The organism is Sphingobacterium zeae (assembly GCF_030818895.1).
Taxonomy (GTDB): domain Bacteria; phylum Bacteroidota; class Bacteroidia; order Sphingobacteriales; family Sphingobacteriaceae; genus Sphingobacterium; species Sphingobacterium zeae.
Genome location: NZ_JAUTBA010000001.1, coordinates 4,902,075 through 5,017,417 on the forward strand (window position 1 = coordinate 4,902,075; position 115,343 = coordinate 5,017,417).

Annotated in this window: 109 protein-coding genes and 1 other RNA gene (1 of these 110 only partly in view); 61 read left to right on the plus strand and 49 right to left on the minus strand. The window is 39.0% G+C overall.

All coding sequences use genetic code 11. From position 1 onward, the window contains the following. The 6 genes from accC to QE382_RS20545 all read left to right on the plus strand — a co-directional run. On the plus strand, positions 1 to 112 hold the end of the coding sequence (gene accC, locus QE382_RS20520) for an acetyl-CoA carboxylase biotin carboxylase subunit (protein ID WP_209581726.1). The gene continues 1,244 nt to the left of window position 1, outside the view; only the last 112 of its 1,356 coding nucleotides appear in the window; the start codon falls outside the window, past its left edge; it ends in the stop codon at positions 110 to 112. A 76-nt stretch (positions 113 to 188) separates the two neighbouring features. Continuing rightward, positions 189 to 1,049 carry a twin-arginine translocase subunit TatC gene (gene tatC / locus QE382_RS20525; protein ID WP_293956473.1) on the plus strand — a complete coding sequence of 287 codons (861 nt, stop codon included), beginning with the start codon at positions 189 to 191 and terminating at the stop codon, positions 1,047 to 1,049. Between the two features lie 13 nt (positions 1,050 to 1,062). Continuing rightward, positions 1,063 to 1,509 carry a ribose 5-phosphate isomerase B gene (gene rpiB, locus QE382_RS20530; protein WP_294184119.1) on the plus strand — a complete coding sequence of 149 codons (447 nt, stop codon included), beginning with the start codon at positions 1,063 to 1,065 and terminating at the stop codon, positions 1,507 to 1,509. A 178-nt stretch (positions 1,510 to 1,687) separates the two neighbouring features. Continuing rightward, the gene (locus QE382_RS20535; RefSeq protein WP_307187553.1) at positions 1,688 to 3,262 is read left to right on the plus strand and encodes a M28 family peptidase; all 1,575 of its coding nucleotides are present in this window, start codon (positions 1,688 to 1,690) and stop codon (positions 3,260 to 3,262) included. A 156-nt stretch (positions 3,263 to 3,418) separates the two neighbouring features. After that, positions 3,419 to 4,354, plus strand: coding sequence for a DnaJ C-terminal domain-containing protein (locus QE382_RS20540; RefSeq protein WP_307187554.1), 936 nt, complete (start codon positions 3,419 to 3,421; stop codon positions 4,352 to 4,354). Positions 4,355 to 4,358: 4 nt separating this feature from the next. Beyond that, the gene (locus tag QE382_RS20545) at positions 4,359 to 4,649 is read left to right on the plus strand and encodes a chaperone modulator CbpM (protein WP_307187555.1); all 291 of its coding nucleotides are present in this window, start codon (positions 4,359 to 4,361) and stop codon (positions 4,647 to 4,649) included. 22 nt (positions 4,650 to 4,671) lie between these two features. Here the strand turns inward: QE382_RS20545 and QE382_RS20550 are convergent, their stop codons facing one another. The 5 genes from QE382_RS20550 to QE382_RS20570 all read right to left on the minus strand — a co-directional run bounded on the left by QE382_RS20550 (position 4,672) and on the right by QE382_RS20570 (position 8,487). Next, positions 4,672 to 5,565 (minus strand): hypothetical protein, encoded by an 894-nt coding sequence (locus tag QE382_RS20550; protein WP_307187556.1) that lies wholly within the window; start codon positions 5,563 to 5,565, stop codon positions 4,672 to 4,674. Between the two features lie 15 nt (positions 5,566 to 5,580). Further along, a complete protein-coding gene (locus QE382_RS20555) occupies positions 5,581 to 6,825 on the minus strand; it encodes an energy transducer TonB (protein WP_307187557.1) in 1,245 nt (414 codons plus the stop codon). Between the two features lie 29 nt (positions 6,826 to 6,854). Next, positions 6,855 to 7,223, minus strand: coding sequence for a BlaI/MecI/CopY family transcriptional regulator (locus QE382_RS20560; protein WP_307187558.1), 369 nt, complete (start codon positions 7,221 to 7,223; stop codon positions 6,855 to 6,857). Positions 7,224 to 7,366: 143 nt separating this feature from the next. Beyond that, entirely contained in the window at positions 7,367 to 7,771 is a 405-nt protein-coding gene (gene arfB, locus QE382_RS20565; RefSeq protein ID WP_307187559.1) for an alternative ribosome rescue aminoacyl-tRNA hydrolase ArfB, read from the minus strand. Next, the gene (locus QE382_RS20570; protein ID WP_307187560.1) at positions 7,768 to 8,487 is read right to left on the minus strand and encodes a DUF1003 domain-containing protein; all 720 of its coding nucleotides are present in this window, start codon (positions 8,485 to 8,487) and stop codon (positions 7,768 to 7,770) included. The genes arfB and QE382_RS20570 overlap by 4 nt, the downstream gene beginning before the upstream one ends. Positions 8,488 to 8,846: 359 nt before the next feature. Here QE382_RS20570 and bshA point away from each other — a divergent pair, with 359 nt between their 5' ends. From bshA to QE382_RS20590, 4 genes are all read left to right on the plus strand, one after another. Next, on the plus strand, positions 8,847 to 9,989 hold the full coding sequence (gene bshA, locus QE382_RS20575; RefSeq protein WP_293956464.1) for an N-acetyl-alpha-D-glucosaminyl L-malate synthase BshA: 1,143 nt from the start codon (positions 8,847 to 8,849) through the stop codon (positions 9,987 to 9,989). A 74-nt stretch (positions 9,990 to 10,063) separates the two neighbouring features. After that, on the plus strand, positions 10,064 to 10,768 hold the full coding sequence (pyrH, locus tag QE382_RS20580) for a UMP kinase (RefSeq protein ID WP_075991132.1): 705 nt from the start codon (positions 10,064 to 10,066) through the stop codon (positions 10,766 to 10,768). Positions 10,769 to 10,795: 27 nt separating this feature from the next. Further along, entirely contained in the window at positions 10,796 to 11,359 is a 564-nt protein-coding gene (gene frr, locus QE382_RS20585) for a ribosome recycling factor (protein WP_209581773.1), read from the plus strand. Between the two features lie 234 nt (positions 11,360 to 11,593). Then, a complete protein-coding gene (locus QE382_RS20590) occupies positions 11,594 to 12,577 on the plus strand; it encodes a sugar phosphate isomerase/epimerase family protein (protein ID WP_307187561.1) in 984 nt (327 codons plus the stop codon). A gap of 45 nt (positions 12,578 to 12,622) precedes the next feature. On the opposite strand, the gene purE is transcribed toward QE382_RS20590, so the two are convergent. From purE to glyA, 8 genes are all read right to left on the minus strand, one after another. Then, on the minus strand, positions 12,623 to 13,132 hold the full coding sequence (purE, locus tag QE382_RS20595) for a 5-(carboxyamino)imidazole ribonucleotide mutase (protein WP_209578563.1): 510 nt from the start codon (positions 13,130 to 13,132) through the stop codon (positions 12,623 to 12,625). An 8-nt stretch (positions 13,133 to 13,140) separates the two neighbouring features. Continuing rightward, positions 13,141 to 14,283, minus strand: coding sequence for a 5-(carboxyamino)imidazole ribonucleotide synthase (locus QE382_RS20600; protein ID WP_307187562.1), 1,143 nt, complete (start codon positions 14,281 to 14,283; stop codon positions 13,141 to 13,143). Positions 14,284 to 14,314: 31 nt separating this feature from the next. After that, the gene (locus tag QE382_RS20605; protein WP_370877883.1) at positions 14,315 to 14,818 is read right to left on the minus strand and encodes an NADH-quinone oxidoreductase subunit B; all 504 of its coding nucleotides are present in this window, start codon (positions 14,816 to 14,818) and stop codon (positions 14,315 to 14,317) included. A 2-nt stretch (positions 14,819 to 14,820) separates the two neighbouring features. Continuing rightward, positions 14,821 to 15,414, minus strand: a complete 594-nt coding sequence (locus tag QE382_RS20610) for an NADH-quinone oxidoreductase subunit A (RefSeq protein WP_307187563.1) — start codon at positions 15,412 to 15,414, stop codon at positions 14,821 to 14,823. 250 nt (positions 15,415 to 15,664) lie between these two features. Next, positions 15,665 to 17,005 (minus strand): signal recognition particle protein, encoded by a 1,341-nt coding sequence (ffh, locus tag QE382_RS20615; protein WP_307187564.1) that lies wholly within the window; start codon positions 17,003 to 17,005, stop codon positions 15,665 to 15,667. A gap of 135 nt (positions 17,006 to 17,140) precedes the next feature. Further along, positions 17,141 to 17,836, minus strand: a complete 696-nt coding sequence (locus QE382_RS20620) for a zinc metallopeptidase (RefSeq protein WP_209578567.1) — start codon at positions 17,834 to 17,836, stop codon at positions 17,141 to 17,143. A gap of 392 nt (positions 17,837 to 18,228) precedes the next feature. Continuing rightward, complete coding sequence (locus tag QE382_RS20625) at positions 18,229 to 18,825, minus strand: RNA polymerase sigma factor (RefSeq protein WP_293939586.1); 597 nt, start codon at positions 18,823 to 18,825, stop codon at positions 18,229 to 18,231. A 521-nt stretch (positions 18,826 to 19,346) separates the two neighbouring features. After that, positions 19,347 to 20,618, minus strand: coding sequence for a serine hydroxymethyltransferase (gene glyA, locus QE382_RS20630; RefSeq protein WP_307187565.1), 1,272 nt, complete (start codon positions 20,616 to 20,618; stop codon positions 19,347 to 19,349). Positions 20,619 to 20,903: 285 nt separating this feature from the next. Here glyA and QE382_RS20635 point away from each other — a divergent pair, with 285 nt between their 5' ends. From QE382_RS20635 to QE382_RS20665, 7 genes are all read left to right on the plus strand, one after another. After that, positions 20,904 to 21,254 (plus strand): HesB/IscA family protein, encoded by a 351-nt coding sequence (locus tag QE382_RS20635; RefSeq protein ID WP_293956456.1) that lies wholly within the window; start codon positions 20,904 to 20,906, stop codon positions 21,252 to 21,254. Positions 21,255 to 21,465: 211 nt separating this feature from the next. After that, positions 21,466 to 24,879, plus strand: coding sequence for an isoleucine--tRNA ligase (gene ileS, locus QE382_RS20640; protein ID WP_307187566.1), 3,414 nt, complete (start codon positions 21,466 to 21,468; stop codon positions 24,877 to 24,879). A 3-nt stretch (positions 24,880 to 24,882) separates the two neighbouring features. Beyond that, positions 24,883 to 25,269 carry a TraR/DksA family transcriptional regulator gene (locus tag QE382_RS20645; protein ID WP_307187567.1) on the plus strand — a complete coding sequence of 129 codons (387 nt, stop codon included), beginning with the start codon at positions 24,883 to 24,885 and terminating at the stop codon, positions 25,267 to 25,269. Between the two features lie 55 nt (positions 25,270 to 25,324). Further along, positions 25,325 to 25,975: a lipoprotein signal peptidase gene (locus QE382_RS20650; RefSeq protein ID WP_307187568.1), complete on the plus strand. Its 651-nt coding sequence runs from the start codon at positions 25,325 to 25,327 to the stop codon at positions 25,973 to 25,975. Between the two features lie 88 nt (positions 25,976 to 26,063). Continuing rightward, complete coding sequence (locus QE382_RS20655; protein WP_201639729.1) at positions 26,064 to 27,008, plus strand: M20/M25/M40 family metallo-hydrolase; 945 nt, start codon at positions 26,064 to 26,066, stop codon at positions 27,006 to 27,008. A 182-nt stretch (positions 27,009 to 27,190) separates the two neighbouring features. Continuing rightward, entirely contained in the window at positions 27,191 to 28,105 is a 915-nt protein-coding gene (locus QE382_RS20660; protein ID WP_307187569.1) for an SDR family oxidoreductase, read from the plus strand. 14 nt (positions 28,106 to 28,119) lie between these two features. Further along, complete coding sequence (locus tag QE382_RS20665; protein WP_307187570.1) at positions 28,120 to 28,647, plus strand: acyl-CoA thioesterase; 528 nt, start codon at positions 28,120 to 28,122, stop codon at positions 28,645 to 28,647. Between the two features lie 109 nt (positions 28,648 to 28,756). On the opposite strand, the gene QE382_RS20670 is transcribed toward QE382_RS20665, so the two are convergent. From QE382_RS20670 to QE382_RS20685, 4 genes are all read right to left on the minus strand, one after another. After that, complete coding sequence (locus QE382_RS20670) at positions 28,757 to 29,164, minus strand: EVE domain-containing protein (protein ID WP_286770815.1); 408 nt, start codon at positions 29,162 to 29,164, stop codon at positions 28,757 to 28,759. A gap of 26 nt (positions 29,165 to 29,190) precedes the next feature. Continuing rightward, entirely contained in the window at positions 29,191 to 29,541 is a 351-nt protein-coding gene (gldC, locus tag QE382_RS20675; protein WP_046674054.1) for a gliding motility protein GldC, read from the minus strand. A gap of 104 nt (positions 29,542 to 29,645) precedes the next feature. Next, positions 29,646 to 29,891, minus strand: a complete 246-nt coding sequence (locus tag QE382_RS20680; RefSeq protein ID WP_307187571.1) for a hypothetical protein — start codon at positions 29,889 to 29,891, stop codon at positions 29,646 to 29,648. A 6-nt stretch (positions 29,892 to 29,897) separates the two neighbouring features. Next, positions 29,898 to 31,268, minus strand: a complete 1,371-nt coding sequence (locus QE382_RS20685) for a DEAD/DEAH box helicase (protein WP_307187572.1) — start codon at positions 31,266 to 31,268, stop codon at positions 29,898 to 29,900. A 176-nt stretch (positions 31,269 to 31,444) separates the two neighbouring features. Here QE382_RS20685 and QE382_RS20690 point away from each other — a divergent pair, with 176 nt between their 5' ends. Both QE382_RS20690 and QE382_RS20695 read left to right on the plus strand, forming a co-directional pair. Then, entirely contained in the window at positions 31,445 to 33,583 is a 2,139-nt protein-coding gene (locus tag QE382_RS20690) for a S46 family peptidase (protein WP_307187573.1), read from the plus strand. A gap of 116 nt (positions 33,584 to 33,699) precedes the next feature. After that, complete coding sequence (locus QE382_RS20695) at positions 33,700 to 33,879, plus strand: BF3379 family histone-like protein (protein WP_046674057.1); 180 nt, start codon at positions 33,700 to 33,702, stop codon at positions 33,877 to 33,879. Positions 33,880 to 34,251: 372 nt separating this feature from the next. On the opposite strand, the gene QE382_RS20700 is transcribed toward QE382_RS20695, so the two are convergent. The 5 genes from QE382_RS20700 to QE382_RS20720 form a co-directional block, all read right to left on the minus strand. Then, positions 34,252 to 35,040 (minus strand): GLPGLI family protein, encoded by a 789-nt coding sequence (locus QE382_RS20700; protein ID WP_307187574.1) that lies wholly within the window; start codon positions 35,038 to 35,040, stop codon positions 34,252 to 34,254. Between the two features lie 18 nt (positions 35,041 to 35,058). After that, the gene (locus QE382_RS20705) at positions 35,059 to 37,782 is read right to left on the minus strand and encodes an outer membrane beta-barrel protein (RefSeq protein WP_307187575.1); all 2,724 of its coding nucleotides are present in this window, start codon (positions 37,780 to 37,782) and stop codon (positions 35,059 to 35,061) included. A 187-nt stretch (positions 37,783 to 37,969) separates the two neighbouring features. Continuing rightward, complete coding sequence (locus tag QE382_RS20710) at positions 37,970 to 38,323, minus strand: hypothetical protein (protein ID WP_307187577.1); 354 nt, start codon at positions 38,321 to 38,323, stop codon at positions 37,970 to 37,972. Then, positions 38,316 to 38,867, minus strand: a complete 552-nt coding sequence (locus QE382_RS20715; protein ID WP_307187578.1) for an RNA polymerase sigma factor — start codon at positions 38,865 to 38,867, stop codon at positions 38,316 to 38,318. Before QE382_RS20715 ends, QE382_RS20710 begins: the two co-directional genes overlap by 8 nt. A 7-nt stretch (positions 38,868 to 38,874) precedes the next feature. Beyond that, the gene (locus QE382_RS20720; RefSeq protein WP_307187579.1) at positions 38,875 to 39,189 is read right to left on the minus strand and encodes a hypothetical protein; all 315 of its coding nucleotides are present in this window, start codon (positions 39,187 to 39,189) and stop codon (positions 38,875 to 38,877) included. Positions 39,190 to 39,296: 107 nt separating this feature from the next. Here QE382_RS20720 and QE382_RS20725 point away from each other — a divergent pair, with 107 nt between their 5' ends. From QE382_RS20725 to QE382_RS20800, 16 genes are all read left to right on the plus strand, one after another. Then, positions 39,297 to 40,667: a dipeptidase gene (locus tag QE382_RS20725; RefSeq protein WP_307187580.1), complete on the plus strand. Its 1,371-nt coding sequence runs from the start codon at positions 39,297 to 39,299 to the stop codon at positions 40,665 to 40,667. Between the two features lie 61 nt (positions 40,668 to 40,728). Further along, positions 40,729 to 41,631, plus strand: a complete 903-nt coding sequence (locus QE382_RS20730; protein WP_307187581.1) for a LysR substrate-binding domain-containing protein — start codon at positions 40,729 to 40,731, stop codon at positions 41,629 to 41,631. Positions 41,632 to 41,711: 80 nt separating this feature from the next. Continuing rightward, a complete protein-coding gene (locus tag QE382_RS20735) occupies positions 41,712 to 42,692 on the plus strand; it encodes a c-type cytochrome (protein WP_307187582.1) in 981 nt (326 codons plus the stop codon). A 30-nt stretch (positions 42,693 to 42,722) separates the two neighbouring features. Beyond that, positions 42,723 to 43,193, plus strand: a complete 471-nt coding sequence (locus QE382_RS20740; RefSeq protein ID WP_307187583.1) for a DsrE family protein — start codon at positions 42,723 to 42,725, stop codon at positions 43,191 to 43,193. A 4-nt stretch (positions 43,194 to 43,197) separates the two neighbouring features. Further along, positions 43,198 to 44,112, plus strand: a complete 915-nt coding sequence (locus QE382_RS20745) for a molybdate ABC transporter substrate-binding protein (RefSeq protein WP_307187584.1) — start codon at positions 43,198 to 43,200, stop codon at positions 44,110 to 44,112. A 66-nt stretch (positions 44,113 to 44,178) separates the two neighbouring features. After that, entirely contained in the window at positions 44,179 to 44,970 is a 792-nt protein-coding gene (locus QE382_RS20750) for a lysophospholipid acyltransferase family protein (protein WP_307187585.1), read from the plus strand. Beyond that, on the plus strand, positions 44,952 to 45,710 hold the full coding sequence (locus QE382_RS20755) for an ABC transporter ATP-binding protein (protein ID WP_293956432.1): 759 nt from the start codon (positions 44,952 to 44,954) through the stop codon (positions 45,708 to 45,710). Before QE382_RS20750 ends, QE382_RS20755 begins: the two co-directional genes overlap by 19 nt. A gap of 122 nt (positions 45,711 to 45,832) precedes the next feature. Then, on the plus strand, positions 45,833 to 46,054 hold the full coding sequence (locus QE382_RS20760; RefSeq protein WP_028072584.1) for a DUF2795 domain-containing protein: 222 nt from the start codon (positions 45,833 to 45,835) through the stop codon (positions 46,052 to 46,054). 148 nt (positions 46,055 to 46,202) lie between these two features. Then, the gene (locus QE382_RS20765) at positions 46,203 to 46,670 is read left to right on the plus strand and encodes a hypothetical protein (protein WP_307187586.1); all 468 of its coding nucleotides are present in this window, start codon (positions 46,203 to 46,205) and stop codon (positions 46,668 to 46,670) included. A gap of 350 nt (positions 46,671 to 47,020) precedes the next feature. Beyond that, positions 47,021 to 48,010: an anthranilate phosphoribosyltransferase gene (gene trpD, locus QE382_RS20770; protein ID WP_307187587.1), complete on the plus strand. Its 990-nt coding sequence runs from the start codon at positions 47,021 to 47,023 to the stop codon at positions 48,008 to 48,010. Position 48,011: 1 nt separating this feature from the next. After that, entirely contained in the window at positions 48,012 to 48,638 is a 627-nt protein-coding gene (locus tag QE382_RS20775; RefSeq protein WP_307187588.1) for a phosphoribosylanthranilate isomerase, read from the plus strand. Further along, positions 48,635 to 49,819 carry a tryptophan synthase subunit beta gene (trpB, locus tag QE382_RS20780; protein ID WP_307187589.1) on the plus strand — a complete coding sequence of 395 codons (1,185 nt, stop codon included), beginning with the start codon at positions 48,635 to 48,637 and terminating at the stop codon, positions 49,817 to 49,819. The genes QE382_RS20775 and trpB overlap by 4 nt, the downstream gene beginning before the upstream one ends. 3 nt (positions 49,820 to 49,822) lie before the next feature. Next, positions 49,823 to 50,584 carry a tryptophan synthase subunit alpha gene (trpA, locus tag QE382_RS20785; protein WP_307187590.1) on the plus strand — a complete coding sequence of 254 codons (762 nt, stop codon included), beginning with the start codon at positions 49,823 to 49,825 and terminating at the stop codon, positions 50,582 to 50,584. Between the two features lie 139 nt (positions 50,585 to 50,723). Continuing rightward, positions 50,724 to 53,234: a phosphocholine-specific phospholipase C gene (locus tag QE382_RS20790; protein WP_307187591.1), complete on the plus strand. Its 2,511-nt coding sequence runs from the start codon at positions 50,724 to 50,726 to the stop codon at positions 53,232 to 53,234. A 299-nt stretch (positions 53,235 to 53,533) separates the two neighbouring features. Continuing rightward, positions 53,534 to 54,073 carry an HYC_CC_PP family protein gene (locus QE382_RS20795; protein ID WP_307187592.1) on the plus strand — a complete coding sequence of 180 codons (540 nt, stop codon included), beginning with the start codon at positions 53,534 to 53,536 and terminating at the stop codon, positions 54,071 to 54,073. A gap of 265 nt (positions 54,074 to 54,338) precedes the next feature. Beyond that, entirely contained in the window at positions 54,339 to 56,924 is a 2,586-nt protein-coding gene (locus tag QE382_RS20800) for a TonB-dependent receptor domain-containing protein (RefSeq protein ID WP_307187593.1), read from the plus strand. Between the two features lie 53 nt (positions 56,925 to 56,977). On the opposite strand, the gene QE382_RS20805 is transcribed toward QE382_RS20800, so the two are convergent. Continuing rightward, the gene (locus QE382_RS20805) at positions 56,978 to 57,556 is read right to left on the minus strand and encodes a Maf family protein (protein ID WP_307187594.1); all 579 of its coding nucleotides are present in this window, start codon (positions 57,554 to 57,556) and stop codon (positions 56,978 to 56,980) included. Positions 57,557 to 57,558: 2 nt separating this feature from the next. Then, entirely contained in the window at positions 57,559 to 58,077 is a 519-nt protein-coding gene (locus QE382_RS20810) for a KdsC family phosphatase (RefSeq protein ID WP_307187595.1), read from the minus strand. Positions 58,078 to 59,038: 961 nt separating this feature from the next. On the opposite strand from QE382_RS20810, the gene QE382_RS20815 reads away from it, so the two are divergent. From QE382_RS20815 to QE382_RS20845, 7 genes are all read left to right on the plus strand, one after another. Next, entirely contained in the window at positions 59,039 to 62,470 is a 3,432-nt protein-coding gene (locus QE382_RS20815; protein WP_307187596.1) for a GAF domain-containing hybrid sensor histidine kinase/response regulator, read from the plus strand. Beyond that, positions 62,458 to 63,297, plus strand: coding sequence for a CheR family methyltransferase (locus QE382_RS20820; RefSeq protein ID WP_307187597.1), 840 nt, complete (start codon positions 62,458 to 62,460; stop codon positions 63,295 to 63,297). Before QE382_RS20815 ends, QE382_RS20820 begins: the two co-directional genes overlap by 13 nt. Positions 63,298 to 63,303: 6 nt before the next feature. Beyond that, positions 63,304 to 63,864 carry a chemotaxis protein CheB gene (locus QE382_RS20825; protein WP_307187598.1) on the plus strand — a complete coding sequence of 187 codons (561 nt, stop codon included), beginning with the start codon at positions 63,304 to 63,306 and terminating at the stop codon, positions 63,862 to 63,864. Between the two features lie 21 nt (positions 63,865 to 63,885). Continuing rightward, complete coding sequence (locus tag QE382_RS20830) at positions 63,886 to 65,487, plus strand: hybrid sensor histidine kinase/response regulator (protein WP_307187599.1); 1,602 nt, start codon at positions 63,886 to 63,888, stop codon at positions 65,485 to 65,487. A gap of 177 nt (positions 65,488 to 65,664) precedes the next feature. Next, on the plus strand, positions 65,665 to 66,198 hold the full coding sequence (locus tag QE382_RS20835; RefSeq protein ID WP_307187600.1) for a plastocyanin/azurin family copper-binding protein: 534 nt from the start codon (positions 65,665 to 65,667) through the stop codon (positions 66,196 to 66,198). Positions 66,199 to 66,409: 211 nt separating this feature from the next. Then, complete coding sequence (lpdA, locus tag QE382_RS20840; RefSeq protein WP_307187601.1) at positions 66,410 to 67,816, plus strand: dihydrolipoyl dehydrogenase; 1,407 nt, start codon at positions 66,410 to 66,412, stop codon at positions 67,814 to 67,816. Positions 67,817 to 67,882: 66 nt separating this feature from the next. Continuing rightward, positions 67,883 to 68,287, plus strand: coding sequence for an acyl-CoA thioesterase (locus QE382_RS20845; RefSeq protein ID WP_307187602.1), 405 nt, complete (start codon positions 67,883 to 67,885; stop codon positions 68,285 to 68,287). 147 nt (positions 68,288 to 68,434) lie between these two features. On the opposite strand, the gene QE382_RS20850 is transcribed toward QE382_RS20845, so the two are convergent. Continuing rightward, positions 68,435 to 68,734: a DUF3817 domain-containing protein gene (locus tag QE382_RS20850; RefSeq protein WP_209578608.1), complete on the minus strand. Its 300-nt coding sequence runs from the start codon at positions 68,732 to 68,734 to the stop codon at positions 68,435 to 68,437. Positions 68,735 to 68,979: 245 nt separating this feature from the next. Here QE382_RS20850 and lpdA (QE382_RS20855) point away from each other — a divergent pair, with 245 nt between their 5' ends. After that, entirely contained in the window at positions 68,980 to 70,368 is a 1,389-nt protein-coding gene (gene lpdA, locus QE382_RS20855) for a dihydrolipoyl dehydrogenase (protein WP_307187603.1), read from the plus strand. Positions 70,369 to 70,454: 86 nt separating this feature from the next. Here lpdA (QE382_RS20855) and QE382_RS20860 read toward each other — a convergent pair whose 3' ends face one another. The 4 genes from QE382_RS20860 to QE382_RS20875 form a co-directional block, all read right to left on the minus strand. Next, on the minus strand, positions 70,455 to 71,459 hold the full coding sequence (locus tag QE382_RS20860; protein WP_307187604.1) for a LacI family DNA-binding transcriptional regulator: 1,005 nt from the start codon (positions 71,457 to 71,459) through the stop codon (positions 70,455 to 70,457). Between the two features lie 127 nt (positions 71,460 to 71,586). Beyond that, positions 71,587 to 72,117 carry an HAD family hydrolase gene (locus tag QE382_RS20865; RefSeq protein WP_307187605.1) on the minus strand — a complete coding sequence of 177 codons (531 nt, stop codon included), beginning with the start codon at positions 72,115 to 72,117 and terminating at the stop codon, positions 71,587 to 71,589. 77 nt (positions 72,118 to 72,194) lie between these two features. Continuing rightward, complete coding sequence (locus QE382_RS20870) at positions 72,195 to 72,674, minus strand: hypothetical protein (protein WP_307187606.1); 480 nt, start codon at positions 72,672 to 72,674, stop codon at positions 72,195 to 72,197. Between the two features lie 63 nt (positions 72,675 to 72,737). Continuing rightward, on the minus strand, positions 72,738 to 73,388 hold the full coding sequence (locus QE382_RS20875) for an ABC transporter ATP-binding protein (protein ID WP_307188045.1): 651 nt from the start codon (positions 73,386 to 73,388) through the stop codon (positions 72,738 to 72,740). Between the two features lie 172 nt (positions 73,389 to 73,560). Between QE382_RS20875 and sucC the strand changes: the two genes are divergently transcribed. The 3 genes from sucC to QE382_RS20890 all read left to right on the plus strand — a co-directional run bounded on the left by sucC (position 73,561) and on the right by QE382_RS20890 (position 77,276). Beyond that, positions 73,561 to 74,754 (plus strand): ADP-forming succinate--CoA ligase subunit beta, encoded by a 1,194-nt coding sequence (sucC, locus tag QE382_RS20880; RefSeq protein ID WP_209578613.1) that lies wholly within the window; start codon positions 73,561 to 73,563, stop codon positions 74,752 to 74,754. A gap of 306 nt (positions 74,755 to 75,060) precedes the next feature. Next, complete coding sequence (gene asnS, locus QE382_RS20885; protein ID WP_307187607.1) at positions 75,061 to 76,506, plus strand: asparagine--tRNA ligase; 1,446 nt, start codon at positions 75,061 to 75,063, stop codon at positions 76,504 to 76,506. 149 nt (positions 76,507 to 76,655) lie between these two features. Continuing rightward, positions 76,656 to 77,276 carry an L-threonylcarbamoyladenylate synthase gene (locus QE382_RS20890; protein WP_307187608.1) on the plus strand — a complete coding sequence of 207 codons (621 nt, stop codon included), beginning with the start codon at positions 76,656 to 76,658 and terminating at the stop codon, positions 77,274 to 77,276. Positions 77,277 to 77,825: 549 nt separating this feature from the next. On the opposite strand, the gene QE382_RS20895 is transcribed toward QE382_RS20890, so the two are convergent. The 7 genes from QE382_RS20895 to tilS form a co-directional block, all read right to left on the minus strand. Next, positions 77,826 to 78,107, minus strand: coding sequence for an SRPBCC family protein (locus tag QE382_RS20895; RefSeq protein WP_307187609.1), 282 nt, complete (start codon positions 78,105 to 78,107; stop codon positions 77,826 to 77,828). Positions 78,108 to 78,362: 255 nt separating this feature from the next. After that, entirely contained in the window at positions 78,363 to 78,926 is a 564-nt protein-coding gene (locus tag QE382_RS20900) for a Crp/Fnr family transcriptional regulator (protein ID WP_307187610.1), read from the minus strand. 11 nt (positions 78,927 to 78,937) lie between these two features. Continuing rightward, entirely contained in the window at positions 78,938 to 79,264 is a 327-nt protein-coding gene (locus QE382_RS20905; RefSeq protein ID WP_307187611.1) for a DciA family protein, read from the minus strand. Beyond that, a complete protein-coding gene (gene recF, locus QE382_RS20910; protein WP_307187612.1) occupies positions 79,257 to 80,360 on the minus strand; it encodes a DNA replication/repair protein RecF in 1,104 nt (367 codons plus the stop codon). Before recF ends, QE382_RS20905 begins: the two co-directional genes overlap by 8 nt. 33 nt (positions 80,361 to 80,393) lie before the next feature. Continuing rightward, complete coding sequence (locus QE382_RS20915) at positions 80,394 to 80,714, minus strand: DUF4834 family protein (protein ID WP_307187613.1); 321 nt, start codon at positions 80,712 to 80,714, stop codon at positions 80,394 to 80,396. An 85-nt stretch (positions 80,715 to 80,799) separates the two neighbouring features. After that, on the minus strand, positions 80,800 to 81,294 hold the full coding sequence (locus QE382_RS20920) for a hypothetical protein (protein WP_293956393.1): 495 nt from the start codon (positions 81,292 to 81,294) through the stop codon (positions 80,800 to 80,802). Between the two features lie 188 nt (positions 81,295 to 81,482). Beyond that, positions 81,483 to 82,814 (minus strand): tRNA lysidine(34) synthetase TilS, encoded by a 1,332-nt coding sequence (gene tilS, locus QE382_RS20925; protein WP_307187614.1) that lies wholly within the window; start codon positions 82,812 to 82,814, stop codon positions 81,483 to 81,485. A gap of 99 nt (positions 82,815 to 82,913) precedes the next feature. On the opposite strand from tilS, the gene QE382_RS20930 reads away from it, so the two are divergent. Then, positions 82,914 to 85,448 (plus strand): OstA-like protein, encoded by a 2,535-nt coding sequence (locus QE382_RS20930; protein ID WP_307187615.1) that lies wholly within the window; start codon positions 82,914 to 82,916, stop codon positions 85,446 to 85,448. Positions 85,449 to 85,610: 162 nt separating this feature from the next. On the opposite strand, the gene QE382_RS20935 is transcribed toward QE382_RS20930, so the two are convergent. The 4 genes from QE382_RS20935 to QE382_RS20950 form a co-directional block, all read right to left on the minus strand. Beyond that, positions 85,611 to 86,186 (minus strand): non-canonical purine NTP diphosphatase, encoded by a 576-nt coding sequence (locus QE382_RS20935; protein WP_307187616.1) that lies wholly within the window; start codon positions 86,184 to 86,186, stop codon positions 85,611 to 85,613. A gap of 232 nt (positions 86,187 to 86,418) precedes the next feature. Next, positions 86,419 to 87,078: a hypothetical protein gene (locus tag QE382_RS20940; protein WP_307187617.1), complete on the minus strand. Its 660-nt coding sequence runs from the start codon at positions 87,076 to 87,078 to the stop codon at positions 86,419 to 86,421. An 89-nt stretch (positions 87,079 to 87,167) separates the two neighbouring features. After that, a complete protein-coding gene (locus QE382_RS20945) occupies positions 87,168 to 88,148 on the minus strand; it encodes a deoxyhypusine synthase family protein (RefSeq protein WP_046674101.1) in 981 nt (326 codons plus the stop codon). 337 nt (positions 88,149 to 88,485) lie between these two features. Continuing rightward, positions 88,486 to 89,583 carry a mandelate racemase/muconate lactonizing enzyme family protein gene (locus QE382_RS20950; RefSeq protein WP_307187618.1) on the minus strand — a complete coding sequence of 366 codons (1,098 nt, stop codon included), beginning with the start codon at positions 89,581 to 89,583 and terminating at the stop codon, positions 88,486 to 88,488. Positions 89,584 to 89,889: 306 nt separating this feature from the next. Here QE382_RS20950 and gltB point away from each other — a divergent pair, with 306 nt between their 5' ends. Both gltB and QE382_RS20960 read left to right on the plus strand, forming a co-directional pair. After that, positions 89,890 to 94,404, plus strand: a complete 4,515-nt coding sequence (gene gltB, locus QE382_RS20955) for a glutamate synthase large subunit (RefSeq protein ID WP_307187619.1) — start codon at positions 89,890 to 89,892, stop codon at positions 94,402 to 94,404. A 17-nt stretch (positions 94,405 to 94,421) separates the two neighbouring features. Then, a complete protein-coding gene (locus QE382_RS20960) occupies positions 94,422 to 95,882 on the plus strand; it encodes a glutamate synthase subunit beta (protein ID WP_307187620.1) in 1,461 nt (486 codons plus the stop codon). 151 nt (positions 95,883 to 96,033) lie between these two features. Here the strand turns inward: QE382_RS20960 and QE382_RS20965 are convergent, their stop codons facing one another. Beyond that, a complete protein-coding gene (locus tag QE382_RS20965) occupies positions 96,034 to 97,326 on the minus strand; it encodes an esterase-like activity of phytase family protein (protein WP_307187621.1) in 1,293 nt (430 codons plus the stop codon). Positions 97,327 to 97,672: 346 nt separating this feature from the next. Between QE382_RS20965 and QE382_RS20970 the strand changes: the two genes are divergently transcribed. After that, positions 97,673 to 100,714 carry a DUF2135 domain-containing protein gene (locus QE382_RS20970; RefSeq protein ID WP_307187622.1) on the plus strand — a complete coding sequence of 1,014 codons (3,042 nt, stop codon included), beginning with the start codon at positions 97,673 to 97,675 and terminating at the stop codon, positions 100,712 to 100,714. Between the two features lie 138 nt (positions 100,715 to 100,852). Here QE382_RS20970 and QE382_RS20975 read toward each other — a convergent pair whose 3' ends face one another. From QE382_RS20975 to tgt, 3 genes are all read right to left on the minus strand, one after another. Then, positions 100,853 to 101,764, minus strand: a complete 912-nt coding sequence (locus QE382_RS20975) for a DMT family transporter (protein ID WP_307187623.1) — start codon at positions 101,762 to 101,764, stop codon at positions 100,853 to 100,855. A gap of 97 nt (positions 101,765 to 101,861) precedes the next feature. After that, a complete protein-coding gene (locus QE382_RS20980; protein WP_307188046.1) occupies positions 101,862 to 102,938 on the minus strand; it encodes an LptF/LptG family permease in 1,077 nt (358 codons plus the stop codon). A gap of 28 nt (positions 102,939 to 102,966) precedes the next feature. Beyond that, the gene (gene tgt, locus QE382_RS20985; protein ID WP_307187624.1) at positions 102,967 to 104,097 is read right to left on the minus strand and encodes a tRNA guanosine(34) transglycosylase Tgt; all 1,131 of its coding nucleotides are present in this window, start codon (positions 104,095 to 104,097) and stop codon (positions 102,967 to 102,969) included. Between the two features lie 276 nt (positions 104,098 to 104,373). On the opposite strand from tgt, the gene QE382_RS20990 reads away from it, so the two are divergent. Both QE382_RS20990 and rsmG read left to right on the plus strand, forming a co-directional pair. Continuing rightward, positions 104,374 to 105,516: a glycosyltransferase gene (locus QE382_RS20990; protein ID WP_307187625.1), complete on the plus strand. Its 1,143-nt coding sequence runs from the start codon at positions 104,374 to 104,376 to the stop codon at positions 105,514 to 105,516. Between the two features lie 22 nt (positions 105,517 to 105,538). Beyond that, on the plus strand, positions 105,539 to 106,174 hold the full coding sequence (gene rsmG, locus QE382_RS20995; RefSeq protein ID WP_307187626.1) for a 16S rRNA (guanine(527)-N(7))-methyltransferase RsmG: 636 nt from the start codon (positions 105,539 to 105,541) through the stop codon (positions 106,172 to 106,174). On the opposite strand, the gene QE382_RS21000 is transcribed toward rsmG, so the two are convergent. Beyond that, on the minus strand, positions 106,175 to 106,765 hold the full coding sequence (locus tag QE382_RS21000; RefSeq protein WP_307187627.1) for a hypothetical protein: 591 nt from the start codon (positions 106,763 to 106,765) through the stop codon (positions 106,175 to 106,177). It lies immediately after the preceding gene. 88 nt (positions 106,766 to 106,853) lie between these two features. Then, a complete protein-coding gene (locus tag QE382_RS21005; RefSeq protein ID WP_370877884.1) occupies positions 106,854 to 107,090 on the minus strand; it encodes a hypothetical protein in 237 nt (78 codons plus the stop codon). Between the two features lie 203 nt (positions 107,091 to 107,293). Between QE382_RS21005 and dprA the strand changes: the two genes are divergently transcribed. The 6 genes from dprA to accD all read left to right on the plus strand — a co-directional run bounded on the left by dprA (position 107,294) and on the right by accD (position 111,519). Continuing rightward, entirely contained in the window at positions 107,294 to 108,412 is a 1,119-nt protein-coding gene (gene dprA / locus QE382_RS21010; protein WP_307187628.1) for a DNA-processing protein DprA, read from the plus strand. A gap of 112 nt (positions 108,413 to 108,524) precedes the next feature. After that, on the plus strand, positions 108,525 to 110,030 hold the full coding sequence (locus QE382_RS21015) for an MFS transporter (protein WP_307187629.1): 1,506 nt from the start codon (positions 108,525 to 108,527) through the stop codon (positions 110,028 to 110,030). Beyond that, positions 110,023 to 110,100 carry a DUF6814 family protein gene (locus QE382_RS23620; protein ID WP_370877904.1) on the plus strand — a complete coding sequence of 26 codons (78 nt, stop codon included), beginning with the start codon at positions 110,023 to 110,025 and terminating at the stop codon, positions 110,098 to 110,100. Before QE382_RS21015 ends, QE382_RS23620 begins: the two co-directional genes overlap by 8 nt. A 7-nt stretch (positions 110,101 to 110,107) precedes the next feature. Continuing rightward, positions 110,108 to 110,251 carry a DUF6814 family protein gene (locus QE382_RS23625; protein WP_370877885.1) on the plus strand — a complete coding sequence of 48 codons (144 nt, stop codon included), beginning with the start codon at positions 110,108 to 110,110 and terminating at the stop codon, positions 110,249 to 110,251. Positions 110,252 to 110,357: 106 nt separating this feature from the next. After that, positions 110,358 to 110,455: signal recognition particle sRNA small type (gene ffs / locus QE382_RS21020), an RNA gene on the plus strand. Between the two features lie 221 nt (positions 110,456 to 110,676). Beyond that, positions 110,677 to 111,519 (plus strand): acetyl-CoA carboxylase, carboxyltransferase subunit beta, encoded by an 843-nt coding sequence (accD, locus tag QE382_RS21025; RefSeq protein ID WP_209578637.1) that lies wholly within the window; start codon positions 110,677 to 110,679, stop codon positions 111,517 to 111,519. A gap of 89 nt (positions 111,520 to 111,608) precedes the next feature. On the opposite strand, the gene QE382_RS21030 is transcribed toward accD, so the two are convergent. Further along, positions 111,609 to 111,944 carry a hypothetical protein gene (locus QE382_RS21030; protein WP_307187630.1) on the minus strand — a complete coding sequence of 112 codons (336 nt, stop codon included), beginning with the start codon at positions 111,942 to 111,944 and terminating at the stop codon, positions 111,609 to 111,611. A 189-nt stretch (positions 111,945 to 112,133) separates the two neighbouring features. Between QE382_RS21030 and QE382_RS21035 the strand changes: the two genes are divergently transcribed. Both QE382_RS21035 and QE382_RS21040 read left to right on the plus strand, forming a co-directional pair. Continuing rightward, complete coding sequence (locus QE382_RS21035; protein ID WP_209578639.1) at positions 112,134 to 112,469, plus strand: MerR family transcriptional regulator; 336 nt, start codon at positions 112,134 to 112,136, stop codon at positions 112,467 to 112,469. Between the two features lie 83 nt (positions 112,470 to 112,552). Then, positions 112,553 to 112,864, plus strand: a complete 312-nt coding sequence (locus QE382_RS21040; RefSeq protein WP_293879567.1) for a cupin domain-containing protein — start codon at positions 112,553 to 112,555, stop codon at positions 112,862 to 112,864. A 14-nt stretch (positions 112,865 to 112,878) separates the two neighbouring features. On the opposite strand, the gene QE382_RS21045 is transcribed toward QE382_RS21040, so the two are convergent. Both QE382_RS21045 and QE382_RS21050 read right to left on the minus strand, forming a co-directional pair. Beyond that, on the minus strand, positions 112,879 to 113,373 hold the full coding sequence (locus tag QE382_RS21045; protein WP_307187631.1) for a metallophosphoesterase family protein: 495 nt from the start codon (positions 113,371 to 113,373) through the stop codon (positions 112,879 to 112,881). Positions 113,374 to 113,376: 3 nt separating this feature from the next. Then, positions 113,377 to 114,084 (minus strand): tRNA1(Val) (adenine(37)-N6)-methyltransferase, encoded by a 708-nt coding sequence (locus QE382_RS21050; protein WP_307187632.1) that lies wholly within the window; start codon positions 114,082 to 114,084, stop codon positions 113,377 to 113,379. A 97-nt stretch (positions 114,085 to 114,181) separates the two neighbouring features. On the opposite strand from QE382_RS21050, the gene QE382_RS21055 reads away from it, so the two are divergent. Further along, complete coding sequence (locus QE382_RS21055; RefSeq protein WP_307187633.1) at positions 114,182 to 115,339, plus strand: hypothetical protein; 1,158 nt, start codon at positions 114,182 to 114,184, stop codon at positions 115,337 to 115,339. Positions 115,340 to 115,343: the final 4 nt, after the last annotated feature.

A 115,343-nucleotide genomic window follows, 5' to 3' on the forward strand; every position in this document is an offset into this window, starting at 1 on the left:
AACCATCCCTTTGCACTTAAGATTGATGCGTGATCCTAACTTTAGAGCAGGTAATTTCACGACGAAGTTTATGGAAACTTTCGATCTAACTGAATATCCTGTAGAAGATTAAATAAAATTATCTTTACACACATAAAAAATACCATTCTTTACAATAAGAATGGTATTTTTGTTTTCAAACAATTTTTATGAGTACACCTAATTCGAAAGATCTTATACAAGCTATTAAAGATAAAGGGAAGAACATAGAAGCAGAGATGTCGTTCTTTGACCACCTTGAGGTTTTAAGATGGCATTTGGTCCGTTCAGCAATTGCGATCTGTATCTTTGCAGGTATTGCTTTTACATTCTATGATTTCGTATTCAACGATATCATCATGGGGCCAAAAAATCTAAATTTTTGGACCTATCGCATGATGTGTAAAGCAGCCGACGCTTTCAATCTGGCAGACTTTTGTGTAAAAAAAATTCCTTTTAATATCATCAATACCGAACTAGCAGGTCAATTTATGCTTCAGATAAACTCCTGTTTATTGATGGCTTTGATGATGGGTTTCCCTTATCTCCTTTTTGAAATTTGGTTATTTGTAAAACCAGCATTAACAGACGTAGAAAGACGGTCTGCCCGTGGGTTTGTATTCTATGCTTCGCTATTGTTTATTTTAGGGGCGCTCTTCGGATACTACATCGTTGTACCATTGTCCATCAACTTTCTAGCAAATGTATCGTTAAGTGATGAAATCGTCAACCAGATTACCATTGATAATTACCTTTCGACCATTTCAACTTTAACGTTGGGCTGTGGTATTGTTTTCCTACTTCCGATACTGGTATTTATTCTCTCTAAAATCGGTATTATGACTCCAGAATTTATGCGAGCCAGCCGTCGTTATGCAACAGTCATTATTTTAGTGATAGCAGCGGTTATAACACCTTCGGCAGATGTGATCACCATGCTCACAGTTGCGGCACCAATGTTCCTATTATATGAAATCAGTATTATGGTTTCTGCGGATGTTAAAAGAAAAAAATTAGCACAAGAAAAATAAAATAACAATAAAAATGAGCAGCGTAAAGAAAATTGCAATTGGAAGTGACCACGCGGGTTTTGAGTACAAAACAGCTTTGGTAAGCTTTTTGAAAGAACTGGGCTATGAAGTAACAGATTTTGGAACAAACTCTCCAGACTCAGTTGACTATCCAGATTTCGCACATCCGGTTGCATCAGCAGTGGAAAATAAAGAAGCAGATGCCGGAGTTTTAATTTGTGGCAGTGCAAATGGAGTTGCGATCACAGCCAATAAGCACCAAAATATTCGCGCTGCTATCTGTTGGTTGGAAGAAATCTCTGCTTTGGCCCGTCAGCATAATGATGCAAACGTAGTGTGTATACCAGCACGTTTTATCGATCTTGAGCTTGCTAAAAAGATTATCAATACATTTATAAACACAGCATTCGAAGGCGGACGTCACGCTAATCGGGTAGACAAAATCGCTTGCAGCTGTTAATAAATTAACATATTTTAAGATGCGGATGAGAGGTAAATGATACTTTTCATCCGCTTTTTTTTTTTATATTGTGCAGATACTGAACATACTCAGATCTATCTGCAAGTTGATAGCGGATGTAGAGCCAACTAAAAACTCAAGATAAAGCTTAAAAACTAGAAACAGTAAAAAATAAACAATGAAAAAAATATACAACCTGCTTTGGATCGCATGCTCGCTGATGAGCTGTGCTAAAGCACAGGACGTAAACAGTAAATATGCGGAGGAAATCACGGTAGAATCTACGCAAAAGCATCTGCGCACTTTAGCTTCTGTCGATTTTGAAGGCAGAGGAACGGGGCAAAAAGGAGGACGCCTAGCTGCGGAATATATAGCCAATGAATTTAAAAAGTATGGCCTTACTGCACCTGTCGATGGATCTTATTTCCAGCCCCTGCAGCTTATTCGAAACAGCTTCAAGGTAAAGCAATTTAGTATTAATGATAGACCTTTTCAACATGGCAAAGATATTTTTGTCATTGGCAACAATGAAAACAAGTTTTTCGAGGGTAATGAAATCGTTTTTATTGGCTATGGTATTGATGATCCCAAATATTCGGATATCGCTGGTATGGATCTCCACAATAAGATCGTTATGCTAATCAACGAGCATGAACCAACAGATGAAAAGGGTAATTCATGGATCAGCAAAACAAAGACTCCATCTAATTGGTCAACAACCAGAAATAAAAAAGTTAAGGAAATCCTTAAACACAATCCTAAGATGATATTGGCTATTAATAGTCAGTTATCTCAACTTTTGGAAGATGCCGGAGACCGAGCTACGGAAGGACGCTACAATTTAGCTATAGATCAACCCGCACCAGAGAAGTCGCCTATGATCCCTGTTGTCAATATTACTGATCATGCGGCCAACTATGTTTTGAATCTAGCGCGAACTAACCTTACCGCTATAGTTTCAAAGATTAATCGATCTGGACAACCAAGTTCTTTTGTTATTCCTACTAATTTTAAAGCGGAGTTTGGTACCAATGCCGCTACTTTGGCTGACCCAAATATTCTTGGTTACCTGGAAGGAACAGATAAAAAAGATGAAGTCGTGGTGATAGGAGGCCACTATGACCACGATGGAATAGATTCCAAAGGAAATATCTTCTTTGGGGCCGATGACAATGCCTCGGGCACAACAGCCGTCCTTGAGTTGGCACGTGTTTTTTCAAAAGCTAAATCCGCTGGAAATGGCCCTAGACGCAGTATTTTGTTCATTACCTACGCGGCAGAGGAAAAAGGACTATTAGGATCCAAATTTTATACCGAAAACCCAGTATTCCCATTGAAAAATACTGTAGCCTGCATAAATATTGACATGATTGGCCGTGTAGACGATAAGCATCTCAAAGGAAATCACAATTACATTCACGCAATTGGTTCAGATAAATTGAGTTCGGAATTGTATCAAATCAATAAGAGTGAGAATGAGACACATACGAAAATGGAGATCGACTACACCTACGACAATCCAAAGGATCCTATGCGCCTCTACTATCGCTCCGATCATTACAACTTTGCCAAGAAAGGTATACCCTCAGTCTTTTACTTTTCGGGCTTGCATCCGGATTATCACACGCCTGCAGATACCTATGACAAGATCGACTTCCCGTTGATGGTTAAACGTGAAAAGCTTGCATTCTACACGGCATGGGAAATTGCCAATCGGGAAAATCGGCTCGCTGTCGACACGAATAAAGAATAAAAGCGAAATATCCGATGTAATTAAAATTATTTTCCTGTATAAAAAAGCAGGTGAACGAAGGTTTACCTGCTTTTTTTTATACCTTAAAATGATCTTCAGAATAAACATTTTATCGGTAATTATTGTTAACTTTAATATAAAAAACAAGTATAATTTATGGCTTTTGTAGATTACTATAAAGTGCTCGGCACTGATAAGACAGCCTCAGCTGATGAGATCAAAAAAGCATATCGAAAACTAGCCCGTAAATACCATCCTGATGTCAACCCTAACGACAATGAGGCCAAACAAAGATTTCAGGAGATTAATGATGCGAATGAGGTGTTATCTGACCCTGAAAAGCGTAAAAAGTATGACCAATATGGTGAGCACTGGCAACACGGGGAAGAATATGAAAAAGCGCAACAGCAATACCGCCAATCCCAGTCGTCCGCAGGCAATCCGTTTGGAGGGAGTGCCAATCCATTTGGTGGAAACAGGGGCTCTCAAGAGTATACCGGAAACTTTGACGACGGCCAATTTTCTGATTTCTTTGAACAGATGTTCGGGAGCAGAAGTGGCGGCGGACGGCAAAGCACATTTCGTGGACAGGATTTTAATGCCGAACTCAGCTTATCTTTACAAGAGGCCTACACCACCCATGCACAAACATTTAATATCAACGGAAAAAATATCCGTATCACAATTCATGCGGGAGTCGAGGATGGCCAAAAAATCAAACTTAAAGGCTATGGAGGCGAGGGTATAAACGGCGGTCCAAAGGGAGATCTTTACATAACGATCAACATCGCGCCCGATGGTCGTTTTAAACGTCAGGGAAGCGACTTGTATACAACACTTGACATCGATCTCTACACTGCTATATTAGGCGGCGAGGCTATGCTAGATACATTCGGTGGAAAAGTGAAATTAAAAATAAAAGCTGAAAGTCAAAATGGTGCAAAAATGCGTCTTAAAGGAAAAGGATTTCCTGTGTATCGAAAAGATGGCGAATTTGGAGATCTATATGTTACATTAAATATACAAATGCCGAGCAATCTGACTGCCGAAGAAAAAACATTGTTTCAACAATTGAAGGATCTAAAGAAATAATATTATGGAAACGACACTCATAAGAGTCATAGACTTCTGCCAGTCCAGAAAGGTTGAAACAACTTTTTTGGAAACGATGGTTGAATATGGTCTCATACACATCGTCATTCAACAGGAAGAACAATATATCGATGAAGACGATCTTCAGAAACTGGAACGTTTTTCAAATCTCTACTACGAGCTTGAAGTGAATCCTGCCGGAATTCAGGTGGCCAGCCATTTATTGGACAAAGTGGAACAGCTTCAAAATGAAATCTTGCATTTAAAGAATAAATTAAAATCCTTGGAATACTGATCCAAGGATTTTAATTTATTCTTTAAAATTCGACATCTCGCTCTGTGTTTACTTTGGTCTGCCAAACAATTTTATCCTGCAAAGTTGTATACAGAATTTCATAATCTCCTTTACAGGTGACAAAGGATCCATAAAAATCATTGGGCTTCATGACGCGATAAACAACCAATTTTCTTTTTCCCTCAACCACACCATAGGCCTTCATTAACATGAAGCCTGTCTTATTTACCTTCTCTTCGGGAATTTTATAATCCAAATGGGAACGGCTAATGCCGTCATCTGGGCATAAAATTTCGGTACGGCTCGGTGTAAACTTATAACGATCGCGGTACATGGCCACATTCGACATGACAATGTCCTTAGCCCATGCGATGTCGGTAAAATCCTCGGGAACGAGAAAAATCAAAGAAACCATTTTTTCCTGCCAAAGTCGGCCGTTAACAGGGATTACAAAATGAAGCAACTTCTGCCTCTTAAACGGTGTGATGTTATAAAAATATCGCCCTTCTTTATGCTGTTCGCGTTGAAAATAACTTAGATTCAGCAGATGGTTTTTGTTTCCTTTTACATTTGGTGAATTGTTCACTATGGCAAGCATATCATAGCTATATTTCCCTTCCAAATGTCCAGAAAATAGCACGCTGTAAGCAGTGTCCGAATACCGCAAGTGGCGTAATACCTTGCGAAACCTACGCGCAACTTTATCGGCATTGATTGGACTACTATTGCCTTGCCAATTTTTGCTCTCCATAATATCATCTCCTATAAATACGGTGAGCTCTTTATTGAGATTAACAAAATATTCGTCTCCCTCAACAGCAAAACCATTAGGAACGACCTGATAAGATTTACATGAAGAGAGCGTCGCAAAGGCGATAATGATATAGAAGACTCGGATGATTATGGTGTGCATCATGTAATACTTGATGTTTTATTTTGCTAGATTAAGACGAATGGGCAATGTATAGGCAACTCGTACTGGTCTACCACCGACGAACGCCGGTTTCCATCGTTTTGCACTTTCCATGAGTTTCAACGTTGCTTCTTTGGTGCCATAACCAAGATCCTTTTTAACATTAATATGGGATAAACTACCATCTATTTCAACAATAAAATTGACTTCAATCATACCACTGACATTATGTTCCACAGCCTGTTTTGGAAACTGAAAATTATTGCCTATCCAAATCATAAATGACTGCATTCCCCCTTCTGGAGCTGGCTTCACTTCGACCCGATCAAAAGAAATAGTATCCAATTGTTCATTGAACTGTAGGTGGCTACGCTTTGTTTGTTTAGGCGGGTAGGTCTGATGATCGAATGCAGCCACCTGCTTAACACCTGACTCAACAGCTAAAACCATTCCTTTTGCCCTGCTCGTATTAAATATCATGGTTGAAGTAAGTACAACCAGGATGATCGGTAAGATAGATACATATAGCAGCTTATATTTACCCGCGGATTTATTCTTAAATAACATCATAATTCTCTTCTTTAAAAATGAATGATTTGAAAACTCATGTGTCAGCGGTAGCTGATCTACCTGTAATGCATGAGCAACCAACATTTCTGCATATGCTACTCTATCTGTCGAACAGATTTCATCTGCGATACATTCGTGCTGGAACTTTAACTCCTTTTGAAAGAAATATAAGATAGGATTAAACCAGTTGAAGATTTTCAATAGTTCTATTAAAAGCAAATCATACGAATGCCGCTGATCCACATGAACACGCTCATGAGATTCGATAGTGCTTCTATTCTTAATCGCTTCGCCAATGAAGACCTTATCGAAAAATGAAAAACTTAAATAGTCATGCTTCTGAGCTAACGTCTTTACCAACATTATTCCTCTCCAAATAAAAAAGCCCGCGCTAAAGGCAACACCAATCCAATACACGCAAGTCAAGATGTATATCAAATAAATAGGTTGCTCTTGCGGACCACCAATGGCGATATCCATATAGGTAATCAAATCTACATGCGGAATCTGATATTCGACCATCTCTATATTTGGCAATTCGATAAAGATTCCTATAGGAGCCAATAAGGAAAACAGGGCCATTCCAATCAAATAAATTCGATTCCATTGAAAAAAAGTCAGCCTTCTAAAAATCAGTTTATAGAGTACAAAACTGATAATCAATGAAATATTGACAATCAATAAATAAATCATAATCAAAAAGTTTATAAAGGTTTTGGTTGTTATTTATTACGTTCAATTATAGACAGGATTTCATCAAGTTCCTGAACGTCTAATCTATTCTCTTCCAAAAAATAAGAAAGCATACTTTTGGGGGAATTATCAAAATAATTGGTTAGTAATTTTCCTGTAATACCTTTCTTATATTCCTCTTTTGAAATCTTAGGTAAATATTGATGGCTTTTTCCAAAAGATTCATGCGTCACAAAACCCTTCGTTTCGAGAATACGAACGATGGTCGACACTGTATTGTAGGCAGGTTTCGGTTCTGGCAATCGATCAACAATCTCTTTGACAAAGCCACGCCCCATGTCCCAGAGCTCTTTCATAATTTGCTCTTCAGCTTTCGTTAATTCTTTAAAATCTTCCATAACTTTTATAGCATAAAAAATACTGTTATAATAACACGTCATCTAAGTTAAAACTAAATATTTAGTTTTACAACTATATTTTTAGTTTTACATTAAAACACTGATAAACAATACTTTTTATTAAAGATTCTAATTTTTTGAATTTATTCCTCGAAGTTCTTCTTGCGTGAAGCTTTCAGTTGAGCTTGTTGCTTTTTTCTGTCTAACCTTTTTAAAATACTTGAATAAGGTATTTTTGTTTTCTTTCTGGCCTTTATTGGTACAAGCGCGGACTCCAAAATGCGCCTGAAGCGATCGACTGCAATTTCTTTATTCCGGACCTGTGATCGATCGATATCACATTCCAGTTGAAATATTCCATATTTATTTATGCGATTTGCCAAAACTGTATAAATCATCGCCTTTTCTTCAACAGAAACAGCTGTGGAAACCTCGACATTCCACTGGAGCAATACTTTGGATGACACCTTGTTTACGTGTTGTCCGCCTGCTCCGCCTGACCTGGAAAACTTAAATGTTAGTTCGCCTATTACTCCTTCTAAATTCATTTTTCTTTAAATGCTTCTTCTATCTTTTCCATCTTTTTTAGCAAAAACCCCAATTTTTCCACTTGATCGCGTTGTACTTCGGCAAGTTCCTGCTCTTTACGGATAATGAGATGATCGATTTTCTCATGCAATTCCCTAATTTCGAGCTCAGCTTTTAGGTTAACCATATAATCATTTCTAGCACGTTCGCGATCCTTATCTTCCTGCCTATTTTGACTCATCATAATAACGGGAGCCTGCAACGCTGCCACACAGGACAGAATCAGGTTAAGTAAAATAAAAGGATAGGGATCAAATCCTTTATTATTTAACCAGTAGATATTGGCTATGATCCAAACGATTAAAAAAAAGATAAAGGAAATAATAAAGACCCAGCTTCCACCAAATTCAGCCACTTTATCTGCAACTTTATCCCCTAAGCTGACCGGTTCATTTGTATCCCCATCCAAACTCGCACTAATGACCTTATTTTCCTTAAAGCTATTAATTACCTGTTGATCCAGTTGACTTAACTGCCCAGACTCATCCTTCAAAAACTCGGATATATAAGCTTCTTTGAACCGTGTCAACTCTGTCGAAGCAATAAATTTATCTTTGCCAAAGCTTGGATACTCCTTTTTTATCAGCTTAAAAATTGGCTGTCGAATTGAAGCCCCCAAAATACGTTGTTCAGAAGGAAATTGCTGTCCTGAAATATCACTTATAAAGTTATCCATATACCGATTAAATGTCTATTTAAAGATAGCGCTTTTTAACCAATCAAAAAATTCACAAAACTATGGCAATTGGTTTTTGTTATTTTACGCATAAATAGTCGAAATTTGCAGCACAAAATTTAGGAGTAATCCTCTTTAAGTTTTCGTGTTGCCATAAAATGATTGTAGAAGACAATCTTCAGATGAAATAGCTTCTTGTTGGTCTGATGAATAAATGTACTATATTGCGATAAACATCGCATTTATTTAGAAGAAAATAGTCGGAATACTAACATGAGGTTCACGGAACCCTTTAAAATAAAATTGAACAGTGCATACTAGTGATGCCGTTAAATATACGCTCAGACATAATTACGCAGATGAAAATAGGAATTGTTTGTTATCCCACCTTTGGTGGAAGTGGTGTAGTTGCAACCGAACTCGGAAAGGCTTTGGCCGCTAATGGACATGAGATCCATTTTATTACCTATCGACAACCTGCACGACTGGATTTCTTCTCTGAAAACCTATACTACCATGAGGTAGCTGTTTCGCAATATCCGCTTTTTGACTTTCTACCCTATGAATCTGCATTAGCCAGCAAACTGGTAGATGTTGTTCGTTTCGAAAAGTTGGATTTGATCCACGTCCACTATGCAATCCCACATGCATCGGCGGCATTTATGGCAAAACAGATCTTGCTTACTACCTATGGCATTACTATTCCAGTAGTAACAACCTTACATGGCACAGATATTACGCTAGTGGGTAAGGACAAAAGTTTTAGTCCCGTTGTTACATTCTCCATCAATCAATCAGATGGCGTAACTGCAGTATCACAGAATCTTAAAGATCAGACGCTGGGATACTTTGACATCACCCGCGACATCAAGGTGATCCCAAACTTTATTGATTTGGACAGGTTCAGCAATAAAGACCGTTCACATTTCAAAAAAGCGATTGCTCCGGGCAATGAACGGATATTGGTTCATACGTCCAACTTCAGAAAGGTTAAAAATACGGAGGATGTCATTCGTATTTTTAAGAAAGTACATGATGTAATCCCTTCGAAGCTTTTAATGGTTGGAGATGGTCCCGAGCGTCGAAATGCCGAAGAGCTTTCGAGAGAACTTAATGTATGCCAAGACATACGTTTCTTGGGTAAACAAGATGCGGTGGAAGAAATACTATCCGTATCGGATCTTTTCCTAATGCCTTCAAGCTCGGAAAGCTTTGGACTTGCAGCACTAGAGGCCATGGCCTGCCAAGTTCCGGTGATTTCTTCTAATACGGGTGGTTTACCTGAACTGAATAAAAATGGTGTCACAGGATTTCTCAGTGCGGTGGGCGATGTGGATGACATGGCAAAAAATGCAATCTATATTCTGGAAGATGGTGAGCGTCTACAGAAATTTAAAGAAGCAGCATTAAATCACGCCAAAGAATTCCAATTGTCTAATATTATGCCTCTTTATGAGCAATATTACCAAAAAGTCATTAATCAAACCATAAAACCACAATAAATATCACTTTAAGTCTTAGGGGATAAAAAAAATATTTTATCTTTGACCTTTGGAAAATTTCCAAAAAAACAATTATGAAATACAAACGTATCTTATTAAAACTTAGCGGTGAATCCTTAATGGGTGACCAAAGCTATGGTATCGATATTAACCGTGTATCGCAATACGCTAATGATATCAAAGAAATTCACGATCAAGGTTTAGAAATTGCAATTGTTATCGGTGGCGGTAATATTTACCGTGGTTTAAGCGCTGAAAAATCAGGAATGGACCGTGTTCAAGCAGACTATATGGGCATGCTTGCCACAGTCATCAACAGCATGGCACTGCAGGATGCGCTTGAGAAAGTTGGGAAAAAGACACGTTTGCTTACTGCGATCAAAATGGAGCAAATATGTGAACCTTTTATTCGTAGAAGAGCCGTTCGCCACTTGGAAAAAGGCCGTATTGTTATTTTCGGAGCTGGTACTGGAAATCCGTATTTCACAACAGATACCGCTGCATCTTTACGTGCGATCGAAATCAATGCAGATGCTGTATTGAAAGGAACACGTGTTGATGGTATTTACACTGCTGATCCGGAAAAAGATCCTAGTGCAACAAAATTTGAGGAAATATCATTCACAGAGGTTTATGAGAAAGGATTAAATGTCATGGACATGACTGCCTTTACCCTTTGTCAAGAAAACAAATTACCGATCATCGTATTTGATATGAATAAACCAGGCAATTTATTAAAACTTGCTAATGGTGAGCATGTTGGAACTGTGGTTAAATAATTAAATCTGTTAAAAACGTAATCTTATATGAACGAACTAATTTCAATTGAATTGGACGATTGTAAAGACAAGATGTCCAAAGCAGTTGCTCACACCGAATCCGAATTAACTAAAATTCGTGCCGGTAAAGCTTCCCCATCTATGTTAGATGGTATTTCAGTAGACTATTATGGTAGCGCCACTCCACTTTCACAAGTGGCAAACATCAATACAACTGATGCACGGACTATTGTCATTCAGCCTTGGGAGAAATCGCTTATCAACGCAATTGAAAAATCTATCACAGACGCTAACCTAGGCATCAACCCGCAGAACGATGGTATCGTTATTCGTCTGAATGTTCCCCCTTTAACAGAAGAAAGGAGACGTGATCTAGTTAAAAAGGTAAAAGAAGAAACTGAAAGAGGCCGTATCGGTATTCGTAACATCCGTAAGGATGTAAATGAGTCCATCAAGAAATTAAAAAATGATGGTGCTTCAGAAGATGAAATTAAAACTGCCGAGGGTGAAGTCCAAAAGTTAACTGACGCATTTATTGTAAAAGTTGATAAATTGGCTGAGCTAAAAGAAAAAGATATCATGACTGTTTAAGTCTTTCTACTTCAATGGAAAAAAGGTCTGAAAGTATTCAGACCTTTTTTTGTAAGGTCATCCGACAGTATTGCCTCCACTAACTCACCAAAGACCATTCCTTATCCTCTTATAAACTATTGTTTACAAATAGTTAGAATTCTAAACTCAACACATCTTTCAAAATATTCCCTGTTGCACCATTGATTTTTAAACAAATAATTGTACATTGTACACTAACAAGTAATCAATTATATGATGAACAATTCTCGCCGTCAATTTTTGAAGCAAGCTGGAATAGGTATTTCGGCAGCTTATCTGGTGCCCAACTTTATATCCTGTCAAAATAAAGCCGGGGCAATCAGCGACAATCCATTACAGAATATAGGCGTACAGCTTTATTCCATTCGTGATTTGATGGATAAAGATCCAAAAGGATCGCTAGAACAAATTGCCAAAATTGGGTACAAACACGTTGAGCTCTATGGTATCGACGCGGCGGCCAAGCAGTTTTGGAAATTGCCCTACAAAGAGCTGAAGAAAATATTAGATGACAATGGTCTAAAAACACATTCAGGTCATTACGACATGGCCAAATACCTGAGTAAAGTCCATACAGACAAAGAGGACATCGCTGTTTATTTCGATGCGGCAAAAGAACTTGGTCAAGAATATGTAATTGCTCCCGTAACACCAATGTTCGATCTTAACGCATTGAAAAAAGATGATTATCTCTATGCTGCGGAGCAGTTGAATAAAGCTGGCGAGCAGGCTAAAAAATTAGGTTTAAAAATTGCTTATCACAACCACTTCTGGGAATTCAGGGACCTTGGAAATAATACAACCGGAGAAGAGGTAATGCTGGCATTTACGGAGCCAGACCTGGTTGATTTTGAGCTAGACCTTTTCTGGGCAGAGAAAGCTGGTAAAAATCCGATAGCGCTCTTCGAAAAGTTTCCAAATCGTTTTAAACTGTGGCATGTCAAAGATATGGACAAAACAAAATCCAACCCTATTGAGTGGCCTAAAGATGGGAATTTGCCTATCGAGCAAATTTTCAATGATATTAAGTATACTGAAGTAGGGACAGGCAGCATCAATTTCCCTGAAATTGTCAAAGAAAAAAACAAATCGGGACTTAAATATGCCTTTGTTGAACAGGATAATATTGATATGCCAAATAAGATGGAGAGCCTTAAAATAAGCTATGACTATGTTCAAGCAAATCTTACTAAATAAAACAAGGGAGCATTGCTCCCTTGTTTTATTTAGTAAGATTTCAACTTAGAATTCTGTATCCTCTACTTGCACAGCTGTCTCAATTACTTTTCTCGCTAACTCTTCTTTATAGTCAATAATATTATTGCCGATTACTTCATTACTTGTACCTAGAATCTGAGCGGCCAATATACCCGCATTCTTCGCTGCATTCAAAGCGACTGTCGCTACAGGAATGCCATTGGGCATTTGAAGGATAGAAAGCACAGAGTCCCATCCATCAATTGAATTGGAAGATTTGACAGGGACACCTATGACCGGCAAGTGTGTAATAGAGGCCACCATTCCTGGTAAGTGCGCGGCTCCGCCCGCACCAGCAATAATAACTTTCAAACCACGAATTGCGGCATTTTTAGCGTAATCAAACATCCGCTGAGGTGTACGGTGCGCTGACACAATCGTTACTTCAAACTCTACACCGAGGACTTTTAGAACATCGATAGCATCCTGCATGACCGGAAGATCAGATTTACTCCCCATGATGATACCAACTTGGGCCTTATTATTTACTGACATAGTATCTTTTAAGCTTTAACTTTTAATATTTCTTGTACTTTTCTCGCATTGGAGATTGCTTTCTCCCGATCGTCATTGATAATACAGACATGTCCCATTTTACGGAAAGGCTTTGTATATTTCTTGCCATAGAGATGGATATATACACCTTCCATAGCAAGTACCTCCTCAACACCTTCATATTTAGCCAGCCCTTCATAGCCCGCTTCACCCAATAGATTAATCATGACCGTATTCGTCCTGCAGCGCGTATCCCCGAGTGGTAGATTAAATATAGCTCTTAGATGTTGTGCAAATTGCGACACATAATTACCCTCGATGGTCTGATGGCCACTATTGTGTGGACGCGGAGCCAATTCGTTAACTAAGATATCGCCATTTTTTGTTAGGAACATCTCTACAGCCAATATTCCGACAATTTGTAGATCTTCTGCGATCTTTTTTGCAATCATCTCGGCTCGCTGTTGTATTTCCACACCATACAAAGAAGGAGCGATCAAGAATTCAACTAAATTTGCTTGTGGATTAAATTCCATTTCCACCATTGGAAAGGTAGAAACTTCTCCTTTATCATTCCGGGCAACAATAACAGCAATTTCCTTTTCAAAATCTACCCATTCTTCAATTAAACTTGGCTCTTCAAAAGCATCTTGAATATCCTGCTGTGTGACAATCTTCTTTACCCCTTTTCCATCATATCCGTCCCGACGTAATTTTTGGATATAAGGGAGGTTCAGCGGAGCGTTCATCATATTATCCTTATTGGATATCAATTGAAATGTAGATGTGGGAATATCATTTTGTTTAAAAAATTGCTTTTGTAAACCTTTATCCTGAATCAGACGAATGATACGCGACTGCGGATAAACGATCACTCCTTCACCTTCCAGCTTTTCCAGCGCATCTACGTTTACCTTCTCAATCTCGATCGTAATCATGTCCAAATCCTTACCGAAATTATAGACCGTTTCAAAATCGCCCAATGATCCACATTCAAATCTATTGCACAACTTGCGACAAGGAGCATTCTTATCGGGATCCAATACATGAACGTTTACATTGTAATTAATGGCTTCCTGGATTAACATTCTTCCCAGTTGTCCACCGCCAAGAATACCTAATTGCAGTTCGCCATAAAAATCTTTTGCCATAATTGATTTAAATCTTATAAATTTTATCTTTTTAAGCTTTCTCTTTGAACAGCTGTTCTCCAATTAAGCTTTCTTTATCTATTTTTTTTTGCAATTCAATAAAAGCTCCGATCAGCGCCTCGGGCCGAGGTGGGCACCCTTGAACATATACATCTACAGGAATAATTTTATCCACTCCTTTGACGACATGATAACCATGTTGCCAATAGGGGCCACCACAATTTGAACATGATCCCATTGAAATAACATATTTTGGATCAGGCATTTGCTCATATAATTTCTTAATGCGGTCTGCCATCTTATAGGTAACGGTTCCGGCGATAATAATCACATCGGATTGCCGAGGAGAAGGTCTCGGAAAGACGCCCATCCGATCCAAATCGTAGGTAGATGCCATTGCTCCCATCATTTCTATGGCACAACAGGCAATACCGAAACTCATCGGCCACATGGACGACAGCCTTGCCCAGTTGAGTAAATCATCTAATTTGGCAACAATAACACCATCATTTTGCAATTGACTATCTAGACTCATGCTTATTCAGGTTTTTTAAATCGCGGTTTAAAAGCTGGTTTAGGAACAGAGACGACTTCGTTTGCCATTACGACTTCTCCAACTACTGTTTCATCTGCTACCACTATATGATCGCGAAGCTGATATGTTTTATTATTTAAGTTCGCATAGGCGCTATCTGGAATATATACAGGAACTTTCGGTAACGATACTTTCGGCTTAACCCATTCCAAATCCCCCCTCTTCCACACAAACACCAATCCTAGAATTAAAACACCAATAAACATGGCCATTTCGATCATGGTAAACCATCCCCATCTTTCATCTGCTGCAATATATTCCGATTGTCCAAATATAGTAGCCCACGGAAAAATAAAGATAAGCTCCACATCAAAAAGTAAAAAAACGAGGGCAATCACATAAAAGCGCGGATTAAACTGAACCCAGGAAGAACCAATTGGTTCCTCTCCACATTCGTACGTACCGGATTTTATTGGATTATTCTTTTTCGGAGCGATTAGACGTGCGAGGAAAATGGTCGCACAAACTAACAGCGCCCCTATCAGAAGAATGATAAGGATTTTGCCGTATTCCGATAATTGCGCGGGGTCATCCATAATGATTACAAATTTAACAAATATTTCGCTTACTCGGGTGAGGAACTTGAAATTACGAATTATTTCTTTAAAAACAGTTCGTTTCCTACAAAATCAAGCAGAAGGATCCTTCCATATCCATCTAATACGACTCGCAATGTAATCATACATTCGAGTAAATGACAGCGTAATCATCCAAAAATTAAAGTATAAAAAAATAGGGCACCGTAGTGATACGATGCCCTCTTATGATGTAACTATTCTCTAAAAATTACATTTTTCCCGGCATTTTGGGCATATTACGCATCAATTTAGCTGCCATCGCTGGATTAGACATCTGTTTCATGACTTTACGCATATCACCAAATTGTTTCAATAATTTATTCACCTCATTAATATCAGTACCTGATCCTTTCGCAATACGAGAACGACGTTTTTGATCAATGACATCTGGATTTTCACGTTCGAAGGGAGTCATAGAATCGATAATTGCTTCAATGGGTTTGAATGCATTATCATCTACTTCAATATCCTTCATTGCTTTACCGACACCAGGAATCATTCCCATAAGGTCTTTCATATTACCCATTTTCTTAATCTGTTGAATTTGGGATTTAAAATCGTTAAAATCGAATTTATTCTTACGGATTTTCTTTTGAAGTTCTGCCGCTTGCTTCTCGTCAAATTGCTGTTGCGCCCGCTCTACTAAAGACACGACATCACCCATCCCCAAAATACGGGAAGCCATACGATCAGGGTGGAATACATCCAGTGCATCCATCTTTTCGCCCGTACCAATAAACTTAATAGGCTTGTTAACAACAGATTTGATAGATAATGCCGCACCACCACGGGTATCTCCATCTAACTTAGTCAGGACTACACCTGTAAAGTCTAAACGGTCATTAAATGTTTTTGCGGTATTAACTGCATCCTGACCAGTCATTGAATCCACAACAAATAGAATCTCATCAGGCTTTGTAGCTTCTTTAACTGCAGTAATCTCTACCATTAAAGGCTCATCTATTGCCAAACGACCCGCTGTATCAATAATTACAACATTGTTCCCATTGCGTTTAGCTTCCTCAACACCAGCCTTTGCAATTGCAATAGGATCGTTAGATTCACGATTCACATAAACTGGTACGCCCACTTGCTCTGCAAGTACTTCCAATTGATCGATAGCAGCGGGACGGTAAACATCACCGGCAACCAACAATGGCTTTTTATTCTTTTTATCTTTAAGATACAACGCCAACTTACCTGAAAACGTTGTTTTACCAGCACCATTCAATCCCGCAATTAAAATAACTGTCGGATTTTTCCCAGTCTCAAGCTCCGTAACGGACCCGCCCATTAAAGCAGTCAACTCATCGTTCATGATCTTTGTCAACAATTGTCCCGGTGATATACTTGTCAGTACATTTTCACCTAAAGCTTTTTGTTTAACATCGTCGGTAAAAGTTTTGGCAGTTTTATAATTCACATCGGCGTCCAATAACGCTTTACGAATTTCTTTCATCGTTTCTGCAACGTTGATCTCGGTAATACTACCTTGTCCTTTTAATACTTTAAAGGCCCTATCTAACTTATCTTGAAGATTTGAAAACATAAAATCTGAATCTTATTCTATATAAACAGCAAAGTTAAAAAAATTGTCTATAGTAACCTCATTAACACCCCATAAAAAAATGCGACTATAAAAAATAATCGCATTTTTTGCAAGTTAAAGTTACAATACCTGTATTTAGTCACTTCTACGACCACCAAATAAAATAGAGGCGTAATATAAAAGAGTCACCAGTGCACTTAATGCCGCTACGACATAGGTCATGGCTGCCCATTTCAAGGCATCTTTTGCCCCCTCGTGCTCTTCGCCATTGTAGGTTACCCCCGCATGGTTTAACCATTCCAATGCACGGTTTGATGCATCAAACTCTACAGGTAACGTGATAAAAGAAAATATAGTCGTAATTGCCAATGCGCCTACACCAACAGCTAAAAGCCACGGATTACCACCTTTGGAAAAAGCAAACAACATAACGCCGAGCATCAATACCCAAGATGTTAGCTTGGAAGCGGCATTTACCATGGGCACCATAGCCGAACGAAATCCCAACCATTTATAAGCTTTAGCATGCTGTACAGCATGACCGCATTCGTGCGCCGCTACTGCTGCAGCCGCAACACTACGACCACTGTAAACTTCGGGACTTAAATTCACGGTCTTATCTGACGGATTATAGTGATCTCCCAAACGATCTGGGATAGATAACACCTTTACATCATATATACCGTTATCATTTAACATTTTTTGCGCAATCTCAGCTCCCGACATCCCATTATTCAATGGCATCTCGGCGTATTTCTTAAATTTGTTTTTGAATCTTGTTTGGACAATCAGGCTCACCACCATTATTCCAATGAATAAAATCAAGTACATAGCTATTTATCGTTTTTATAGTTATTATATGACTATCAAACCTTATTCCAGTTCTTGAAAAAAGGCATTTACATAAACTTCGAAGATAAAAAAACGCTTTGACCTGACAAAAAGAACATATTCTTCTGATCTCCACATGACATATTTACCTTATTACTTTAAATAAATACCATCATATTGGGTTTCAAACGACCTATCCGCGTCTCAACACTACACAAGAAGCCTTTCTTACAGTATGCCTTTCGGAATAGACCAAATCAATTGGAGGGTAGATATCCAACGCGCGCTTTTTTTAAAAAAAACTACCTTTGCGGGCTGGAATTATAAGCGTATAATTGGGAAGTAGATAGAAAAGATGGATCATAAATAAGGGCGTTAACCACCCTTATTTATTACAAATACCCCATCTGTAAGGTAAGATCAGTACCTTCGATCATCTTACGTAAATTACTCAATGCATAACGCATTCTTCCCAAAGCTGTATTGATACTTACTTCGGTGATTTCTGCGATATCTTTAAAGCTCATATCACAGAAGTGCCGCATAATGAGTACTTCTTTTTGATCATCGGGAAGTTTTTGAATCATTTTCTTCAGATCCACATCAACTTGTTTTTTTAGCATTTTTGACTCAGCACTTTCATCGCTAAATTCGAGGACTTCAAAAATATCAAACCCATCAGCGTTTACAATATTTGGGGCCCGTTTTGCCTTTCTAAAAAAGTCGACAATCATATTGTGTGCTATACGAATAGCCCAAGGTAAAAATTTACCTTCTTCATTATATTTACCGGATTTTAATGTGTTGATGATTTTAATGAAAGTCTCCTGGAAAATATCTTCAGCAAGATATTCATCCTTTACTTTCATATATATAGAGGTATAAATTTTCGATTTATATCGATTCAACAATGCTTCTAGGCCGGACTCTTGGCCACCGACATACATTTGGATCAACTCTTGATCGCTTTTACTTTTTAAAAGTCTCATACGTCACTTACTTTTTTAGCAGTTCGCAAATAAATTATCAGTTCTGTGTTAAAATGTAAATGTTTGTCGTATAACCTATCCTTTCTTATTGTAAAACAATTAATTAATCACGAATCAAATTACAGCAAAATAAATGAGTAATCAAATTATTACATTTTATTTTAAGACTTTTTAACATTTAAAATGAGTTTCCTCGCCACATGTCCAAAACGAACGCTCTTGCTGCAATTTTCTATCCTAAAACAAATTAAAACTAACAGGAGTACACGAGAAATACAACAAGGTAACAGGGAATTGTATCATCTGGACTTTAAAGGAGGCTAATAGGGACCTCAATCGGATTAATCCCTATAAGATCCGTTTAGCGTACGATTCAGATGAGTCTATAATTCCTATGATAAGTTAAGTTGATAGGTACTTATACCGTAAATATAATATTGAAAATAGCTTTAAGGAAAAGGAATAAAAAAGCGGAAGCACCGCATCGGTACTTCCGCTTTTTTCATTCGTAGAGGAATATCTTATTTATACAATGGGAACTCAGCCATCATTGCTTTTACTTTACCATGGATCAAATCCAGTTGGGCGTCGTTAGACGCATTTTTTAATGCCTCATCGATCAATTCACCGATTTGAATAATTTCATTCTCTTTAATACCACGTGTAGTGATTGCAGCTGTACCAAAACGCACGCCCGAAGTCACAAAAGGAGAACGTGTATCGAAAGGAACCATATTTTTATTTGTTGTGATACCTGCTTTGCCCAATACAGCTTCTGCTTCTTTACCAGAAATATCTTTGTTACGTAGATCCACCAACATCAAGTGATTGTCTGTACCGCCGGAGATGATCTTGTAATCTCTTTCTACAAAGAATTGTGCCAATGCCGCTGCATTTTTCTTCACCTGAACGATATATTCCATATAATCATCAGATAAAGCCTCACCGTATGCGATCGCTTTCGCAGCAATGGTATGCTCCAAAGGACCACCTTGTGTACCTGGGAATACAGCCAAATCCAATAATTGAGTAATTGTACGGATTTCACCTTTAGGTGTTTTGATACCCCAAGGATTCTCAAAATCTTTACCGACCATAATCATACCGCCCCGTGGACCACGAAGCGTTTTGTGTGTCGTTGTCGTAACGATATGACAATGTGGAAGTGGATCATTCAATAAACCACGCGCGATTAAACCAGCAGGGTGAGAAATATCAGCCATCACGATAGCTCCAATTTCGTCAGCAACTTTACGGATACGTGCATAGTCCCAATCACGAGAATACGCAGATGCACCACAGATGATCATTTTAGGTTTTTCGCGAAGTGCTGTTTCTTCCAATTGCTCATAGTCGATTAAACCAGTATCTTCTTTTACACCATAAAATAATGGTTGATAGATCTTACCAGATAGGTTAGCTGGAGAACCATGTGTCAAGTGACCACCATGAGATAAATCAAGGCCTAAGATTTTGTCGCCAGGTTTGATGGTTGCCAAAAAAACAGCGGCATTTGCCTGTGCACCAGAGTGAGGTTGAACATTTACCCATTCTGCACCAAATAATTGCTTTGCGCGATCAATAGCGATAGTTTCAATCTCATCCACAACTTCACAACCTCCGTAGTAACGTTTTCCTGGGAGGCCTTCTGCATATTTATTTGTCAACACTGAACCAGCAGCTTCCATCACTTGTTTTGAAACAAAGTTTTCTGAAGCAATTAATTCAATACCTTCTTCTTGGCGTTTAAGCTCATCAGCTATTAAATTAAAAATGGCTTGATCTCTTTCCATTGTTTTTAAATGTTGTAAAGTAAATTTTGTAGTTTATTTTAATGCCTCAAAGATAGCATATTCCATAAAGAATATCGACAAAAAGTCCTATTTTATTAAATGTTCTTAGCGAAATCACGTTATTTATGCAAATTATCTAATTAAGCAAGGAGCAGTCCGCGCTAACAATGGACTGAATAAGCATACCGGAAACTGAATGTTTAGAAAATGTCAAAAAATCCCAGCCAAGCAATTTGCCGTTAAAAAAATGTATTTTTGTATTGGATCGGCTAAAAAATTATTATAATGAGTACAGAACATACAGCAGTTGCGCCTGTTTCGTTGACAGAAGGGGCGATCAAGGAACTGAATAAATTAAAGGATCAACAGGAAATCTCTGATGATTTTGGTTTACGCATTGGTGTCGAAGGTGGAGGTTGTTCGGGAATGAGTTATATCTTAGGCTTTGATCAAAAAAAGGATGGTGATAACGAATACGAAATCCAAGGAATTCGCATCTTTATGAACAAAGCTCATGGCTTATATCTTGCAGGCATGGAAATCGACTTTAAGTCAGGGCTCGATGCGCGGGGCTTCACATTCAATAACCCGAATGCCACTAGCACTTGCGGATGCGGAAGCAGCTTCTCAGCATAACAGCATTTATTTACGAATAAAATAACAAAGGGACTGCCGTGGGTAGTCCCTTTGTTGTAGCAGCTACCGCCATCCTGTTCACCATTGAACCAAAGTTAGATCCTATAAAGTTCCCTACAACTTAATGATATTGCCACTACAAAGCCCTCTTTCATTTTCCATCATAAATCACTAAATTAGCGACCTTTAGAAAGAAGCATACAACAGTCTGATGTACAAAGAATATAAGCAGTTAAATTTACCCGAGATAGGTAAAGAGATTTTGACCCGTTGGGAACAGGAAAAAATATTCGAAAAAAGTATCAATAATCGTCCTGAAAGCAAGACCTATACATTTTTTGAAGGTCCTCCTTCTGCAAATGGAATGCCAGGGATTCACCACGTGATGGCACGTACGATTAAGGATATTTTCTGCCGTTACAAGACTTTGAAAGGCTACCAAGTAAAACGAAAAGGCGGCTGGGACACCCATGGCCTGCCTATTGAACTTGCCGTCGAAAAAGCTCTTGGAATCACAAAAGAGGATATCGGCAAAAAGATTACCGTAGAACAATATAATGATGCTTGTCGCACCGAGGTAATGAAATATACCGATGTATGGAATGACCTAACCACCAAAATGGGGTATTGGGTCGACCTTGAACATCCTTATATTACTTACAAGAACGAATACATCGAAACCTTATGGTATTTATTGAAAGAACTTTACAAAAAAGGTCTTTTGTATAAGGGGTACACAATACAGCCATATTCCCCTGCCGCAGGTACTGGACTGAGTTCACATGAACTTAACCAGCCAGGCACCTATAAAGATGTGAAGGATACCACCATCGTTGCCGAATTTAGACTGATCAAAAGTCAGCTTCATCCAGCGATAGAAAAGTTAGTTGAAGATGAAGCCGAAGATGTCGCCTTCATCGCCTGGACAACCACACCATGGACTTTACCATCCAACACCGCTTTGGTTGTAGGCAAAAAAATAAACTATGTTAAGATCCGAACTTTCAATAAATATACTGGTGCTCCAGTATCTGTTATATTGGCGAAAGATTTAATCGGTAAGCATTTTAAAGCAGAAGGAGAAAATGCATCCTTCCAGGAGTATAAATTGGGCGACAAAGTAATTCCTTGGGAACTTGCCGCTGAATTTGTAGGTGAAGAGCTTGTAGGCCTACGCTATGAACAATTGTTGCCTTATATCACCAACGAGGATTTACAAGAAAATGCCTTCCGCGTTATTCCAGGTGATTTTGTTACTACCGAAGACGGTACTGGTATTGTCCACGCTGCTCCTACTTATGGTGCGGATGACTTTCGTGTCGCAAAAGAGCATGGCGTACCGGGCATCTTGGTGAAAGATGAAAATGGAAAAGAGGTACCTACTGTTGACCGTACTGGCCGTTTCGTAAGTGAAATCACAGATTTTGCCGGAAGATTTGTCAAAGAGGAATATTACAGTGCTGAAGAACGTTCGAAAGAAGACTTCAAACCTACGGACGTATTGATCTCTATCAAATTAAAAGAGGACAATAAAGCCTTTGATGTTAAAAAATATGAGCACACCTACCCACACTGTTGGCGTACAGATAAACCTGTTCTATACTATCCATTAGATAGCTGGTTTATCCGCACAACCGCAGTGAAGGAAGATTTGGTTGCCTTAAATAAAACCATCAACTGGAAACCTGAAGCAACTGGTACAGGACGTTTTGGTAACTGGCTGGAAAACTTGGTCGACTGGAACCTTTCACGCTCGCGTTACTGGGGAACTCCACTTCCTATTTGGCGCTCAGAAGACGAAAATGAAGAGGTTTGTATCGGTTCGCTTCCTGAATTAAAGTCTTTATTGGAAGCATCTTTGACTTCAGACGTTTTGTCTGACGATGAAAAAGCGAAGAATAAAGCTTACTTGGATAAATTCGACACCGAGCAATTGGATCTTCATCGTCCTTATGTAGACGATATCGTCTTGGTTTCTGATGCCGGACAAAAGTTATTCCGCGAACCTGACTTGATCGACGTTTGGTTTGATTCGGGTGCAATGCCTTATGCACAATGGGGTTTGGATCACGAAAAATTAGCCAAAGGGGAACAGTTTCCTTTTAAAGCTGGATTCGATCATGCATACCCAGCAGACTTTATAGCTGAAGGAGTTGACCAAACACGTGGCTGGTTTTTCACCTTACATGCGATTTCTACGATGATGTACAAATCGGTTTCCTTCAAAAACGTCGTTTCCAATGGCCTGGTATTGGATAAAAATGGAAATAAGATGTCCAAACGCCTGGGCAACGGTGTGGATCCATTCTCAACGATCGATCAATACAGTGCCGATGCAACACGCTGGTACATGATCAGTAATGCCTCGCCATGGGACAACCTTAAATTCAATATGGAAGGGTTGGATGAAGTCCGTCGTAAATTTTTTGGCACTTTATATAATACCTACGCCTTTTTTGCACTGTATGCCAATATCGATAAATTTTCCTATTCAGAACCTGATATTGCATTGGAAAAACGTCCTGAAATTGATCGTTGGATTATCTCCTTGTTAAATTCGTTGACCAAACAAGTAGACGAATATTTAGCGGATTACGAGCCGACAAAAGCAGCGCGTGCTATTCAAAGCTTTGTTGATGAACATCTCAGCAACTGGTATGTTCGCCTATGCCGCCGTCGTTTCTGGAAAGGAGATTATACAGAAGATAAAATTTCGGCCTATCAAACACTTTATACCTGTCTTGATACGATTGCGAAATTGATGTCGCCAATATCACCTTTCTTCTCGGACAGGTTATTCCTGGATTTGAATTCAGCGACGAATAAGGAACAAGTTGAATCTGTTCACTTGGCGAATTTCCCGGTCTACAATGAAAGTCTAGTCGACAAAGATCTGGAAGAACGTATGGCTTTAGCGCAGGATATCTCATCGCTGACACTTTCGTTACGGAAGAAAACTTCCATCAATGTACGTCAACCATTAAACAAAATTTTGGTTCCGGTACTTGATAGTGCTTTCCAAGAAAAGGTAGAGAAAGTAAAAGATCTGATACTTTCGGAGACCAATATTAAAGATATCGAGTTCATTACAGATACCACTGGTATTATTAAGAAAAAAATAAAACCAAATTTCAAAGCTCTTGGCTCGAAAGTTGGTAAGGATATGAAGTTAGTTTCTTCGTCTATCCAATCGTTGACTATAGATCAAATCAGCACGTTGGAATCAACAGGCGAATTAGCCCTAACAGGTACGCCATATACGATTCTACTGAGCGATGTTGAAATTATAGCTGAAGACGTTGAGGGGTGGCAGGTAGCAAATTTAGGCAAATTGACCGTAGCATTAGATATACATATTACCGAAGAATTGAAAAAAGAAGGTCTATCAAGAGAATTGATTAACCGTCTACAAAATCTAAGGAAAGAAAAGGGATTGGAAGTCACGGACAGAATTAACGTAAAGTTAACAGCTGCTTCAGAAGTCATCAATGCTGCCAACGAAAATTTATCGTATATTTGCACCGAAATTCTGGCCGATTCATTGGTATTCGAAGATTCACTAACTGAAGGAGAGACCATCGAGATCGATGGCAAAGAACTTAAGGCATTAATCCAAAAAAATTAAATTATGGCAAACAACAACGAGAAAACACGCTATAGCGATTCAGAATTACAAGAATTCAAAGATATTATCCTAGACAAGCTTAGAGTAGCAAAAGAAGAGCTTTCCTCGTTGACCGCAACGCTTAATAACAGTAATGCTAATGGTACCGACGATACTGCTGGAACGTACAAAACATTGGAAGACGGTTCAGCTACTTTAGAAAAAGAGCAAACTAATCAATTGGCTGCTCGTCAAAAGAAATTTATCGACAACCTTGAAGCAGCGTTGGTACGCATCGAGAACAAAACCTATGGTATCTGTAGAGAAACAGGAAAACTGATTCAAAAAGAACGTTTGAAAGCTGTTCCACATACAACGTTGAGCATCGAAGCGAAAAACAAACAATATTAATTTTAGGCATTAAATATATGGTCTTTGTTTGGGCAAAGACCATTTTTATAACACAATGAAGGGTTATACGAAACCGATCGCGCTTATTGTCGCGATACTTTTAATAGACCAATTGTCGAAGATCTGGGTTAAGTTATCCATGACAATCGGACAAAGCCACCATGTATTGGGCAAATTTTTCCAGATTCATTTTATTGAAAACAATGGGATGGCCTATGGGATGGAATTTGGCGGTGATTATGGAAAATTATTTTTGACGGTATTTCGTATTTTAGCCGTAGCGGGTATTGGATACGGCCTGCGTTACATGATCAAAAATAAGTACAACCGGGGTTTCATCTTAAATGTTGCCTTAATTCTTGCCGGTGCACTTGGAAATATCATCGATTCTGCTTTTTACGGTGTTATCTTCAGTGAAAGCACCTGGTATGATAAAGCGAGTCTATTTCCGGCAGGAGGTGGATACTCATCCTTTCTTCATGGAAAAGTAGTCGATATGCTTTATTTCCCATTGATTCAAGGTAACTTCCCTTCTTGGGTGCCCTTTTGGGGCGGTGAAGAGTTTCTCTTTTTCCGACCTGTATTCAACATTGCAGACTCGGCGATTTCTGTTGGGGTGGTTTTAATCCTGTTATTTCAAAAACGGTATTTTAAAACAGAGAAGGAAGAGAAATCGAGTATCCACAGTGAAATCGTTGAAGATTAACGAAATATTCCTTAAAAGCCTTGTTAATCGCAAGGCTTTTATTTTTTTTACATATAACCCAATACAACTTCTAAACTCTACTATTCGCATGAAAAACATTAGTCTACTTCTGACACTTTGCTGCCTACTAGGAATCCAAATAGCACAGGCGCAGCAGATCGAAGTTTCCAACTTAAAGAAACATATTTATTACCTCGCTGACGACAAAATGCAAGGACGAGGAACGGGCAGTAAGGAAGTCTTTAAAGCTGCAGATTATATTGAAAAGGAATTCAAAAAATACAAACTTGAGCCTAAAGGTGAAAAAGGGTACCGCCAATCCTTCAAAGCCAAAGTCTGGAAAGTAAAAGTTGCAGACAGCATTCGCAATGCAGATAATATCATTGGATTTCTTGACAATGGCGCCGACTTAACAGTTGTTATAGGCGCACATTACGATCACTTGGGAACAGGTCGTCAAGGAAGCTCAAAGGATTCCCTAGGGGTAGGCAAAATCCATAACGGAGCCGACGATAATGCCTCTGGCACGGCCGGCCTATTGGAACTCGCACGTTACTTCAGTAGCAACAAGGAAAAAGAACCTTACAACCTGTTGTTTATCGCTTTCGGAGCGGAAGAATTGGGATTAGTAGGTTCCAAATATTTTACGGAACACCCCACCCTACCCTTAGAAAAAATTACAGCCATGCTGAATATGGATATGATTGGCCGTTATAATCCCAGCAATGGCCTTGCTGTAATCGGCTATGGAACAAGCAGTCAATGGCCGGCTATTTTCAAAGATGTTCAGGCCCCTATAAAATTTAATCTTAGTAAGGATGGTAATGGCGGGTCTGACCAAACTTCATTCTACAAAAAGAATATACCGGTATTGTTTTTCCATACTGGTGGACACCCAGACTACCATATGCCGACCGATGATGCCGATAAAATTGATTACAATGCTTTAAAATCCATTTTAGATCTAGAAAAAACAGTGGTTGAAAATATCATGAAACAATCCAGTAAAATGGACTTTATATGGACCAACTAAAACAAAAAAAGCGGATTTGTCTTTAACAGCAAGTGATAATCTAGCTTTTTATATGCTCAGATGCTATAACGGAGATTAGTCAACTAGTTTGTAGACATACACGAATAAACTAAACAGCGCACTTGAGATAGCATACATGAGTCTCTATGAACAGGTGCTTGAATATCATTTAATTATTGTTGATGAAAAAAATTCTAGTGACGGGATCCAATGGATTCCTTGGTCAAAAAGTCGTTGATTTACTTGCTAACAATGACGAATATGATGTTGTTGCCATTTCAAAAGGTCCAAATCGCAACCCGAATCAAGTGGATTATACTTTCTATCAAGTTGACTTGTCGGATCGGGAAAAACTGAAAGTTTTTTTAGCTCCACAAACTTTTGATGCAATTGTACATACAGCAGCCATGACAAGTGTGGAAGCTTGTGAAGCAGATCAAGCCGCATGTCAATCGCTTAACGTTGATCTCGTGGCCTATCTTGCCTCCTATTGTACTACACATCAGGCCCAATTGGTGCACTTATCTACGGACTTTGTATTTGATGGCAAAAAAAATGCACCTTATGATGAAACAGATATTCCCAATCCGCAAAGTGAATATGGGAAAAGTAAATATGCTTCCGAACAAGTGCTTGCACAATCGGGCTGTCATTATGCTATCCTTCGCACAATATTAGTCTATGGGATCAATGCTGACCCCAATCGTTCGAATCTCGTATTATGGGCCAAAAGTAAGTTGTCGCAAAATGAGCCCATAAAAGTAGTCAATGACCAATGGAGAATGCCTACCTTTGTGGATGATTTAGCTTATGCTTGCCAACGCGCTATTGATCGAGAAGCGCAGGGAATATTTCATATTTCAGGCGCAGAATTCATGTCAATCAGTGAGGCTGTCTACAAAATTGCAGACTATTGGCAGCTAGATAAAGGATTGATTTCAGAGATCAGCGCTGCCAGCATTGGACAGGCAGAAAACAGGCCAAGGCAGACAGGCTTTGATCTGACTAGATCTTATGCAGAATTGGGTTATGTGCCGACATCATTTATGGATGCTTTGTCACTCATAGATCATCAGATAAAAACGCTTGGACGATAATGACAAATAATGATATGATAGAGAAATTTGCACGAGAGTCATACACTGAGATGAACGAATTGGTATTACCCAACGATACCAATACTTTTGGAAATTTGATGGGTGGCCGTTTATTGTATTGGATGGATATCTGTTCGGCTATTGCTGCTCAAAAGCACTGTAGTAATGTCGTGGTAACAGTATCGGTCGACAATGTATCTTTTAAACGTTCTATTAAACTTGGTGAGGTCGTTACGATACAAGCTCAAGTAACGCGCGCTTTTAATAGTTCTTTGGAAGTACGCATGGAAATTTTTGCGTCTAATTTACCGGAAGGCACCCGTGTAAAAACAAACGAAGCCTATTATACCTTTGTTGCTGTTGATTCGGATAATAATCCTAAAGCCGTACCGTTATTGATTCCAGAAACAGATTCAGAACGCAAAGCGTATGAAGATGCATTACAGCGAAGAGAACTGCGTCTAATTCTTGCAGGGAAATTAAAACCAGAAAATGCAAAAAAATTACAAGCATTGGTCAGTCTCTTTAGCCAAAAGAACTAACACCTAACTTTGATTGTTCACATACTGTTTAAAAAAGTAAAAGGGAAAACGTATTGTTTTCCCTTTTTTGATTATATGCTATATATTGGTCTTGTTCATTGGCGATAGCCTACGCGTTGCCAAGTGCCAAAATTCGATCAAACTCTTCAGGTTTAAGCGGCATAACAGATAAACGTCCTTGTCGAACCAAAGCGATATCCTGTAGCTGCTCATCCGCTTTAATGGCTTCTAACGTGACGGATTTCTTCAGCGTCTCTACAGGTGCCAGATCCACAACGACCCAACGCTCATCATCTGTTGTCGGATCTTGATAAAATTCCTTGACGACTTTCGCCACCCCCACAACTTCTTTTCCTTCATTGCTATGGTAGAATAGAACGAGATCCCCTTCTTTCATAGCTTTGATATTATTCCTAGCTTGATAATTACGAACGCCATCCCAAAATGTACGGCCATCTTTATTAAATTGCTCCCAGCTATATTTAAACGGTTCAGATTTTACTAAGAAGTATTGCATGGTCAAATATTATTAAACGTTATAATCTATTGTTGCGGCATTAAAACTTCCATTTTATCAGCAAAATGCGCACAGTAGTCGCGTAGGTCACCAATAACTTTCTCCGCCATTGGATCACCTCCGGAAGAACGGATAAAAGAGTCCCCCAATGTTTGTAGCGTTTCATAGAAAAAACGTTTCATCTCATCGTAGGGCATATCTTTAGTCCAAAGGTCGATACGCATTGAATTTTTATAATGTGAGTCCCATAAGGCTAGAAACATGGCTTTTGCAGGTAACTCCTCCGCATTATTGCCATCTGTAGACGACCACATGATATTTTCAGGTACGTTGTTTTCATCTAACGCTACCTGTAATTTTATTTCAGCTTTTTTCATTTTAATATTATTGAGCTATATATTTTGAGCTATGTTTTTCGAAACAGGAACTATATCTGCCATCGATTCACAACCTAACTCGTCCTTATTTTTAATTTTTCCTCTTACGCAAAGGTTACTTTAACAATTAAACTGGTCACACAAACAACTACCAAGAAAGCTGATTGCAATAACCACATCTTTTTATTTTGCTTTACAAAGACCCTAAATGCAATATCAATGACGGTCAATATCAACAACAATAGGATAAATGCGCCCCAAGTAAATAAGGCCTTTTCATCATCGGGATTTTCCATAACAAACCAGGCAACAAGGCATGCACTAGCGATATTTAGTGGTGTAAAGCGCACAATAAATTAACGTTTTTTAAAATTACGATTTGTTCCTCCCGATTTTCCGCCTGCAGACTTACTTTTACTTTTTGCTTTTGGTTTAAATCCGGAAGCGCGCTGTGCATCTCGGACCTCTTTCTGTTTGATAACATATTTTTTCTCGTGAAAAGCCCCCTGAAAATCTGGATTGTCTTTTCGCTTCTGGTTGTCAATCTCGCGCGCAATGTCTTGTTTTTCATGAAAAGGTGTTTTCTCTATAAAGACATCTTCTGGGATTGGATATACAGGTATACTTTGCTTGATTAACTTTTCGATTTTACGAACGTAATACTTCTCAGCCTCATTGCAAAACGTAATAGCATCACCTTCGTTAAAAGCTCGTCCAGTGCGTCCAATACGATGCACGTAATCTTCAATCACAATAGGGACTTCAAAATTGATCACATGGCTCACATTCGAAACATCAAGCCCACGTGCTGCGACATCAGTCGCGACCAAAATACGAACATTTCCCTCCTTGAATGCATTGATAGAATTGATACGCGTATTCTGCCCCTTATTGGCATGAATAACACGGACTTCATCTTTACCATATTTACGCTCCAAAAAGTGGAAAACATTGTCCGCGACTTGCTTTGTTTTACAGAAAACAATCAATCGGCTAAAGGCTTCATCATCTTTCAGAAGATGCTGAAGTAAATTCAATTTTGTCTTTTGGTTGGGAACAACATACAATGCCTGACTAACCGTCTTTGCTGGTGTGGCTTGTTCTGATACCTCAATTACAGTCGGAAATGCTAAGAAATCACCGGCTATTTTCCGAACAAGTTCACTCATGGTAGCCGAAAACAATAAGTTTTGACGTTTACGGGGTACAATTTCCAAAACCCGATGGATTTTACTAATAAAGCCCATGTCCATCATTTTATCTGCTTCGTCTAACACCAAAAACTTGAGCGATTTGACAACAATATGCCCCTCGAGATACAGGTCTAAAAATCTACCTGGCGTTGCTACGATGATATCTATTCCTTTTTCAAGCGTCTCTATCTGAGTCTTGGGTCCTAATCCGCCATAGAGAACCACCGAACGCAGATCAAGGTAAGTAGAAAACAGCTTAATATTTTCTTCGATCTGCATGGCTAATTCTCTTGTCGGTGTCAAAATCAACGCACGTGCATCATTTCCTTGCGCATACTTTAGCTTCATCAGCATAGGCAACACAAAGGCCGCCGTCTTTCCAGTTCCCGTTTGAGCGATTCCCATCACATCCTGTCCGGCCAATATCGGTGTAATTGCCTTTTCCTGGATTTCGGTCGGTTGTTGATACCCAGCCTCCGCTATCGCATTTAAGATCTGTTTATTGAATTTGAAATTTTCAAATGATTGCTGCATCTTGCAAAGATAAGGAAAAGAGTCCATTTGGCTTTCCTCGACGATCAATACCACACACATTTACTTTTAATTGACATAAAAATTGGCGAAAAGCACATTATAAAGTCTAATATTTTGGTTTTTAAGAGAATTAAAGCATTTTTGTAGGGTATAAACAAACTTTTTATCAGGTTGATATGAAAAAATTATGGATGTGTTTGTTGTTCATCACAACAGGCTTTACTGCATTTGCCGACGAAGGGATGTGGTTTTTAATGTATTTAAAGCGTCTGAATGAGTCAGATATGCAGAAAAAAGGACTTCGCTTAAGTGCCGAAGAAATCTACAGCATTAACCACTCAAGTCTAAAAGATGCAATTGTACAATTCAACGGCGGATGTACAGCAGAAATCGTTTCGGACCAGGGCTTGGTATTTACCAACCACCACTGTGGATATGGTGCCATTGCCGAACTGTCTACACCAGAAAATGACCATTTGACAAATGGCTTTTGGGCCAAATCCAAATCTGAGGAACTAAAGCCAAAATCTTTGTCGGTTCGCTTTTTTGTCCGCATGGATGATGTTTCCAAGCGAATCTTAGGTTTGGTGAACAACAAAATGTCTGAAGATGAACGTAAAAGTATCATTGCAGCTGAAACGGCTAAAATCCAAAAGGAAAATAGCGAAAACGGCAAGTACGTGGTTGAGGTAAAATCGTTCTACCAAGGCAACGAGTACTATTATTTTGTATACCAAGATTACAATGACGTTCGGTTAGTAGGAACTCCTCCAAATAGCATTGGAAAATTTGGTGGTGATACCGATAACTGGGAATGGCCACGTCATACGGGTGACTTCTCAATTTTCCGCGTCTACGCTGATAAAAATGGTAATCCAGCAGAGTATGCACAAGACAATGTTCCTTTAAAACCTAAGCATTTCCTACCTGTCAGCCTAAAGGGTGTTCAAGAAGGAGATTTTGCGATGATTTTAGGTTACCCAGGTCGTACAAACCGTTGGATGCCTTCAGGAGGGATCAATCAAAATGTAAAATTCGCCTACCCTGCCTGGGTGGAAGCGTCTAAAACCGGTATGGATGCCATGAAAAAATTCATGGATCAAGACCAAGCTGTCAAATTGAATTACGCGTCTAAATACTCTCAAGTAGCGAATTACTGGAAAAACCGTCAAGGAATGATTGACGCTTTGACATTACATAAAACGGCAGCAGCGAAAGCAAAAGAGGAAGCTAAATTTGACAAATGGGCAAATAAGGCTGCAAACAGAGCCGAGTATGGAGATGTCATCAAGACAATCAATGAATTCTATGCAGCAACAAATGAGAAGGCTAGACACGATAACTACTTGATGGGCATGTTGCGTTCCAGTGCTATTGCTGCTCTTCCATATTCAATCGGATCCGGCTTAGAAGTTTATGCTGCTGGAGACGAAGGGAAAAGAAATGCAATCCTTCCACGCTTAAAATCTGCTATAGATGCTAGTTACGAAAAAATGTATATGCCTCTTGAAGAGCAGGTATTGATTGACGAATTGAACCTTTATGCTAAAAAGGCTGGAAATATAGCGCCATATATTGCTGAATTGGCGGCTAGAAACAATGGCGATTTTACGGCGTATGTCAAAGAATCTGTGAAGAACAGCATCTTCGCTTCGGCTGAACGTTTGAACAATTATCTGGCTACCCCTAACGCTGAAATCTTAGCCAATGATCCATTGTATAAACTTTCTTCGGCCCTACTTAACAGATACCGTCAAGTAGATCCTAGCTGGAAAGCACAAGACGACAAATTTGAAGGTGCTTATCGTAAATATGTCGCTGGTGTATTGGCTTCGAATCCAAAAGGTAAATTCTATCCGGATGCGAACAGTACTTTACGTTTAACTTACGGCTCGATCAAAGGCTTACCACAAGACCCGCGTAACGATGCTGACAAGAACTTTTACACGACGTTAAAAGGTACTATTGCAAAATACAAAAAGGGTGACGAAGAGTTTGATTTACCGCAACGTCTGATTGACCTGTACAATAATAAGGACTATGGCCGTTATGCAGACAAAAAGGGATATTTACCAGTAAACTTCCTAAGTGACAACGATATAACAGGTGGAAACTCGGGTTCACCCGTAATAAATGGCAACGGCGAATTAATTGGCCTAGCTTTTGATGGTAATATCGAAGCAATGGCTGGTGATGTTATCTTTGACCATAAGTTGCAACGTACAATTTCAGTTGATATTCGTTATGTATTATTTATCATCGATAAATTTGCTGGAGCGACCAACATTATTGACGAACTAAAGATTGTTGAATAGTTTTTTCAGCTTTTTCGATAAAAAAAAACGAAATTTATTTTCTATTTGATTCGTTTTTGTATATTTAAGGAGTGTTTAGGAAAAACCATAAAAACTAAAATTATAATTATAAAAAAATGGAAAACTACGTAAAATTAAAAGAGTTAGTAGCTTCTATCGAAGCTGATGCAGACAAGTTCTTCAACAATGGTAATTCTGCAGCTGGTACACGTGTACGTAAAGGATTACAAGAAATTAAAACTTTAGCACAAGAAATTCGTAACGAAGTTACTGCTAAGAAAAACGACGGAAAATAGTCTTTTTCGAAGTTAACATAAAAAAGGCCTTTCATATGAAAGGCCTTTTTTTGTTGGATGGTTTGTGAAAAGTTGCATACAGTCTTCTTGTCATAAACTTTGATCTCTCAATAATCTTCAAAAGAAGCCTGCTGTCCATCTAAGGCGTTTTTCCGCCTATGGTTTTACTTTTTATTAACAAACTTTGCTGACAAAAGGATAATAGCACTGTATTCGATATTAGTCGCGAAGATATTTGATGCATGCCGCAAATGGCTGAGTAAAAAATCTTTGGTGATTATCTAATTAAAACAAACAGCTCTTCAAGGGAAGAGCTGTTTATGCTGCTCGTTACGAATACTCATTATATTATTGAAACAGAATTTGCGATGTTTACAAATTACCAAGTTCCATAATAAACTGAACGGTTTCTTTATTCATGTGTTGCGATAGGACACTCGTCATTTGATCTGTCATCGCCTTTCTAGTCATCCGCTTCACCTTTGTATTCTCAAATTTCTTTTTATCTATCACTACCGTGTTACTAAATTCTACTTTCGTTGCAAAATAAGAAACATGCTGACTTGGTACCACTAAGCCTAAAATCATACCAGGGAGACCATTGATAGATTCGGGACCGCCACTGATGGGAATTTCATTGCAATAGTATCCAATAACATAAATAGAGTCAGGTGTAATCCCATTGGCTCTCCTACAATTGTAACCAGCGATTTCACGATACTCATCTGTGATTTTCCATTTGATATGCTTCATAGAATCTTGAACGATGATTTTTTCACCAACGATATCATTGTATCTTAAAAACGATCGGTTCAACATGTTTGAAAGTGTTGCCGCATCGAAGTCTAGCGCAAACATCATAATATACTGCTTTATCTCCGCATCCAGGCTCTCATCTTTTAGCGATTCGAAAAAGGTCTCTGTGGTATTGAATTTCATTGACTTCTTTAACACGGCACTTTCAGGTAGCCTAGGCACTATACGCTCAAAAAACTGTTTAGAATTTTCATCAGCCTTAGCGATGAATTTTTTATTTACGATATTCTTCATGTACATCGTTTTGTCGTAGGAAATAGTCCCAGCTCGTCCAAATAAAACATACTGCGCTTTTAGACCTAGGGCAGAACAACAGAAAAGGAGAAAAAAGATATATTTTAACATTGTATCTTGCTTAATATTTTATAAAAACATTTTTGTAAAATCCCATGAAAGTTTAAGCATATAATATCTGCGTATCGTATCATATCGACGTTGCGTAAAGACTGAAGTCGATGCCGAACGACTAAAGCCTTTGTTTTGATTAAGAACATCGTTGATTGTAAAATCCAGCACCAACGATTCATTTTTAAGGAATTTCTTACTCACACCCGGATGCAACAAAAACTGCTCAAACTTCTCATCAAAAGCTTTGGTCGCTGCCTCATAGGAGTAGGTATAATTCGTGTAAACCTTAAATGTTTTGTTGAAGAAATACTCCACACTTCCGTTGGAAGCGAATACGAAACCATTGCTATTGGTATTGCGTTCCAAACTTGATTTCATCAAACGATATTGTGGACTAAAGTTCAGGTCAAAATTTAAACCTGTCTTGGTATCCCTTTTAAAATTATACGTAAAATTAAAGTTCGTGGTATTTACTTTATTCAATTGGTGATTGAACATATTATAGTTGTCACTCATATTTACGTAAAACTGTGGCGAGTTTGAAAGGCCAAGTTTTTTGCTCAACTTAAAATAAACGCCAGACCACACGTTCAGCGAAGTATTTGTCTTACCATCAACATTATTCCAAGTATATGTATTGATCCCGTTCAATGTATCAATATTTTGTGTTATCGGGTTCTTTTCGGTAGAAATATTACCCCCGACATAGATATAGTTTCCGGTCAGCACGCGAAATGAGTTATAGTTCAGATTTAAGGAATTTTTAAACGAAGGTTTTAGGTTTTCATTCCCCAGATACCGATTAATCTGGTCCGAGTTATCTAATATCGGTTGGATCTGACTCAAGGAAGGCAATTGGTTTTTACCGGTATAGTTCAGCCATACCCCCTTACTTTTCGTAAAAGAATAGCCTGCACTTACATTTGGATTGTACGTAAAGTAACTTCTTGTAATCCCCTCACTTGTATAATTATTGAACTGTTTCAATTTATCATTATTGAAATTATTGGCCACAGTGAACTTAAATTTTTCGCTTGTATGGACTATAGCCAATTTGTACCTGTTACTACTTCTATCGAAATCATAATTATTACTGAAACGACGATCCAGTTGAGTATAATTGCCATCATCATCTTTATTGAATGACTCCACAAGAGAACTACTGTTACTTTGCTCAATTCCTGTTCCAACCACAAGGTTCCAGCTATTGGTTAAGGGTTCAGTATAGGAAATTGAAGCACTTAGCACATTACTTGTATTGTTACGTACTTTACTTTGATCGGTCGTAGAATCTGTTTTTAGGCTATAATTTCTCAGGTCCGACTTTAAATGTCCGGTACCTTTCATCTCATTGCGTTTCCATTGACCATCAAATGTAAAGGAGCGTCCTTTTTTCTTGAACTTATGGGTGAAATAGGTGCTCAAATCAAACTCATTAATGTTATTTTTAACTAATTCACTTGTACTTTCAGCAATGGTCGTATCTGCGTTTTGGCCAAACTGATACGCCTCACGCGTATTATTTGACCAAAGATTTTTTCTTGATGCTCCCCCCCTTATCGTTAAAAGGTTTAACGAATCTAATTTCAGATCATATTTTAGATTGGCACGATGCTGATCATTTTCAGAATCGACATTCTTCACCGATTTGTTATTGATCAAACCCGTCATAATCGTTTCCTCATTTCCATCGCTACTCAATCTTCCATATTTATAGTTTATGTTGACTGTATGTTTATCCTTATCAAATTTATCCGAGAAGTTAACGCCTGAATTTATGGCACGCGGCACACCGATAACTCCTTGTCCAGAAAAAGGGTCCGTAAAATTAGACCAGCTCATCGATCCGTCATCGCCATAGGATACACCTGAATCACCACCATACTTTTGTGCATCCTGCCAGTTCATACTGGTAGTACCATTATTACCAAAAAGACCGTAAACTGATATTTTCTGCGAGCCCTTAAACTTGTTCAACATCAATTGCCCCATATAGTAATCATCGGTTCCTCCACCAATGAGTGCTTTACCGAACATACCATTTTTGGAACCGTCTTTCAGCTTGACGTTGATGGTCTGTTCACGCTGCCCATCATCGACTCCAGTTCGCTCGGCCTGTTCCGATTTTTTCTCATAAACCTGTACTTTATCGACCATATCCGATCGGATATTGCGTGTTACCAACGTCGGATCATCGCCGAAAAATTCCTCTCCGTCTACCAATACTTTTTTTACTGTTTTACCCTGTGCAGTAATTTTTCCAGATGCATCAACCGTGATACCAGGCAATGCTTTCAACAGGTCTTCCACCTTGGCATTCTTCTCCACTTTAAAACTGCCGGCATCATACTCAGTGGTATCCCCTTTAATGGTAATTGGTATACGGCCAGTAACAATAACTTCTTGTAATAATGTGGCTGTATTGGTTAGACCAATAGCCAATTTGGAATAGTCCACACCGGATTGGATCTCCGTGTAAAAATCACCATATTTGGGATAACTCACAATGAGTACATAAGCTCCTGTATCAGGCTTGGTCAATGAAAACAGACCATTTTCATCCGATCGGGTAAAGCCGGTCAATATGGAATCTTTGGCAGTCAATAGCATGACTGTTGCGTCTGATAACTTTAGTTGGTCCTTTACATCACTTATTTTTCCAGCAATCTTGGATTGACCCGAAGCCAAACCAGGGATAGCAAAAATGAAAAACAAGAGCATTTGTAAAACTCTCTTCATAAAATTGTTGGATAGTAAATTAATATCAATATATCATTAGTAGATAAAACTACTGTTTTGTTACAGTAAAATTAATTTTATTTTTAAAAAAAATAATTTTGGCCCACGCCCCCACTATTTGAACGAAATAGAAAGTCGATTTCGCAAAAAAATCAGACTATGCATATTCAACAAAAAAGATCGTTTACTATAATGGAAAATGTTTCTTCTGTTGCATATAGATCAACTGCCACAACTGAAGACAGAAGAAACATATCAATAGGGCAAAAGATAACTGGCAGCCTATTGTGCTATAATTTTTCAGATCGGGGGCTATATCTGCAACTTGAATTTTGGCCATCAGATAATTATTGAGCATCATGCCGCAAATCGTTCCAAGGAGAAAAAATGTAATCGCATACTTTTTATTTAACAGCGCTTTCTTTTTATCTTTCTCAAGCGCTAAGATGCTGCCCATGACCCGTTGTTCAAAATCGTCGAATGGCATTTCTATTTTGCTCATTTGCATAACCCTTCTGAATTTTTCCTGCTGCTTATCCATAATACTCTGCTTTTTTTATTAACTGACTCAAGATGATCTGCATATTTTTACGAGCCCGATGTAAGATCACTTTTGTATTTGCCAATGTCCAACCCATAATTTCCTGGATTTCATCCATAGACTGTTCTTCCAAATAAAATAAACGTAATGCAACAGACTCCCGTGCGGGCAGTATAGTGAGTGCATCGTTGATCATTTCTTTTCTTTCATGCGCGATTATTTCATCCAATACAGAATCCTCATGCGATATGTCATGTTGGGAAAGATCAAAATTGACCAGGTCCAGTTTCTTATGTCGAACGGCATTAAAAGCCACATGCACCACAATCCGGTAAAACCAGGTACTAAATTTAGATTTCCCTTTAAAGGAAGACAGCGATTGATAGCATTTTATAAATGCATCCTGAACGGCATCTTCTGCCAAATGCTCTTCCTTCACAATAGAAAGAGCGACAGAAAATGCCATATCCTTATACGTTTTTATAAAATAACGATAAGACTCCACATCACCTGACAGAACTTTTCGAATATAGATTTCATCCATTGGCGGGTTAAATATCGCGTTTTTTATCCAATCGGTTAGCAATTATCATTGCAACGCCCGCAGAAATAATCAAAATTGCTACGGCAAGAGAATCAGGCAAATCAGTATTCATGTAGTTGTCCAAAATTCCCACAATGAATAATCCTATTCCTATACCAAGCACCAAAATCCCAGGTTTTTGCCAATCCAAAGACTCCTTTTTCCTACTTTCGTTAGGAAGGTGTACCGTAGCGCTTCGATAACGCATAATAAAATATACACACAATGTAATACAAGTAAATAATCCTACGCCCAAGATGGCTGCTACTGATTGCTTTTCCATAATTATTTGAATTCGTTTTTACATTAGTCACAGCCATTCCCGAAAAGGTTACAACAAATTGAGTTAAATGTGTCGATTTGTGTAAATTTGTTTCAAACACAAACAATATGCAAAACATTAAAGAATATGTAGAAGCAAACAAACAACGTTTTTTGGATGAGTTGTTTGATTTATTGCGTTTACCATCAGTAAGTGCCGATCCTAAATTCAAAGGAGATGTCAAAAAAACTGCTGAATTTGTTGCTGAGAAATTGCGTGAAGCCGGAGCCGACAATGTAGAAGTTTGTCCTACTGCTGGTAATCCAATCGTTTATGGAGAAAAAATTATTGATCCGGCACTACCTACTGTATTGACTTATGGTCATTACGACGTACAACCTGCCGACCCATATGAGTTGTGGGATACCCCTCCTTTCGAACCGACGGTCCGTGATGGCAAAATTTATGCGCGTGGTTCTGCCGACGACAAAGGTCAGTTTTATATGCATGTAAAAGCCTTCGAATACATGATTAAAAATAATGCCTTGGCCTGTAACGTCAAATTTATGATTGAAGGTGAAGAGGAAGTTGGCTCAGTCAATTTAGGCACCTTTGTTAAAGAAAATACAGAAAGACTGAAAGCTGATGTTATCGTTATTTCGGATACATCGATGATTAGCATGGAGCAACCTTCCTTAGAAACTGGTTTACGTGGGTTGTCTTATGTCGAAGTGGAAGTTACTGGTCCGAACAGAGATTTACACTCTGGCGTATATGGTGGAGCGGTAGCCAATCCGGCCACCATATTAGCAAAATTGATCGCGTCATTACATGATGAAAACAATCATATCGCTATTCCAGGATTCTATGATGACGTTGTCGAATTAACTGCCGAAGAACGTAAAGCTTTAAATGAAGCGCCTTTTGACATTGAAGCATACAAAGCAGACCTTGGTATTCAAAATGTCTGGGGAGAAAAAGGTTTCACAACATTAGAACGCACCGGTATTCGACCAACCTTGGAGGTAAATGGTATCTGGGGTGGTTATATCGGTGAAGGCGCCAAAACCGTACTTCCATCAAAAGCGAATGCGAAAATCTCCATGCGTCTTGTTCCAAACCAAAACTCTCACCGTATTACGGAGCTTTTCAAAAAACATTTTGAAGCTATTGCACCAGATTATGTAAAGGTAGAGGTCAAGCCTCACCATGGTGGTGAACCAGTTGTGACACCGACTGACAGCGTCGCTTACAAAGCTGCAGAAAAAGCCCTGCATGAAACATTTGGTGTTCAGCCTATCCCTACACGTGGTGGAGGTTCTATTCCAATCGTTGCTCTTTTTGAAGAAGTATTAGGATTAAAAACAGTGCTTTTGGGCTTTGGCTTGGATAGTGACAACCTACACTCGCCAAATGAAAAATATGGTATTGAGAATTACCTCATGGGAATTTCAACAATTCCATTATTTCATAAATATTACGCAGAACTCAGTAAATAATTTAGTTTTTCATTCGATAAAGGGTTATTTTTAAATTTTAGAAATAACCCTTTATCGTTTTATGGATTTCGATTTTCGCTTAATTGTTTTTTATACTGCAGCGCAGCACCTTAATTTCACCAAAACTGCTTCGGCACTCTTCATATCGCAACCGGCAGTAAGCAAAAATATCCAAGAACTGGAAAAGAGACTCGGAATACCGCTATTCGAACGAAAGGGGAATAATCTTAATCTCACTGATGCAGGTCAAATTTTATATAAATATGCCCAACAAATTATAACACTTTATAATCAGGCTGGCCAAGAACTACAGGAATTACAGGAAGGAAGAAAAGGAAATCTGGTTTTAGGAGCCAGTACAACCATATCCCAATATGTTTTACCTGCTCTACTTGCCGATTTTCTATCGCAATATCCCAACAATCGTATCCAATCTTTTCAATCCAATAGCCGCAGCATTGAGGAACAGCTTATTGATAAATCATTGGATTTAGGTATTACGGAGGGATCTACCGACAACCGAGCCCTAAAATACATTCCTTTTATGAAAGATGAACTAGTTCTTGTCACAAATAGCCAAAACCCACTATTATATCGATTAGAAAATCCAACATTACCCGATATCACACGCTTACCCTTGGTATTACGCGAGCAGGGCTCGGGTACACGGAAAATTATTGAAAACGCACTAAAAGATAACCGCATCAATCTATCTGAATTACAAATAGAAATGATCTTGCCTTCAACGGAGAGTATTAAAGGCTACCTTGCCCGTCGCAATAGCTTTGCTTTTTTATCGATCCATACAGTTCAAACAGAAGTATTAAATAAATTATTGACTATTGTCGATATTCCGCAATTGACAATAGAACGCTATTTCTATTTTACCCATTTATATGGAGGGCTCGCTGGTACGCCCCAGCAGTTTCTGCAATTCTGTCTACGGCAAAACCTCAAGTTATAACCAAATGTTATGTCTCATAAACAAACTTCGTTTTAATTCCAGATTAAAGCCGCTTAGATTTGTACAAATGAATTAGCGTAATGGATTATAAGAAACTCACAAATTACTTAAAAGCACTCAGCTGGATCATTGTAGCATTGGTGATTACCTGTACAACCTTATGTGTATTTCCGTTAAAATATGAGGAACACCAAAGGCAAATAGACGCTATTGAAATACACAGCGATTCACTCATTACGCACGTTTCCCAATTTAAGGAAATCGCTTTCAAAGATAGTCCCGAAGGTAAAATGGCCAGCTATGGTGAAAAGCTGATCAGAAATACATACGACTATTTCTATAATGGCGAGGTCAAAATTGGTAACAAGCTAGCCTGCAGTAGCTGCCATCTCAATGGCGGCACAAAATCTTTTGCGGCTCCATATGTTGGGCTCACGAATGTCTTCCCAACGTATATTTCAAGGGAAAATAAGATTGAATCACTCGAAGAACGTATTAATGGTTGTTTTGAGCGAAGCATAAACGGCCGTGCCATCCCAGAAAACGGAAAAGAGATGAGAGCTATCATTACCTATATCAAGAACATCAGCGTGAATACAGTTAATAAAGGTCGGTTGGCAGGCCAAGGATTTATAAAAATGGATATTCCCAACCGTGCGGCGGACTTAAAACATGGTCAGCTGGTTTTTGAGAACAAATGTGCCAGTTGTCATGGAAAGGATGGACAAGGTATTCTTCAAGCGGCTGGAAAAGGATATCAATATCCTCCCTTATGGGGGAAAGACAGCTACAATGATGGCGCTGGGATGGCACGATTGCTTACCGCGGCCCGTTTTATCAAAGCGAATATGCCTTTAGGCGCAACGTATGATGCACCGCAGTTGAAAGACGACGAAGCCTATGATGTGGCGGCATATATCAATTCTTTCGATAGACCTCAAAAAACAGACAAGCAACTGGACTATCCTAATCTAAGCAAAAAACCCAAAGATAGCCCCTATCCACCTTATGCCGATAACGTTAGCATAGAACAACATAAACTCGGACCTTTTAATTTTTAACACGCATACCCCATTACATCAATAATAAATATGAAAAAACAATTTACAATCGCTTGTATTTTATTAGCGATAATGACTATTCAAGCGAAAGCACAGGACAATAAATTGTTGCTCGATAACCATCAATACAGCGGTGCCGTTGCGAAGAAAAAAGCGTATATAGCGATCTATCAACTGGACAGCAATGATCCAAAAACAATTGAAAAAGCAATTCGCAATATTAACAATGTCCTGAAGGACCCACGATTAAAAGGACGTTTACAAATTGAATTGGTTGCATTTTCTGGTGGTACCGAAGCCTTCCTAAAAAAGAACAGCCAATACGAAAAACCCTTGAAAAATCTCGTCGAGAAAGGCGTTATCGTAGCGCAATGCCTAAATACGTTGGAAGAGAGACATATTGCCAAAGAAGAGCTATTTGATTTTATAGGCTATGTTCCTAGCGGAAATGGTGAATTAATCTTACGCGCCAATGAAGGTTGGGTTATCATTAAACCATAGTATAATGAAAAATTTTCTACTGCTTGGTCTAACAATAGCATTATTGGGTGTTCAGGAAATTAAGGCACAAGAACATCGTTTTGACCCACCCTGGAATACTCCACCAGAATCGGCGCTAAATTTTACGGTACCCGGGATAGACAATATTCCAGATTTATATGGTGATATCGAGAATCCGCAGCTTACCGTTTTTTTCGCTGGCAATCAATTTATGGTCGTCGATGATCTACTCGCATCATTCAAAAAAGAATACCCACAATACAAACGTATTTTTGTTGAAACACTGCCACCAGGCATTTTAGCCAAGCAGATTAAAGGCGGTTCAATCACGATAGGCAATCTACGCATTACGCATAAACCCGATATTTACACAGCGAGTAAACGGGCGATCAACGAAATGGCAGATTATTTTAGCCATACGCAGGTGTATTGCTATAACAATATCTGTTTGATGGTTCCAAAAGGAAATCCCGCTAATATCAGCACATTGAATGATCTGGGGAATGACAAAGTTCGTATCAGCATGCCTAATCCCCAATGGGAAGGAATTGGGGAGCAGATCAAAGCATCCTATAGAAAAGCTGGGGGCGAACAACTTGTCAAAAAAATCATGGAAGATAAGGTCAAAGACGGCAGCACTTATCTGACTAAGATCCACCATCGCGAAAGCCCCATGCGTGTATTGTATGGACAAGCTGATGCGGCTCCAGTTTGGGCTTCTGAAGTCGTTTACCAAAAACTAATTGGCCATCCTGTCGAAGGCATTATCATTCCGGATGCACAAAATACAACTGCAACTTACGTTGCTGCAAAACTGAAAAACGCGTCCCATGCACAGGCAGCAGATGACTTCTTAAAATTCATAAACTCTGCAACGGCCATGGATATTTACAAGAAATATGGGTTTACAGTAGACTAAAAAAGAAAATGTATAATTAATTATCCATTTTCTTTCTTTACTTTAGGTCAAAATTAGTCGACTTGTATGATCTTATTGCTCAAAAAACTCCATCGGTATTGGTATTTTATCAGCGTTCTACTTGTTTTTCTTCTGTTTTTCCCTTATATCTATTTTTTAGCACGACGCCCTGAAAAAAATTATGCTCGGATTGCCCGTATGCGGCGCTGGGTATCGATTGGTGGTTCTGCCCTAGCGGGTGTATTTTTCAAGGTTACCTATGAATCAAAAATAGATTGGAATCGTTCCATGGTATTGTGCCCCAATCATACCTCCGTGTTGGATATAACAGCCCTCACCTACTTGTGCCCCGCTCCTTTTTCATTTATTGGAAAAGCTTCTCTGCTTAAAAATCCGGTTACACGCATTTTTTTTAAAACAATAGACATTCCGGTCACAAGAAAAAGTAAAGTATCTTCTTTCAAGGCTTTTCAACGTGCCAATGAACTCGTCCGAAATGGCAGAAGTGTCGTTATCTTTCCAGAAGGAAAAATCGATGATAGTTTCCCTCCACAGATTCACGCATTTAAATCCGGAGCCTTTCGAATCGCTGTTCAGAATGATGTTCCCACAGTGCCCATTATCATAGAAAATGCCTGGGATATCTTTTTCGATGATGGATCAAAAAGGGGCTCCAGACCAGGAGTTGTTAAAATTCATGTGTTCAATCCGATAGAAACAACAAATTTTAACGATGATAATGCATCAGAACTAGAAAAAGTGGTATATGACAAAATGCATTCTTATTGGATTATGAAGAATAAATCGTATTTTCATAACCTAGAGAATCTCCAAAAAATATGTCAGGAAAGATCTTAATCGAAATCAAGGATATTGCCAGAGAATACCAGATTGGCGCTGAAACAATTCATGCCTTAAGCTCCGTAACGCTCAATATCCATAAAGGAGAATTTGTCGCCTTAATGGGGCCCTCGGGCTCAGGAAAATCCACGTTAATGAATATTCTAGGTTGCTTGGATACGCCAAGCCGAGGAGAATACATCCTCAATGGGATTAATGTGAGTGACATGACTGACGATGAACTTGCAGAAGTAAGGAACAAAGAAATTGGTTTTGTCTTTCAAACATTTAACCTATTACCAAAGAATACAGCACTTGAAAATGTTGCGCTTCCCCTAATTTACGCGGGCTATAATAAAAATAGACGTGAGGAAAAAGCCACTGCAGCGTTGGAAAGTGTTGGCTTAGGACACCGTATGGATCATAGACCTAACGAACTCTCAGGCGGACAACGACAACGTGTTGCTGTCGCAAGAGCATTGATCAACGATCCTTCCATTATACTTGCCGATGAGCCAACAGGAAACCTTGACACCAAAACTTCTATTGAAATTATGGGTCTACTGGAAGAAATTCACTCCAAAGGTAATACCATTATTCTAGTTACACACGAAGAAGATATCGCATTACATGCACATCGTATTGTACGTATGCGCGATGGGCTGATTGAAAATGATTATCCTAATCCAGATATAAAATCAGTGTCCCCAAGATTGAATGCTTTAAATGAAAAGGGAAGTGATTTCGAGAATATTTAAAAATATTATATAGCTATAAATCAATAACTTAGACTACAAGCTCAAAAATAACATGCAATTTACTTGCTTAAGTTAAATTAAATCATAGTTTTGCGAAAATAGAGAACTTAAATTGTTTTTATATGTATTGGACATTAGAATTAGCTTCGCATCTAGAAGATGCACCGTGGCCAGCAACAAAAGATGAATTAATCGATTACGCTATTCGTTCGGGTGCACCTGTTGAGGTGATTGAAAACTTACAATCTCTTGAGGATGATGGCGAGCCATATGAAAATATCGAAGAAATTTGGCCCGACTATCCAACAAAAGACGATTTCTTCTTCAATGAAGATGAATACTAAAAAATAGAAAACGCCTTTAAAATAAAGGCGTTTTTTATTTAGGGCTGCTCTTGCCATTCGTAGACAATACAGTGTAGCTTGTATGCGGTATCAAAAGGTTTTTATTTTATAGTTTTAATCCATTATAATAAAGACAAGTCTCATAGGTATGAAGATTAAATTAAAACTATTATTGTTTTTGTTTATAAGCTGTATAGTTATCCAAAGCTCATTTGCACAAGAACAACAAATTGCCAATGAAAATAGTGTTGTTTTAAAAAGGTTCGTCCATCGATTAAATGATCCTACGCTAGCTACCGATGTTATTTTAAGTCAAGACCTAATAACAGCAGAAAAACAAGAGAAAGATATGCAGGAGTACTTATTGGCGAGTATTGATGAAGTCAGGATAAATATACAAAGTAAGGATATTAAAAAATTGGAATATCTAAGCTTTGATCAAGCGGGAAGGAAAGAAACAAGCGACATAGATCTAGAAGGTATTGACCCGCAGCAAGTTTACTTTGTCAAATATCGCAAACGTTTTGTATTTGCTGTAGTCATTCGTGATAAAAAAATTGCATCGCTCACATTAGTCTCCAAAGGCAATAACAAAGCTCATTTTGTTTTTTATTAATTTTCTTTATGCGCCTATTTAACGGACCGTCTATGTGTCCTTCGCTCAAATTTCGCCGTCAGAGCAACATTAATACACTCTTACCAAATTATACTTTACAACATATTTGTGAGCAATATTAAGCTAATGATGCTTTCTTAAAAATTTTTCAATAAAAACACTTGCATTTTATAATTCTATCAACCATATTTGTATTAATAAAAATAACAATGAAAATAACTGTATCAAATAAAGCTTGGTGGTGGCACAACGAATAACGTTGTGGCAAACTCCTATTGCATTATTTGATTAATACATCAAGATATGATGGGCTTGCCTAAATAAGGTAAGCCTTTTTTATTTAAATTACCATGAAAGAAATTTTAGCGCATTTATTTGAATACAAGACATTTTCTCGACAAGAAGCCTACGAGATTCTAACCAATATTGCCATGGGCAAATATGACAGTCACCAAATTGCGGCATTTATGACCGCTTATGGTATGCGCAGCATTCGCGTTGAAGAGCTTGGCGGGTTTAGGGATGCGATGTATGATTTATGCCTCAAGCTGGATTTTAACGGTTATGATTTAATTGACCTTTGCGGTACAGGTGGGGATGGTAAAAATACCTTTAATATCTCGACAATAGCATCTTTTATCACAGCTGGGGCTGGTTACCATGTCGCAAAACACGGTAATATCGGGGTATCTTCGAGCTGTGGTTCTTCCAATGTCATGGAATATTTAGGCTATCAATTCAGCAACGATAAGGCTGAACTACAACGCCAGCTTGATGAAGCCAACATCTGTTTTCTCCATGCACCATTGTTTCACCCTGCAATGAAAACTGTTGCCCCGATACGTCGTGCATTGGGTGTTAAGACTTTCTTTAACATGCTAGGGCCATTGACAAATCCTTCCAATCCTAGATTTCAGTCTGTTGGTGTATTTAGTTTAGAATTGGCAAGACTGTATGGTTATTTATACCAAAACACCAACAAACAATATTCCATTATTCATGCTTTGGACGGTTATGACGAGATATCCATGACCGGTGATTTTAAGTTAATCAACAACCAAGGGGAAAATTACTACAACATGGAAGAGCTTGGTTTTACCCCAGTCTCAGCACAGGAATTGACGGGTGGTGAAACGATAGCAGATGCCGCCCGGACATTCTTATCGATATTGAACAATCAGGGTACAGATGTGCAGAACAATGTTGTTTTGACCAACGCCGCATTTGCAATTAAGACCTTTAACCCCGAAAAAACTTTTGGCGACTGTTTTTATGAAGCAGAAAGTTCATTGATGGAAGGGAAAGCCCTGCGCAGTTTCCAAAAAATAATCAAAAAATAAAATGGCGGTCAAAGTAAAAGTTTGTGGTATGAAATATCCCGATAATATAGCGGCTGTAGCTTCTCTGGGAGTGGACTATATGGGATTTATATTTTATGATCAATCCAAACGTTACGTTGGCGAAAACTCTTCAATATATGTAAGAGAGCTTGAGAACCTAAACAAGGTTGGAGTTTTCGTCAATGCAAGTCTCTCAGAAATTCTTATTAAAAAAACTGAATTTAATTTAAATGCAATTCAGCTACATGGAGACGAATCTGTAGAATTCTGCCGCGAATTGAGAGAAAAATCAAAAGCGACGATCGTCAAAGCTTTCGGAATTGATCAAGATTTTGATTGGATAGCTTTAGATTCTTACGCTAATACTATAGATTACTTTTTATTTGATACGAAAAGCAGTTCTTACGGCGGTACAGGATTACAATTTGACTGGTCCCTCCTGGACCAATACAAACTTACTACCCCCTATTTTCTTAGCGGTGGTTTGGATCCCGAAAATATTAAAACAGCGCTAGAAAGAAATGATCCACGGCTATATGCATTGGATTTAAATTCAAAATTTGAAGTAGAACCCGGCTTAAAAGATATTGAGCTATTAAGCCAAAGTATAAATACTATTAAAAAATGAGTATATATCAAGTCAATGAAAAAGGATATTATGGTCCCTTTGGAGGAGCCTATATCCCTGAGATGCTCTATCCAAATGTGAAAGAGCTACGTGAAGAATATCTCAAAATTATCGAAGAAGAGAGCTTTCAGGAGGAATTTAACCAACTGCTAAGAGATTATGTCGGACGCCCTTCTCCGTTATATCATGCCAAGCGTCTTTCTCAAAAATATGGAACTACGATTTACTTAAAACGGGAGGATCTGAACCATACCGGAGCGCATAAAATTAACAATACCATTGGCCAAATTCTATTAGCGGAACGCCTGGGTAAAAAGCGCATCATCGCGGAGACAGGCGCAGGACAGCATGGCGTTGCCACAGCTACCGTTTGTGCGCTGAAAGGGATACAATGTGCAGTGTACATGGGAGAAGTTGATATTCAGCGTCAAGCTCCAAATGTAGCACGGATGAAAATGATGGGTGCCGAAGTTATTCCTGCGACCTCGGGCTCCAAAACACTAAAGGATGCCACCAATGAAGCGTTAAGGGATTGGATCAACAACCCTGTCGACACCCATTATATCATTGGGTCGGTTGTGGGACCACACCCTTATCCCGATATGGTTGCTCGCTTTCAGTCAATTATTTCTGAAGAAACGAAAAAACAGCTCTTGACAAAAACAGGAAGAGAAAATCCAGATATCGTATTGGCTTGTGTTGGAGGAGGCTCCAATGCGGCAGGGATGTTCTATCATTACTTGGATGAAGAATCGGTTCAATTGTATGCCGTAGAGGCCGCGGGTCACGGTGTTGATTCAGGCGAATCCGCAGCTACAACAGCGTTAGGAAAAGAAGGAGTCTTGCATGGAAGTCGCTCCATCCTCATGCAAACAGCAGATGGTCAGGTCATAGAACCGTATTCCATATCCGCTGGGCTCGACTATCCCGGAATTGGTCCGCAGCACGCCTGGTTATTCAAATCCGGTAGAGGTAGCTACGTCAGTGTGACTGATGACGAAGCCATGCGTGCCGGTCTTGAACTTACACGTTTAGAAGGTATCATACCGGCTATTGAAAGTGCCCATGCGCTTGCTTATTTAGAGAAAATTCCTTTTAAAGGTGATGAGACCGTCGTTATCTGTCTTTCTGGCCGAGGCGATAAGGATCTGGATAATTATATGAAATACTTTGATTTTTAAGTCATGAATACAATTGAAAAAAAAGAAGGCACTCCCCTTTTATCGATATATTTTACAGCTGGGTATCCAACATTGGACAGTACAATAAGTATTGCCAAGAAATTGGAAGAAGCCGGAGCGGACTTTCTGGAAATTGGTTTTCCCTATTCCGATCCGGTAGCGGACGGACCTGTCATTCAGCACAGTTCAGAAATTGCTTTGGAAAACGGTATGACGCTAGAAAAGCTGTTCGACCAATTGAATGACCTCCGTGAACATATCAGCATCCCTGTATTTCTCATGGGATATTTTAATCCTGTGTTACAATTCGGTGTTGAAAAATTTTGTGAAGCATGTAAAAATGTAGGTGTAGCCGGAGCGATTATACCGGATCTACCTATGGATGAATATGAAGACTTCTATAAAGGAACATTCGAGAAAAATGGAGTGGCCAATGTATTTATTGTAACACCCCAGACATCGACGGAACGAATCAGAAAAATAGACAGCCTTTCAAGGAGCTTTATCTATTTACTTTCTTCAAATGCTACAACCGGTAAAACACTCGATGTCGGAGACAATACAGCAGCTTATTTCAAGCGAGTAAATGACCTTCACTTAAAAAACCCTTTGATTGTCGGATTCGGTATTTCTGATAAAACAACCTTTCAAAAGGCTACTAGAGATACTGCAGGAGCTATCATAGGTACTGCATTTGTTAAACGGTTAAAAGATCAGGATTATCTCAACCAAATCCCCGCATTTATTTCGTCCATCAAAGCTTAATCCACAAGCTACGAATTAGCAAAACGTTATTTTTTTAATAAGCGTTCGATCTAAAGTCTTTTTTCTTGAATCGAACGCTTATTTTTAGGACAGTTTTTTAAGATATATTTTTTTCAAAGCGAATAACTATGCTGCCTTGATGCGTCAAAGAATAAACAGCCAGGCAATCAATACTGATATAACCATGGATACGCGACGAGATTTTTTAAAGAAAGCAGCTATGCTTGCGGGGGGAGCATCCCTCTCCCATGTTGTTCCATCCGCTATTGCAAAAGCGATGGCCATAAATCCAGCATTGGGCAGTACATTTTACGATGCTGAGCATGTGGTTTTATTAATGCAGGAAAACCGTTCTTTTGATCATGCCTTTGGGACACTGCGTGGTGTAAGAGGTTTTAATGATCCTCGAGCTATCCGGCAACCCAATCGGAATAAAGTCTGGTTTCAGACGCAAAAATCCGGAGAAACATTTGCTCCTTTTCGGTTGGATATCAAAGATTCAAAAGTTACCTGGATGGGTTGCCTCCCACACAATTGGACCGACCAAACCGACGCAAGGAATAAGGGTAAAATGAACAGATGGCTGGATGTCAAACATTCCGGATTTAAAGAATTTGCCCATCTGCCTTTGACTATGGGGTATTATACCCGTGAAGATATTCCTTTTTACTATTCACTGGCAGACTCTTTTACCATTTGCGATCAGCACTTTTGTTCAAGTATCACCGGTACTAATCCCAATAGACTTTACTTCTGGACTGCTAATATCCGGGAAAATCTGACGGGAAAAGCCTTGGTATGGAATGGTGACTCCGAGTTTAGTGGCAAGGCGACATGGACAACCTTTCCCGAACGCCTTTCTGAATTTGGTGTAGACTGGAAGATCTATCAAAATGAAATTTCTTCAAGCAGTGCCGGATATAGTGGTGAAGCAAACAGCTGGCTAGCTAATTTTGGCTGCAATCCAATGGAGTACTTTCCACAATATCAGGTCAAATATCATCCGCGTTATCGTCAGCTTCTTACTTTAAAAAAAGAAAATCTCGAGCGTAAAATGAAAGAAACGACAGCTGTCGACGCACTTGAAAAACTAAATAAAGATCTCAAGCATATCCAAGAGGAACTACAGTTATATACCGCCGAAAACTTTGAGAAGCTTGACGAGTGGATAAAAGATATTCATCGACGTGCTTTTGTTAACAATAGTGCACAAGCTGACTATATGGAATTGGAAACAATGCATTATCAGGTTGGAGATCATCAGCGGGAGTTGCAGATCCCCAAAGGCGATGTCCTGTACCAATTCCGAAAAGATGTTGAGGAGGGTAAACTTCCTATGGTATCTTGGTTAGCCCCACCGCAACTTTTTTCTGACCATCCCGACTCTCCTTGGTTCGGCGCATGGTATGTCAGCGAAATTATGGACATTCTTACCCAAAATCCAGAAGTTTGGAAAAAGACAATTTTTATACTTACCTATGACGAGAATGATGGTTATTTCGATCACTTTGCACCCTTTACAGCACCAAATCCTGACGATGCAGAAAGCGGAAAAGTATCCGAGGGAATAAACCCTGCGTTGGAATTTGTACGCCGCGATGAGCAATATTATCCTGAAAGCGGCAGAGAAAGCAACATCGGTCTTGGCTATCGTGTACCGATGATTATTGCTTCTCCGTGGACAAGAGGCGGTTGGGTAAATTCACAAGTGTTTGACCATACCTCCAGTTTACAATTCCTAGAGAAGTTTATTAACCACAAAATCAAGAAAGATATAAAAGAAACCAACATCAGCAGTTGGCGGCGTACGGTATGTGGAGACTTAACTTCGGCATTTAGGCCCTATCATGGCGAAACCATTAACAAACCGATTCTATTAGAACGGGAACCTTTTATCCAAGAGATTCACCAAGCCAAGTTCAAAGGCCTTCCCATGGACTTCAAAGCGCTCAGCGCAATGGAGATCAAACAAATAGAGGAAGACCCCAGCAGTTCACCTTATTTCCCAAAACAAGAAAAAGGACTCCGAGATTCGTGTATCCTTCCTTATGAACTTTATGTCCACGGCGAATACCAACCCAAAGGAAATTACTTGGTCACATTTGAGGCTTCGAATAAAATCTTTGGCGAGCATTCAGCAGGTTCGCCTTTTACAGTCTATCATGCGGCTAACTACAAAGGAGAAGTTGGGACCTCCAGAAATTATGCTATTTCTCCTGGAGATCGTGTAACGGACCTTTGGTCACTAAATGACTTCGAAAAAGAAATATATCATCTCGAAATTTACGGTCCAAATGGATTTTATCGCGAATTTAAAGGCGATGTGAATAATCCACATGTAGAGACACGATGCACGTATGAAAAATGTAAAAATGAATCAGCATTTAGTGGCCGTTTATCTTTCTCCTGTACAAATCATGGAAAAACAGCTCAGCAAATTATGTTCGAAGATGTCAGCTATGGTCAGAAAAAAAAGACCGTAAAAATTAAAGCTGGACAAACTATCATCATTCATTTTGATTTGGCTAATCAACACTTTTGGTATGACTTCCGACTCACTTGCGCCGGTTTTCCAAACTTTTTGGAACACTATGCCGGTCGTGTCGAGATTGGAAATTCAGGAAAAAGCGATCCCTTATTCAATCGATAAACAAAGAGGAAGACTGCTCAAAAAGACTGGATAGCCCACGTTTATTTGACGTTGCTGCTGACCCACACAAAATATGCAAATACCTGACTAAACCGCTTTACAGAACGATTAATCTCGAATACAACATACAAGAATCGGTTACCTTCAGCAGAGCTAAAGCACATTCAAGGCATAAAACTACACCAAAAGAAGATCCAATCCTTTATTCCTGTATACGACGAGCGAGATGGTAAAAGCCTTTATATAATAGTACTGCCCCAACAATCAAAAAGCTGGCTAATAAATATGAGCCGACTGAATTGATAAATAATACATACATAACTCTGGTAATTTTTGGTCTTTCATTTGTGTCTACAAGTTATAACATTTATCCAAAATTTTACAAAAAAAAATTGCATATTTTCTCTATTTTTGTTTCGATGAAGAAAATCGCGCTATTTGTCGGCTTATTTTTCTATTTGCTCGCAGCAAGTGGTGCTTCAGTGCATCTTCATTTTTGTCAAGGGGAAACACAAAGTGTATCGTTAACGGAAAGCCATAATATAGCCTGCCCTCTTTGTGCCAAGTCTGCAAAAAAACAGCAAAAACACTGTCATGAAACAGGAAGCTGTAAAGATGTTAAGATCGAAGCACAGAAGGTCGATAAATTCAGCAGAGTAACACAAAATCTTGATTTTGATAATTTTTCTCCTGCAATAATTACGCTTCATTGGATACTTAATTATTATCATTTCTCTGGGGAGGAAGACGATTTTTCTAAACTAAAGTATACTGATTTTGCGAGCTACAATAGACAGAGCCCTCCTGTTTTTATTCTCAATCAAAATTTTAGAATTTAATATCACCTCTTTTCACTGAACGCAGTTCACTTTCTTGAATTGATTTAAGCGCAGTATAATTTTTATATTTTCATTAGAATGGCAGACTGTTATTCCCAACAATCATCTTTCCGTAATGGAACACGGAACAAAAAAAGTGGATTTTAAGTCGTTCAGCAATACATTTTAGAAATAAAAAAAATAAATCCGTACCCCTTGCATATGGTTGCGCGATATCATGGAGGTAAAAATTAAATGCTAGTTGAAGCGAATACTCTTAATTAAAATGATGAATCAAATTTTCAAAAAAATATATACGACAACCATTCTATCTTTATTTTTTCTGGCATTTGTACAGGCACAGACCGACAGTACAAGAACGCTTACCGTAGCTGGGAATTGTGCCATGTGTAAAAAACGTATTGAAACCGCAGCGAAAATGCATGGTGTAGAAACAGCCGTTTGGAATGCGGGAGACAACCTTTTGCAAATCAAGTATAACTCCCAAAAAGTTCAGCTGGAGGAAATCAAGAAAAATATTGCTCAAGTTGGTCATGATGTAGACAACTTAGTTGCCACTGATGAATCCTATGCTAAGCTCCATGAATGTTGTATGTATCCGCGATTGGAAAATGGCAAAATACCCGAAAAGAAAACTATAACAACCGGTAACCATGATCATCCACATACAGTAACCGGGGTTGTAGTTGAAGAAAACCAAAAGGGGGATCTTAAACCCATTGTTGGCGCTAATTTACACTGGGTAAACCTTCCGACCAAAAATACAAGGACAAACGAAAATGGTGTTTTTAAATTAGACCATAAAGAAGGATTCGACCAATTGGTGGTAAGTTACGTTGGAATGAAACCTGATACCATCACCATCAAAGATCTGCATGAAGTAATTATGATTACAGCAAAGGGTAATGTATTGATGGAAGTTGAGGTTAAAGGAATACGACGCTCAAATTACATCGACCGTATGACACCTGCACGACTAGAAGTTCTTACCGGAAAAGAGTTATTCAAAGCGGCATGCTGTGACTTAAGCGAGAGCTTTGAAACTAATGCTTCTGTCGATGTCGTCAGTGCTGACGCTGTCACAGGTAGTAAACAGATTCAAATGCTAGGTCTAAGTGGTATTTACACCCAATTAACTGTGGAAAACTTACCCGGCCCGCGTGGACTGGCTTCTCCATTAGGCTTAAATTCTATTGCAGGAACATGGATTGAATCAATTCAAATCGCGAAAGGTATCGGTTCCGTAGCCAACGGTTTCGAAAACATGGCCGGACAGATCAACGTTGAACTGAAGAAACCTCAAAATTCGGAAAGACTGTTTTTTAATGCCTATGCGAACAACATGGGACGTACAGATGTCAACTTAAATCTTTCTCAAAAAGTTGGTCAACACTGGTCGACAGCACTCCTACTGCACGACAATTTCATGTACAATAAGTCCATGAACTTTAGTCACAACGGGTTTAGAGATATACCTGTAGGCAATTTATTCTCCGGTGTCAACCGCTGGTTTTATGAAAATGGAAAAGGGCTGATGGTACAATTTGGGGTCAAATATCTCAATGATGACCGTACAGGTGGGCAGATTGATTTTAACGAAAAGACAGATAAGGGAACTACAAATCGTTATGGTTTAGGATTTGATATCGAACGCGTAGAAGGTTTTGCCAAAATTGGTTACGTGTTCCCCGAAAATAAGCACCGCAGCATAGGTCTCCAACTCGCAGGATCAAACTATAATCAGAAAAGCTATTTTGGGCTCAATAACTACGATTCGGAGCAACAAAATGGATATGCTAATCTCTTATTTCAAGATATTATCGGGACAGTCGCTCACAAGTATCGCGTTGGTGCCTCCATTAATTATGACAATTACAACGAATGGTATTTAAAAGACAATAACTTCAAACGTAAAGAGGTTGTTTCGGGTGCATTTGCAGAATATACCTATAGTCCATCAGAAAAATTTGATGCCATAATTGGTCTCCGCCAAGACTACAACTCCCTGTATGGATGGTTTACAACACCACGCATCCATTTACGTTATGCTCCGATTTCGGGAACAACAATTCGGGCTAGCTCAGGAAGAGGTCAACGCACGGCAAATATATTTGCAGAGAATACGGCTGTCTTGGCAAGTAGTAGAAAATTGGTTATTCAATCGCCTGATATATACGATAAAGCCTATGGCCTACAACCTGAAGTCTCTTGGAATAGCGGAATAGCGATAGACCAAAGTTTACAAATATTTGGTCGCGAGGCTTCGGCATCCGTTGAATTTTTCCACAACAACTTCTCTAATCAGGTCGTGGTCGATTACGAAAATCCCCGAGAGATCAATTTTTATAATCTGAATGGAAAATCTTTCTCCAATAGTTTGCAAACAGAATTTCGCTTGATGCCAGCTCCTCATTTTGAAACGAGGTTCGCCTATCGCCTACTTGATGTGCAGACTGATTTTGAAAGTGGCAGAAAGACCAAACCGTTATTGGCTAAACACCGCGGCTTTGTCAACCTAGCCTATAACCACCATGCTGGCTGGAGTGTAGATTATACATTGAATGTCGTTGGACAAAAACGCATTCCATCAACAGCAGAGAACCCCGTTGAATATCAAATACCTACAGCATCAAGGGCTTATGCCACAATGAATGCACAGATTAGCAAAACGTTTGGGAAAGAGAAAAACTTTACCGTTTATGTGGGCGGAGAAAATCTATCCAATTATTTCCAACGTATGCCAATCCTTGCCGCAGATCAACCCTTTGGAAACTATTTTGATACGTCGATGCTTTGGGGTCCTTTAACAGGACGAATGTTCTACACTGGTGTTCGTTATTTCATCAAATAACAGCTAAGCTAAAAAAATAAAAGCGTAATAAAAAAGCGGCAAAAGCCGCTTTTTTACATTAACTTTTTCAATTCTTGATAAAGCTTTGCCGTGGGTAATCCAACCACATTATTATATTCCCCTTCTATCTTTTTTATGGCGATTAAGCCGATCCATTCCTGTATTCCATAAGAACCCGCTTTATCTAGTGGCGAAAATTGAGTAACATAATGATCGATTTCATCCAGCTCTAGTTCGTAAAAATAAACAGTTGTTGTTTCGACAAAAGTGCTGATCTTACCCTCCCATGAGATCGCTACGGCAGTCAGCACCACATGTTTCTGACCAGACAAGGTCGCTAGCGTTTCTATAGCTTCCTGTTCATCTTTGGGCTTACCTAAAATTTCGCCCTTATCCGACACCACAATAGTGTCGGCACAGATAACCAAACAATCTTTTTTATCCGCAAATGCCTCCGCTTTACAAGTAGCAATTTGACGAACGACCTCAGTTGCAGACAAATTCGGATCCACATATTCTGCGGTTTCCCGTACGTCGACTTCGAAGGTCAGCCCAAGCCCTGCTAACAGCTGTTTTCTCCGTGGAGACTGAGACCCTAATATAATTGTTTTATTTTTTAGATTTTTCAACATCCCTATATGCTTTTTACAGTTTCATCCTCATACCAGCTGCCTTGTACTTTCATTACCTTTTCGATCAATTCACGTACAACTCCCTTTCCGCCACAAAGACCAGACACATAATGTGAAATTTTCTTGATCTCTTCTACTGCATCTGCCGGAGAAACAGCTATCCCAACGGACTTCATGCAGCTGAAATCAGGAACATCGTCCCCGATGTACATCAACTGATTTAATTCCAACTTGTAAGCATAAGCAAGTTCGGTCATTTTTGAAAGCTTATCACTTACTTTTGAATGCACCTCACTGATACCCAATCCTCTCATACGCTTCTCAACACCAATCGATCCACCTCCGGTAATTATAAAAATCGGGTAACCTCTTTTGATTGCCAACTGCATCGCGTATCCATCCTTAATATTAAAGGTACGCAATTGATGTCCGTCTTCATTTACCTGCACGGTTCCGTCAGTCAACACACCGTCCACATCCAATACAAAAGCCTTTATCGATTTAAATTCGGTCAATATCATAAAAATATATTTTTGTAAATGTAAAGCATTTCTAATAAATAATTCGAGTAATGACGGCAATCCAATGAACAAGCCTGTCAAATAATTATCCAAATTAGTCGAAATATCATTTGTGTGTCACAACATAGTTGTATTAGCAACTTATTAGAAAAAATATTTGGAGGCTACTGCATATTTACTGTATCTTTGTTGAAGATAATTAAAGGTTATCTCACTATGAAACACTAATAGCAACTAATCAAAGACGTTATTCACGTTTTGATTGCAAAAGATAAAAAAACAATCATTTTAGTTTTCATAGTAAAAAAAACGGCAACTAATTTAGTTTAGCGGCCTTTAAAGAGTCTTTTCATAATTTAGGTTTATAATTGGTTAGTAACGAACCCTGGTGCCCATCACCAGGGTTTTGTTTTTACACGCATTTCTTCCTGTCCAGATTGACTGAATTATTGGCTCAGTACACAGGTTTTGAAATTGATTCATTATCACCTTAGTCCAAACTTTTTTATATGATGTTATTTTTCCCCTTATATCAATAACCGTCGTGATAATCAAATTGTATGCAACTTGATACCAAGTTACCCCTAATCTCATTATTCGGCCAATTTTTAGACAGTGATCGGTCATTGCTTTTTCAGTAGCGACTGAGTAATCAGTGAAGAAGTACTGAACGAGCACTGAACAAGCAATGTTAAAAGGACGGATTTGGACGCCGCTTGATCTGCGTATGATGGAACTAAAAAATAAGACGCAAACATACCATGCTACACATCGGTAAGAAAAAACGGCTGTCGTGTTGGCATTGATGCATTTGGTATGCCTCTGGAATTTCTATAGCGCTGTTTCTATTCCAGCTTTTGATTAATAGCAAGTTTTTTTGTTATTTTACATATATCTTTTTCCCCAGGTACAATCAAAAAACATTACCTACAGAAAAGTAAAACGATAAACTCATTCTCACATGAATCGAAAAAACTATAGAAAGCAAATTACCCTAGGAGTGATCATTTCTTTTTTGCTTATATTCCTTTCAGCCCTATATTTTTTCATATCGCTGCATCATAACTTAAATAACGAGCGAACTATCGTTCAAATCGCCGAAAATAGATTTAATACTATTAATGAAATTAAATCAAATGTAGACGAAGTAAATGATGTCAAACTTGATTACCTGAATAAGAAAGATGCTTCGTTATTTATTCCCTACAAATTGGAATTAAGAAAAACCGATGAACTGCTCCGTTCATTAATTCTTAAAGATGATTTCTATCATTTCCAATTGAACAAAATTGAAATATTACGTAAAGAAATTTCAGCATTTTATAACTTTGAGCAAGATATTGCAGATACAAGAGCAATTCAATTTAGATCCAATCACATTCACGAACAAAAAGCCTCTATATTGGGCCAGATTAATCTAATATCAAAAGATTTATTGGATCAACGAGCAGATCTTTTAGAAAAATCTAGAAACGACCTGCAAATAGCCCAATACATTACCTACCTGTTCATTGCTATAGGTTTAAGTGGATTCTTCTATATCCTTTCCAAGATTTCTTCTATCTCAAGATTTCTAAGGGCGACCGTGAAAAGTCAACAGGAGTCTAACAGCAGTCTTCAACTATTGCAGGAACAAACAAATAATGATAATTGGATTTTGAATGCAATCAGTAGCATCGATGAACAGTTACGTGGAGATTATACAGACAAGAAAATTGCTGAAATAAGTCTACACGCTATTGCCTCGTCGACTAGAGCACTAGGCGGAACAGTTTATATTTTCGACGACAATTATCAGGAATATCAGCTTTGCCACAAAATCGGCATTTCCGCAAAACAATATATCAAACAAACATTTAAAGAAAATGACGGTATATTAGGCGAAGTTGCAAACAATCATGAAGTTGTTAAAATTAAAGATATCAACAACAAGCACCTTTTATTAGAAACCTCATTGGCAGATCGGGTAGACACTGAGATTTATATTATTCCTTTTTCTTATGAAAAACATTGTGTCGGTATCATGGAGATATGCTGCCCCGTTATAAATAAGAAAGACGAAAAACTGCGGTTTAGCTTTTTAAATAAAGTAAAAGATAACATTGCCGTTATTATTAAAGTAGCCCAAACGCATGGAAAGCTTGCGGATCTTTATGAGGAGCTTCAACAACAAACCGAAGAACTGGAGACTCAACAGGAAGAGTTGAGAACAACGAATGAAGAGCTAATACATAAAACACATTTGTTAGAAGCCTCAGAAGAAGAACTTAGAGTGCAGCAAGAAGAACTTATCCAAACGAATAATGAGTTGGATGAGAAAGCGAAATTACTCTTCGCCCAAAACGAAGATCTGGAAAAAGCCCGTCAGGCGATAGCGCAAAAAATAGAGGAAGTAGAGCTATCTAGCAAGTATAAATCTGAATTTATGGCCAATATGAGCCATGAACTGCGGACACCCCTTAATAGTATTCTCATTCTGGCCAAATTACTTCAGGATAACAAAAAGAAAAACCTCAATGAGGATCAAATAAAATATGCTTCTGTTATTCATAGTGCAGGTTCAGATCTACTACATTTAATCAATGAATTGTTGGATCTGGCAAAAATTGAATCCGGTAAAGTTGAAGTCCAAAAAGAACGTATCAGCACCAACGATCTCGTAAATTATATTAAAGATTTTTTCAACGATACCGCAGCATCAAAAAGTATCCACTTCCTACTTGACGTAGACTCAAATGCTCCACAAGAATTTGTTGGTGATGAGCATCGTATACAACAGGTCATTAAGAATTTGTTATCGAATGCATTTAAGTTTACAGGTGAAAGAGGAGAAGTTTTTTTTGGAATAAAAGCTGACACACAAAATCTTATTTTTACCGTCAGAGATAACGGTATTGGAATCGCCCCGGAAAAACAAGAGCTTATCTTCGATGCTTTTAAACAGGAAGATGGTTCAACAAGCCGTAAATATGGTGGCACTGGTTTAGGTTTATCGATCTGTCGGGAAATCGCCAATTTATTGAAAGGGAAAATAACCTTATCCAGCAAAATCGGTGAGGGTAGCGTCTTCACTTTTAGCATTCCGCTAGAACAGGAAATCCAAACCCCGTTAGTAAAAGTATCATCTATCGACAAGGAAAATAATTATCTGCCGCCAATGCGGAATGAAACTCCTGTCACTGCAAAAATTCAAAGGATAGAAAACGATGGAAAAAACAATAAATTGCTGATTATTGAGGACGACTTTATTTTTGCAGATATTTTAAAAGACTACGCCGAGCAAAATGGCTATGATGTCTACATCAGCTATGATGGAAAAGATGGCTTACAAAAAGCTGAAAATTTACTACCTGCTGCAGTAATACTAGATATTATGTTGCCCAAAATGGATGGTTGGGAAGTACTTCGTAACCTCAAAAAAAATGATAATACCAAGGATATTCCAGTACACATGATGTCGGCAGGAACATTTTTACATGATGAACCTATTTCTGCTGGAGCCATCGGCTTTATGTCCAAACCAGTGTCAGAAGAATCACTGGCCGAAACTTTCTTAAAAATAAAGGCATCAACAAGTCATCCATTGAAAAAAATTCTTCTGGTGGAAGATCAAGAAATCCAAAGCGATTTTATCAAACAATCTTTGGAAGAACAACATATTCAAATCTTTCAGGCCTTCAATGCAGGACAAGCGCTCGATTTATTGAATCAGGAGAAATCATTTGATTGTATCATTATGGACTTAAATCTCCCAGACCGATCAGGGATTGAACTCCTGAACGAAATCAAATCGAACAATCAATTTAAGAATCTACCGATTATCATCAATACGGCAATGGAACTTAGTACAGAGCAGACTTCTGAAATACTCCACCATAGCCAAGCCATGGTTCTCAAGTCGGCTAAGTCAAACAACCGTCTGATTGATGAGGTAAATTTATTCTTAAATAAAATTCGTAGCAACAATCACGAATACACCATGTTCAACAACGCTGGAAGCTCTGTAATTGCTGAGAACAATTTAGCTTCCAAAACAGTACTACTAGCAGATGACGATATGCGGAATATTTTTGCCCTAAGTACAGCGTTTGAAAGTTATGATATGAAGATTGAGATTGCCAACAATGGTCAGGAGGCATTGGATATTCTTGAACGAAATGACCAGATCGATCTTGTGTTAATGGACATTATGATGCCTGTCATGGATGGTTACGAGGCTATTGGAAAAATAAGAGCTAACAAAAAATTTGCGAATCTTCCTATTATTGCTGTAACAGCAAAAGCAATGAAAGGTGATCGCGAAAAGACAATTGCTGTTGGCGCAAACGATTATATTAGTAAACCGGTTGACGTAGACAAATTAATATCCTTAATGCGTGTATGGCTGAGTTAACCGTTAAAAATGTGACAATGATCAATTTTGAAGAGTTAGAAGAAATTATTGATGTAGTCAAAAATCTCCACGGGTATGATGTATCTGGCTATACCAGAGCATCTCTCAAACGACGTGTAACCAGAATTATGGAACTCAATAAATTTAATCTACAGGAATTGAAATCCAATTTGATCAACCAACCCGGATTCAGCACCTATTTTCTCCAGGAAATCACCGTAAATGTCACAGAAATGTTTAGGGATCCAGATTTTTATAAAGCTGTCAAAACGGAGGTGTTCCCCTATCTTGCAACTTATCCCCATATTAAAATTTGGAGCGCAGGTTGTTCGACGGGTGAAGAAGTCTATTCGCTAGCCATATTGTTGGAAGAAGCAACTCTTTACCAACGGGCATTCATCTATGGTACTGATATTAATGGGAAAGTGCTAGAAAAAGCAAAACGCGGTATTTATTCTCTTGGAAAAGTGAAAGAATACTCTGAGAACTTTATCAAAACAGAGCCCAAAAACTCATTGTCGGATTACTATACAGCCATGTACAATGCCGCGACAATTAATAATAGTCTCAAAAGAAATATCCTTTTCTCTATACATAGTTTAGTATCCGATGGAGTTTTTAATGAATTTCAGATGATTACCTGTCGCAATGTATTGATTTATTTTGATACTGCGTTGCAAAATAAAGTCTTGGATTTATTCTATTATTCACTCTGTCACCTAGGTTTTCTCTGTTTGGGGGCGAAGGAATCTCTGATCAACTATAAAGATGCTTCCAAATTTAAGATCGTAAACAAAAAACACAATATTTACCAAAAAATTGGGTAATAGGAAATGGAAAGAAAGATTCTTTTGTTAGCAGGCTCTGCAGGTGGCTTTAGTGTGATTCTAAACATTCTTAAATCATTGGAACACCCTATACGCATACCCGTTATTGTCATTGTACACAGAAATCCTAAATACGCTTCTACTATCGAAGAAACACTCTCCAAAGCGCTCGCTCAAAAAATAAAGACTGCTGATGATAAAGAAGCAATAGAAAATGGCACCATTTACTTTGCACCTGCTGGTTATCATCTATTAGTTGAACCAGATTATAGTTTTTCTTTGGATATATCTGAACCTGTTCAATACTCAAGACCTTCTATTGATGTAACTTTTGAGTCTGTAGCTGAAGTATATAGAGAAAACTGCATTGCTATATTGTTCTCGGGAGCGAATCAAGATGGCGCACAAGGATTGCTCATGATAAAACGATACGGAGGAAAAACTTTTGTACAAGATCCTACAACTGCTGAAGTTCCCGTCATGCCCGAAGCAGCTATTCAACTTGGAGCACAAGAAGGTATTTTGACCATTCAAGAAATTAAAGATTACATCAAGCAGTTGACATAAATTGTATTTAGATTTGCTGTAATGAAGAAGATAAATATATTGATTGTTGATGATAAAATTGAAAACATTATCAGTCTAACAGCCCTGTTGGAAGATATAGAAAATATAAATATAGTATCAAGTACAGATCCCAACGACGCTTTAAAAATTTGTTGGAAGGAGCAAATTGATTTAGCGCTCGTGGACGTTCAGATGCCGGACATCAATGGTTTTGAATTTGTTTCCTTTCTAAAGAATAATCCGAAAACTAACCATATCATCACAATTATGGTAACGGCTATTTCTAAAGAAGATAAATACCTCATACAGGGGCTCAATAGCGGAGCTGTAGATTATCTGTATAAGCCTCTTAATCCAGAAGCCACTATAGCAAAAGTAAAATCTTTCGTTCAGCAACTCCTGATCCAGCAAGAAATTAAAGAAAAAAACATTGCTTTAGAGGAATCTAAGCAAACTATTCTTAAAGCGAAAGAGGAGGCCGACCTTGCCAGGAAATCTAAGGAAACATTTTTAGCCAATATGAGCCATGAGATTCGTACTCCTATTAATGGTATTATGGGGATTACACAGATGCTAAAAAACTCCCAGCTTACCTTAGAGCAAGAAAATTGGATCAATAAACTGGACTCTGCATCGCAAAATTTGCTGAATATCATCAACGACATACTAGACCTTTCCAAGGTTGACTCAGGAATGATGAAGCTAAATATGGAATCCACATCAGTGCATGATATCACAGACGACCTAAACAATCTCTTTATTGATAAAGCCAATTACAAAGGACTGAATTTTTCAATTGATGTCGACGATCGCATTACAAGTTATTTTCTGACAGATCCATTGCGATTGAAACAAATATTGACGAATTTCATTTCCAACAGTTTCAAATTTACCGCTGAAGGCGCTGTCCTCTTAAAAATCCAGCTCCTATCGGAAGACACCCACAATATTTGCTTACGGTTTCAGGTGATCGATACAGGAATTGGCATTGCAGAAGATGCCCTTGAAAAAATATTTATTGCTTTTGAACAGGGCGAGGATAGCATAACCAAAAAATTTGGAGGTACAGGATTAGGGCTCGCCATCGTAAAACGGATTGCAGCACTGCTTAACGGTCAAGTCTTCGCCTCAAGTGAATACGGGAAGGGTAGCGTGTTTTCATTTGAATGTAATTTTGACAAAATCAAAGATAAGCCTGTAAAGAAAGAAACCCAAGTACTCTACACAGAATTACCGAAGTTCAATTTCCCAATGGTTCTAATTGCTGAAGACAACGAATTGAACAGTTTCATGCTGGCGAATATCCTCAAAAGCTGGAATTGCAATATTACTTTAGCAACCAACGGTCTTATTGCCCTAGAAGAGATTAATAAGAAAAAAATCGACCTGGTATTTATGGATGCACATATGCCATTGATGAGCGGTTTTGAAGCAATTAAGGAAATACGTCGAAACACAAATCCGGTAATAGCCAATATGCCCATCATTTCGATTTCGGCTTCTGTGCTGCAAGCCGAACAACAGGAAGCTCTTGATGCTGGAGCAAATGAAGTTGTTGGAAAGCCATTCGATCCGATCAAGCTATATAAAACAATTGATACTTTATTGTCAAAAATGAAATGATAGTTTCAATTTATCAATGAATTGATTACTTTTAGAACATAAACAATATGTATTGATGTTGTTTGTCATGAACGTATATCCAGAAAGGGGTCAAAGTTTATACTAACTTCATCACTAAACCGCTGAAGGCAGTGGAAATGCCTATAACAAATAGAAGATAAACAAACAATCATTCAAATGAAAAAACTTTTTATGATACCAGCAGTTGCAGTTGCTTTATCAATTGCCTCTTGCGGTGGAAACAGTGACAAGTCTGAAAAATCAACAAGTACAGAAGCGGCAACTTCGACAGAAAGCCAAGCAACAGAAACAGTACCTGGTATTGAAAACGTTGCTATTTCCAACAGCCTATCTTTAGAAGGTAATGATCAAATGAAATTTGACAAGGATTTATTCCGTGTGAAAGCTGGCGAACCCGTTGAATTATCTTTCAAAAATGCGGGTACAATGCCTAAAGAGTCTATGGGGCACAATGTAGTTATCCTAAAACCAGGAGTTGATCTGCCCACTTTTGGTGCTGAAGCTGCTGCAGCTGCTGCAGACGAATATATCCCAAAATCGGCTTTATCGTCAATTGTAGCCCACACCAAATTGCTGGGACCTGGAGAAACTGATAAAATCACGTTTACACTCGAAAAAGGAGTCTATACCTTTATCTGTAGCTTCCCTGGTCACTATGGTGTCATGCAAGGTAAAATTGTTGCAGAATAATCACCAGATAAGAAAAGGTATTCAAAAGATGAATACCTTTTTTTATTTATCTTCCCTCCCGAAAGCCTATCATTTCCGTTATGGTGTATAATTTCTCTCTGTTTATCAAATAAATGTAAAGTAAGGCGCTTTAGTCACAAATCGTAAGTTTTGATTTCCTATCCCGTTAATAATCATTAAATTTGTGGTACAAAAAAATAAAACGTAATCAATGCAATACGACGTAATTGTAATCGGAAGTGGTCCAGGTGGATATGTAGGAGCTATCCGTTGTGCCCAATTAGGATTAAAAACAGCTGTTATCGAAAAATATAGCACATTTGGTGGTACTTGTCTTAACGTTGGATGTATTCCTTCTAAAGCGCTTTTAGATGCTTCGGAGCATTACCACAATGCTGCGCACAATTTTGATACATTCGGCATCAGTTTGAATGACCTGAAAGTAGATATGGAAAAGATGATTGCTCGTAAAGACGATGTCATTGCACAAAATACTGCCGGTATTACCTTCCTATTCAAAAAGAATAAAATTGACAGTTTTCAGGGTGTAGGTTCATTTGTGGACAAAAACACGATCAAAATAACAAAAGCAGATGGTTCTACAGAACAGATCACTGGTAAAAATGTAATTATTGCGACCGGATCGAAACCAACTTCATTGCCTTTTTTGCCAGTTGACAAAAAAAGGATCATTACTTCTACAGAAGCACTTAATCTAAAAGAGATACCGAAGCACCTTATTGTCATCGGTGGAGGTGTGATTGGTCTTGAATTGGGATCAGTTTATGCCCGTTTAGGTTCAAAAGTTTCTGTTGTTGAATTTGCAAAATCCATTATCGGCACAATGGATGCTGGCTTAGGGAAAGAACTTCAGCGTGTTTTGAAAAAATCATTGGGAATGGAGTTCTATTTGGGGCATAAAGTGACAGGAGCTTCCGCTAATGGCGATGTCGTCAAAGTAACTGCAGAGGATCCGAAGGGACAAGAAATTACTTTAGAGGGCGACTATTGCATCGTAGCGGTTGGTCGTACCGCATATTCAGAAGGGTTAGGATTAGAAAATATTGGCATTACTGTAGAAGAAAGAGGTAAAAAAATACCTGTTAATGCACACCTTGAAACAGCCGTGCAAGGCGTCTTCGCTATCGGGGATGTAATCACTGGAGCGATGTTGGCCCATAAAGCTGAAGACGAAGGTGTATACGTCGCCGAATACATCGCAGGTCAAAAACCGCATATTGATTATAATTTGATTCCGGGCGTCGTTTATACGTGGCCAGAAGTTGCATCTGTCGGAAAAACCGAAGAACAACTTAAAGATGCTGGTATTAAGTACAAAGCAGGATCATTCTCTTTCAAAGCCTCTGGCCGTGCAAAAGCGTCTGGCGATACTGATGGTTTTGTAAAAGTACTCGCAGATGCCACTACTGACGAAGTATTAGGCATTCATATGATTGGTCCACGAGCCGCAGATATAATTGCTGAGGCTACGGTAGCCATGGAATACCGCGCATCTGCAGAAGATATCGCACGTATTTGCCATGCGCACCCAACCTATACAGAAGCACTCAAAGAAGCTGCGCTAGCAGCTACAGCAAATCGAGCAATACACGCTTAGGCGTCAATATAAAATACTCAAGGGGAAAAGGAAACTTTTCCCCTTTGCCTTAAATAGCTATACACAATGAATTTTTACACAAGAAAATGGGTCAAACCCGAAGACCTAAATCCTAACGGAACATTATTTGGAGGAACATTGCTGCGATGGATAGATGAAGAAGCGGTCATCTATGCTATCGTTCAACTTGGGAACCCAAAAGTAGTTACAAAATTTATTTCAGAAATAAACTTTGTAAGCTCAGCAAAACAAGGTGATATTCTAGAACTCGGCATTGAAGCTATCAATTTTGGAACAACATCCTTAACGATGCGCTGTGAAGTCCGAAATAAAATATCTAAAAAGACAATTCTATCGATCGAAAAACTGGTATTTGTAAATTTAGATGAGGATGGCAATCCCGCAGCTCATGGCAGGAATAGCATTACTTACGCTTACATGGGTATTGAGAAAACAGGAAGAGATGATTAAACATCTCCCTGTTGCTCTTAAATCTGTATTTCTTTTCAATAATTTTTAAAACTACTGTTCGACTTATAGATAGGCTTTTCTTCATTTCTATTTTCGATCGCACTCGCCAAGAAAATTCAGGCATCAATATACTGTATCACAAAAAGGCTAAGACTTTTGTCTTTTTCCTTCAATTTCCTTTTTTAGATCCAATTCTACCCAAAAGCCAAAAATAGGAATCAAAGAAGCCAAGAAATATTTAATAGCCTTTAAAATAGGCCACTTGTATTCTACGGTAGACATAATTAGCATAACGACAAAAATAACAACAAAAAAGCCATGAATGGATCCTGCTATTTTGACTGCTTCGGGTATTCCTGCGAGATATTTCAGCGGCATAGCAATGAAAAACAAGCAAATTGTGGAAATAGCTTCCCACAGTGCAATCTGTCTAAATATTCTTAACATAATGATAAACTGTCTATTGTGAATTCCAAAAATAAGACTCTAAATAAAGATTAGCTATTATTTTTACCCCTTTGACTAAGATGTGACATATACCTACAAACAGCGACAGTGTTTTATCAGATACGGCCAATTTTACAATAAATTGTTCAGTTTCATCAGAAAAAATGCGTACTTTTGAATGAATATAGGCTTCACATATTTTGGTATTTGAAGCTATAACACTCAACTACAGAATATTTATTTATATGAATTACGACATCATTGTAATCGGTAGTGGTCCAGGCGGGTATGTTGCTGCCATTAGAGCCGCTCAGTTAGGGTTCAAAACAGCGATTATTGAACGCGAATCATTAGGCGGAATCTGTCTAAACTGGGGCTGTATCCCTACAAAAGCATTATTGAAAAGTGCTCAGGTATTTGAATATTTAAACCATGCCGCTGATTACGGCATCAATGTTCAAGGTGGTGAGGCCGATTTTGAAGCTATCGTCAAAAGAAGTCGCGGAGTTGCTGAAGGAATGAGTAAAGGTATACAGTTTTTGATGAAAAAGAATAAAATCGACGTTATCAATGGTACTGCAAAAATTAAAAAAGGTGGTAAAATCGATGTTAAAGGAGCAGACGGTTCTACTAAAGAATATTCGGCAAAACATACTATCCTTGCGACTGGTGCACGTTCGCGTGAATTGCCTAATTTACCTCAAGATGGTAAAAAGATAATCGGTTACCGTCAGGCAATGACACTACCTAAACAACCAAAATCTATGGTTGTTGTAGGGTCTGGTGCTATCGGTGTCGAATTTGCTTATTTCTATAACGCTATTGGAACGAAAGTGACTATCGTCGAATTTATGGATAGAATAGTTCCTGTTGAAGATGAAGAAATTTCAAAACAATTAGAGAAAAGTTTAAAGAAACAAGGCATCTCTGTTTTAACAAAGTCTGAAGTTCAATCTGTTGATACATCAGGTGAGTTGAGCAAAGTTTCAATCAAAACCGAAAAAGGTGTAGAAGTGATCGAAGCTGAGGTGGTATTATCGGCTGTTGGTATTGCCCCAAATATTGAAAATATAGGATTAGAAGAAGTTGGTGTAAAAACAGATCGTGGACGTGTTGTAGTAGATGATTACTACAAAACCAACATCGAAGGCGTATATGCTATCGGAGATATCGTTAAAGGTCAAGCCTTGGCTCACGTTGCATCAGCAGAAGGGATTACTTGTGTTGAAAAAATCAAAGGGCTACATGTTGAACCGATCGATTACAACAACATCCCCGGCTGTACGTATTGTTCACCAGAAATTGCATCTGTAGGTTATACCGAAAAAGCTGCCAAAGAAGCTGGTTATGAAATTAAAGTTGGTAAGTTCCCTTTCTCAGCTTCTGGAAAAGCTTCCGCTGCAGGTGCGAAAGATGGCTTTGTAAAAGTTATTTTTGACGCTAAATATGGTGAATTCCTAGGTGCACACCTCATTGGAGCTAATGTAACAGAAATGATTGCGGAAGTTGTTGTTGCCCGTAAATTGGAAACAACAGGTCACGAAATGATTAAAACGATCCATCCTCACCCAACAATGAGTGAAGCGATCATGGAAGCTTGTGCTGATGCTTACGGTGAGGTAATTCACTTATAATATTTGCAACAACTTCATAAAACTAAAAAGGGGAAGATCAGTAGATTTTCCCCTTTTTAGTTTTATGAATTAACAAATAAATGTGATTACATAACTAGCCTCGACTTAAAGACGATCTGTTGGTTTGGGGCTTCGGGATTATCTATCCGATCGAATAGGATTTCTGCTGCTTTGCGCGCTTGCATTCCCGGAAATTGTTCAATACGCCCCATTGGTGGATTTTCCATATATTGCCATAACGGATAATTTGCATAGCTGATGAAAAAGATATCCTGGTTCAATACAAGACCTTTCTGCCGCGCCGCTTTCATCAAGTCAAGTGTTACAAAATCGTTAAAAGATATTATCGCTGAAGGTCGCTCAGGCATCGCAAATATACTCTCCATAGCGCTTTCATTTCCTTCCGTACTCAAATCCGTTTCGATGATATTCTTATCAACAATATCCATACCGTTTCTCTTCATAGCAGATAGATAGGCCACTTTTCTGTCTTCACTCGCGGGCAATGTTTTCGGTCCATTTACAAGGGCAATAATTTTGTGACCACAAGCTACGAATGCATCGACAGCCTCGTTCATACCAGTAGAAAGGTCACTTTGTACTTTATTGATATGAGGCAAACTAGGTACACAGTCAAAGAAGACAACCGGAATGTCCGAAGCACCCAATTTTTCGATAAACTCCAAATTAGTCGTCTTTTTACCAATAGACATTAAAATTCCATCGACACGATGGTTTTTAAATGTTTTTAAGATCTGCTCTTCACGATCAGGATCATCCAATGATTGTCCCATTAGAACAGTGTATCGGTGCTCAGATGCAACATTTTCAATTTCACTGATAGCAAAAGAAAAAAAAGGTTCAGACAAACTCGGCAAGATGACAGCGATAGTAAATGTTTTGCGCTGTTTGAAGAATATGGCTGTTTGATTGGGTTCGTAATTCAATTCTTCGGCCATCTTTTTTACCCGCATTGTTGTTACCAATCCAATACTCGGATGATCATTCAATGCTCTAGAAACTGTTGAAGGACTGATTTTCAGCTTCTTGGCAATTTCTTTTATCGTGGCAGGCTTGTTCACTTTATTCATAAATCCAAGGGCTTTATATAAAAATAGGGCTTTTTAATCCCTAATCATAATTTTTTTCAACAATATTGACTACGATTATACTGACAATATCGTCTTGGTAGACTAAACAAATATACTTACTGTAAACTTAGTCTACAAATTGAATTGCGCTTGGTTCAACAGTAAACTCATCCGCAAGGAAGTCCAAAGGCACGATCCCCCTAAAAATAAGTTCATCCAAAAAGTAAACTTTTACCTCATTCTCATATTCGCCCCAGTCCACAAATTTCACTTTATTGAGCTGTTCGAGCGGATTTCCTTTTGTTAAGATACAGATATGCTTACCCTCAGCTTTTAACGCTCTAAAAAGTATATTAATGTGATCAAACAACTGTAATCGCACTGGCAAAATAGCATTCACATGAAGCCGCTCAAAATTCTCCTTATATTTTTGGTCCAGTCCGAAGGCTTGTTGTGCACATTCAAACAATAAATCTTCTCCTTGGCGCTCGAGATGATCTTTCATAAATTGAATCAAATCTGCTTGAGCTGGAACCGTCTCAGTAAATTCAATAAAACTAGCGAAAAGGTAATAGACTTGGAGTAGGTAATCTTTTTTAGAGAAAATAACATCATCTAATTCAAAAACATAAACCTTTTTTTCTTCTGGAAACATCATCTATTAAAACTTAAAATTATGGATAGCGCCTACACCGATTAAACAAAACAATAGCATCGGCAACGGAAAATAAGATGCTACTTGGATACACATATTAGTGCTAATTCCTCTCCAGAATCAGAGGCGGCAAACAAGCCGTCTAATGATCTCTCGAAAGTTGTTGAGTCCAATAAATCTTTACCTTTGGAAAGAATTCTATAAGGCAGGTCTGCTGGAGGGTTTTCCATAACAGGTATTGTTTCGAGCATATCCTTATCCGGAACAAGAACTGAGATCTGATATTCCTCAAATAAAACTTTGGCGGTGGACAATGGTTCCAGCTCAAAACCACCCAAAGGCAACACATAATCAACCTCTTGGTCTAAACTTAATTTAAGTATCTCATGAGCAAAAGTAGGAAGGAGACCTTTTGGAACTTTAGCATATTTCCCTGAGGCTAAAAGCAATTCGGGAATATCTTCTGAACTTGCATATAATATTTCGAAATCAGCCCCAAGTCTTTTAGCGATACGCATCGCCAAAGGTCTGGTCCCGAAAGTTATGAGTATTTTCTTCATTAAAATATAGTTATAATCCCCAATGCTTCAGGGTATTTTAATATTTAAGCGTATTTAGATCTGTTACACGACTAACCCATCACGCATATGAATCGTTCGATCCGAAATGCGAGCAAGTTCTTCATTGTGCGTAACGATAATAAATGTTTGCTGAAATTTATCTCTAAGATCAAAAAACAATTGATGTAAAGCGGCTGCATTTTCAGAGTCTAGATTACCTGAAGGTTCATCTGCCAAAATGATAGAAGGATCATTGATCAGCGCACGAGCCACAGAGACACGTTGCTGTTCACCACCAGACATTTCAGCAGGCTTATGGTCAATACGATGAGAAACCCCTAATAACGCCAACAATTTCTTCGCCTTTTCTTCCGCCTCGAGTCTTCCCTTTCCATGAATAAAAGCAGGAATACATACATTTTCTAAAGCAGTGAATTCAGGCAGCAGATGATGAAATTGAAATACAAAACCGATATGTTCGTTTCGAAAAGCACTTAATTTTTTAGCACTCAGTTTTTGGACATCGACACCATTGATCAAAACCGACCCCTGTTCGGGTCTATCTAAAGTACCGATGATGTGCAGCAACGTACTTTTTCCAGCCCCCGATGCACCTACAATACTAACGATTTCGCCCTTTTCGACAGCGATATCAACACCTTTCAAAATCGGTAATGACCCATAAGCTTTGTGAATTCCTTTGGCATGTAACATCATAGGACAAAGATAAATAAATTTACGATACAACGAGTTTGAATAAATAAGCTGTTATTTCTCAATTCCAGCCATTTTATTTTGTCTAAATGTCAAAAAATAGATAAAAGAGCAACTTATCCCTTGTCTTATCCCCCAAAAAATTATATTTTTACGCCAAATATTTTTGCAAATGAACATTCACGAATATCAAGGAAAGCAAATACTAAAGAGCTTTGGTGTGCGCGTACAGGAAGGTATCGTAGCAGATACTCCAGAGCAAGCTGTGGAAGCGGCCAAAAAAATGAAAGAAGACTACAACTCTGATTGGGTTGTTGTCAAAGCTCAAATTCACGCTGGTGGCCGTGGTAAAGGTGGTGGTGTCAAGTTAGCTAAGAACTTAGATGAAGTCAAACAAAGAGCAACTGACATCATTGGTATGCAATTAGTAACGCCTCAAACTGGACCTGAAGGTAAAAAAGTAAACAAAGTTTTGGTAGCTCAAGACGTTTACTATCCAGGTGAGAGCGAAACAAAAGAATTCTACATGTCCGTATTATTGGACCGTGCTAAAGGACGTAACATTGTTATGTACTCTACAGAAGGTGGTATGGATATCGAAGAAGTAGCAGAAAAAACACCGCACTTGATTTTCAAAGAAGAAATCGATCCAAAAGTAGGCTTACAAGGATTCCAAGCACGCAAAATTGCTTTCAATCTTGGTCTTTCTGGTGCTGCCCACAAAGAAATGGTAAAATTTGTTGCTGCCCTTTACAAAGCATACGATTCTACAGATTCTTCCATGTTTGAGATCAATCCTGTATTGAAAACTTCTGACGATAAGATCTTAGCAGTTGATGCTAAAGTAAATCTTGATGAGAACGCTTTATACCGTCACGCAGATTACGCAGCTATGCGCGACGTAACTGAGGAGGATCCAACAGAAGTGGAAGCTGGTGAGTCAAACCTAAACTACGTTAAATTAGATGGTAACGTAGGTTGTATGGTAAATGGTGCTGGCCTGGCAATGGCTACCATGGATATCATTAAAATAGCTGGCGGTGAACCTGCCAACTTCTTAGATGTAGGTGGTACGGCAAATGCTGAAACTGTGAAAGCTGGTTTCAATATCATCTTAAAAGACCCTAATGTAAAAGCGATCTTAATTAATATCTTCGGTGGTATTGTTCGTTGTGACCGCGTAGCTCAAGGTGTAATTGATGCGTATAGCGAAATTGGCAACATTCCAGTTCCTATTATTGTTCGCCTTCAAGGTACTAATGCTGAAGAAGCGAAAAAATTAATTGATGAATCCGGTTTACAAGTCTATTCGGCAATCTTATTGAAAGAAGCTGCTGAATTAGTAACGAAAGTATTGAAAGGATAATTCCTTGAATCATCATAACAAAAAGCGCGAATTACAAATAATTCGCGCTTTTTGTTATTACACCTCATCTTATGAAGCCCCTCTTATCAAAGTTATGTCTCCTATAGAAATAGGACATATTTCACTCCCTAATCTTGCAATTTCCACCTGTCTTGATTTCTATAAAATATTTGCCCCATGACCTATAATGCCCCGTCGTGAATTGAATTAAATCAACATTTATAGCCAATAAACCAACAGAATAGCGTATTTTTGTATTGCTTTTTTAACAAAGCATCTTTTACAAGTCAATCTCCAAAAATTAAGATGGAACACACAAGAATAAAGGAACTATTGAATGCCACAGAATTTGGCAAAGAGGTCGTTGTTAAAGGTTGGGTTAGAACTTTCCGTAACAATCAGTTTATAGCAATCAATGACGGTTCGTCAATCAATAATATTCAAGCAGTTGTCGATTTTGAAAATACACCTGAGGATATCTTAAAACGTATCACCACTGGAGCAGCAGTTCGCGTAAAAGGTCAGTTGATAGCATCGCTGGGTAAAGGTCAAAAAGTTGAGGTTAAAGCTACTGAGGTAAGCATTATTGGTGATTCTGACCCCGAAAAATATCCATTACAACCCAAAAAGCATAGCTTAGAATTTTTACGTGAAATTGCGCATTTACGTTTCCGTACCGGTACTTTCAATGCTGTATTTAAAGTGCGTAATGCTTTGGCATTTGCTGTACATAAGTTTTTTCAGGAAAACGATTTTGTCTACATGCACACACCGATCATCACAGGTTCGGATGCGGAAGGTGCTGGAGAAATGTTTCAGGTTACAACCCTGGATTTAAAAAACCCGCCACGCAAAGAAAATGGAGATATTGATTTCAAGGAAGACTTCTTTGGAAAATCGACGAACCTTACGGTATCGGGCCAATTGGAAGGTGAGCTTGGTGCCATGGCATTTGGAAACATCTATACGTTCGGTCCGACATTTAGAGCTGAAAACTCCAATACAACACGTCACTTAGCCGAATTTTGGATGATCGAACCCGAAATGGCTTTCTATGAATTAGAGGACAATATGGACTTGGCCGAAGCTTTGCTGAAATATGTGATTAAATATGCATTGGAAACCTGCCCAGAAGAAATTGAGTTCTTAACCAATCGTTTGTTGGAGGAAGAGAAATCTAAGCCTGCTACAGAACGCTCAGAATTAAATCTTATTGAGAAATTAAACTTCGTATTAACAAACGATTTTGAACGCGTTACCTATACCGATGCTGTTGAAATATTAAAGCGTAGCAAACCAAACCAGAAGAAACAATTCAAATATTTAATTGATGATTGGGGTGCTGATTTACAATCGGAACACGAACGCTATTTGGTTGAAAAACACTTCAAGAAACCTGTTATCTTAACAGACTATCCACGCGAAATCAAGTCCTTCTATATGAAGCAAAATGAGCCGGATGCGCAAGGAAGAAACACCGTCCGTGCCATGGATATTCTTTTCCCAGGTATTGGTGAAATGGTCGGTGGTTCGCAGCGTGAAGAAAATCTTGATCGTTTACTTGATCGTATGGCTGAAGTCGGTATTCCCGCAGAAGAAATGGAGTGGTTCTTGGATACACGCCGTTTTGGATCGGTACCGCATTCTGGATTTGGCGTAGGTTTTGAACGCCTCGTTTTATTCACGACAGGAATGACCAATATCCGCGACGTCATTCCATTCCCACGTACGCCGAAAAACGCAGAATTTTAATATAAAGAACAACAGCCAAAACAAAATATTTTGGCTGTTGTTCTTTTAGATATAGCGTATCTGAATGCAGCTAATAACCATCGCTCTATCGACATCCTACAACAGGGACTAAGATTTAACCTAATTCAGGTACTTAACAAAAATAGAAAATGCTAATTAAGATATATAACGACAATCCCAACCCCAAGGCAATAGAACAGGTGGTTGATATTCTTCGACGTGGTGGTGTAATCATCTACCCTACCGACACCGTATATGGTATTGGCTGTGATATCACGCAACAAAAAGCCATAGAACGAGTATGTGAAATAAGAGGACTAAAGCCTGAAAAAGCAAATCTATCATTTATATGCTATGATTTAACAGATATTTCGCAATACACAAAATCCTTCGATACCTCCGTTTTCCGTGTATTAAAAAAAGCCTTACCTGGACCTTTTACTTTTATTTTTAATGCAACAACTAAAGTACCTAAGCTCCTAAGTTCCAAAAAGAAGACTGTGGGTATCCGTGTTCCAGACAATAATATTGTTCGTGAAATTGTCAAACAATTAGGCAACCCTATTGTGACAGCCTCCATTCACGATGAAGATGAAATTATTGAATACTCTACTGATCCTGAATTAATTCACGAGAAATACGAAGATCTAGTTGATGCTGTTATAGATGGCGGTTATGGCGATAATGTCGCATCTACCGTGGTCGATGTTACCGAAGGAACTTTTGATGTTATTCGTGAAGGAAAAGGTGATTTGGAGCAATTCCTATAAAAACCAACTTTCAATAGAAACTCCCCTTATTAACCTATTTGCAAAATTCCCGACAGCAGCATTGTTGGTAATTTGTTCATAAACTACTCCCACAAGCATACTTATCAACAAAACAAGCTACTTATTAACATAAGGAATGTTAATAAGTAGCTTGTCAACATAGAGGTATTAACATAAAATGTGCATAACTAGTCATTTATCAACACACAATTGTTAATAAAACAACCCGAAAGAATTCGAAATAGTAACAAAATGTGTAAAACTAGGGGTTATACACATAAAAATGTGTAAAACTAGGGGTTATACACATAAAAATGTGTATAAGATAACATTCATCGACAAATTCGTTAAATATCGTGTTTATAAATAAACTATATTAACAGATCTCTGTGGAAAGTTAAGATCGATACTCCACCCGCCTTTTTATCGCTATGTTGAAAAGTTCAAATCCGCGCTTCGTTTCTGTCAGTAGTTTTCCCAGAAAAGGAACCAACAATCCAGAAAATAATTCGCCTTGGACAAATCTAACTTGTGAAGCTCCCACTTGTTCTAACCTAAAATAATGCTCGCCATCAAAAATACCTGGAAAGAATAAATCTCCTTTCCAGCGCAGTTCGCTATGCTGTTAATAGACAGGAATTTTGGATTCATTTTGATCTTGAATCCGTTTGGTTGTTGTAAAAGCACTTTGCAGCGTTCTCCGACTACCGGTTGCTTTTCAAACTGTTTGATTGTTGGGCTCCACTGGGAATAAGCCTTAAATTCACTTAATACCTGCCAAACCTCTTCTATTGTTGCATCAATGAGAATACTCGTTTCAATCTTTTTCATTTTGTTCTTTTTATCGCTGAAACCGCAAAATAGCTCAAGCTTCTTCACCTGTCTGTAAATAACGATAAAGCGTATGTGACGCTATTCGAGTTTCGTCTTAATATCAATTATTACAGCTGCAAACAAACTATCCCAAGCTTATTATGAGCCGTATAAATACACAAAATTTTGCTTACGTGTTTCATTAAGCAAGCTGTTCGTTAACAGCTACAAGACAAAACTAGAAAAAGACAGGCAGCTCGCTCTTGACTTTTATCAAGAACTTATTTTCGTTCGAATACGACTCAAGGTTTCTGGGCTCATACCCAACACGGAGGCGATATATTGAAGAGGAACTTGATGGAATAATGATTTATGCTGTTCAAAGTATTGGACATATCTTTCTTCCGCTGTTAGACAAATAAAATCCGAGATTCGCTGCTCCATGTTACAAAAGCATTTTGCTAAAAAAGCCTTCTCAAATTTATTCCATTCCACAATTTCGGATTCCATTCGCTGGTAATCGGACTTTGACAAACGGTATACCGTACAATCGCTAATACATTGGAAATTCCATATGGAAGCCCTGTCAAAGATGAAAGAAGCAAGATCTGTCACAAAATGATTTCTTGTACCTATCCATTGTGTAAACTCTCCTTTTTTTGACCAAGCATACTGACGGATCAATCCGGATTCTATCACAAACAGATTGGAAGAATAATCCCCTGCCTTGATAAGATATTCGCCTCGTTTTAATTCAATACGCTCGAAGTTTGAGAAAAGTTTTAAGGCACTAGCCTCAGAAATAGGAAAAAAATCTTGAAAGAGTTGATCTAACATGAAGGGAGGTTTTATAAAATCACGACTTCTTCAATAATCACGTGACCTACATATTCATTTACCGTTCCTAGAATTTGTCTTCGCATAAGCGCCAATTCATTCTTAATTACAGCGGACTCTACACGTACGAACAGTTTTTTATCACGAACATATAGCTGCTGTGTGCGATTAGCGATAGCTTTACCGATCAATTGAGGCCAAACGGAAGCTATCGATGTTTCGTCAAATTTCCTGCGCAGTTTATAAGCCTCAAGAAGACGTTCAACTCCCTCCTTTATCGTTATATCATCGCTTGACCGAATAAATTCCAGGCTTTTCTTAGCTTGCTTCTTATACATTGACTTGTCCTCCTACAATATCAAATATACGAACAGGACGGTTGATTTCATCAAATATTCGCTCAATTCTTTTTGAATCTGTATCGGTTAGGAAAATCTGTCCAAAATCATCTTCAGAAACCATTTGCATCAATTTGTGTGTTCTACGATCATCTAGTTTATCGAAGATATCATCCAGAAGAAGCAGAGGTTTAAAGCCCTTTTTATGTTGCAAATAAGAATACTGAGCAAGTTTTAGCGCAATTAGGAAAGATTTCTGTTGCCCTTGAGAACCAAATTTTTTCAAAGGCATTCCACCGTGAATTGTAAATATCAGATCATCTTTATGTATACCCTGCGTGGTACGTTCTAACATACGGTCACGCTCCAAGTTCTTTTCCAAAATATGTAAAAAAGAATCAATCATTAAAGGCGATTCATAATGTAATTGTACGGACTCCGCGTCATCAGTGAGGAACTGATAGTGTCGGTCAAACTCCGGCTGAAACTCCTCCATAAAAGACCTTCTTTTTTGAAAAATAATATTTCCAACTTCTTCAAGTTGAAAATTAAGAATTTCAATTAGACCAAGATCAAGTACACTGGTTTGACGCGCTTGTTTAAGAAGGCTGTTACGCTGGGCTAAAAACTTATTATAAATAATCAGGGTATCTAAATATTTATTATCTGTCTGGGAAATCACATTATCCACAAACTTTCTACGCTCTTCACTCCCATCTGTGACGATGATGCTATCGTTTGGAGAAATCATAACCAAAGGAAACAAACCGATATGATCAGCCAATCTAGGATAATCTTTCTTGTTTTTTTTAAACTGCTTCTTTTGATTTTTTTTTAGGCTACAAGATATAAAATCACTGGTTGATTCCTTATCAAACTCTCCCTGTACCATAAACCAGTCGTTACCTGACTTGATGTGCTGTGAATCGATCGGATTGAAATAACTTTTACAAAGGGATAAATAATGAATCGCATCTAAAAGGTTAGTTTTTCCAACCCCATTATCACCTGTAAATGCATTTACCTCAGGAAGAAATTCCAAAGATGATTCCGCGTAATTTTTGAAATTTAGAACAGAAAGTTGCTTGAGCCACATGGCACAAAGATACGCTATTTGGATTGCTAAAAATTATTTAATTTCCTCAAAATCGACAAACTCACCAGCCGTTTCTGTCCCTTTACGTTCGACACCTTCTTTTGGCGGAATGTAATCTACATGCACCTTACCTTCGGGCTGCGACTTTTTAGCTTGCTCTTGTCGTTGGCCGTTAAATTCATAATAAAATGTTCCGCCTTGCCCTTGGCTATTATATGCTCCACCCTGTTGCTGCGCTTTTTTCATTAACTTCTCAGCTGCTTTGCGCATGGCGAAAGGTAAAAATAATCTAAATAAGAATCTTACTACAAAGTAAACAGCGAATGCAATAAGTATAAATTTTAAAAATGCCATAGTTCGTTGTTATTTTATCAAATTTAACCAATAACTCGGAAAAATGATGTCTTTAAAATGTCAGATAAGAATTTATTAACACATTTTAAGACTTTCCTAATTTCTCTTTCGTTTCCCTAATAATCCGGTAGAGCTCTTCTTGACGTTGTGTACCCAAAACATAAGTAAGGCCATTTTTATCTGTCAGAAAGACAGCATTTTTGCCACCTGCAAAGAATTTAATTTTACCTTTTGTATGCAGATTGTAAACTGGGTTATTAAAAAAGAAAGTGCTATATGGAGCCTTTTCTATCTTTGTGATAGAAGCAAGGTCTATTTTGACCACTCGGGTAGACCAAAGCCCGCTAATAAGAATATGATCTTCAAAGACCTCCGTCCGGAATAATACCATATACATCATTACGATAGATGTGATGATAATACCTACCCCGACAATAAAAAACAATTGACTGGAGATCAAATGATCCAAATTCAGATAAAATGCAGTAAAGCAAAAAAGTACAAGCACCAAACGCACGCTTATCCAAACACGGTCACGACCTAAATATTGATTTTCCGAATAGAGTACACCTTCTTTCATTTATTTAAGATTTAGCTGTCAATTGGGAGACTCAATACCATTGCTTGGTTATATTTCAACCTATCAATAGCATCGCTTCGCTTCTATGGTTTTCACAATCCACACTATACTGTATTAGCTTCATAGAAACACATTGTACGCTCTCCAAAAACAGAGTTTTTTGTCTTAATCAGCGGCAGCATTTTTCGCTAATCAGTTCTGCAAACTAAAGTAAGCACTTTTTTTGTATTGGAGGTAATTTTATAACGATTGTCTATCCGATAATTTGCTACCCAAAGAATATCTCCGTTTCCATTCACCACGATCGGAATATTTTCTTTTTCAAATAAGCTGATCTTCTTATTGATAAAAAAGTCGCTCAGCTTCTTACGGCCTTCCATACCTAAAGGATAAAAGCTATCGCCAACTTTCCACGATCGAATCGTGAGCGGAAAGACCAATAAGTCATACTCAAGCTTCGCAACCTCTGTGGCTTGGATAATAGTTACATCTGCAGAAACCTCAGCATGAAAGTAATACTGTTTCCACTCCACGGTCGAAGTTTCGGAGGTAATCAAACCCTCGTCAGCAGAAATAAATTCCTTCTCTCGAATAAAAAGTTCATTTCTGTCCAAGAGCATATGGTAGCAATCAGATTGAAAAATACGCCCCGATTCTCTTGTCCATGCCTGTTGGAGATCACTTAATATCCCCTTTGAGAAATTAAAGGGCGAAAATAGCTCATAGAGCAGTGGTAGATTATCAAGATAGGGTTCTAAATCTTGTTTCCGAACCTCCCACCCTTCGCCAATAGGATAAAAAATCTTTTTCCGAATAGGCTCTACAAATTGCTGCAGCAGTTGATAAGACTCTTTAAAATGGTGGATATTCTGCTCGAAGACCATCTCGAAATCTGGCTGAAGCTTTTGAAAATGCGGTATAATATCAATCCGTATTTTATTTCGGGCATATTTTGTTGAGAAATTGGATTGATCATCTCGATAGGAAATACCGTACATATTAACAAAATGTTCAATTTCGCTGGCTTTTAGGAAAAGTAAGGGTCGAATGATGCGCTCCCGGACAGGGAGAATACCCTGAAGTCCCTGAAGACCAGTTCCGCGACAGAGGTTTAATAGAACCGTTTCGATATGATCATTCAGATGATGAGCAACTGCAATTCGATCGAAGCCCATTTCATGTCGCAATTTCTCAAACCAGGCATAACGAAGTTCACGGGCAGCCATTTGAATCGAAATCTGTCGCTCCTTCGCGTAAGCTTTTGTATCAAAGTGCCTCACGTATATTGGAACATTATTTTCCATTGCAAACTTTCTAACCAATACTTCGTCCTCATCAGAATCCGTGCCCCTCAATTTAAAATTACAATGTGCAATCGCAAGGGTATAACCCGCTTTTACAAATAAATGTGCCATGAGCATTGAATCCTTTCCTCCACTCACTGTAAGCAATACCTTATGATGGAGCATCAATAAATGCTCCTTTTCAATATAGCCCTTTAGTCTTTCCAGCACATTCATAGCACAAAGTTAAGGTATATTTTATGTCGAAGATAAATTCAAGTCTTAAAATTTGTAAAATCCAGTAAAGTAGCAATTAAAATCCATATTTTTGCCCATGTGAAACAATACATTTATACACTTATTGTATTTATTTTAACTGGCTTGTCAGTCCAAGCACAGAAACAGGATGAGCTAAAGCTTCTTTCATCATCCCATATTATTACTGGAAAAGACGGCAATATTTTGTTTTACCGTCCAGTCTATGAACATGTGGGTTCAACGCTATCCTCAGATAGTGGCTATTTGCATAAAGACAACATTGGCAGACAATTTTTTGAAGCCTTTGGAAACGTAATCATTACTCAACCCGACGGTACACAGATATTTTCCAATAAATTACATTATGAAGCAGCCATGCAACTCGCTACACTTACGGGAGCAGTTCGCATGGTCAGCACCAACGGCTCCATACTGACGACCGACCACCTTGTCTATAATATGCGAAGTAAAATCGGTAATTATTACAGTGGTGGGCGTATTCTATCAGGAAGCGATACAATTACAAGCCAGCGGGCCACTTATTTCGAAAATACAGGGGAATCTTATTTCAATCAAAAAGTTGTGGTTCGATCAACCAATGTAAAAGTCTACACAGACTCCATGAAGTACAATGGCAATACACGTATTACCGAATTCTATGGCCCTACTAATATCAAAGGAAATAAGGGGGAAAACTTATATACTGAAAAAGGCCGATATCACATGGCAACAGGCCAAGCCTATTTTTCTAAAAATAATCTCTACACGGAAGGAACAAAGTTTCTCAAGGGCGATAGTCTATTCTACGATAGGCAAGTGGGAATAGGGAAAGCCGTAAAAAACGTGGTCTTTGTTGACACCTTAGACAAATTTTATGCCTACGGCGGATTTGGCTTGTACAATGGAAGGAACGAATCCATCACAATGACTGATAAGCCGTTGATCATTTCGGTTGTCAAAAAAGATTCAACACAAAAAGATTCTGTATCTTCTTTGTCCCTTGCTCCACAAAAGCCAGAGCAAGAACTCAAAAAAGAGACTAAAGAGTTAAAGGAAATTGATAAAGATAGACAGAAAGATAAGCTCAAATCAACTAAGACCGCATCTGAAGGAATTGTCGAAGAAAAGGATCATCGGGGTAAAAACATAAACAGCAGCAAAAAGGAACAGTTAAAGTCTAACGCACAAGTAGATTCTGTCTTTATGACCGCCGATACGTTGTTCTCACAAATTATATTGCGCAGAGACTATATTCCCAAAGATTTCAAATTGGATCGCGAAGGTGGGGCTATTGAGGATGACAACGAGGTCGATTATGGTGAGCAGGATTCCAGTTCAACAACAGTTGATTCCACGGGTACATTAGAAAATATAAAAGATAACCTTCACAAGGAAATCGACAGTTTGCATAAAAAAGACAACGGCAAACCGGTTCTTGAAAAGAGCATTAAAAAAGTACAAGATACTCTAACAAATAAGAAACCGATTGCAGCAAAGAAAACACCAGCTATTGTAGGTGATCAAAACAAGATAGAAATTGAAAAAAACCTTAAAGCTGATAGTGTATTGCGCAAAAAAGCGATCATCCCGAAAGGCGGTGAATCCGATAAACTGATGGGTGCAGCTTTAAAAAACGCCCAACAGGGTAATCGGGATTCTCTCACCCAGGATACGGCTAAAACGCGGATTATAAAGGCATATTATAATGCTCGATTATTTAAATCTGATTTGCAGGCCGTAGCGGATTCTATGTATTATGGTATGCAAGATTCCATGTTCAGACTGATGGGGAAACCAATGATGTGGGCCGAAAACTCACAAATCTCAGGAGATACCATATTCCTACAAGTAAAGAATCAAAAATTAGACAATTCACTGCTCGTGGGAAATGCTTTTATGGTTAACGCAACCAGTGACTCTCTCAAATTTAATCAGATCAAAGGCCGAAAAATCACAAGTTTTTTTACCAATAACCGCATGGAACGCCTTTTCGTTGATGGTAATGCGGAAAACATATTCTACAATATTGATGAGAAGACCAATGTAACCACAGAGCTTGTCCATGACCGTAGCAGCCGCTTCAAGATCTTGATGGAAGACAATAAGCTAAAAGAATACGTATCAATTCGGAAAGTGGATGGAAAAGTCTATCCTATTGCTGAAGTCACGGCCGACAAGGAGTTTCTTCCGAATTTCACGTGGCGCCCGGAAGATCGACCGAAATCTAAAGACGATTTATTAAATCGAAAAAGGGATCTTTCAAAAGCTTCATTTACGGTTCCTACTGCGCCAGAAGGTGAGGAATCAGGGACAATGAAATCTATAAAAAAAGGGGATAAAACTACTACCAATCAAAAGGATACTGTAAAAAAGGCAGATTTGAACGAGAGTAGCGAGAAAGGAAAAGATTTAAATCCTACATCCGAAAATAATAAAACGAACATTGCAAAGTCAACAGTCAAACCGGTTGAAACGACAGTCAAAACGAACGGAGCGCAGCCAAATACAAAAACTGCAGCCGACAAAGCAACTGCAAAGTCCGACTCAACAACAAATAAATCGGCGATAATACCGGCGCAAGATAGTACACAGACAAAAGTAAAAGCTAAATAACCGCCAATACCAAATCGCACAAAAAAGGCAGCGCAAAACAAATTGTTTTGCGCTGCCTTTTGTTATTTAAGGCGATCTGTTGATCCTATCAGATGCGCCAATTCCTCATTTCAGATAATAAGAAATATCTATTTATAATTCAAACGAGATCGTTATTATCGCTTACTTCGTTTTTAAATATGTAGCAAGTTTACCCACAGCAATCGCACGATGGCTTATGCTGTTTTTTTCCTCTGCTGACATCTCCGCAAAAGTCTTGTCATAGCCATTAGGGATAAAGATGGGGTCATAACCAAAACCATCAACACCTCTACGTTCCGTAATAATTTTACCTTCAATACTTCCCTCAAAAAAGTGCTGCTGCTCATTCAAATACAATGAAATAACAGTTTTGAATCTCGCTGTACGATTGGGGTTATCACCTAAATTTTCTAAGACAAGATCAATATTCTTTTCCATATCCCTCGATCCTGAATAACGTGCCGAATAAACTCCCGGTTCACCGTTTAATGCATCTATCTCCAATCCGGAATCATCACCAAAGCAGTAAAGACCATATTTATTCACCAAATAGTCTGTTTTCTGTTGTGCATTCTCCTGAAATGTTACGCCTGTTTCCGGAATATCATCCTGACAGTCAATATCGTTTAAACTCTTAATGACAAAAGCATTTCCCACAATTGCTTGGACTTCTTCCAGTTTATGGGTATTATTGGTGGCAAACACAAGTTCTAGCATCTTCTATTTATTTTGATATCCCATCAAAAATATGCAATCTTATCCACATTAACATTCCCACGCCCATATTTGACAAAAAACCACTCCACCCAATCTTTTGATAAGGAATAGGCAGTTTTATACGTTTTGTAGCCATAAACTACAAATATCCGATTGATAGAAGGAAAAAATGGTATAATTGGATTAGTCTAAGATCCGAAAGATCTAGGATTCGGAACAGGTGCCGCGGGAGTTAAGAACCAATAAAGGTCTTAAATTCGTTCCAGAATAGTTTCTTTTTATTCACATCGGCAAACATCTCCTCAAAGCTGAAGGTATTGAAAACTGTAGCAATACGACCCTTCATATACGAATTATGGGCAATGAAAGGCAATTTTAAGGATGCCGGCTCTACACCCAACAATATAATCTTAGTAGGCTTAAAAAACTGCATGATACGCTTAAAATCATTCGGATTATGTGAATTGGCCAAATTAAGTACCGCAACCGTCTCTTTCGTCAGTTTTAAGGCACCAATTGTCTTCTCAAAAGCATCGAGGGCTGCTGGCGAGAAGTAAGGATACTGCTCATAACGTAAAATAAAGAGTATACCTTGTTCTTTACTTCCCTGATAGATAAACTCACCACCCAATACCTCCAGATGATTAACAGTATTGCCGTCCCTGCCGGACTCAATAGCTACAGCGGCTTTCTCTGCACCTAAGCCCACCGCCACATACGAGGTGTCCTTCATTTCCGATGGTACTTGTACAACAGCTTCCACATGAGTACTGTTTTCCTCTGGCATAGGATGTGCAGATATATCGCCTTGAAAATCAAAACCATTTCCAAAGATGGTTTCATCCATTAAGGCCTGAAGTGCAACGGGATTATCTGTTATAAGATTGCTCATTGGGAAAAGAAATATTAGCCAACAAAGATAAAGAAGAATAAGGAAAAGAAAAAGGAGCGAAAATCGCTCCTTTCTGTATGTCAAAAAGATTAATGACCTAAGATATACGAGAAAATCAATGGTGCAACGATCGTCGCGTCAGATTCTACAATAAATTTAGGTGTATCAATATCTAATTTACCCCAAGTTATTTTCTCGTTTGGAACAGCGCCTGAGTAAGAACCATACGAAGTTGTTGAGTCAGAGATCTGACAGAAATAAGCCCAGAAAGGTACTTCTTCCCATTCAAGATCCTGATACATCATCGGAACGACACAAATTGGGAAGTCACCAGAAATACCACCGGCAATTTGGAAAAATCCAACACCTTTACCTGCAGAGTTGTTACGGTACCATTCTGTTAAGTAAATCATATACTCGATACCCGACTTCACCGTACTCGCCTTCAATTTACCTTTAATCACATTGGATGCGAAGATGTTACCTGTGGTTGAATCTTCCCAACCCGGACATACAATCGGTAAATTTTTCTCAGCAGCAGCAACAATCCACGAATCTTTTGGGTCGATTTCATAATATTGTTCCAATACACCAGAGTTAACAACCTGATAAAGAAACTCATGTGGTAAGTAACGCTCACCTTTAGCCTCAGCAGCATGCCAAACATCTTCAAGATGCTTCTGCAAGCGACGGAAAGCTTCCTCTTCCGGAATACAAGTATCTGTAACACGATTATAGTGATTATCCAATAGCTCTCTTTCTTGCTCAGCTGTCAAATCTCTATAATTCGGGATTCTTTTGTAGTGTGAGTGTGCCACAAGGTTCATCACATCCTCTTCCAAATTAGCACCAGTACAAGAAATAAAGTGTACTTTATCTTGACGGATCATTTCTGCCAAAGAAACACCCAATTCAGCGGTAGACATTGCACCTCCCAAAGAGATCAACATTTTTCCACCATCCAATAGATGTTCCTCGTAACCTTTAGCAGCATCTACTAATGCCGCTGCGTTAAAGTGACGGTAATTATGCTCAATAAATTGAGAAATAGGTCCTTTTTGAGTACTCATGATATTTTCTAACTTTTATAAAATAATAAGTACCGCAAAGGTACTGAATATAATCTATTTTCGCTCCGATCGAGATTCAAAACGCGTATAGGCCACATTTTTTTAACAAATGTAAAAAGAATGGTATCCCATGGCTGCAATTATATACGTGAGACTTCACCTTCAATCGAGGTCTGTTTAGCCTATGGCTTTTTATAAAGGCCAAATGTATACCTACTTTTTCAACAACTTAGAGAAAAATAAATAGGCCGCTACCAAAAAGATAACGATAATAATCAAGACAATAATCTCTTGTATCCCTATTCCCCAGTTCATACTATTCATCATTTACTACAATTTAAATAATCCATTTCTCACAACGGTCTAAGAACCCTTGGTCTATATCTGCCCCGATTCCAATTTGGTCTGAGATATGTATTTTGTATCCGTCATATTGAATACCACCGATAACAGGATCTTCCAGATGGCCAACCATACATGTGTCCAGATCAAAAAACTTGACATTTGGGGCAGCATACGCGAAATGTACCTTAGCAGCCAAAGCCAAGCGAGATTCCAGCATTCCTCCTATCATACAAGTAATGCCGTATTCCGCGGCAATATGATTAATTTTTAAGGCCTCTTGAATACCTCCTGATTTCGAAAATTTAATATTGATATAATCGCAAGCATCAGCTTTACAGAGACGCTCTGCGTCATGGTGAGAATAAACAGATTCATCTGCCATCACGGGAACAATAGTTTCTGTGCGCAATTGCGGTAAATATTCGTCATCCCAGGTACGCATTGGTTGTTCACAAAATTGTATCTTAAAAGGTTCCAGCCCCTGCAAAGCTTCTATTGCCCCCGCATAAGACCAGCCTTGATTTGCGTCCACGCGAATAGGCATTTCGAATCCAACAGCCTTACGTATTTCACGAATGCGTGCAATATCCGTTTTTGGCTCCTTCCCCAGTTTAACTTTCAACATGACCGCACCTTCGTCCTGTAAACGCTTTGCCTTCAGCGCCATCTCTTCGGGAGACGCAATTCCTAAAGTGATATCTGTCGTAATCTCTCGTTTCGTTCCTTTTAGAAACTGATAAAGCGGTAGACCAGCATGTTTGGCGGCCAAATCATACAAGGCCATATCAAAAGCCGATTTGATCGTTTTGTTACCGGCAATATACAAATCCAATTCAGCCAAACGCTCTTCTATGGCCAAAGGATCGCGCCCCTTCCAGATCTTTGCAAAATCTCTTGCCAGAACTAAGCAAGTATCTTGTGTTTCTCCAACGATCATCGGAAAGGCAGAACATTCGCCCACACCATATATATTGGCATCGGTATATATACGTATAAAAGTATTTTGCGCATAGTCCATTGTCCCTGTCGCAATGACAAACGGTTCCATAGGAATGCTTAATCGATAAATTTCAATTTCAGTTATTTTCATCTTATTCTCTTTAGTTAAGCCATAGCGATACCATATAAAGGATATGCAATACTTTGCCTAATTTATATATATTATCGCAATCTTGAGATGCATTTTCCATATCCAATATAAAAATATTGCCAAATGATGCATATTTCAGGTACGCGTAAACAGCTATCAACAGTCGCAATCATTAAATACAATATCAGCAATAAAACACACTAAAAGAAGTAATAAAATTAAATTAAACACATTTTCATTATAATTTTTATAATATTTAAGTTTTTTATTCCTATATTAGCAATTATAATTATTTGAAAAGGAAAGATGATCGAACAAAGACCGAAAACGGAGGGCCTTTACGACCCTAATTTTGAGCATGACGCCTGTGGGGTAGGCTTTGTTGCCCATATCAAAGGGAATAAATCACACGCACAAGTAAAAGATGCATTGACCATGCTGGAGAATATGGAGCACCGGGGTGCATGCGGTTGTGATCCAGAAAGTGGTGACGGAGCAGGTATCATGATCCAACTTCCGCATGAATTTTTATGGGAAGAATGTATCAGCTTAGGTATACAATTGGAGGAGCCAGGTTATTATGGCACAGGTATGGTTTTTCTTCCTAAAGAAGAAGGCATGAACAAAATATGTCGGGATTTAATTGAAGAAGCGGCAGTAGAAAGAGGTATGAAATTCCTTGGTTACCGTCCAGTACCTGTCAATCGTGAAGGTATTGGACCAACAGCGCTCAGTGCGGAACCCGAGATTGTCCAATTTTTTGTCAGCAGACCGGACGGCGTTTCAAACACTGAAGAATTTGAACGCAAGCTTTTTGTCCTACGTCGCCTGATCATCCAAAAAGTTAAACAACAACAAGAATACCCTCTCCCGCTTTACTTTGCATCCCTTTCTTGCAAAACAATTATTTACAAAGGCCAATTAACAACATACCAGGTCGGAACCTATTATCTCGATTTACGCGATCCTCGTGTAGTATCTGCTTTCGGATTAGTTCACTCTCGTTTTTCAACCAATACATTCCCTTCATGGTCACTCGCACAACCTTTCCGTATGCTGGCACACAATGGCGAGATAAACACCCTGACAGGTAACCTCAATTGGTTTTACGCAGGCATGCGTGCATTGTCGTCGCCTTACTTCACAGAAGAGGAAATGGAAATCTTGCTTCCTGTTGTAGACCGTGGTCAATCAGACTCTGCATGTCTCGATAATGTTGCCGAATTGCTTTTACATAGCGGTCGTAGCCTCACCCATGTCATGTTAATGCTGGTTCCTGAAGCTTGGGATGGCAATACACAAATGGATCCGTTAAAACGTGCTTTTTACGAATATCACGCCACATTAATGGAACCTTGGGATGGTCCTGCAGCGCTTTGTTTTACCGATGGTAAACACATTGGGGCTACACTAGACCGTAACGGACTACGCCCGCTGCGCTATGCCGTCACTTCTGACGACCGCGTGGTTGTTGCTTCTGAAGCTGGTGCACTGCCGATCGACGAATCTACCATCATCAAAAAAGGCCGCCAACAAGCAGGTAAGATTTTTCTTGTCGACATGGAGCAAGGCCGTATCCTTACCGATAAAGAAGTAAAAGATCAATTGATCAATCAACAACCCTACAGCGATTGGTTGGACAATTACAAAATCAAGCTGGAAGAATTGGAAGAACCCCGTGTAACCTACACCTATCTTTCCAAAGATTCCGTTTTCAAATATCAAAAAACATTTGGTTTCTCCCGAGAGGATTTGGAAACCATCCTGACCCCAATGGCGTTGACAGGATACGAACCGACAGGTTCCATGGGGTCCGATGTTCCGCTGGCCATTCTTTCCGATCAACCACAGCATATCTCAAGTTATTTTAAGCAATTCTTTGCCCAAGTAACCAATCCACCAATTGATCCGATTCGCGAACGTTTGGTCATGAGTTTAGCAACATTTATCGGTAACGCAGGAAATATCCTAATCGAAGACAAGAAATTCTGTCACTGCGTAACCTTACCGCATCCGATCTTGACCTCCAAAGAACTGGAGAAATTACGTTCGATCGATACCGGGTTATTTCAGGCGAAAACCATTCAGTCTTACTTCCGCTCGGATGGCAAACCTGGGGCGTTAGAAGCAGGTTTAGAGCGCCTGTGTCGCTATGCGGATGATGCTGTCCGTGATGGTTTTGAAGTCTTAATCCTTTCGGATCGCGCAATCGACTCCAAACACGCTGCGATCCCCTCTTTACTCGCTGTATCAGCTGTACATCACCACTTGATCAAAACAGGTAACCGTGGTGCAGTTGGATTAGTGGTCGAAGCCGGTGATGCTTGGGAAGTGCACCATTTTGCCTGCCTATTGGCGTTCGGTGCAACAGCGATCAACCCTTATATGGCACTGGCAAGCATCCGTACCATGAAGGAACAAAACACGTTGGATACCGAACTAACTTGGCCGGAACTATCCAAAAATTACGTCAAAGCCGTTAACAATGGTTTGTTGAAGATTTTCTCCAAAATGGGGATCTCCACATTGCAATCCTACCACGGAGCACAGATCTTCGAGGTACTCGGCATCGACAAATCCGTCGTTGATAAATTTTTCTGCGGAGCAGTCTCACGTATCGGTGGCATGACATTAGATGATCTTGCCAAAGAAGCCCTTTCAAAACACTGGCGTGGATTCGAAAAAAGCCGTACCCCACAAAATCTATTGCCAGAAGGTGGTATTTACCAATGGAAACGCCGCGGTGAAGGGCACCTTTGGAATCCAGACACCATCCACCTCTTACAACAGGCCTGTCGCACTGGAGACTATGCGACCTATAAAAAATACGCGCAGAAAATCAATGAGCAAAAAGAACACATGTTTACCCTTCGTGGATTACTGGACTTTGCAAAACATCGCAATTCTATTCCATTGGAGCAAGTAGAACCTGCTAGTGAAATTCTAAAACGTTTCGCAACCGGCGCGATGTCCTTTGGATCAATTTCCCACGAAGCGCATAGCACCCTTGCCATCGCCATGAACCGTATCGGAGCAAAATCCAATACCGGTGAAGGTGGAGAGGATGAACTGCGTTATAAACCCCTCCCAAATGGAGATTCCATGCGTTCGGCAATAAAACAGGTGGCTTCGGCTCGTTTCGGGGTAACTTCAAACTATCTGACACAAGCGGACGAACTACAAATCAAAATGGCCCAAGGTGCCAAACCAGGTGAAGGTGGTCAATTACCAGGCCCCAAAGTGGATGCCTGGATCGCGAAAACGCGGCATTCAACACCCGGTGTAGGGCTAATCTCACCACCACCCCATCACGATATTTACTCCATCGAAGATTTAGCCCAGCTGATCTTTGACCTAAAAAATGCTAACCGTCAAGCAAGAATCAACGTAAAATTGGTCTCTAAAGCTGGTGTTGGTACCATTGCTGCAGGAGTTGCAAAAGCCCATGCCGACGTCATTCTCATTGCAGGTTTTGATGGTGGTACAGGTGCATCTCCAATCAGTTCAATCAAGCATGCTGGACTACCTTGGGAATTAGGCCTTGCAGAAGCGCATCAAACACTTGTTAAAAACAAATTGCGCAGCCGCGTCGTATTACAAGCGGACGGCCAGGTAAAAACAGGTCGCGACATCATCATCGCTACACTATTGGGCGCTGAGGAATGGGGCGTATCGACAGCAGCATTGGTTGCCGGCGGCTGTATCATGATGCGTAAATGCCATCTTAATACATGTCCCGTAGGTGTTGCAACCCAAGATCCAGAACTGCGTAAATTATTCTCTGGAAAACCAGAAGATATTGTCAACTTATTTACCTTCCTTGCAGAGGAGGTCCGTGAAACAATGGCTTATCTAGGCTTCCGCACCATCAACGAAATGGTGGGACGAGCCCAGTTCTTAAAAAAACGTGAAAATATAGATCATTGGAAAGCAAAGAAAATTGACTTTACCGACATCTTGCACGTGGAACGCAACGAGCCAGGACAATCACTATACAATACCGAAGAGCAGGATCACGGTATGGCCATGATCTTGGATTGGGGCTTATTAAAACAGTCTAAATTAGCTCTTGAGAGCAAAACTCCTGTGTTTGGCACCTTTAAAGTCAAAAATACAGACCGTACGATCGGAACAATGTTGTCCAATGAAATTTCAAAACTCTACGGTTCTGAAGGCCTGCCTGATAATACCATCAATTTCAAATTTGAAGGTTCGGCCGGACAAAGTTTCGGTGCATTTTCAACAAAGGGTCTTTCATTTGAATTACAAGGTGAAGCCAACGATTATGTTGGAAAAGGGCTATCAGGAGCTCAGCTAGCCATCTATCCAGTTGCAGAAAGTGCTCTCGTACCGGAAGATAATATCATTATCGGAAACGTTGCACTATTTGGAGCAACATCCGGACATCTATTCGTCAACGGACAGGCCGGCGAACGCTTCGCTGTACGTAACTCGGGTGCAACAGCTGTAGTTGAGGGTGTTGGTGACCATGGCTGTGAGTACATGACTGGAGGTCGTGCACTGATCTTAGGGGCAACGGGGCGTAACTTTGCTGCCGGAATGAGCGGCGGTATCGCGTGGATCTACGACATTAACGAAGATTTCCGCGACAATTGTAATCAAGAAATGGTTGACTTAGATCCATTGGAAAGTGAAGACGAAACCGCAATTATTGCGTTGTTAAAACGTCATATCTTGCTTACCAATAGTCGCAGGGCAGATTTTATTTTACAAAACTGGTCAAGAGAAAAAAATAAATTCATTAAGGTATTCCCAAGAGAATACAAAAATGTCATTCGTCAAAAATTAGTTGAAGCATAATATAGGAAGCACAAATCATGGGAAAAATTACAGGTTTTAAAGAATTTGAGCGCGTGCTTCCAACAAAAGAAGCTGTCGAAGCACGCGTACAACACTTCAAGGAATTTAACAAAGGTTATTCTGAGAACGAACTTAATAAGCAGGCTGCGCGCTGTATGGACTGCGGTATTCCATTCTGTCACTCAGGCTGTCCATTGGGCAATGTTATCCCTGAATTTAATGATGCTGTATACGATGGAAAATGGGAAGAGGCCTATCAGATTTTATCCTCCACCAATAACTTCCCTGAATTTACAGGCAGAATATGTCCGGCACCATGCGAATCGGCCTGTGTACTGGGTATACATAGTACTCCGATCACTATTGAAGAGATTGAGAAACATATTATTGAGATCGCTTTCAAAAAAGGCTATGTCAAAGCGCACAAAAGTTATTTAAAAACAGGCAAACGCGTTGCTGTGATCGGCTCTGGTCCTGCAGGACTCGCCGCTGCAGCACAGCTTAACAAAGCAGGACACGATGTTGTCGTCTTCGAACGTGATGATCAGGTCGGAGGATTACTACGCTACGGTATTCCAGATTTTAAATTAGAAAAATCAGTGATTGATCGTCGTATCAACCTCATGAAAGAATCTGGAATCGAATTCAAGGTGAATACAGAAGTTGGCAAAGATACAAGTATTTACGAACTAAAAGCTTATGACGCTATTGTATTGGCAACAGGCTCTACCGTTCCATGGCACATGCAATTACCGGGACATGATGCCAAAGGTATCCATTTTGCCATGGACTTTTTGACCCAACAAAATAAAGAAGTAAGCGGAATGACGATCGAACAGGACCGAATCCTGGCAACAGACAAACATGTTGTCGTCATCGGCGACGGTGACACTGGATCAGACTGTATCGGCACATCCAACCGGCACCGTGCAAAAAGTATCACACAGATTGCCCGTAAACCAACGCCATCTAAAGAAAGGCTAAAGAGTAATCCCTGGCCAATGGATAAGCTTACATTTGGTACATCCTCTTCGCAGGAAGAAGGCTGTGAAAGACTTTGGGCTACAGAAACCCAGGAATTTGTCCAAGACGAAAATGGTCATATTAAGGGAGTAAAAATCAAGGAAGTTCAATACGAAGTTGATGAATTTGGAAAAAGAACCCGCTTAGGAGAATCCGAGATCCGTGAAATACCGGCAGACCTCGTATTACTGGCTATTGGTTATCAACATACTGAACATACGCTCTTAGAACAGTTAGGTGTTCGTGTAGATGAAAAAGGAAATATCCTTGCAAATGACAAAGACTACCAAACGACAATTGATAATATCTTTACAGCCGGAGACTGCCGTAAAGGCCAATCGCTTGTTGTTTGGGCCATCTCTGAAGGACGCGAATGTGCTCGAAAAGTCGATGAATACCTAATGGGTTATTCAGAGCTTGAAAGCAAAGACTTCCTGACCACAATAAATGCTTAAAAATAGGCCGTGCTCAACAGAGAGTTCATACAAGTGGTACATCAAGCCATCGTATAATCTTTAGCGATAAGAGCAAAAGCGTGAACAGTATAAAATTATAAAAAGGTCCGTTGAGAATTCAACGGACCTTTTTATAATCAGTCATTAGTTCCTATTTCAGTGGGTCCTTAAGTTTAACAAAATAAATGCTGTTTTTATCTACAGTCTTTATGTAAGGTAATATTTTCGACTCATAGAAACCTTTTCCGGTTACCCCAAAATCATCATCATTACATACCGCAATCAGGGATGGATTAATAACAGCCAAGCCTTCTGCTTTATCATGCGGATACAATTCCTTGATGTCAGTCATTAAATCGGCTACCAACGTTTTATTGACTGGTTTAATATTATATTTAGCCAATGTAGCCGCGTCTTTGAGTTCCTCGACAGTTTTACCGTCAAATAATTTCCCGTTTGCGGTATTATTCGCATCTGAGATATCTGTTGCGCCAGAAAGATCTATTTTATAAATTCTCTTAAATACAGTAGAACGAGTTGCTTCTGTCGCGTATTCCCCATCACGTTCCAAGACAATAAATGTTGAATTGCTCACGGCAGCGATTTCACTCACAGCCTGCAAATCGGTACGCTCCATCATATAGACATATTGTTTCGTGGTGCCGCTCGCAATATCCAGCGTAACAATACGGATTGCCAATGAATTTTTAATCGCATCTTTAGATGGATTATACAGTGGAAATTGCATAATTCCGACCAGTGTTTTACCATCTGGTGTAAGCGTCAATCCTTCCATTCCGCGATTAGGACGACGTTTGGCAAATACCAAAGGCAACTTTTTACCCGTAGACCATGGATTAATCCGTTCGATTTCTTTTCCCGAAACGTCAAAATGAACAATATGTGGTCCATATTCGTCACTGACCCACCAAGAACCATCCGCAGCCCTTGCTAGTCCCTCGGAATCGATTCCATCCTCACTTTTCCCTAGATCTTTACCATCAACACCCAATGCTTTTTCCCCAGAACCACCCTTTCCTTCAGGATTTGGCAGACCATTCAATTTCACGCCATCTTTATTTTTTAATTCGATAACAGACTCCAATGTTAGTGTATTATCCTTTAACCTAAATTTACCGATCTGTGGTGCAAATGTTGGCGAAGCAAATACTTTGCTATCACTTTCAGTTCCATCAATATTCGGTCCCCGATCAGTTAAAAGATAAAATATGGATTTATCAGTAGGATCTTGAACCATCGATGACCCATAGCCTCCATTATACACTTTTACACCATTAATATCACTTAATACTTTTGGATCTGTTGCTATTGCCTTTTGGGGATAGGTCAATTCCACAATCGGGTCAATAATCTGCGACACATCATCTTTACTACATGAAGCACATAATAGGGCCAACGCCAATACACTGTATATTTTTTTCATCTGTCTAAATTTTTCAAATAATGCTTACTGTTATCTATATTCCGGACACGTTCAACTAGTTAAATTTCATCCTTATCGTCTTGCTTAGGCTATAACACAGCAGGTTTTGTCTACACAATCCATGCGCAGTGGGCAACCCAACGGTATTGCAAACATAAAAGCCAAATATTAGCCAATGATTAACATAAGTTTAAATAAACTGCATCAACCGTAAAAAACACGGTATAAAAATTAATTATCCTCGATTATGGAATTTTGAATTTTCCTGCATCACTACAAAAATATAAGCTAATTGTGCCGCGAACCATTGATGTATTCACGGACCTCACCTACTAAACATAAAAAGATGAAAAAGATCATAATTGCCCTTTTCATAATTTTGGTATTTTCCAATGTGGATACGAAATCTCAGATCAGAACTACAAGAGAGATACCGAGTTTAAAAATTAAAAACGACGATGGTCGGCAAGACAACGTAGTGTTGGCAGACCTCAAAGTAGAGGTTGCCATCTTCGGAAATATCGCCAAAACGACGATGACAATGGTGTTTGAAAATAAAACCAATCGCGATCTCGAGGGCGAACTGACATTCCCTATGCCCGAAGGTGTCTCCGTGAGCGGCTACGCCTTAGATATCAACGGCAAATTACGACAAGCAGTTCCAGTCGATAAGAATAAAGGAACCGAAGTATTTGAAAGTATAGAAACACGCCGCATTGATCCGGGTTTATTGGAAAAAGTCGAAGGAAATAATTTCCGAACTCGAATTTACCCTTTACCAGCGAATGGTAAACGGACTATTCAGATCAGTTATTCCGAAAATCTAATTACGGAATCCGATCAGGCACGTTATTACTATTTGCCGTTAACTTACACCGCTGCCATTCGTAACTTTGCCTTAGATATTCATGTCTTTCAGGACAGCCATAAACCAGATTTCACAGAAAAACCAGATGGTTCTCTAGCATTCTCCAAACACAACAACAACTACACAGCTTCTTTACGTAAACAACATTTTCAATCCAAACGGAATCTGGTCATTCTACTGCCAACAGACAGCAAAGAGTCATTGGGCTTATTTCAAACAAATCATGATAAGACTTTTTATTTTCTAGCCAATGCAAGCATCAATTCAGTGAAACCTACTCAGAAAAAATGGGACGAAAATATAGGAATTATTTGGGATCGTTCACTGAGTGGTAAAAATAGAGATATCGAAAAGGAACTTGCCTTATTAGATCTCTTTTTTAAAGAGAACCCTAACATGCGTGTTGAAATGGGCCTATTGGATATTCAATTCGTAAAAGGGCCGACGTTTCAAGTTAAACAAGGTAACTGGGATGAGCTTAAAAGTTACATCAAACGAATGGATTACGATGGCGGTACAGATTATAGTCAACTAAAGACCGGTGTAATACAGGCCAGCGATTACCTGCTGTTTACCGACGGACTTTCCACATTTGGCCAAAGTGAAATGAGCCTCGAAAATCCCGTTTATTGCATTACTTCGTCCAGTGGATCCGACTACGGTATCCTAAAAGAGATTGCTCAGAAACATACCGGAAAGATGATCAATTTGACCAATGTTTCCATAAATCAAGCCTACCACAATCTAAATACGATCGATCTTCTTTACTTGGGAATAAAGGAGCACAATGATTTCGATGAAGTTTACCCTAAGAAAGGAACCCCTATACAAGCCAATTTTTCTATTGCTGGAATAGGAAAACACCTAGGATTGAAGCAGCTCACATTACTTGTAGGAGATGGACAACATACCCCAAAAGAAGTAAGCATAGCGCTGCATCAAGATCATGGTGAAATTGACCTGCAGCAGATCTGGGCACAAAAGAAAATCGAAGCATTGGACTTTCAATACGACAATAATCGTGAGGAAATAGAAACCCTGGGTAAACAGTTCGGAATCGTGACGCGAAATACCAGCCTGATTGTACTGGAAACTGTAGAAGATTACGTACGTTATGCAATAACACCTCCAGCAGAGTTACTTCCGCAATTTAATGCACTCAAAAAAGAACATGCTATCGAACGTGCAGAGCGTGTAGCAAATCTCTTAGATAAGGCCGAAAATAGTGCAGAACAACTTCGCTCCTGGTGGAATACAGAATTCCGGGCAAAAAAGAAATATCCACAACGGGACACGCCAATTGAGCCCACAGACTATATGGCTGTCGAAGAGATCGCCACCGGAGTTGTTCCTGTTACACCTATTCCGTCACGTGCTTCAGCCATTTCTGTCGCGACAGCACGAGTCGAACAATTGAGATCATCAGATGCTACCAGCGAAAAAAGAATCTCAGTCGTTGGCAATTCAAATACCGCCAAGGCCGCAACAAGCGAATTAGCAATGGCGACTGCATCCGACGACGTTCTTCAGGAATCCGTTGTTGTTCAATCTTTGGAAGAACCTGTAGCGGGCGTAACAGCGGGTAACAGCATCAACAACATCCGTGGAAAAATCAGCATACCCGACATTAAAGAAGATAAGGCCTATCTTAAAGAACTCGATCAATCCAATGATCCCTACAAAAGCTACCTCCAACTTCGGAACCAATACATGGGAACACCAACTTTCTATTTTGATGTCGCAAATTTCTTCTATAAAAGAGGAAATAAACAAAAAGCCTTATTAATCCTAAGCGCACTGGCTGACTTGCAGATCGAAAATGCCGATCTCTATAAAACCATTTCATACAAACTGCGCGAATGGGGAGATTACGACAATGCACTATTCATTACAGCTAAGGTATTAAAATGGCGTCCTATGGATCCTCAAAGTCACCGAGATTATGCCCTTGTGCTACAGGACAAAGGGATGTTCAAAGAAGCATTGAAACAATTGTATGGTATTTTAACGCAGAGCTACTCGCCCGAGGCAGCCGATCGCGATGAGGGCATCGAAGAAACATTGGTTATGGAAATCAATAATCTCATTAAGGCAAACAAATCGGCAGGCTCCACCCTAGGAGTGGACAAAAAATTGATTGCAGACCTACCGGTTGACATTCGAGTTGTTATCAACTGGAATTCGCAAAACACGGATATCGACCTTTGGGTAACTGATCCAAATCAAGAAAAATGCTTTTATAGTAATCCTGCCACAGCCATTGGAGGAAGACTCAGCAATGACTTCACCGGAGGATATGGACCAGAACAATTTTTATTGAAAAAAGCATTGAAGGGAACATACAAAATTGAGGTAGATTTCTATAATGACAATTCACTCACGCTAGCTGGTCCTGCAGCAGTCATGGCTGAAATCTACACCTACTATAGCAGTGGAAAGCAGGAACGAAAAATTGTTACGATTTATCTTGACCGTGATAAAGAGCGCAATGTAGGGGTTGGTGAATTTTCATTCCAATAGATCAACAGCGACAGCAGATGATCTAAAGTCAAATGAATCCGTTGAAAATTGAATCTATGAAACGATGCTGTAAAGGGAGACGTCTAAAGTCACATGAATCGGGTGCTGTCCAAAAAGATTGGATAGCACCTGATTTAATTAATGCAATTTACGGATAACCAAATCCTTTTGCCTATTCTCCAATTTGGTTTTCACATAAGGGTAAGTGAAGACCGCTCCTAATACAATACAGGCTCCAACATAAAACCCGCCACTCATGGTTTCTTTCTGCCCAAAAATCAGCATCGCAAGCAGAATACCATAAACCGGCTCTAAATTCGTCGTTAATGCGACTGTAAAAGCCGATAGTTCCTTCATGACAGCTACGCCCATGACATAAGCCACAGCGGTACAAACCACGCCCAACAACAAAAGAAAAATTAAATCCTGTTGCCCCAAACGCATTTCAGCATTAAAATCGCCCGTAAATAACATGAATATGCTGATCCAGAAGCATGCGCCCAGCATCTCGTAAAATGTAATCAATGTTGGACTTGATTTTTTAACCATCCGCGCATTGGCAATTGAAAATATACTCGCACAAAAAGCGCAGCCAAGTCCAGCCAGCAGCCCCACTAGATAATGCGTTTCAAAAGAAAAGATCGTATAAATACCGATAATAATGACTAGTCCCACTACAATGTCCAAACGCGCGATGCGCTTATTATTCACAATAGGTTCCAATATTGCCGTAAATAATGTCACCGAGGATAGTGTAACCAATGTCACTGATACAGTAGACACTTTGATTGAATAAAAGAATAGTACCCAATGCAGGCCAACAACGGCCCCCACCATAAAAAACTGGAAAAATTGTCTCCTCGAAACTACAATCGATTGTTTAGTTACCAAGAAATAGATCAGCAGAGCAATAGACGCTATTGCAACACGATACCATACCAAATGAAGGGCAGATACGGAGATCAGACTCCCCAAAATTCCGGTAAATCCCCAAATAAGTATTGTTAAATGCAGAATTAGAATATTCCGATTTAATTTAATTTTAGTCATATTCTCTAGAATACATGTGTATAGAAATGATGAGCAATACCTACTATTTCCCTTAATAAGGCAAGCTCACTGAAGTTATTGAAAACTGAACAAAAATTTATTTTGGCGCTTTAATCGCCAGATATATTGCTACCAAAAAGAAGGTAACATTTGGAATTAATACGGCTATCAACGGTGGTAGTCCCCCTTTCAAAGAAAACATAGTTGCAAACTGTATAAAGACGATATACGTAAAACTTAACGCGATACCGATACCCAGACTCAATCCTATCCCCCCACGCACTTTCTTGGAGGATAGTGCCACACCCATCAAGGTCAGTACAAAAGCCGAAAATGGATACACATAACGCTTGTATTTCTCAAGCAATAAATCGTTCATGACGCCGGTACCACGGATCTCCTCTTTACGGATACGAATATTTAATTCGTGTGTATCCATAGCAGTAAACATATTATCACGCACCTCAAAATCCGAAGGTTTCATATCTAAGGTAGTGTCTTTAACAGTACCTTTTTCCATGCGTTCATGCAATCCATTGATAATACGATTGGTATACCCTTCAATCTTCCACTTCGTGGCCACTGAGTCCCAAGTAATACGGTCAGCCATCATTTTTTCTTTAAGCGTATCCCCCTTAAAAATTTCAAGAACAAATCCGTAACCTGTTTTGGTCGTATTATCAAAATTGTCTATATACACATAGCTGTCTTTGTCCAATTGCATGTGAGTAGAAACCCTCGAGTTATCCTTGGGTGGCTTTACGTAGATATTTTCAAAATCAACCTTCATCTTATTAGTATTCGGAATGATAAAGATGTTGAATACCAAAGAAATAGCAAATATCAGGGTTGCAGCGATCATGTAGGGACGAAGCAAGCGGTTGAAGCTATACCCGGCACTTAGAATCGGTACAATTTCAGTTTGATCCGCCATCTTCGATGTGAAGAAAATAACGGCAATGAAATTAATCAGCGGGCAAAGGAAGTTCAAATAAAAAGGAATAAACCCAGCATAGTACTCAAAAATAATCTTATCGAGTGGTGCATGATACTTCAAAAAATCATCCAATCGTTCGGACACGTCGAAAACCACCATGACAACAGTAAATATGGCCATAGTGAATAAAAAAGTACTTAGATACTTTTTGATGATGTAACGATCGATTAACGACAGCATTTTTTTAAACTTGAGCTATTTAGTTTTACAAACGTTGATCCAATATTTTCACCATTTTGTTTTTCCAATCGTAGAAAGTTCCATCAATGATTCGCTCCCTAGCCTGATTCACCAACCAAAGGTAAAAATGTAAATTATGTAAAGAAGCAATTTGTGCTCCCAAAATTTCTTGTGATTTAATTAAGTGCCGTAGATACGCTTTGGTATAAAATTGATCTGCGTGCAAGTCGCTTTCCGCTTCTATCGGCGAAAAGTCATCTTTCCACTTTTCATTTTTGATATTAATAATACCGTTTTGCGTAAAAAGCATACCATTTCTAGCATTACGTGTTGGCATGACACAATCAAACATATCCACACCAAGCGCTATGTTTTCAAGAATATTAACCGGCGTTCCTACGCCCATTAAATAACGTGGCTTGTCATGTGGCAAGATGTCACAGACAACCTCGGTCATCGCGTACATTTCTTCCGCAGGTTCACCCACCGACAGCCCACCAATTGCATTCCCATCACGATTAAATGAGGCAATAGTCTCTGCAGATTTCATCCTTAAATCTTTATAAACAGAACCTTGAACAATTGGAAACAAAGTTTGATCATAGCCATAAAGCGGATCTGTACTATCAAAACGATCTACACAACGCTTCAGCCAACGATGCGTCATATCCAAAGAACGACGTGCATAATTATAATCACACGGATACGGTGTACACTCATCAAATGCCATAATGATATCCGCACCGATAATACGTTGCGTATCCATGACATTTTCTGGTGTAAAGAGATGCTTTGATCCATCAATATGAGAGCGAAAGGTAACCCCCTCTTCTTTAATCTTACGTACTTCAGTCAATGAATACACCTGATAACCACCCGAATCGGTCAAAATAGGACCATCCCAACCATTAAACTTGTGCAATCCACCCGCTTTATTCAATACATTCAATCCTGGTCTTAAATACAAATGATAGGTATTACCCAAAATAATCTGCGCTTCAATATCATTCTTCAATTCATGTTGATGAATTGCCTTCACTGTACCTGCCGTACCAACAGGCATAAAAATAGGTGTTTGAATGGGACCGTGTGCAGTTTCGACAACACCTGCACGTGCTTTAGACAATTTATCTTGTGCTTGTAGCGTAAATTTCATTAATATTTTTCCTCTGAGACTATTTCTGTTTTAAAAGATGATTTGCCAGAAAGATGGCGCTATAAGTATTTGCCTACAACTAATCACAAGTTCATTATCAATTGTTTATAGCTTTAAAAACTACGACAACCTACCTTATACCCACCTAAATTCGGATTCATCCCTAGAATACGTTGCAAAAATACTATAAAAAGATTTGCAAACAGGCTGTTTCAAAAATAAATTATCATTTTTCAGCTGTAAAAAAGTTGTGGAAAGCACTTATCTTTGTGAGCTATGCTTGACCTTCACGTATTTTTGGCCAATCTCCCCTATATTGCTTTCGGAGTATTGGGCCTTTTTCTATGTATACAATTATACTACATCTTATTTGTATATAGTAAATTGAGCCGTTATCAAATTGAACCAGTACAAGAAGAAACGGAATTCCCGCCGCTATCCGTAATTATTTGTGCACACAATGAACAGGATAATATCGCCCAATTCCTCCCGGAGATAATGCATCAAGATTATCCTAATTTTGAAGTAATCGTTGTCAATGATTTTTCGACAGACAATACGCCTTGGATATTACATGAATTCGAAGCAAAATATCCACATTTAAAAGTTGTCGATATCAAAGAACATATCCGCTTAAAACATGGTAAAAAGTTTGCCGTAAGTATGGGTATCAAGGCTTCAAAACACCAGATACTGGTGTTTACTGATGCCGACTGTGCACCATCATCCAATCAATGGCTTAAAGAAGTCGCAGCCGCTTTCAGGCCTGAAACAGAAATTGTGCTCGGCTATTCCCCATATTTTAAGAAAAGAAGTTTATTAAATCTATTGATTCGATTTGAAACCAGTCATACGGCCATGAGTTATTTCGCCTATGCCCTGAAGGGGGATGCTTATATGGGAGTCGGTCGGAATATGGCTTACAAAAAAGATCTTTTCTTTCGAAACAAAGGGTTTGCAGCCCACATGCATATTAAATCTGGCGATGATGATCTCTTTGTCAACCAAAATGCAAATCCGGTCAATGTCAACATCGTACTGTCGGCAGAATCCATTGTCTATTCGGAACCCAAAACGACTTGGAAAAGCTACTACAAACAAAAAGCAAGGCATTCAGGTGCATCTACTATTTATAAAAAACGTCATCAACGCATGCTGGGGACCCAGCTGCTATCCGCATTCCTTTTTTACATATCGGTCATTGCGACCACAGTTGCTTTCCCAATGTATTGGTATGTACCTTTGAGTGCCTACCTCATTCGGCTTATTGCACAATGGATAGTATTTAACAACATCTATAAAAAACTAGCAGTAAAGGAACTGATTTGGTGGTTGCCTTTGGTAGACTTCATCTACTATTTCTATATTTGCATCAATGGTATGTTCAGCCGAAAAAAGAAAAAAATAAGCTGGAAATAGTTCACATTTAAAACATCAAACTTTGAATCCAACAGTCGATATCATCTATAATTATTTTCCAAAACTGACTGATAGTCAAAAAGAGCAGTTTGCCAAACTAGCCGATTTATATACGTTTTGGAATAGCCAAATCAATGTCATCTCACGTAAAGATATTGATAGCCTCTACCTACATCATGTATTACACTCGTTGGGTATCGCAAAATTTGTCCAAGAGTTTACACCTGGAACACAAATTTTGGACGTGGGGACAGGAGGGGGCTTTCCGGGTATCCCAATGGCCATTATGTTTCCAGAAGTCAAATTCCACTTGGTCGATTCGATTGGCAAAAAAATAAAAGTCGTACGTGAAGTTGCAGCCGGATTAGGGCTTAATAATGTCGAAGCAGACCATATCCGTGCCGAACAACTGGACGACAAATATGATTTTGTGCTATCAAGAGCGGTAACAAGACTCGCAGAATTTACCCCTTGGATAAGAAACAAGTTTTCAAAAAAAGATAAAAACGGAATTCCCAACGGCATTCTTTATTTAAAAGGAGGTGATCTCACTGAAGAAATCAAAGAATCCAAACTTAAAGCAGAATTACATCCACTATCAGATTACTTTAAAGAAGATTTCTTCGACACAAAATATCTGGTATATATACCGATGTAGCTAAAGCTTGCCATTACCCATCGGAAACTGTAGCCGCCTATGGATAATGTCTACAGAATCGAGGTAGTTCGTTAAACACTGATGGATATAAGCGATCTTCTCATAACGATCATTATCTCGAAGCCATTTTAAGGAGGGCTCATAGTATATCCTAAATTTGCGCAACGAATCTCCCGACAACTTACTATACTCCTGCGTCAGCGGATACCATTCTTCCCGGATCAGATCCTGATGGTATTCCTTTTCAAACTGACGCTGGAGCTTCCTTGAATTTCGTCCCTTCCGGCTAAATTTATTGTAAAGCTTGTTTAAATTAACAGCAATCCCACCTCGATGGGGAAGTGTAACCATGTTTTTCGTATCGCCCCAAAAAAAGATGGATTTATATTCCTCTTTTTTTTCATCCCATTTATCCCCAGCAGATTTACGTTTGATCAAAACAGTATCCAATTGAAGCGTATCTCGTTTACTTCCTCTTTTCTCAATAGTATCCTGAGCATAAAAAACCATCGGATAGGCGAAAAGCCTCTCCCGATAAAATGAAAAATAGACACAAAAAAACAATAAAGATAGCAATGCGATCCGTACCATATTTACAATTGATTAACTAAAAATAATCAATTAAAAATAAGGTTAAAAAACCTTTAACCGCCTTTTAACTATCTTTAACTAAAAAAAGTTAATGCCCTAACTCTTTTTTGATTTCTAGGCCGATGAGATTGATTTCCTCATCCATCCCGAACATAGGCAGTTCTGTCTCCGGATTCAATTTTAACCAGTTTGTATCGTTATCTTTAATAATCTTGACATATTCAGCGCCATCTTTAAAAATAACATAGGTATCCTCTTCCTCAGGGAAGACAGAATAAACTATATCTCCCAATTCAATATCAAAAGGTTCTTTCATTTCCATCATTAAAATATCATTAGTCGAACAAAGTTACCAATTCCTCTTCTCTCTTTCCAAAATAGACCGATATTTCCTACTATATTATTCCTGACCCCTACCTCTCTTATCGATATTGCTTAATTGGAACAAAACATACATGAGATACAAGCAATTCTAACAAAAAGTATAGCAGCTATTTATATTTTTCTTATCTTTAAACAAACCCAATTATGAAACTGATTTACCCCATAGCTTTGACGCAAATCAAGGGCATTGGCCCTAGAACGGCGCGTAATATTATTGACCAAGGTCATAGTCTAGCAGATGTGTTCACGTATTCAAAACGAGAATTGATGCAGCTTCTTGGGGTACGGGAGTCAATCGCTGAAGCAATATACAACAAAAGTTATATGCCCGCCTGCGAAAAAGAACTCGCTTTTATCGAAAAACACCAGATACAAGCCTTGTGGCTGGAAGACGAAAATTACCCAGACAGGCTTCGCCAATGTGAAGATGCTCCGCTTGTTGTCTATTATAAGGGAAACCAGCCGCTAAACAGTTCGAAGATCATTAGTATTGTTGGTACTAGGCATGCAACCCACTATGGACAGAAAATATGCGAAGATCTGCTGGACGCCATGAATGGATCCAAAGACACCTTGATCGTTAGCGGTCTTGCCTATGGTATAGATGCATTGGCACATCGCAATGCATTAAAAAACAATCTACCTACCATTGCCGTATTAGGACATGGACTCGATCGAATTTATCCAGCATCTCATCGAGAGCTTGCTGCAAAAATGTTAGACCATGGCGGCTTACTGACAGAATTTACATCCAATACCTTACCCGAACGCGGTAACTTCCCTATGCGCAATCGAATTATAGCAGGAATCGCCGATGTCACCATCGTCGTGGAGGCAGCCATTAAAGGCGGTGCTTTGATCACTGCAGAGCTGGCCAACAGCTACAACCGTGATGTATGTGCTTTTCCAGGCTCCATTTATGAAAAAAGCTCCGAAGGCACCAACTACCTCATCAAAACCAACCGTGCACATATGATTCGAGGACTTCAGGATCTTGAATACCTCATGAATTGGGAAATCACCAAAAAAACTGCGGAGCCACAGCTTAGCCTCCCATTAACACTGACAAAAGATCAGCAACTCCTCTTTACACTCATTCAACAAAAGGGACAACTCGAATTAGATGAATTGATTGAACTCACAAAATGGCCGCAAAGCAAATTGGCATTAATCTTACTGGAACTCGAAATGCAATCATTCATTCATGCCCTGCCTGGCAAAAGATATAAAACCGTTGGAATGGTAGAAGCTCAAAAAAACTGATACACTTTACCCAAAAATCCAAAGGCCGTTGCTATTATCGCACATATCAAAGTAAGAAGCACGACATGTTACTTCCAATATTCATAAACTAAACCAACAAAACAAACAATTAATGAACGAAAACAACACAAAAAGTATCTGGAAAGTCATCGGCGCATCCTCTATGGGCACACTTATCGAATGGTATGACTTTTTTATCTTTGGGAGCCTATCGATCGTAATTTCTACCAAATTCTTCCCCGCAGAAAATCCAACAGCTGCTTTCCTTTCCACATTAGCCACATTTGCGGCTGGATTTGTCGTTCGCCCATTTGGTGCCCTATTTTTTGGCCGACTCGGTGATATCATCGGTCGAAAATATACGTTTATGGTTACCTTAATGCTTATGGGCGGAGCAACATTTCTTATAGGCTGCATTCCAAGCTATGAAAGCATCGGATTTTGGGCTCCCCTGCTCGTTTTGATCCTTCGCCTGTTACAAGGTCTTGCCCTCGGTGGAGAATATGGCGGTGCAGCCACCTACGTGGCCGAGCATGCGCCTATTGGGCAGCGAGGATACTGGACCTCCTGGATACAGACAACAGCGACATTTGGCCTCTTTATATCACTAGTCGTCATCCTACTCACCAAAAGCCTGCTCACCGAATCACAATTTGACATCTGGGGATGGCGGGTTCCTTTCTTACTCTCCTTAGTTATGGTATATGTCTCCTACCTCATTCGTAAAAAAATGAAGGAGTCACCCGAATTTAGCAAAGCTAAAGCAGAAGGTAAAACAAGTACAAATCCTTTAAAAGAAAGTTTCGGCAACCGATACAACCTCAAATTTGTGCTGCTCGCACTATTTGGTGCCGCCATGGGACAAGGTGTTGTTTGGTACACCGGACAGTTCTATTCCATGAGTTTCATGAAAACAGTGATGCACCTCCAATCGGATCAGGCAGATACCATTCTTGGGATAGCCCTACTTTTAGGGACACCATTTTTTGTCGTGTTTGGATGGCTCAGTGACAAAATTGGACGAAAGTGGATTATGCTCGGCGGTATGCTACTCGCGGTATTGACCTATCGCCCAATTTATGAATCGATGTACCAACTTTCCAATGCAGCGCACAAAGTCAAACTGAATGAAACAGTCGAAAGTCCGACGGTTAAAGAAAAAACAGAAATAAAATCAGTTGTCAAAACACAATATGACGACGGAACCGAAATCACTCGTACTAAAACAATACACCAATCGGGCAAACTAAAAGGCCAGCAAACAGTCACAACAACTGTTCATATTGCCAACTGGAACTACATATGCCTCATTCTCCTCATCTTTATTCAGGTGATTTATATTACCATGGTATACGGTCCCATTGCAGCCTTTCTCGTCGAACTGTTCCCGGTAAAGATCCGCTACACGTCCATGTCTTTGCCTTACCATGTTGGAAACGGAATATTCGGTGGACTCCTACCCGCCGTATCCACTTACCTAACGACCAATGCCGAAGTAGCTCAGACACCACAATTTTATCTTGCGGGCCTATGGTATCCGATTATTATCGCAATTGTATGTTTTATCATCGGCAGTATTTATATCAATAACAAATCAACGCCCACTAATCATGAATAATATCAAAAAATTACTTGGCATACTCTGGATTACTTTAGCGCTTTTCACCGCTTATTTTTTCCGTTTTTGAACTGGCATTGCCAAAAATCTCCACCGGCCACCAGGAAGATGTAGTATTTGGAATCATTATCCTATTTATCTTAACACCGATTATCTCCATTGGACTTGGCCTATTTGGGTATTATTCGCTATTGGGAGAATATGATCAAAACAAAATGTAAGTGTTTTTCACCACTTCAAAATAAATTATCAGCATGATAATCAATCGCATAAGATAAAATAGCATTTTTTCTTTCCTAAAACTGTTTTTTTTTCTACTTTTGTGACGGGTAAGTCTTCTACGACCAGCTCCCATTGACTCCCCCAGGTTGGGAACAAAGCAAGGGTATTTGGTTGAGCGGTGCGATAGAAGTAGCTTACCCTTTTTTTGTGCCCTAATTTTTGGCTGACCTGCCACTTCAAAATTAATTTCAATCTAATAATCAGCTCAATGTCTTATATAGCCCAATGGTGGCCCATAGTCCCATTATGAATAGAAGGCCTGTTAGACAAGGCGTTTTCATCGCGTGGCCTACACATTCAACATAATTATAATTGTATATAAACTCAAATTTATATAAGTTTGTAATCGAATAAGAACTATCGTATGAGTTGGTTTAAAAGAGAAAAAGCTGGTATTAGCACAGCTACCGCTAATAAAAAAGAAGCACCTGATGGCATGTGGAACAAATGTCCCACTTGCAAAAAGCCATTATTGCATCTTGAACAAGTAGAAAATGACTATGTTTGTCAATATTGTGGCCACCATTTAAGAATTGGCTCCAAAGAATATTTTTCAATTTTATTTGACAATAACGAATTTACCGAACTATTTCCCAATCTCAGTTCGGGTGACCCATTAGAATTCTTCGATTCAAAGCCATATCCCGATCGTTTAAAAGAAAGCCAAGCCAAAACAGGCCTTAAAGATGCCTTACGTTCTGGACATGGAAAAATGAATGGCCAAGATATTGTTATCGCCTGTATGGACTTTAGTTTTATCGGCGGATCAATGGGGTCAGTGGTCGGTGAGAAAATAGCACGCTCGATAGATTACTGTATTGCGCATAAAATTCCATTTATGCTAATCTCAAAATCAGGCGGTGCACGCATGATGGAAGCTGCATTTTCATTGATGCAAATGGCTAAAACTTCGGCTAAATTAGCCCTATTGGCCAAAGCAGGCCTTCCGTATATCTGTTTGCTGACAGACCCAACAACGGGGGGAGTTACAGCATCTTATGCCATGTTGGGTGATGTAAATATTGCAGAGCCAGGTGCGTTAATCGGGTTTGCTGGCCCACGTGTCATTAAAGAAACAATAAAAAAGGATCTACCAAAAGGGTTCCAGACTTCAGAATTTGTTCTTGAACATGGATTTTTAGATTTCATTGTCGACCGCAGACAGTTGAAAAACAAGGTAGCTACTTATCTAAAATTAGTCGGATAATTAATCTTCCAAAGGATAAAACAGAAAGCGGTACCAAAAATAGTTTTGGTACCGCTTTTCTCTTTTTAAACACCATCAAATAGTCCTATTCAAAGATATCGCCAAAATGACCATAGCCTTCTCCTGTCTAAATAGTCCGGTACACCTTCCTTATCATACGCTTCCCGCTCAAAAGATATACGTCGATATGCGCGATCAAAATCTTTCAATTGAATAAAGCGAAAGACAAATTCAATAAGATACCATACATAAAAGAAGAGAATGCCCAATTCAAGCGCTTGGCGCAAATGTATACGTTCATGACGGATCAGGTTCTCGTTGCATTTGAAAGAAGTACTTTTTAGAAAAATAAAAGGATAAATAGTAATTGCATTCGCTCTTCCAAAAGAAAATAAATTTGTCCAAAATTTGCTCACTATAACCATACATAATACTTTAACCCTTTTCACATGAATCAAACTTATAAAAATTTACGCTTACCCACAATAATTAGCGATTACATCTAGATTAAATTACGCTGTTTGCTTTCAGTCGCTCACTACATAAGATGATCGCAAAAATTTCTTTTTGAATAGGAATTTTTATTAAGTTTGCTATAGATTAATTGTGAAGATATGCCGTACAAAGAGCGTGAAATAAATAAATTGTATTATACAATGGGAGAAGTGACAGAGATGTTCGAAGTAAACGCCTCCCAAATACGTTTTTATGAGCGTGAGTTTGATATTTTACAACCTAAAAAGAATAAAAAAGGTAATCGCCTGTTTACGCAGGAAGATATTGCCAATTTAAAAATCATTTTCAATCTGGTTAAAAACAAAGGCTACACGCTTCAGGGAGCACGCGATTATCTGCGAGACAACAAATCAGAAGCAAAAGAAAATCAACGCGTTATCGATTCACTAGAGCGTCTAAAGAGCTTTCTTGTTGAAGTTCGTGATTCCTTATAACCCCCTATTTATTGCAGCAATCCTTTCGTTGAACAGAGGCCCCAAAAGCATATTGAGCAACACCAGCTAATGACACAAAGACTATGCAAACAGCATCTATTTTTCAAAACGTAACATACCAAGATAAACAGCCCAAAATGGATCTTCTGCTGGAAACAAATGGCAGCAAAGAATATCGTCTCGCTTTTGCCAAAGGACAATACATGAAAGAGCATAAAACTGCGGCATCAATCGTTGTTGAAATTGTCGAAGGCAATATAGACTTCGGTGTTAACGGAAGTAAAATAAGTCTGACGAAAGGCATGTTAGTTGCATTAGAACCCAATACACCGCATGATCTGTTTGCCATCACTCAAAGTATTGTTAGGCTATCCATCCTAAAAAAAGAGGCATAAAAAGCTGCTCTGATCTAACGCCCATTCAGCTCAATAACCTCAAGATTTTCAATTTTATCCGCATTGATGTCAAATCGCATCAATGTCCGCACTTTATGCCAGCCGTGCTTTCCTGCCGCCCCAGGATTGAGGTGAAGGCATTGTATTTTGGGATCAAACATCACCTTTAAAATGTGTGAGTGTCCTGTAATAAATAATTTCGGAGGATTTTTCATTAATTCCCCCTTAACACGCGCAGCATATTTCCCTGGATAGCCACCAATATGCGTCATAAAAACGTCTACTTCCTCACAGCTAAATCTCAAATCTTCGGGAAATTGCAAACGAATATCCTGACCATCAATATTTCCATAAACACCGCGTAACGGCTTAAACGCCGCCAACCGGTCTGCAACAACACCTTCACCGAAATCTCCAACATGCCAGATCTCATCGCAGGCGGCAAAATGAGTAAATACCGCTTCGTCCAGAAAAGAATGTGTATCCGAAAGTAATCCGATTTTTGTCATAACCTAAAAAGCTAAAAAATAAGGTGCCAATACGTGGCGATAAGCTGCTGAATAAATACCTTTCTCTGCGTATATAACAAACTCACGTACAGCAACCGATTCGACAGGCTTCCGTTCAAATGTTATGATCTTGCGGATGACCGATCCACCTTCAAAGGAACTTATCTGAACTTCAGCACAACAATAAAGAGCTCGCTCTGTTGAAATCTTCATCAGTATATCTGCCAAAGCTGTAGGAACGATCAGAATTAATTTCCCCTGATTCGATAGGCGCAAAGAAGCGAAATCTAATAATTCAGCAAAAAACTCCACGTCAGCATGCCGCGCGAGCTTCTTTCGATTGTCAGGATTATGGAGGGAGTCCGTATAAAATGGTGGATTTGAAACAATCAAATCATAAGGCGCTGCCATTTCCATACACTGAAAGGCACAGGCGTGAAGCATAAGCCGATCACAGAAAACGGAATGACGAAAGTTTTTATCTGCCATCGCAGCAGCTAAAGAGTCCAGCTCTACAGCCTCTACCCAACTGTTCACAAACCGTTGAGCCAACATCAATGCAATGACTCCGGTTCCTGTACCGATATCGAGAATTCGTCCTGCAGTCTCCACTTCCAACAATGAAGCCAATAATACGCCGTCTGTGTTAATCTTCATTGCACAATCAGACTGATCAACCTCAAATTCTTTAAACCGAAATATCGACGCCATAGACCAAAGATAAAACTTTTAAAGCCGTTGACGCAAACAAACGAATATATCCTGCGATTTATTTACTAATTTAGTCTGCAATAAATCTAGATAAACCATGAGTATCCGCCAGCTTGCTTTTTTCATATTGATCATCAGTAGCATCCTTTTCATCACAAGATTGCATGCACAGGAAAATTGTGAACGATATACGGTTGAGACCCTTCCTTTGTTGACAAAAGCCTTAAACAACAATGAGTTCGAAAAAATTGCCCCCTTACTGAATACTATACAAGCAAGCTGCGGCATCAACGAATATATACAAAGACTACGGATCCTAATACTCATTATTGAAAAGAAAAATAGCACGAAAGCGATCGACCTATACTGGAACAATCAATTTGATAAGAGCCTGCTCCAAAGACTAGATGCAGCAGATCAAGACGATTTTACAACGCAGTATGAGCAAAATAAAGCAAAATTCCATTTCTATCCACTACGCCATCCACTAGATAACCTTATCAAATTAAGAGCGAAAGCCCTGCTTGCATCTGATAATTACACGTTAAGCAGCCAGGAAACAAATATCCTTCATCTCTTTGCGGATACACAAGAGCCTGAAGAAATCCCAGACCAACAAGCCAATACACAAAGTGATGAACAACAATTTCCAACCCCTAAAGTATATAGAAACCGGCATAAAGCCAAACTAGGCTACGTCCCTTCCATAGGCGCGATGAGTCCGCTAGGAGGAAGCAACAAAGTGTTCGGTACAAACCTAACGCTCGGATTTATGTTGATGAGTTCACTGGAAAGGAAATTGATCTTCGAAGGAGGTCTAAAGGTACGCATCAACGCAAACGATCGCAATATCGACTATAACTATGATGGATCAGAAGTATCAGTCAATTCATCAGCGACCGCTTTTATAGGAGGTGCTGTGGGCTATAAAGTTTTTGACAACGACAAATTCATCCTGATTCCAAAAGCCATTCTCGGTATTGACATCACAGATACCGGCATCACAGAGAATACGTATTCTTCAGGTTATTATGATCCGGATGGTTATTATTATGACGGTGGATATACAGAAAATATGGTTACCATCAACAATATTCACCTCGGGCTTGGTCTTTCCTCACTATTCCGCATGAAAAACCAAAAATACATCGGCTTCGAACTAGGCTATCATTACGCACCATATGACGCAAGCAGCAAAGTACTGAGCCCCATCCAAGCGAACTACGGAAGCTTAGCACTATGCTTTCGATTTTAAAAAT

Coding starts and splice junctions, on each gene's coding strand:
- tatC (WP_293956473.1), top strand. CDS start 189: ATGAGTACACCTAATTCGAAAGATCTTATACAAGCTATTAAAGATAAA.
- rpiB (WP_294184119.1), top strand. CDS start 1,063: ATGAGCAGCGTAAAGAAAATTGCAATTGGAAGTGACCACGCGGGTTTT.
- QE382_RS20535 (WP_307187553.1), top strand. CDS start 1,688: ATGAAAAAAATATACAACCTGCTTTGGATCGCATGCTCGCTGATGAGC.
- QE382_RS20540 (WP_307187554.1), top strand. CDS start 3,419: ATGGCTTTTGTAGATTACTATAAAGTGCTCGGCACTGATAAGACAGCC.
- QE382_RS20545 (WP_307187555.1), top strand. CDS start 4,359: ATGGAAACGACACTCATAAGAGTCATAGACTTCTGCCAGTCCAGAAAG.
- QE382_RS20550 (WP_307187556.1), bottom strand. CDS start 5,565: ATGATGCACACCATAATCATCCGAGTCTTCTATATCATTATCGCCTTT.
- QE382_RS20555 (WP_307187557.1), bottom strand. CDS start 6,825: ATGATTTATTTATTGATTGTCAATATTTCATTGATTATCAGTTTTGTA.
- QE382_RS20560 (WP_307187558.1), bottom strand. CDS start 7,223: ATGGAAGATTTTAAAGAATTAACGAAAGCTGAAGAGCAAATTATGAAA.
- arfB (WP_307187559.1), bottom strand. CDS start 7,771: ATGAATTTAGAAGGAGTAATAGGCGAACTAACATTTAAGTTTTCCAGG.
- QE382_RS20570 (WP_307187560.1), bottom strand. CDS start 8,487: ATGGATAACTTTATAAGTGATATTTCAGGACAGCAATTTCCTTCTGAA.
- bshA (WP_293956464.1), top strand. CDS start 8,847: ATGAAAATAGGAATTGTTTGTTATCCCACCTTTGGTGGAAGTGGTGTA.
- pyrH (WP_075991132.1), top strand. CDS start 10,064: ATGAAATACAAACGTATCTTATTAAAACTTAGCGGTGAATCCTTAATG.
- frr (WP_209581773.1), top strand. CDS start 10,796: ATGAACGAACTAATTTCAATTGAATTGGACGATTGTAAAGACAAGATG.
- QE382_RS20590 (WP_307187561.1), top strand. CDS start 11,594: ATGATGAACAATTCTCGCCGTCAATTTTTGAAGCAAGCTGGAATAGGT.
- purE (WP_209578563.1), bottom strand. CDS start 13,132: ATGTCAGTAAATAATAAGGCCCAAGTTGGTATCATCATGGGGAGTAAA.
- QE382_RS20600 (WP_307187562.1), bottom strand. CDS start 14,283: ATGGCAAAAGATTTTTATGGCGAACTGCAATTAGGTATTCTTGGCGGT.
- QE382_RS20605 (WP_370877883.1), bottom strand. CDS start 14,818: ATGAGTCTAGATAGTCAATTGCAAAATGATGGTGTTATTGTTGCCAAA.
- QE382_RS20610 (WP_307187563.1), bottom strand. CDS start 15,414: ATGGATGACCCCGCGCAATTATCGGAATACGGCAAAATCCTTATCATT.
- ffh (WP_307187564.1), bottom strand. CDS start 17,005: ATGTTTTCAAATCTTCAAGATAAGTTAGATAGGGCCTTTAAAGTATTA.
- QE382_RS20620 (WP_209578567.1), bottom strand. CDS start 17,836: ATGTACTTGATTTTATTCATTGGAATAATGGTGGTGAGCCTGATTGTC.
- QE382_RS20625 (WP_293939586.1), bottom strand. CDS start 18,825: ATGAGACTTTTAAAAAGTAAAAGCGATCAAGAGTTGATCCAAATGTAT.
- glyA (WP_307187565.1), bottom strand. CDS start 20,618: ATGGAAAGAGATCAAGCCATTTTTAATTTAATAGCTGATGAGCTTAAA.
- QE382_RS20635 (WP_293956456.1), top strand. CDS start 20,904: ATGAGTACAGAACATACAGCAGTTGCGCCTGTTTCGTTGACAGAAGGG.
- ileS (WP_307187566.1), top strand. CDS start 21,466: ATGTACAAAGAATATAAGCAGTTAAATTTACCCGAGATAGGTAAAGAG.
- QE382_RS20645 (WP_307187567.1), top strand. CDS start 24,883: ATGGCAAACAACAACGAGAAAACACGCTATAGCGATTCAGAATTACAA.
- QE382_RS20650 (WP_307187568.1), top strand. CDS start 25,325: ATGAAGGGTTATACGAAACCGATCGCGCTTATTGTCGCGATACTTTTA.
- QE382_RS20655 (WP_201639729.1), top strand. CDS start 26,064: ATGAAAAACATTAGTCTACTTCTGACACTTTGCTGCCTACTAGGAATC.
- QE382_RS20660 (WP_307187569.1), top strand. CDS start 27,191: ATGAAAAAAATTCTAGTGACGGGATCCAATGGATTCCTTGGTCAAAAA.
- QE382_RS20665 (WP_307187570.1), top strand. CDS start 28,120: ATGATAGAGAAATTTGCACGAGAGTCATACACTGAGATGAACGAATTG.
- QE382_RS20670 (WP_286770815.1), bottom strand. CDS start 29,164: ATGCAATACTTCTTAGTAAAATCTGAACCGTTTAAATATAGCTGGGAG.
- gldC (WP_046674054.1), bottom strand. CDS start 29,541: ATGAAAAAAGCTGAAATAAAATTACAGGTAGCGTTAGATGAAAACAAC.
- QE382_RS20685 (WP_307187572.1), bottom strand. CDS start 31,268: ATGCAGCAATCATTTGAAAATTTCAAATTCAATAAACAGATCTTAAAT.
- QE382_RS20690 (WP_307187573.1), top strand. CDS start 31,445: ATGAAAAAATTATGGATGTGTTTGTTGTTCATCACAACAGGCTTTACT.
- QE382_RS20695 (WP_046674057.1), top strand. CDS start 33,700: ATGGAAAACTACGTAAAATTAAAAGAGTTAGTAGCTTCTATCGAAGCT.
- QE382_RS20700 (WP_307187574.1), bottom strand. CDS start 35,040: ATGTTAAAATATATCTTTTTTCTCCTTTTCTGTTGTTCTGCCCTAGGT.
- QE382_RS20705 (WP_307187575.1), bottom strand. CDS start 37,782: ATGAAGAGAGTTTTACAAATGCTCTTGTTTTTCATTTTTGCTATCCCT.
- QE382_RS20710 (WP_307187577.1), bottom strand. CDS start 38,323: ATGGATAAGCAGCAGGAAAAATTCAGAAGGGTTATGCAAATGAGCAAA.
- QE382_RS20715 (WP_307187578.1), bottom strand. CDS start 38,867: ATGGATGAAATCTATATTCGAAAAGTTCTGTCAGGTGATGTGGAGTCT.
- QE382_RS20720 (WP_307187579.1), bottom strand. CDS start 39,189: ATGGAAAAGCAATCAGTAGCAGCCATCTTGGGCGTAGGATTATTTACT.
- QE382_RS20725 (WP_307187580.1), top strand. CDS start 39,297: ATGCAAAACATTAAAGAATATGTAGAAGCAAACAAACAACGTTTTTTG.
- QE382_RS20730 (WP_307187581.1), top strand. CDS start 40,729: ATGGATTTCGATTTTCGCTTAATTGTTTTTTATACTGCAGCGCAGCAC.
- QE382_RS20735 (WP_307187582.1), top strand. CDS start 41,712: ATGGATTATAAGAAACTCACAAATTACTTAAAAGCACTCAGCTGGATC.
- QE382_RS20740 (WP_307187583.1), top strand. CDS start 42,723: ATGAAAAAACAATTTACAATCGCTTGTATTTTATTAGCGATAATGACT.
- QE382_RS20745 (WP_307187584.1), top strand. CDS start 43,198: ATGAAAAATTTTCTACTGCTTGGTCTAACAATAGCATTATTGGGTGTT.
- QE382_RS20750 (WP_307187585.1), top strand. CDS start 44,179: ATGATCTTATTGCTCAAAAAACTCCATCGGTATTGGTATTTTATCAGC.
- QE382_RS20755 (WP_293956432.1), top strand. CDS start 44,952: ATGTCAGGAAAGATCTTAATCGAAATCAAGGATATTGCCAGAGAATAC.
- QE382_RS20760 (WP_028072584.1), top strand. CDS start 45,833: ATGTATTGGACATTAGAATTAGCTTCGCATCTAGAAGATGCACCGTGG.
- QE382_RS20765 (WP_307187586.1), top strand. CDS start 46,203: ATGAAGATTAAATTAAAACTATTATTGTTTTTGTTTATAAGCTGTATA.
- trpD (WP_307187587.1), top strand. CDS start 47,021: ATGAAAGAAATTTTAGCGCATTTATTTGAATACAAGACATTTTCTCGA.
- QE382_RS20775 (WP_307187588.1), top strand. CDS start 48,012: ATGGCGGTCAAAGTAAAAGTTTGTGGTATGAAATATCCCGATAATATA.
- trpB (WP_307187589.1), top strand. CDS start 48,635: ATGAGTATATATCAAGTCAATGAAAAAGGATATTATGGTCCCTTTGGA.
- trpA (WP_307187590.1), top strand. CDS start 49,823: ATGAATACAATTGAAAAAAAAGAAGGCACTCCCCTTTTATCGATATAT.
- QE382_RS20790 (WP_307187591.1), top strand. CDS start 50,724: ATGCGTCAAAGAATAAACAGCCAGGCAATCAATACTGATATAACCATG.
- QE382_RS20800 (WP_307187593.1), top strand. CDS start 54,339: ATGATGAATCAAATTTTCAAAAAAATATATACGACAACCATTCTATCT.
- QE382_RS20805 (WP_307187594.1), bottom strand. CDS start 57,556: ATGTTGAAAAATCTAAAAAATAAAACAATTATATTAGGGTCTCAGTCT.
- QE382_RS20810 (WP_307187595.1), bottom strand. CDS start 58,077: ATGATATTGACCGAATTTAAATCGATAAAGGCTTTTGTATTGGATGTG.
- QE382_RS20815 (WP_307187596.1), top strand. CDS start 59,039: ATGAATCGAAAAAACTATAGAAAGCAAATTACCCTAGGAGTGATCATT.
- QE382_RS20820 (WP_307187597.1), top strand. CDS start 62,458: ATGGCTGAGTTAACCGTTAAAAATGTGACAATGATCAATTTTGAAGAG.
- QE382_RS20825 (WP_307187598.1), top strand. CDS start 63,304: ATGGAAAGAAAGATTCTTTTGTTAGCAGGCTCTGCAGGTGGCTTTAGT.
- QE382_RS20830 (WP_307187599.1), top strand. CDS start 63,886: ATGAAGAAGATAAATATATTGATTGTTGATGATAAAATTGAAAACATT.
- QE382_RS20835 (WP_307187600.1), top strand. CDS start 65,665: ATGAAAAAACTTTTTATGATACCAGCAGTTGCAGTTGCTTTATCAATT.
- lpdA (WP_307187601.1), top strand. CDS start 66,410: ATGCAATACGACGTAATTGTAATCGGAAGTGGTCCAGGTGGATATGTA.
- QE382_RS20845 (WP_307187602.1), top strand. CDS start 67,883: ATGAATTTTTACACAAGAAAATGGGTCAAACCCGAAGACCTAAATCCT.
- QE382_RS20850 (WP_209578608.1), bottom strand. CDS start 68,734: ATGTTAAGAATATTTAGACAGATTGCACTGTGGGAAGCTATTTCCACA.
- lpdA (WP_307187603.1), top strand. CDS start 68,980: ATGAATTACGACATCATTGTAATCGGTAGTGGTCCAGGCGGGTATGTT.
- QE382_RS20860 (WP_307187604.1), bottom strand. CDS start 71,459: ATGAATAAAGTGAACAAGCCTGCCACGATAAAAGAAATTGCCAAGAAG.
- QE382_RS20865 (WP_307187605.1), bottom strand. CDS start 72,117: ATGATGTTTCCAGAAGAAAAAAAGGTTTATGTTTTTGAATTAGATGAT.
- QE382_RS20870 (WP_307187606.1), bottom strand. CDS start 72,674: ATGAAGAAAATACTCATAACTTTCGGGACCAGACCTTTGGCGATGCGT.
- QE382_RS20875 (WP_307188045.1), bottom strand. CDS start 73,388: ATGTTACATGCCAAAGGAATTCACAAAGCTTATGGGTCATTACCGATT.
- sucC (WP_209578613.1), top strand. CDS start 73,561: ATGAACATTCACGAATATCAAGGAAAGCAAATACTAAAGAGCTTTGGT.
- asnS (WP_307187607.1), top strand. CDS start 75,061: ATGGAACACACAAGAATAAAGGAACTATTGAATGCCACAGAATTTGGC.
- QE382_RS20890 (WP_307187608.1), top strand. CDS start 76,656: ATGCTAATTAAGATATATAACGACAATCCCAACCCCAAGGCAATAGAA.
- QE382_RS20895 (WP_307187609.1), bottom strand. CDS start 78,107: ATGAAAAAGATTGAAACGAGTATTCTCATTGATGCAACAATAGAAGAG.
- QE382_RS20900 (WP_307187610.1), bottom strand. CDS start 78,926: ATGTTAGATCAACTCTTTCAAGATTTTTTTCCTATTTCTGAGGCTAGT.
- QE382_RS20905 (WP_307187611.1), bottom strand. CDS start 79,264: ATGTATAAGAAGCAAGCTAAGAAAAGCCTGGAATTTATTCGGTCAAGC.
- recF (WP_307187612.1), bottom strand. CDS start 80,360: ATGTGGCTCAAGCAACTTTCTGTTCTAAATTTCAAAAATTACGCGGAA.
- QE382_RS20915 (WP_307187613.1), bottom strand. CDS start 80,714: ATGGCATTTTTAAAATTTATACTTATTGCATTCGCTGTTTACTTTGTA.
- QE382_RS20920 (WP_293956393.1), bottom strand. CDS start 81,294: ATGAAAGAAGGTGTACTCTATTCGGAAAATCAATATTTAGGTCGTGAC.
- tilS (WP_307187614.1), bottom strand. CDS start 82,814: ATGAATGTGCTGGAAAGACTAAAGGGCTATATTGAAAAGGAGCATTTA.
- QE382_RS20935 (WP_307187616.1), bottom strand. CDS start 86,186: ATGCTAGAACTTGTGTTTGCCACCAATAATACCCATAAACTGGAAGAA.
- QE382_RS20940 (WP_307187617.1), bottom strand. CDS start 87,078: ATGAGCAATCTTATAACAGATAATCCCGTTGCACTTCAGGCCTTAATG.
- QE382_RS20945 (WP_046674101.1), bottom strand. CDS start 88,148: ATGAGTACTCAAAAAGGACCTATTTCTCAATTTATTGAGCATAATTAC.
- QE382_RS20950 (WP_307187618.1), bottom strand. CDS start 89,583: ATGAAAATAACTGAAATTGAAATTTATCGATTAAGCATTCCTATGGAA.
- gltB (WP_307187619.1), top strand. CDS start 89,890: ATGATCGAACAAAGACCGAAAACGGAGGGCCTTTACGACCCTAATTTT.
- QE382_RS20960 (WP_307187620.1), top strand. CDS start 94,422: ATGGGAAAAATTACAGGTTTTAAAGAATTTGAGCGCGTGCTTCCAACA.
- QE382_RS20965 (WP_307187621.1), bottom strand. CDS start 97,326: ATGAAAAAAATATACAGTGTATTGGCGTTGGCCCTATTATGTGCTTCA.
- QE382_RS20970 (WP_307187622.1), top strand. CDS start 97,673: ATGAAAAAGATCATAATTGCCCTTTTCATAATTTTGGTATTTTCCAAT.
- QE382_RS20975 (WP_307187623.1), bottom strand. CDS start 101,764: ATGACTAAAATTAAATTAAATCGGAATATTCTAATTCTGCATTTAACA.
- tgt (WP_307187624.1), bottom strand. CDS start 104,097: ATGAAATTTACGCTACAAGCACAAGATAAATTGTCTAAAGCACGTGCA.
- QE382_RS20990 (WP_307187625.1), top strand. CDS start 104,374: ATGCTTGACCTTCACGTATTTTTGGCCAATCTCCCCTATATTGCTTTC.
- QE382_RS21000 (WP_307187627.1), bottom strand. CDS start 106,765: ATGGTACGGATCGCATTGCTATCTTTATTGTTTTTTTGTGTCTATTTT.
- QE382_RS21005 (WP_370877884.1), bottom strand. CDS start 107,090: ATGATGGAAATGAAAGAACCTTTTGATATTGAATTGGGAGATATAGTT.
- dprA (WP_307187628.1), top strand. CDS start 107,294: ATGAAACTGATTTACCCCATAGCTTTGACGCAAATCAAGGGCATTGGC.
- QE382_RS21015 (WP_307187629.1), top strand. CDS start 108,525: ATGAACGAAAACAACACAAAAAGTATCTGGAAAGTCATCGGCGCATCC.
- QE382_RS23620 (WP_370877904.1), top strand. CDS start 110,023: ATGAATAATATCAAAAAATTACTTGGCATACTCTGGATTACTTTAGCG.
- accD (WP_209578637.1), top strand. CDS start 110,677: ATGAGTTGGTTTAAAAGAGAAAAAGCTGGTATTAGCACAGCTACCGCT.
- QE382_RS21030 (WP_307187630.1), bottom strand. CDS start 111,944: ATGGTTATAGTGAGCAAATTTTGGACAAATTTATTTTCTTTTGGAAGA.
- QE382_RS21035 (WP_209578639.1), top strand. CDS start 112,134: ATGCCGTACAAAGAGCGTGAAATAAATAAATTGTATTATACAATGGGA.
- QE382_RS21040 (WP_293879567.1), top strand. CDS start 112,553: ATGCAAACAGCATCTATTTTTCAAAACGTAACATACCAAGATAAACAG.
- QE382_RS21045 (WP_307187631.1), bottom strand. CDS start 113,373: ATGACAAAAATCGGATTACTTTCGGATACACATTCTTTTCTGGACGAA.
- QE382_RS21050 (WP_307187632.1), bottom strand. CDS start 114,084: ATGGCGTCGATATTTCGGTTTAAAGAATTTGAGGTTGATCAGTCTGAT.
- QE382_RS21055 (WP_307187633.1), top strand. CDS start 114,182: ATGAGTATCCGCCAGCTTGCTTTTTTCATATTGATCATCAGTAGCATC.